The organism is Mesorhizobium sp. B2-4-18 (genome assembly GCF_006441385.1).
Taxonomy (GTDB): Bacteria; Pseudomonadota; Alphaproteobacteria; order Rhizobiales; family Rhizobiaceae; genus Mesorhizobium; species Mesorhizobium australicum.
In genome coordinates this window covers 171,264-282,165 of the sequence record NZ_VFUW01000002.1, presented here as the reverse complement: position 1 = coordinate 282,165, position 110,902 = coordinate 171,264, and the positions used below count along the sequence as shown (strand labels likewise).

Below are 110,902 nucleotides of genomic sequence, written 5' to 3'. Positions count from 1 at the left end.
ATCAGGCAATCCGCACTCTGGTGGCTCGTTCGTTTCACCATGGCTTTCGTTGGTCCAGATTGTTCATTTTGGTTGCAAGATAAAACTGTTTTGTTTATCCCGCAAGTGGTTTCAAATTGAAACCTTTTGTGGAGAGCCTCATGAATATACAGGTGGTGAACGGCGCGGCAGCGAAGGCGGCGCAGCCCGAAGAGCCGAGGCAAGTCACACCGGGATTGTCCGCAATGACCGCGCTGGTCTTCGCCATCGCCTGTGGCCTGAGCGTCGCCAATGTCTATTTCGCCCATCCGCTGCTCGACGCCATGGCGCATGATTTTGCCATTGCGCCGGCCTCGATCGGCATCGTGGTGACAATCACGCAGGTCGGCTATGCGCTTGGCCTGTTCTTCATCGTGCCGCTGGGCGACCTGTTCGATCGCCGCAAGCTGATTGCCGGCCAGGCGATCCTTTCGGCCGTGGCGCTGATAGCCGTTGGACTTGCACCGAACGCGGCGATGCTGCTGGCGAGCCTCGCGGCGGTCGGGCTGCTTGCCGTGATGGTGCAGGTACTGGTTGCCTACGCGGCCGACCTCGCCGCGCCGTCGCAACGGGGGCGGGCGGTCGGCACCGTCACCAGCGGCGTCATAACAGGCATCCTGCTTGCCCGCTTCGTCGCCGGCGTCGTCGCCGATCTCGCCGGCTGGCGCTGGGTCTATCTTGTCTCGGCCGGCCTTACACTTGTCATGGCGGTTGTTCTCCACACCATCCTGCCGCGCCATGAGGCAGAGCGGCCGCGCACGTCCTACATCAGGCTGTTGGGCTCGATGGTGCTGCTGTTCGTGCGGGAACCGCTGCTGCGCGTGCGCGCGGTGTTCGCCTTGCTGATCTTCGCCAGCTTCAACGTGCTGTGGGCACCGCTGGTGCTGCCGCTCAGCGCGCCGCCATTTTCACTGCCGCACACCGCGATCGGGCTGTTCGGCCTTGCCGGTGTCGCCGGCGCGCTGGGGGCGCGATGGACCGGTGGTCTGGTGGATCGCGGGCATGGTCAACTGGTCACTGGCCTCAGCCTGCTTATGATGACGACGGCCTGGCTGCCTATCGCCTTCATGGGCATGTCACTATGGTTGCTTGTCGCCGGCATCGTCATGCTGGATCTGGCAATCCAGGCCGTCCACGTCACCAATCAGAGCCTGATTTTCTCCCGTCGGCCGGATGCGCGCAGCCGGCTGGTCGGCGGCTACATGATCTTCTACTCGGTCGGCAGTGCGCTCGGCTCGATCGCCTCGACCATGGCCTATGCCGCGGCCGGCTGGAGCGGGGTCTCGTTGCTGGGGGCGAGCATCGGCTTGATGGCGCTGCTGTTCTGGGCGCTGACACTGCGCGTTGGCCGGTGAGCCTTACTCCGCGTCGATCTGGTTCTGTGGCGCGGCTTTCTGGAAGGCGGGTAGCGCCACGCAGGCGGCGTTGATGCGCGCGATTGTCGGATAGGGCGTCATGTCGACGCCGAAGCGGGCGTTGCTGGTGACTTGCGCGGCAAGGCAGATGTCGGCCAGCCCCGCCGCCTCGCCATGGCAGAATGTGCCGGTTTCGGGCGACGCGGTGAGCAATTTTTCGAGCGGTCCAAATCCTTCACTGACCCAATGCCGGAACCAGTTGGCGACATCCTGGTCGCCGGCGCCGAACAGGGTGCGCAGCGAAGCCAGCACGCGCAGATTGTTCACCGGGTGGATGTCGCAGGCGATCATCTGCGCCAGCATTCTCACTCGTGCCCGGCTCGGCGGATCCTTCGGCAATAGCGGGGGTTCAGGTATGGTCTCGTCGAGAAACTCGATGATCGCCAGCGATTGCGTCAGGAGCATCCCGTCGCTCCAGATCAGTGCCGGCACCAGCCCTTGCGGATTGACCGCGAGATAGGCCGCCTCCAGATGCTCGCCATGGCGCAGGTGATGCGGGATGTAGTCATAGCCCACCCCTTTCATCTCCAGGGCAATCCGCACCCGGTGCGAGGTGGAGGAGCGGAAGTAGTTGTGCAGGACAATGTCGCTCATGCGTCACTTCCGCTGGCCGATGGTCAGTTCGATCGTGCCGATGCCGTCGACACCGCCTGATATCGTTTCACCCGGCTTGATCGCGCCGACACCGGCGGGCGTGCCGGTGAAGATCAGGTCGCCAGCCTGCAATTCCACGCCTTCGCTGCAGATCGAGACGATGTCCGATACCGGCCAGATCAGTTCGGCGAGGTCGGCATCCTGTTTCACCGCGCCGTCGACGGCGAGCCAGATGCGTCCCTTGGCCGGGTGCCCGGATTTCCGTGCGGCAACCAGCGGGCCGCAGGGCGCGGAACGGTCGAAGGCCTTCGACCAGTCCCAGGGCCGCGCCGCCTTCTTGGCGGCATCCTGGAGATCGCGGCGGGTGAGATCGATGCCGACGCCATAGCCCCAGACATGGTCCAGCGCTTTGTCGCGGGAAATGCGAAAGCCTGAGGTGCCGATCGCCACCACCAGTTCGATCTCGAAGTGGAGGTTTTCCGTCAGCGGCGGGTAGGGGATATCAGTGCCGGAATCGACCACCGCGTCGGCCGGCTTGGTGAAGAAGAAGGGCGGATCGCGATCGTCATTGCCGAACTCGCGCGCATGTGCCGCATAGTTGCGGCCGACGCAGAAAATGCGCCGCACGGCAAAGCGTTCGCCGGAACCCGCAATGGCGACGGAAGGCGTTGGCGGGGCGGGAAGGACAAAGGCGGTCATGGCGGTCTCTGCGTTTGGCGGGGAGTCGGCGGCACATTCGGCCGATTTCCAGGGGCGGGCAAGGCGTCGCTTTTGATAAAGCATGGGCTTCGCCTAGGCTGTATAAGGAATTCAGGCTTCCGATCATTTTTTGCAGCGATGAATCCTGTTCGACGGCGATAGACTATTTGCCAATAATCCGGCCATGGTCAGGAGACTATGGTGTGCCCGGTAAACCGGAACGAGCCCTATGACAGCCCCTACCGATCGCGTCCGGTTCCTTATCATCGACGATCATCCGCTGTTTCGCGAGGCGCTGCACAGCGCAGTTCAAATGGCTTATCCCGAGGTCGACACAGTCGAAGCGCGCTCGATCGCCGAGGCGCTGGACTTGCTGGCCGACGCAAAGCCTTTCGACCTTGCGCTTCTGGACCTCAGCATGCCCGACGTGCACGGCTTCGAGGGGTTGTTGCAGCTCAGGACCCGCTATCCGCGCCTGCCAGTGGTGATCGTGTCGGGTTATGAGGAGCCTCGCATCATTTCCGAGGCCTTGTCCTACGGCGCTGCCGGCTTCATTCCGAAATCGGCGCGCAAGAGCGATCTCGCCGCCGCCATTCGCTCGGTGATGGACGGCGCGATCTATGTGCCTGAAACCTATGAGGGCCTGCCGCCGGGCGCGGACAGCACCGATCGCGCCGATATGGTGCAGCGGCTTTCCAAGCTGACGCCGCAGCAATTGCGCGTGCTGCAGATGCTGCGCCAGGGCCTGCTCAACAAGCAGATCGCCTACGAGCTGCAGGTCGGCGAGACCACGGTGAAGGCGCATGTGTCGGAGATCCTGCGCAAGCTCAATGTGTATAGCCGCACGCAAGCGGTGATCGAGGTGTCGAAGCTGGACAGCGCCGAGCTGTTCCGGGATCAGGTAGGGTTTTGAACCAACCCTCCCGCTATGCCAGCAGATGCGCCAGCAGTGCCCTTAGCTGCGCCGGCTTCACCGGCTTGCGCATCAGTTCGATGCCGCCGGCCCGTGCTGCCTTGGCCACGGCTTCGGAGCTGTCGGCGGTGACGATCAGCGCCGGCACGGCGCGGCCGAGATAGTCGCGGACCTCCGATATGGTGGCGGTGCCGAGATCGCCGCCGTCGAGATGCTGGTCGGCAATGACGATGTCGGGCAGCCAGTCGGTGTCGCCAAGCATGTCCAGCGCATCGGCGGTGGAGGTCGCCGCGCGTACCAGGCACTGCCAGCGTTCGAGCAGGAAGGTCATGGCTTCCAGCACTTCGGCGTCGTTTTCGACCAGCAGCACCTTGGTGCCGAACAGGCCGTAGCCGCGCGGCCGCTCCATGCTGGCGGCGCTGGCGATGGCGTCGGCCGGCGCGCCGAGGCCGACGGGGACATCGATGTGGAAGATGGTACCGCGGCCGACCCTGGATGAAAACGTGACGGGATGGCCGAGCGCGCCGGCCATGCGGCGCACGATGGCGAGCCCCAGCCCAAGACCGCCGCCGTCGAGTTCGGCGGTAGCCGGCAAGGTGCCGCGATGGAACTCCTCGAACACCGCTTCGCGCTGATCCTCGGGGATGCCGCAGCCCGTGTCGGCGACATCGATGCGGATGGTGTCGCCGCGATGGCGTGTGCCGACAAGGACGCCGCCCGAGCGCGTATAGCCCAGCGCGTTGGAAAGGATGTTCTGCAGGATGCGGCGCAGCAGCGTCCTGTCCGAGCGGACCACGGCATTGACCGGCCGGAATTTCAGCGACAGCGCCTTCAATTCCGCCACAGGCTGGAAATCCGAGCGCAGCGACGAGAACAGCGCCTCCAGGCTGACGTCGCCAATGTCGGGCTGAACCACGCCGGCGTCGAGCTTGGAGATGTCGAGCAAGGTGCGCAGCAGGTCTTCCATTGTTTCCAGCGAGCGCTCGACCTGCCGCACGAGCTTCTTTCCCTCTTCGCTGGTCTGCACCTCGGCAAGGGCTGAGACGGAGAGATGGGCGGCGTTCAGCGGCTGCAGCACGTCGTGGCTGGCCGCAGCCAGAAACCGTGTCTTGGACAGGTTCGCCTGTTCGGCGTTTTCCTTGGCGGCGCTGAGATCGATGTTCGACTGCTCCAGCCGCCGCAACGTCGAATGCAGTTCCTCGGTGCGCGTACGCACCCGGCTTTCCAACGAGATCGCCGTCTGGAACAGCGAAAAGGCATTGCCTTGCTGGTCCATCGAGCGCTCGACGCGGCTGACCAGGGCGGCGTTGATCTTCTTCAGCCTGTCGAGATCGTTTATGTTCCTGAGCGGCATGCTGTTGCGCCGCCCTATTCAGCCGCCTGGCGGTCGCCGAAAGCGATGCCGGTGAAAGTCTGGTTGAGGTGCATCGACCGGTATTGTTCGCCATAGGTGCCGAAGCCGATGACATTGTTGACCCGGTAGAGTTCCGAAATGTCACGAAAGACCTGGCGGTTGCGCGCATCCAGCCGGCGCAGCACGCAGTCGAAGCCAAGGATCATATCGATGCCGCCCAGCCTTTCCTCGACCTCGCGCAATGCCGCTCGTGTCGCGTCCACCATGTCCTTGGGCTGGGCGATCGACAGCACGACACCGTCATCGATGGCGCAGAAGAACGACAGCGAGCCATCCGCGTACATCTTCTGGATCGAGCGGCAGTAATATTCTCCGCCCACCTTCACCACCACTGGATGCGAGGCGAAGCTCAACGGTGTCAAGGTCTGTGGGAGGATCCCGACCGAAGCGGCATATTCCTCCGCCGCATTGGTGGCGTTGAATTCCCGCACGACGCGGTGATCCGGGTCGGACGCGGTCACCACCAGCTTTTCGTCGGTGGGAACGAAATTGTCGGTCTTGAAGACGTGGAACGGAATTTCCGTGGCGACCAGCACGATGATGGCGCTGTCGGAGGTGACCCTGCCGTTCGAGATCAGACGCGTCGTCTCGAATTTCAAATCGTCGCCAGCCGAGCCGCCGAGGAGCGGTATGTCGTCGAGACCCCAGTGGATGGCCGAACTCACCGCTTCCTCGGCATAGGACAGCCCGTCGATGAAGCAGAGCGCGAAGGTGTTGCTGGTCTGCTCGCCGCCGAGCCGGGCGCGCAGCGTGCGCCGCAGGGCCTCGACCTCTTCGGTGATCCTGTCCATGCCCGATGTCGACAGATTGTCGATCATCGTGCTGACCGCCGTGAAGGACGCCGAGGGCAGCAGCATCGCCAGCATATGGCCTTCCTCGAGCCCCTGCGGCGTGATCTCGCCGGCGGTGGAACAGCCAGCATGGTGGAGACACGGCGCGTGGGCCGAGAGTGCCCGTGACAGGGCGCCGGCCTCGATCAGGCTCTGGGAAAAGAACACGAGGGCAAAGCCGGCATTGATGGCGGCGGCCTCGGCGGCTACCGCTCGTGCGAAGACATCCGGGTCGGGCTGGTCCGTGGTCAGCGCCGACAAGCCGCATGCGTAGCGCGTCCGTGAACTTGTCAGCGGCGGTCCTCCCGCATTTCCTCCGACGCCTTCTTGTGCGCGGCTTTTCAAGTGCTCCTGGCGCGCGGGCGACGAGGGCATTGTTGCCGCCAGAAGGCGTTTTGGCAATGGGGCCGGAGGAATGCACTTTGGTGCCCTGGCCATGACCGAAAGTACAATGATCCGCCTTTTCCGTCGTGCTGTTTTTTGTGCGTTGTGCGGTGTACGACTAGCACGTGGCCGAAGTGCCAGCGGCGCGTCGGCAGCGTGATGACCAAGGTTGACACCCAGGGAGGGGCTATGTCGGACGTTTCGTTGATGGTGAACGGGAAGCGGGTCGGCGGTGCCGTCGAGGATCGAACGCTGCTCGTCCATTTCCTGCGGGAGAACCTCGGCCTGACCGGCACTCATGTCGGTTGCGACACCTCGCAATGCGGCGCCTGCGTCGTGCATGTCGATGGCAAGGCGGTGAAGTCCTGCACCATGCTCGCGGTCCAGGCCTCGGGGTCGAGCGTGATTACCATCGAAGGCCTGGCCAGTGGCGCCGACTTGCATCCCGTCCAGGTAGCCTTCAAGGAACATCATGGTCTGCAATGCGGCTTTTGCACGCCGGGCATGATCATGGCCGCGACCGACATGATCAACCGCCACCCCGAAGGCCTCGACGAGGCCACGGTGCGGGCAGAACTCGAAGGCAATATCTGCCGCTGCACAGGTTACCACAACATCGTGAAAGCCATCCTCGCCGCATCGACGACGATGTCGAAGGGGGCCAAGGGCAAGGCGAAGCAAGCGGCATGAGGGAAAGAGGAGTGGAGTAGTCGGTAGTCAGTAACCGGTCTGAACCGGCGGCTGTCCTCACTACTACTTCCTATTCACACTTCCTATTCACTTTTCGGGAGGAATCTCTGCATGGGTATCGAAGGTGTCGGCGCTCGGGTCGCGCGCAAGGAAGACAAAAGGTTCATCACCGGCGCCGGCCGCTATGTCGACGACATGGTGGTGCCCGGCATGAAGCATGCGGCCTTCGTGCGCAGCCCGCACGCCCATGCGCAGATCAAGAAGATCGACGTGAAAGCGGCTCAAGGCATGCCGGGCGTCATCGGCGTCTTGACTGGCAAGGAACTCAAGGCCGACGGCATCGGAAACCTCATCTGCGGCTGGATGATCCATTCCAAGGACGGCACGCCCATGAAGATGGGCGCATGGTCGCCGCTGGCAGTCGACAAGGTCCGTTATGTCGGCGATGCGGTCGTGGTGGTGGTGGCGGAAACCAAGGGCCAGGCACGCGATGCGGCCGAGGCGGTCGAGATCACCTACAAGGAATTGAAGGCGGTCGTCGATGCGACAAAGGCACTCGAAAAGGGCGCCCCGCAGGTCCATGCCGAAGCCGAGAACAACCTGATCTTCGACTGGGAGATCGGCGATGCCAAAGCCACGGACGCCGCGATCAAGGCGGCAGCGCATGTCACGCGCATGAAGATCGTCAACAACCGGCTGGTGCCGAACGCCATGGAGCCGCGCGCCGCACTTGGCCATTACGACAAGGCCGAGGATCATTATACCTGCTGGACGACATCGCAAAACCCGCATGTCGCGCGGCTGGTGATGAGCGCCTTCTACAATGTCGCGCCCGAAAACAAGCTGCGCGTGATCGCGCCGGATGTCGGCGGCGGCTTTGGTTCCAAGATCTATATCTACCCGGAAGAGATCGTCTGCCTGTGGGCCTCCAAGAAGACCGGCGTGCCGGTGAAATGGGTCGCCGATCGCACCGAGAGCTTCCTCACCGACGCGCATGGCCGCGACCACGTCTCGACGGTGGAAATGGCATTCGACAAGAACAACAGGATTACCGGCTTCAAGGTCGATACGATCGCCAATCTCGGCGCCTACATGTCGCTGTTCTCTTCCTGCGTGCCAACCTATCTCTATGCAACGCTGCTGTCGGGCCAATATGACATCCCGGCCATCCACGCCAATGTGCGCACTGTCTATACCAACACGGCACCCGTCGATGCCTATCGCGGGGCAGGGCGGCCGGAAGCCACCTATCTTCTGGAACGCACCATGGAAGCGGCGGCACGCGAGCTCGGCGTCTCTCCGGCAGACCTTAGGCGCAAGAATTTCATCACCACGTTTCCGCACCAGACACCGGTGATCATGAACTATGACGCCGGGGACTATGGCGCTTCGCTCGATGCGGCGATGAAGACCGCCGACTATACCGGCTTTGCCAGGCGCAAGGCGGATTCGGTCAGGAATGGCAAGCTGCGCGGCATCGGCATGAGCTGCTACATCGAGGCCTGCGGCATCGCGCCGTCGGCGGCTGTCGGCTCGCTCGGCGCCGGCGTCGGCCTGTGGGAATCCGCTGAGGTAAGGGTCAACGCCGTCGGCACGATCGAGGTGCTGACCGGCTCGCACAGCCATGGGCAGGGGCACGAGACGACCTTCGCGCAACTGGTCAACCAGCGTTTCGGGGTGCCAATCGATTCGGTGTCGATCGTCCACGGTGACACCGACAAGGTGCAGATGGGCATGGGCACCTACGGCTCGCGCTCGGGCGCGGTCGGAATGTCGGCGATTGCCAAGGCGCTCGACAAGGTCGAGGCCAAGGCCAAGAAGATCGCCGCCCACCTGCTCGAAGCCGACGAGGGCGACATCGTCATCGAGAACGGCGAGGTCAAGGTCGCCGGCACCGACAAGAGCCTGCCGTGGTTCCAGGTGGCTTTGGCCGCCTATACCGCGCACAATTTGCCGGCCGGCATGGAGCCGGGCCTGAAGGAAACGGCGTTCTACGATCCCGCGAACTTCACCTTCCCGGCCGGCTGCTATATCTGCGAGGTCGAGATCGATCCGGAAACCGGAACGACCGAGATCGTCCAGTTCGTGGCTGCGGACGATTTCGGCAACATCATCAATCCGATGATCGTCGAAGGCCAGGTGCATGGCGGCATCGCCCAGGGCATCGGGCAGGCGCTGCTGGAAGGCGCTCACTACGACGCCAGCGGGCAACTGCTGACGGCAAGCTACATGGACTACACCATGCCACGTGCCGGCGACCTGCCGTCGTTCAAGGTCTCGACGTCGAACACGCCATGTCCGAGCAACCCGCTCGGGATCAAGGGCTGCGGCGAGGCCGGTGCCATCGGCTCACCGCCAGCAGTGATCAATGCCATCACCGACGCCATCGGCATCGTCGATATAGCCATGCCGGCCACACCGTCCACCGTGTGGGCCGCGATCCGCGCCGCGAAATGAGTGAGTAGGGAAGTAGTGAGTTGCGGATAGGGCAGCGTGCCATCTCCGGCGGCGGCCATTCCCTGCTCCCTACTGACTACTCACGGCTGACTAACCACTTAGGGGGAGGATCCCATGTACGCAGTCAACTATCACCGTGCCGCCTCGGTCACTGAAGCCGCCAAGCTCGTGAAGAGCGGCGACGCCAAGCTGCTTTCTGGCGGCATGACCTTGATCCCCGCCATGAAGACGCGGCTGGCGGCGCCGTCCGATCTGGTCGACCTGTCCCGCATCAAGGAACTGCAGGGGGTCAAGGTGTCGGGCAAGACGGTCACGATCGGCGCTGCCACCACGCATTTCGACGTTGCCAATGACGAGAAGCTGCGCAAGGCCTGCCCGGCACTTGCCCATCTGGCGTCGCTGATCGGCGATCCGGCGGTACGCCACAAGGGCACGATCGGCGGTTCGATCGCCAATAACGATCCGGCGGCGGACTATCCGGCCGCACTTCTGGCGCTCGGCGCCACCATCATCACCAACAAGCGCGAGATGTCAGCCGACAAGTTCTTCAAGGGGCTGTTCGAAACCTCCTTGAAGGACGGCGAGATCGTCACGGCGGTCTTCTTTACGGCACCGGCGAAGGCTGCGTACGAAAAATTCCGCAATCCGGCCTCGCGCTACGCGATCGTCGGCGTGTTCGTGGCCAAGGGCAAGGACGGCGTCAGTGTTGCCGTCACCGGCGCCGGCGACGACGGCGTCTTCCGCTCGAAGGAGATCGAGGCAGCACTTGCCAAGAGCTTCGATGCCGCTTCGCTCAATGGTGTGAAAGTTCCGGCGAAGAACCTGATGAGCGACATTCACGCTTCATCAGACTACCGTGCCAATCTGATCACAGTCATGGCCAAGCGCGCGGTGGCGGCAGCCAACGCCTGACGCAAGATCGATTAGGCCAAGGGAACGGGCTGTCACGGCCCCGTTTTTCACTCCCGGCGACTGTCGTTGCCCAGTTCCCGGCGGCCACGTCTCCACTCTTGCTTGAAGCAATTCCGGCCCATGCTGCGGGGGAGACGCATCAGCGACAATCTCGCACTTGCACAAACTTATATTGCACTGCAGTATAGATCAGGGCGGGAATGCGAGCCGGGTTCGGGAATTAGCCGTGCCTTTCGCATTACAATGCGAAGGGATCGGCATGTCCGAAATTTCCGCGACCCATTTGGTTCCGCCCCGAGCGATCGTCGAGCGACCGGCCAGGACAAGACTGGCCTATCTCGATGGCTGGCGCGGTCTGTCGATCGCTCTCGTGCTGATCGGGCATTTTTTTCCCGTTCCCGGGATCAATCTGGGCGTGCTGGGCGTCGAATTCTTCTTCGTGCTCAGCGGCCGGCTGATGGCCGAAATCCTGTTCATCGAACGCTATCCGCTGAAGAAATTTTTCAAACGCCGGTTCTCGCGCATCTATCCGGCGCTTCTGGTCTTTGTCGTCGTCGCCATGGTCGCGCTCTCAGGCACGTTCATCGCCTTCAAATGGAAGGCGGCCCTGACGGCACTCACCTTCACCTACAACTATGCCGGAATTCTCCTGAATCGGGCTGGCGCGCTCGACCACATCTGGTCGCTCTGCATCGAAGAGCATGCCTATATCATCCTGGCGGCGATCAGCGCGGTCGTTGCCAGCCGCAGCCGTGTCATCCCGCTGCTGCTGGTCCTGGCTCTGCTGGCCATGGTCAATGGCGCGGTTTCCTACTGGTTCCTGCACATGGATTATGAGACCACGTACTGGCGCACCGACGTGCACATCGCCTCGATCCTGCTGTCGGCCGCGATCTGCCTGCTCAAAGCGGACGGCAAGCTGCCGACCTTGCTGAAGGGGCCTTATGTCGCCGTTGCGGCGGCCGTCGGCGCGGTTTGCCTGTTCATGGACTCGGTACCGACACCGATCCACTACCTGGCCGCGGTGCCATTGCTGGCGATTGCCGTCAACGCGCTGGATTTCAGCACGCGGTTCTTGTCCGGATGGCTGTCGTCCCTGCCGATGACGACGCTGGGTCTATGGTCATATTCGCTCTATCTGTGGCAGCAGCCCTTCTACAAATTCGTCTACGAGCAGGGCAGCAATCCATGGCCGATGCTGGCCGGGGTTTTTGCCTGCGCGCTCTGCAGCTACTACCTGATCGAGCGCCCAGCACGCGAATGGCTCAACCGCAATTGGTGAGCCGCCCGATTGTTTTGATGGTGGCCAGACGATAGCCGTACGACCGCGAGGTGTCCCTTTTCGTCAGATAGCGCTTAGCTGTTTTTGGGGGTGGCGCAACGTCCAGGTGAGTCGGCGGGTGCCGCCGATCAGGTGGCGATCTGCCTGACGTAATAGCGCACCGCTTTCTTGCCGCCGTGGATCACCGCGTCGCCGACTTCGGCGAAGCCGAGTGCGGCGTGGAAGGCATCCGAGGCGGGGTTGGGCGGGTCGGTGTTGACCTCGCAGGTGACCAGCGCGTGACCGGCGCTCCGCGCATGGTCGAACAGGTCCCGATAGAGCCGGCGAGCATGGCCGCGGCCTCTTGCGTGCGCCGCCACGACGACGCGGTCGACATAGATGAAGCTGATGTAACGCTCGCGAAACCAGACGAAGTTCGGGCTGTCGTAGTTGGCATCCTGGTCGAAGGTCATGATGAAGGCTTCGAGATCGCCGATGCGGCGCGCGTAAAAGGCCTCGGCGAGCAGGAACGACAGCCGTTCGGCTTCAAGCCACGACAATTCGGCGGCGTGCTCGTTGTTGAGCGCCAGTATTGCCGCTTCGTCGGCCTGCGCAATGCGGTCTATGGGCGAGGTCATGCCTTGGCCGCCGCGATTGTCGCCGCCACCAGCGCTGTATCGGTCAGCGTGTTGCGATATTCGCGGTCGAGATCGGAGCCGCCCATGCCGACCTTCGGATTGCGGTAGCGCATGGCGCTCGACACGTCCTTGAGGGCGGCGAAGTGCATTTCGGCCAGGCCAGTCCTTGCGCGCACCTCGGCGATATTGCCGAGATCGAGCCCGCCGCAACCGAGGATGATGATGCGCTCGCCGGCCAGCAGGACCAGCTCTTGCAGCAATGCCAGGCCTTCGATCGCGGTGTCGCGCTGGCCGCTGGTCAGCACGCGGCCAACCCTGCAGCGGATCAGCGCTTCCAGGGCTTCGGCCGGATCGCGAGTCATATCGAAGGCGCGGTGGCAGGTGACGTTCAAGGGGCCCGCCGCCTCTGTCAATTCGCGCATGCGCTGCTCGTCGATGGCGCCGTCGGCGTTCAGGCAGCCGAACACCACGCCGGGCACGCCGAGCTCGCGAAGCGCGGCGACGTCGGCAAGCATCGAACGGTATTCGGTCTCGCTGTAGAGAAAATCCCCGCCGCGCGGCCGCACCATGACATGAAAGGGCACGGTCGCCTGGTCGAGAGCGGCGCGCACGGTGCCGAGGCTCGGCGTGGTGCCGCCTTCGACAAGGCTGGCGCAGAGTTCGACCCGGTCGGCTCCGGCGGCCTGCGCGGCGAGCAGGCCATCAATGCCTTCGACACAGATTTCTATAAGCGGCGGGCGAATTTTTGGGGTCAAGGGGCGATCCAATCCATGGTGTTGCGCAAGCCCTAGCACCCGGGCGCCTGGCGCGGAAGCGTGAACGCTACGCCGCCACTTGGACCAGACGGCAGATTCCATTCTTGACAGTCACATAACTGCAGGGTTATGGGTTATACATAGCTGATGGGTTATGATTTTGCGCGTGGCACCACGACAGCAACGAGAGGAGCAAGGCATGACGGAAACCAAATCGATCGTCGTCGAAAGGCTGATTCCATATTCGGCGGAAAAGATATGGCGAGCACTGACCGTGCCGGCACTCGTCGGCGAATGGCTCATGCAGAATGATTTCGCTGCCCAAGAGGGGCATCGCTTCACATTCCGTGCGACACCAGTTCCCGGGTGGTCCGGGGTGACGAACTGCATGGTGCTGAAAGTCGAGGCGCCGCGGCTGCTGGCTTATAGCTGGGGCGATGGGACGGAATCGGACAGCGGGTTGAAAACCGTGGTGACGTGGTTACTGACACCCGAGGGGATGGCGACCCGGGTGCGAATGGAGCAGTCGGGATTTCGGCCCGCCGACGAGCGTGGCTATATCGGCATGGGAAGCGGCTGGCCGCGCATTCTCGAACGGCTCGAACAGGTTACCTCAAAACAGACCTGACACCCGGCAGGCAGCTAACAGTTCCATCAAGTCGAAACCCTGGATGCGAGGCGTCCGGGCCGGGAAAGCACGCCCGGAGAACAGTTCAAAAGGAGAAGACACATGCAAGCGAGAATCAAGAGCCCGGTGATGCTCATCCCAGGCGCCCTGCAGGCGTTTCTGGCGCTGGACAAGTCGACCGAGGCAGCGGACCTGCCCTATGTGACACGCAAGCTCGTGCATCTGCGCGCCAGTCAGATCAACAGCTGCAGCGTCTGCGTCGACATGCACGCGCGCGAGCTCAAGAAAGCCGGCGAGAAGGAAGAGCGCATCTTTGCCCTCGCTGCCTGGAGGGAAACGCCTTATTTCACCGACGCCGAACGCGCGGCATTGGCGCTGGCAGAAGCCGGCACAAGGCTCGCCGACCGACCGGACGCGGTGCCGGACGATATCTGGGAGGAGGCGGCCCGGCATTATGACGAGAAGGCCCTTGCCGCACTGGTCATCCAGATCGCCCTGATCAACGCCTTCAATAGGCTGAACGCGACGACCCGGCAGCCGGTTGGCGCCTGGGGCTGAGCGCCGGGTTCACATGGGGGGCTGGGTCCACGAGGCGAGGGGGCGGGCGGCGCATTGCCTTCCCGCCCCGCCGGGAGCACCTATGCAACCTGGTGGCTACTGTGGCAATTCGGTATTCTTGGCGCCTTCCTCGACCTGATCGATCACCAGGAGCTTGACCGGCCCGTCGCCAATGTTGGTGGCCTGGTGCCACTGCCCGATCATTTCGATGATGAAATCGCCAGTCTTGTAGGTGTTGCTGTTGCCGGTTTCGACATTCGTGACCTTCAGCGTTCCGGCCTGGACATAGGCGTAGCGCGGGAAGGGATGGCGATGGACCGGCAAGGTCGCGCCGGGCGCGATGTCATAGGTCGAGACCAGCACCTGCACGTTCTTCCGCGGCAGCGTGATCGGCTGCCCGGATGCAGTGGTGGTACGTGATGCGAGTGGCGTCACGACGACTGGGGTTCCGCTGCTGTCCAGCGCATGAGCGCCGGTCGCGAACGATGCTGCCGTGAGCAGCAATACCGATGCCAGGATTTTCCGCATGATGTCCTCCCTTGACCGACGCATCTATCGCGCGGCGGCGGCGGCGTGCAAGCCGCTCGTGACCAGAGGCCGAACCTGGTGTGCATTTGCACGGGCGGTTGATCCACCACCCGGCTATATTCCTCACCCGCTTCCAACCGGAAGGCTGTCGCCGCAAGGCCTGATGCATGCCCGGTCAGGAATGGCCGCAGTGCCGCTTCAAAAAAATTTCGGGCGACCTCTTGAATAAAAAAATCGTGATTCCCAGATCGTTTTCCGTCGAGGCTTCGGCTCGACATCCCGCGTCGCGGCGGCGCTGCGGCGACCCGTAAACCATGTTGCTTCACGGAGGATATGGCTATGAGAAGCTTTGATTATTCGCCTCTTTACCGCACCACGGTCGGCTTCGACCGGCTCTTCGACATGCTCGAAAACAGCGTGCGCTCCGACTGGCCGCCCTACAACATCGAGAAGAATGGCGACAACGACTATCGTATCACGATGGCCGTCGCCGGCTTCGGTCTCGACGAAGTGGAACTTGTGCAGAACGGCCCTGAATTGTCCGTCATCGGACAGAGAAAGCCCGATCAGCAACATCGGGAGATCCTCCACCGGGGCCTGGCGATAGGTAACTTCAAGCAGGTGTTCAAACTTGCAGACCACGTCAAGGTCAAGGCGGCCAATATTCATAATGGCCTGCTGTCGGTGGACCTGGTCCGCGAAGTGCCCGAGGAACTCAAGCCCCGGCGCATCGAGATCGGTTCCAACGCCGCAGCGGTTCCGCTTCAGGATGGCGGCAACAAGCAGTCCATAGATGTGGATGCCGAGCCGCAACGCAAGGTGGCCTGATACAAGAAACCTCAGTCTGTGGTCCGCCTCCCGGCTCGGCCGGGAGGCACAGATCGCGGAGAACGGAGATGAGATCCCAAGCTTACAGTTTTCATGAATCCAAACCGACGGATTACGCAGCGGAATTCGCTGCGCTGCGTACGCCCGAGGACGTCCTGAACGAGAACATGACGATCGGCGAGAAGAGGGCTCTGCTCGCCTTCTGGGCCTCGGACGCCCATGCGGTTCCTGACAATCCAACCCTGCGTCAATTGGACAACGGTGCGATGGCGCAGGTCAGCGAGATTCTTCGTGCGCTCCACACCCTGGACGAGATTGCGCGCAAGCCGACGGCCAGGGCACCGTTTGATCGCAGTCCGTCCTCAGACCAGCGTCGCAACAAAACCAGGCGCAACTGGCTGCGGTACCCCTGGCGAGATGACGACGACGATGATCCGCCGCCGGTTCCGGCATATGCCGGTGTCCCACCCAGGTGTGGGGATGGCGGCATGTTCGCGGAGCCTGAGCATGCCGTCGCGTGAAAAGCTGAAGCAAACGAACACCCTCAACCGAATGGAGGACTATATGGGCGACAGGACGTTCGATCGACCGGTGTTAGTCAAGGATGGCCAGTTCATCCAAGAAATAGGAAGCCTTGAGGATGCATTCGATTTCCTGGACGAGTGGCCGCGGGAGCGTCGAGGGCCGATTTTCGAAACGGCCTTCCGGGCTTGCCAGCGTGCTTACGATGGCCAGATATCACTCTCGGTCGCGCGCGATGCCGTCGCTGGGTTCGCGAGGTCCGTCAAGATGCTGCAGGAGCCGCTTGCTCCGCTGCCCTGGATGAGCGGCACCAAATCTGGCCGCGGTGGGGTGGCCGCCTAGCTGCGACAACGGCAGCGGCACTGCCCAGAGGTGTCGCTGCCCGCAGTCCCATACGGGTTAGCAGGACGGGTCACAGCCACGGCGAACCCCACTATGTCGCGTGGTGCCGACGATGGCAGGCAGAGAGGTCTTTTGAGAAATTGGCTCCCCGGGCCAGAGCCATCAATAAAACAATGTCAATAAAAATCAATAAGTTGCCTTGATTCTGCATTGCGTTTTGTTTAGCACAATGATTAGCGAAACCATCGCTGACTCCATCAGATTTTGAATCCGGTTGCAAAAACTATGAGCCTCTTCGAACCCGCTGGCCTGCCGGAATGGAAGTGGCCACGAATGCCTGACTACAATGGTTTCACTCATGAAGAGCGAGTTCGCGGCTGGCAACTCATACACCACATCATCGACAATGGTTGGTGGGCAAAGCCCCGGCAATGCTCAATCTCGGGTTCGACCGAAATGCTCCAGATGCATTGCGAGGACTATTACTCCCCATGGTCACCCTATCCGATCTGCCGGTCACTTCACATGGCCTTGCATCGCCGGTTCCGGCACCCCGATCCCTGGAACCGGGTCGTAGAAAGGTACGCCGTAACCGGCGAGGAGTGGTTTTGCGCACTCCCTATGAAGCCGATTGACTTGGCCTTAACACTGCGCGCTCAGCACGGGGCTCATATCGTCGATATTTTCCGGAGGGTCCCTTTCCCTCCGAACAAGATTGCTACTGTTCAGCGTGGCTAGCACGGCCCGCCACAACCCTATCGCCAAGGGTGGGACCGGTTGGCAAATAGTTTGCGCCTTCTAAAAGTCACAAGGGTCGAGGATATTAGTCCGTGCACATTTCCTCGCTCGCTGGGAGCGTCAATCTGGGCTGCGTTGGAGGTCGCGCACCAGAGCAACCACGTCCAAATCGATGATCTTCGCGATTTCCAAGAGTTCAACGAGATCGACCCGGCGCTCGCCGCTTTCGATATTCGCAACGAATGGCTGATGTCTGCCGAGAATCTTTGCGACCTCCGCCTGCGACATCCCTTTTGCCCGCCGCTGACTGGCCAGCGCGGCTGCAACCATCTTGTGGCGCGTGGAGTGGACCGACTTCGGCATTGAACGGTTGACCAGTGATCAACCCGCCGGTAATCCGATATCCGGATTATCCAAAAATTAGATATTGCAGGTGGCACTACCGCTGCCGGGCAAAGCAAATTTAGGGGGAGACAATGAGCCGAGCACTCGTCAACATGCTGTCGACCATGAACGTCTTTATAGCGCTGATCATCATCGGGGCCGGCGGTCTATGGGGTAACGCTTACCTGCCCAAGGCCGGTGTCATTTTCGGTGCGATTGTAGGCTTCGCTGCCGCTTCGATCATCTGCGGAGCGCTCGCCGCTCTTTGCCTGATCGAGAGGCACTTGCGGCTACTCGCCGACGACCTGAAGAAGCGCCAGAAGGGGATTGTTCAGACTCGGACAGAGCCATCCATAAAATAGCCGAACGACCTGATCCGGTGGTCAGCAAGTCTCTCGCTTCACGGCTCGCTCTAACGCTTCCGATACTGGCTGCCGGAGGTCTATCGTATAAACAACGGCACATCCGTCGGCATTAGTTAAACGGCAGGCAACAAAATCCCGTCTGTGACCGGTGCCTGCGTGCCGTGGCGCTCTAAACTGCGGATATGCAGGACCTCAACCGCCGCCCATCCCGACGAGGCGCACTCCTTGAGCCGTTGATCGAGAGCAACCGATTTGCGGCATGATTGGCCGACTTGGCAGGAGCATTGTGGAGCGGCGTCTTTTGATAGAAAAGACTGGTGAGATAACAGGAGGACAGTCGGCATTTCGGTGATTCTTCACTGAGCCGATTTGACTTCGGAGGGGCGCTCGTTGAACGCAGTCGAGATCGAAGAAGCCATATCGGCCTTGGCCGATCAGCCGTTCGATGGCGGCGAGTTTCCGTTCGCCTTCCTGCAAGCCTTCGGCAACAAGGAAACGACGATCAAGAAGCTGCGGGCGGGTGTATCGAATAGCTCCGACCTTGGCGGTGTTCTGCAGCGGAACCACATTCACATTGCGGTATGCGCGCCGGGTCAGGTCACGAAAACCCTGGCTGCACTGAAGGCTAGCCCCGCCACGGTAAAGGCGAAAGCGCGTTTCATCCTCGCGACGGACGGGGCGGACTTCGAGGCCGAGGAATTGGACACAGGCGAGACAGTTGCCTGCGCCTACACCGATTTCCCGGATCACTTCGGATTCTTCCTCTCGCTCGCGGGCATCACCACCGTGAAGCAGGTCCGCGAAAGCTCATTCGATATCCGTGCCACGAGCCGCCTCAACCGGCTCTACGTTGAACTTCTGAAGGATAATCCCGATTGGGGGACAGCCGAGCGCCGCCCCGACATGAATCATTTCATGGCGCGGCTGATCTTCTGCTTCTTCGCCGAAGACACCGATATCTTCCACGGTGCCGGCCTATTCACCGCCACCATCGAGCAGATGAGCGCGCGGGATTCGTCCGATACCCACAAGGTGATCGGCGAATTGTTCCGCGCCATGAACACGAAGATCGAGGGCCGCGCCGCCACCAACCTGCCACGTTGGGCCAACGTCTTCCCCTATGTGAATGGCGGGCTGTTCTCCGGCAGCCTGGATGTGCCGCGTTTCAGCCGGATCGCACGCTCTTACCTTCTCCATATTGGCAACCTCGACTGGACCAAGATCAACCCGGACATCTTTGGGTCGATGATACAGGCCGTCGCCGACGACGAGGAGCGCGGCGCGCTTGGCATGCACTACACCAGCGTCCCGAACATCCTGAAAGTGCTAAATCCGCTGTTCCTCGACGATTTACGGGAGCGGCTGACGGAAGCTGGCGATAACCCCCGCATGTTGCTGAACTTGCGCAAGCGCATGAGCAAAATCCGGGTCTTCGACCCAGCGTGCGGATCGGGGAATTTTCTGGTTATAGCCTACAAGGAATGCGCGCCATCGAGGCCGAAATCAACAACCGGCGCGGCGAGCCGGATCGCGCCTCGGAAATCCCCCTCACCAATTTTCGCGGGATTGAACTCCGCGACTTCCCGGCCGAGGTGGCGCGGTTAGCGCTCATCATCGCTGAATACCAGGCGGACGTGCTCTATCGCGGGCAGAAACTTGCCTTGGCTGAGTTCCTGCCGCTCAACGCGCAGAACTGGATTACCTGCGGCAATGCCTTGCGGCTGGACTGGCTGAGCATCTGTTCGCCCACCGGCACGGGCGTGAAGCACTACGCGGAAGACCTGTTTCACACGCCGCTCGACCAGGCACAGATCGACTTTGAGAATGAGGGAGGGGAGACCTATATCTGCGGCAATCCACCTTACAGAGGTAATCAGTGGCAGACCGAGGACCAGAAGTCCGATCTAAAGGCCATATTTGACGGGCGCACGAAGAATTGGAAGCAACTGGATTACGTGGCTGGTTGGTTCATGAAGGCGGCTGACTATGGAAGCAAGACGCCTACCGTCGCTGCTTTCGTGTCAACGAACTCGATTTGCCAAGGAAGACAGGTCGACACCCTTTGGTCGCTGATTTTTTCGACCAAACATGAGATCGCTTTTGCTCATACATCTTTCGAATGGGCGAATCTGGCTAGCCACAATGCGGGCGTGACTGTTGTCATCGTCGGAATCTCCAACCATCCAGCTTCAACGCGGAGACTGTTTTCTGAGGTCGAGAAAGGAGGAGTGTCCGTCAGGTCTGTTCCCAACATAAACGGGTACTTGGTGCCGGGACCAAATGTAGAGGTGATCCCGTCGCCGAGTGCGCCGGATGAGAGGGCAGCAATGCAATTTGGCAACCACACCTATTATGGCGTTGACCTCTTGCTGACGCGCGCCGAGGCTGCGTCAATTGTCGAAAGTTGGCCAGTCTCTGCGCCACTTTTTCGAAATTTCCTTGGCGCGAGGGAAGTAACTTCTGGACTTCCTCGGAAATGTCTTTGGATGACCGACGCTGATCTACCTCTGACAACTCACGTTCCGCCGATACAGAAACGTCTACAGAGCGTCACCGATGCAAGAACAAAAATTGCGCATGACAAGTCCGCACAGGCGTTGGCGTCCAAGCCGCATATGTTTCGGGAACAATTCGAAGCTATCCACCACGCTATTGTGATGCCTGCAATAAGCTCGCAAAGTAGGCCATACCTACCTGCTGATATTATAAGTAGCGACTACATTGTCGGTCACAAGTGCTATGCGCTCTACGATGCCCCGCTTTGGAATATGGCGCTTATCGTGTCCCGCCTCCACTTAGTTTGGATAGGGACTGTTTGCGCGCGGATGCGAACCGACTTTTCCTACTCAAATACTCTCGGCTGGAATACCTTTCCGGTTCCGACGCTCACCGACAAGAACAAGGCCGATTTGACCCGCTGCTCCGAGGGCATCCTGCTAGCGCGCGAGGAGCATTTCCCGGCTACCATCGCCGACCTGTATGACCCTGAGAACATGCCCGCAGACTTGCGCGAGGCACACGAGCACAACGATGAGGTGCTGGAGCGCATCTATATCGGCCGTCGGTTCCGCAACGACACCGAGCGGCTGGAGAAGCTGTTTGAACTTTATACAAAAATGGCCGCTTCGCCGAAGGCGGCAGCGAGGGGAAGGGCAAGGGCAAGCGCGTGATCGACGAAAAGAAAATAGTCCCGTCCGTTTCGGTCTCCTACGCTCGCAACGGTTCTTCGACCAAGGCCAACGCGCTTGGAATGCGCCCGATGCAGGAGCGCGCCTATGAAAAGCGCGGCGAACAATATCTGCTCATCAAGTCGCCGCCCGCGTCAGGTAAGAGTCGAGCGCTTATGTTCATCGCCCTCGACAAGCTGACCAATCAGGGCTTGAAGCAGGCGATTATTGTCGTGCCGGAGAAATCCATCGGGGCGAGCTTCAATGACGAGCCGCTGAGCAAGTTCGGCTTTTGGGCTGACTGGACCGTCGAGCCGAAATGGAATCTTTGCAACGCCCCCGGCTCGGACAATGGCGGCAAGGTCAATTCCCTTGGCGTCTTTCTGGAAGGCGACGACACGGTGTTGGTCTGCACCCATGCGACCTTCCGTTTCGCCGTAGAGAAGTTCGGCATCGAGAAGTTCGACGACCGGCTGATCGCTGTGGATGAATTCCACCATGTTTCCGCCGATCCGGAAAGCAGGCTCGGCCAGCATCTTGGGCAACTCATTGCCCGCGACAAGGTGCATATCGTCGCCATGACCGGTTCCTATTTCCGTGGCGACGCAGTGCCCGTTCTCGCCCCGCAGGACGAGGAGAAGTTCGATACCGTCACCTACACCTATTACGAGCAGCTAAACGGTTACGAATATCTGAAATCGCTCGACATCGGCTATTTCTTTTATTCCGGCCCCTATGCCGACGACATTCTCCGAGTCCTTGACCCCGCCGAAAAGACCATAATTCACATCCCTTCCGTCAATTCGCGCGAAAGCACGAAGGACAAGATCAGGGAGGTGGAGCATATCATTGAGGAATTGGGCGCGTGGCAAGGGACGGACCCCGCCACCGGCTTCCAGTTGGTCAAGGCGAAAGACGCCCGCGTGCTGCGCATCGCCGATCTTGTCGACGATGACCCCGCCAAGCGGGACAAGGTATCTGCCGCGCTGAAAGACCCCGGCCAGAAGAACAACCGCGACCATGTGGACATCATCATCGCCCTTGGCATGGCCAAGGAAGGCTTCGATTGGATTTGGTGCGAACATGCGCTCACCGTCGGCTATCGGTCGAGCCTGACCGAGATCGTGCAGATCATCGGCCGCGCGACCCGCGACGCGCCCGGCAAGACCCGCGCCCGTTTCACCAATCTGATCGCCGAACCGGATGCTTCCGAGGAGGCCGTTACCGAGGCAGTCAACGATACCCTTAAGGCCATCGCTGCCAGCCTGTTGATGGAACAGGTGCTTGCACCACGTTTCGAGTTCAAGCCGAAGAACCCGACGAGCGGGCCAACGCCAGGTTTCAACTACGGCGAGGGCGGTTACGACCCGAACAAGTGCAATGTCGGCTTCAATGAAAACACCGGCGAGTTTCAGATCGAGATTAAGGGCCTTGCCGAGCCGACGAGCAAAGAGGGGCAGCGTATCTGCCGAGAAGATCTGAATGAGGTCATTGCCGCCTTCGTGCAGGACAAAACCGCAATCGAGCGCGGTCTGTTCGATGAGGAGCTTGTTCCGGAGGAATTGACCCAGGTTCGCTTGGGCAAGATCATCAAGGACAAGTACCCGGGGCTCGGCGAGGAGGACCAGGAGGCCGTGCGCCAGCACGCCATCGCTGCCCTCAACCTGACGCAGCAAGCCAAGCAGATCGCACTTGGCGGCGGTGGCGACAACGAGCCGCCATCCAACACCGCTCTGATCGACGGCGTGCGCAAGTTTGCAATGGATGTGCGCGAACTCGACATAGACCTGATCGACCGTATCAATCCGTTCGGCGAGGCGTATGCCATTCTGGCCAAGACCATGAGCGAGGACAGCCTGAAACAGGTTGCGGCGGCCATCGCCGGTAAGCGCACGAGCCTGACGCCGGAGGAGGCCAAGGAACTTGCAGTGCGTGCGGTGAAGTTCAAGAAGGAACGGGGACGGCTCCCGTCCATCAGTTCGACCGACGCCTGGGAGAAGCGCATGGCGGAAGGGGCCGCCGCCTTTGTCAGATACAAGGACGAGGGCCGCTATGAGTGACCTCGACCTCGATGACCTGCGCGCCGAACTCGACGACTTCGCCGTCCCGGAGAAGAAGGGCGGCCGTTCGCCGCGCGAGGAACGCATCATCGCCGGCTTTGAGGAAATCCAGCGCTTCGCCGAACAGCACGACCGCGCGCCGCAGCATGGCGAGGACCGGGATATCTTCGAGCGGGTTTATGCTGTGCGCCTCGACCGCTTGCGCGCGCTAGAGGAGTGCCGTTCGCTTCTCGTGCCGCTCGACCGGCAGGGGCTTCTTGCCGGGGCAGAGTCCGTCGCCGCCGTGCCCGTGGAGACGATGGACGAAGACGAATTGCTGGCCGAATTGGGCGGTGCGGCCGGGTCATCTGACATCACCGAACTTCGGCACGTCCGCGCCACGGCAGAGAAGCGCGCCGCCGAGGAAATCGCCAATCGCACGCCGTGCAAGGACTTCGACAAGTTCAGGCCGCTGTTCGAGCAGGTAAAGGCCGACCTTCAATCAGGCCTGCGCGAAAGCCGCCCCTTCCAGACGATGGCCGAGATCAAGAAAGGGGAGTTCTTCATCGTCGGTGGCCAGGTCGCCTATGTCGCGGAAGTCGGCGAGGAGTTCAGGACCGAGTATGAGCGGCGCGATAGCCGCCTGCGCGTCATCTATGACAATGGCACCGAAAGTGACGTGTTGCTGCGCTCGCTTCAGCGCGCGCTTCATCGCGATGATGCGGGCCGGCGCATCACCGATCCGTCAGCAGGACCACTTTTTGGCAACGTCGCCGATGGAGACGACCTCGAAAGCGGGACGATCTATGTCCTTCGGAGCAAATCGGATCACCCAGGGATCGCGCCGCACAGGGAACTCATTCACAAGATTGGTGTCACCGGCGGAAAGGTCGAGACGCGGATTGCTCACGCCGCGCTGGACGCAACCTATCTGCTCGCGGATGTCGATGTCGTAGCCACCTACAAGCTTTTCAACATCAACCGGACTAGGCTGGAAAACCTGCTGCATCGCATATTCGCGCCAGCCCGCCTCGACCTGACAATCGAAGATCGTTTCGGCAATCCGGTGAAGCCGAGGGAATGGTATTTCGTTCCATTGTCGGCGGTGGACCAGGCAGTTGAGAAGATACGGGACGGTTCTATTACCAAGTTCCGTTACGATCCCCAGACAGCCCGCCTAGTCGAACAAGATGGAAGTAGCTAACTCACTACGAAAAGCCTACCTATGTCAGCTTCGCCGAAGCCTCGTAATAGAAGAAGACATTCTTGGTTCTAAAGGTGATAGTAGCCCCTTTAGCAAGAGAAAAGTCATCAAACTCCAGCCGTGCTGTCCGGAAGCCAACATAATTGACGCTCGTTATGAATGTATTTGCGGGCGTCAGCTCGAACGCAGTCTGACCAGGAAAGAACCAGCCGTCTTTTAATATTTCAAGCGTCGCTGAAGACGCATCAAGCGCGCAGGTGACCTGGGGCTCAGGAAGAGGCATATCCCACGTATCAATCCAGAACTCGGATGACAAAGGCCGTCCATCATTGTCTGCTTCAACGAAGGCATAATCCATACTCACAATGTTGGACGCCGACCCTCTCGTGTAGCATTCCGTTGATCGAAAGCCATAGACCCCTTGCATGTCGTAGTTTAGATGAACGGCATCTGGAAAGCTGTATCCGCCGCTTTGCGAATTCGAGACCAAAAGCCGACCCTGGTGGGCGAGGGAAGCGATAATTCCACTTCCGTCCAAATGCCCGTCGCCGAATCCGGTACGAAACGCTTGGGTTATGGCAGGCATTTTGGGGAACGCATCCACCGCGAAGTTGAACCCAGCGGGGGCCTCAATCGCTGAAACTACGAGGTCGTCATCGAGAATGACGTCCAGAAGTCGGGTAACGCTCCCATTCTTCACAGCGATAGGGACGTGAATTTGCAGCGTATAGTCTAATGTCATAGGTGCGTTGGACGGAATCTCGTTCTCAAATGAGATGCCGCTTAGATCAAAGAGGTGCGGCTGCCCAAAAGTCTTCCCCCCATCAGTCGACTCTAGGTAGGCACTTTTTAGAAGTTGGCCGTCTCGGGTTTGAGACCTGACAATCACTCGATCCTTTGCAATGACCAGATCAGCGCCTCCAACGACATCCGCTATTGGAAGCGTCGTCTCCGCTCCAGTCGCCAGAGCCATTGGGTCTAAGGGGCGGACGACGACATCTCCGCTCGCGCGTGATTTGTATGCTATGAATCCTATTGTCGGCTGAACAACTGCTGGGAAACCAATCGGCGGTTGGTCGATCGTAAGATAGGGAAAATCAACGTCGGATTGAGGGGTGTCGACTTGTTTGTCGTTAAGATACAGCGTCCCGTCGTCTCTTGCATAAAGCACCAGAGGGGTGCCATCGAATTTTCGCAGTGACAAATGGCATCTTCTGACGGACGGGCTAGGATCGATACAAGTCGTGGAATAGATTTTCCCATTCTTCAACGTGTAAAGATACAAACCATCATCCTGGATGGCCGCGACATAGGTGGTTTCGCGAACCTCATCTCTAACGGCCGCGCGCTGAACGCCTACAAATTGATTAGCGTTCTTCAAGCGGTCCGTCAGCTTCAGCGCTTGGTGAACGCTGGTCTCCAGGACCCAATTCAGCGCCCGCGTCGGACGCGAAAGTGGTTCGGTGTCAAAAATTGTGTCATCAAAAATAGTGGCAGTGGCTAAAGCAAAATGGCCGACATTAGAGTTCGGCGCCTTTTGCTGGTCGCGCGAGCGAAACTGCATAGCAAACCCTCCAACCCGTAGGGAACAGTCTTAAAAATTACAAGTCGAGTCAAGTAGGTCATTTGGCGGAATGTTGAGGCTTCCGCCCGCCATTGGTGCCTATAGTGTGAATGCTGCGATCCTGCGTGCATCGGCGTAGGGTTGGCTTGGATTGCTTGCAAGAGCAGTGCAATAGTCGCCTTCTGTGGAAACGTCGTTGCACGAAAATCGGCTGTGTTAATTAAGTATGCCTTTAGGGGACCGCTTTGTAGACCGGTTCGATAATAACGTTTGACCACTCTAATCGTACCGGTCAATGTGATACCAATCATATCGAACCGGGGTCTCATAAATGTTCGTTCGCGCCTACCTTCGAGCCTCAACCAAAGAACAGGATGCAACCCGCGCCAAGGGCGATCTCGTCGCGTTTGCTGAGGAGCGGGGTCTATCCATCGCGGCTACCTACGTGGAGAACGAAAGCGGTGCGTCGCTAGCGCGTCCTGAGTTGTTTCGGCTGCTGTCGGACTGTCAGCCGGGCGACATTCTTCTGATCGAACAAGTTGATCGCTTGAGCCGACTAGATGCGCAGGATTGGGGTCGGCTTAAGCGTGAGATTTATGATCGCGAGGTTCGCGTTGTTGCCCTAGACTTGGCCACCTCACATATGATGATGGCCAAGGATGCTGACGAATTTTCAAACAGGATGTTTTCTGCTGTGAACTCCATGCTCTTGGATATGCTGGCGGCTGTGGCCCGCAAGGACTACGAGGACCGTCGTCGTAGGCAGGCGCAGGGTATCGAAAAGGCCAAGAGCGAGGGCAAATATCGGGGTCGCCCCGAGGACGAGACACGCAACAAGGCGATCCAAAGTATGCTCACTAGCGGGCAAAGTTGGAGCACCATCATCTCGGCAACGGGATGTTCCCGGTCCACGCTGGCGAGGCTGGCAAAGCGAGTGGCGGGTGAGACTGGCGTCATGCCCCGCGCTTAATTCTGGGCCGCAATTTTTTGCAACCAGTTGCAAGATGTCTCGGCGCGAACCTCCGCCATCCAGTCCCGAGGGAGGGACCGAAAGTTGGGAGATACCCCCGGTACCGCTGGCGGTCGCATTCGGTGTCTGGTTAGATTACCGCTCAATTGATCTTTTGGGGGCAACAGCATGGAATTTGCAGAGCGTGGTGATCGATATATCCAGAGGCAGACGATCACCGATGGGGACGGTAGAACGCATGAGTTCTACGACATCGGTACGGTTATCATCATGAAGGACGGTACCAAGCGCTATAAGCCATCGGCAGAAGCGGGTTTCGATACCCGTGAGAAAGCTGTGGAATGGCTCAATGAGGAGCAACCTTGATGTGTGACTTGCATCGCGGGCGAGCGATTGGAGATCTGACTAGATGGATTTGAGTGCGATTACGAGTGTCATCGGACTTGCGACGACGGCGCTGGGTGCCACCGAAAAAGCCGCCACTACCGCAGAGGTGGTGAAGAAGTTGTTCGCGTCTGACAAGAAGCCAGAGAACAGCGAGGTCCAAGCCCTGCTTAACACGCTCGGAACGCAACTGACCGCAGCGAATATGATGAACGTCGATTTGAGCGACGCGATCAAAGCCCTTAGCCGCGAGTTGAAGAGGGAAGACGATTTCGAGAAGGAAAGGGGGCGATACGAACTCTTCGAGACGCCCGAGCACGACGTGGTGTTCAAACTGAAAGAGGATGCCGCCAACGGTCAGCCCATGCACTTCGCCTGTCCGGTTTGCATGAACCGGGACAAGCTCTTCAGCTACGTCACAGGGGATGGTGACTTTAAGCTTTGCCAGACTGATAAGGCGCACCTTTTCAGGTTCCGCAACTCGCCTATCCGTAGCCGTGTAGCCTTCGGGCGTGACCGGTCTGGCATCTGAAGGACAGAAAATCATTGCCGCGCGCCGCGAAACATCTCTCTGACTTGCGCGCCGATGCGGTCTTCCATCTGGCGAAGCGCTTCCTTGAATTGCGCCATCTCGCGGCGCTCCGCTTCCTTCTTTTTGGTTCGGCGCAGCCATGCCGGGTCCGCTCCATGAACCCTGATCGGTTCTGGGGGGGCGGCCGGAACCGGGGGGCTCTTTCTTTCTTCCGAGGAAGAGTTGGGGCGCTGGCGGTGACGCAACCGGATAGGAGGAGAGTTCTCTTTCACCGGAACCGGTCCATCGGTCCCGGCAGGGGCCGATAGCTTTTTCTCTTCTAGCTGTACTTCTTCCAGCTTTCTTCCTTGTAGCTCATTGGCGATCATGGGTGATTGGGCGAGGGCGATCATGGGTGATTGGGGGGGGCGATCACCGGTGATCGGGGGGCAACCATCGGTGATTGGGGTTGATGCAGTATTTTGCACCGGTCGCGCCCAATCCGAGACCGGTTTAACCTTCTTAGCCTCCTTCACGGCGACAGCGTTTTTGTTCCTCTGTGAGACCTTCGCGCGGGCCGTAGACCTATCTCGTAGGATCGAGAGCGGCGCATCTATCAGCGGCTCCCAGTTGAGGTTGAGCGTGATAAGCAGCTTGTCGCCCTTCCCATAATCGACACCGAGAAGGCCTAGTTCTTTGAGCCGGAGGATTGCGCGTCGTAACGTTGACGAACTACAGCCAACCCTTTGAGCCATAGGCTTGTTATAGAACTTCCAAGTCTCGTGACCGCTGCTAGTGGTCTGGTCAATTACATCGTCAACCACTGACTTCTCTACGCCGTCTAGGATGCCAAGCGGCTTCCAGCACCGTGAATTACGGCGTCGGATGTTCTCTTGATAGAGGGGATCGGTCGGCTTTTTGCGCCAAAGCTCTCGTAGCTCAGGGCTAAGCCAAAGCCGGTCCTCATCGTGGACGGCACCATAGATGGATTGCGGGCGTGAAGGGGCGTTCGAAGACATGGCTTTTGATCCTTTTGAGAGGCGGCGACACGGTGGAGGATCAAAACCACCGTGTCGCCGCCTAGAAACCTAAGCGCGCACAGCTCAATGCGCGCCTTGGTCGAGCGCCCTTTACCTAGCATGGCCCGGCCATTTTTGCCATGGTTTTACAGGTTCTCCTTCGGGAAATAGTTTGCACCCCGTTGCAAAATCCAGAATACCTGTTGACGAAGACAGTGTTGGATAACGAAAAGGCTGTTGGTCCAGATTTTTAACTGGCGTTGTATTTCGACCGAACCGTCATACACTCCGGCGTGATCAGAAACGGAAGGGGATTTTTCCGATGAATTTGATTTTACCGGTTGTGGCGCTCTGGGTCGGCGGCGGCCTGCTCTTCATCAACGGCATCGTCACCAATCGCAACGCCGGCCCGCCCGTGGCGGGAAGCTCTCATGCCGTGGTGGAAGACCTTCGCCGGGGCAGGTCGGCCGCATTGGTCGCGGCGGCGCTGTTCTTGGTGGTCTGGCCGGCTGTCTGGACTGGCGCGCATCTCGTGCGCCGCTGAGTTTGCACCCAGTTTCAAAAAACGTTGCCTAGCCATGCTGCATTCTTCGACCATAGCCGACGACAACGGGTCCATGCTGGCCCGGCTTAAAGCCGCCCACGCGTTCGTTGCGGGGCTTGTGGTCGAAGATGCGGTCTACGCGCCGATCTTCACGCGGCTAGAAGCCGAGATTGCGGCCGAAGAGGCGAGGGGCGATCCTATCGCCCGCGCCCGTGCAATCGTCGCCGCTCAAAGGGCGAAGCTTTGAAGGATGTCGCGCTTGTGCGCCAGCGTCGCGCCTTCGCCGTAGCGTTCCCTGCCCAGCGAATGACCGAACAGGTCGCGCCGGATACGGTCATCGACCTTGGCGGCAATCATCCGGTCTTCAAATGAGTGCCGGAGGCTGTAGAGCACATGTTCCGGTGTCTCTAAGAGGCCATGTTCCCGAAGGTACTTGTTCACCGTGTCGCTGATCTTGTCCTTGAAACGATAGGTCGGAAAGCCTTGCGGGCATTGCTTGAACGCTTCGAGTGACACGCCTACCAGCGGAATAAAACGTTGGCTGACCTTGTTCTTTAGCTGCCGGCCTTCCGGCTCAATCGAGATGTGCGGCACGTCCACGTCAAGTCGGATGTGGTGCGGCATGAGCCCGGCCGCTTCGCCGGGGCGATAGCCGGTATTGATCATGCCAAGCAGGATGCACCGCGCTTCGTTGTTCAAGCTATCCAGTGCGCCGGGGGCAAGCAGCTTGGTCTTGATCCAGTCAACCGAGAAAGGCGGGCGGCTCCGTTCCTTGTCGGCCTTGAAGGTTAGACCGTCCAGCGGCAGGACCAGCCCTAGCCGCTTCATCTTGACCACGGTGCGGAGGATATTGCCGATGTGCTGGAAATCCTTGTTCGCGGTGTCGGGCTGGGCATCACCGGCCGCAATCCGTTCCATCCATGTTTCGCGGAAATCGAGCATGTCGTCGCCCGTAATCTCGGAAAGCTCCTTGTCGCCGATCTCTTCAATCAAGTTGGCGATGGCCCGTTTGCGGGGGTGCTCCCATCGCCTAAGCTGATCCTCGCTCTTGCCTATCGTGTCCTGCTTGGCAAAGCCCCAATAGAGTTCCAGCGCTTTGCTGATCTTGATCCCGGGTGCGAGAGCGCCGCCCAGCACCGCGCGGGCCTCGATATTGGCAGCGTCGCCATTGAGCTTCAGGGCCGACTCGACACGTTCAAGCAGTTTTTCGCGGGGGAGTTGGGCGACACGATCAGCGGGCAGGTAGCTATAGCCACGCACGGCGGCCAATTCCTTTGCCGCTGCAAACCGTCTCTCGGCATCGTCAGTTGCACCGGCAAGGCTGGCCTCCCAACCCTCGACCATATGCGCCCATGCGGTCGGCGCTTTCTGCTCTGCGACGGTTTTCGAGTCGGTATGCAGGCTAATCCATACCTGCTTGCGGGGTTCGATTGGGGCGTAGCGCTTCGGCACGCGGCGGACGATATGGTATGTACGATGCCGTAGGGTTAGGTTCATGAGATGCCCACCAATTCCAGCTAGATACGCTCTATTCGTCAACATACCGATGCCGGCCATGATTGGCAAATTGTTTAGCGGAATGATTAGCAAATTTTGGCGTGAAAGCCGCAGCCCCGGCCCTGCTCGCCGGAATTATGCAGATATTTCAAGGTGTTGTGAGAAAGTCGAGCAAGCTAAAAGAATAGCAATTGGCTCCCCGGGCCGGATTCGAACCAGCGACCAACCGGTTAACAGCCGGTTGCTCTACCACTGAGCTACCGGGGAACGGAGGCTCTTTGAGCAAGTGGCGCAGCCTATAGCAAACCCGTTTCGGCTTTGCAAAGAAGCATTTCGCATTTTTCCGAGACTTTTTCGCTCAGGCGTTTCTCGCAATCGGCCTTGCCCACCCTCATATTAGCCGTCTTGGCGACGAGCGCGGAACCGAAAGGGCGGTCGCGGCTTTCGTAAAAGAGATTGTCGAGCCCTAACACAGGCAGTTCTTCACGATGACGGCAGCGGACGAAAACCCGATACCCGCAAGAAAGATCTCGGTGTTCGGGCGTGAATTCACCATGCCGCAGTCGCGCGGCCTCAGAATCACGATCGGCGTGCTATTGACCCTTGGCGGCATCCTCGGGTTCTTGCCGATCCTCGGCTTCTGGATGGTGCCGCTCGGATTGCTGGTGCTCTCCTACGAAATTGCCATGGTGCGCCGCCACCGGCGCCGCCTGGTCGTCTGGTGGGAGCGGCGACGCCGGCCGAATTGAGCGGCCGATACCGATGCATGTCGCATGGCGGTCGCCTTCGACGAGAATCAATCGTCGCGCTGTTTCTCCGTGTCGGTGCCGGATTCCTCCGAATCCGGTTGCTGGCCTGCTTTCAGATCTTCGCTGATCTCCTTCAGGACGGCTGAAGCCGAGGCCAGGCGCGCCCGGTCGCGGGGTGAAAGCCTGCCGGTGCCTTCTATTCTCAGGCAGTCGATGGCATAGCGCACCAATTCCTCGCATCCCAGTAGCGGCACGCTTTCGGTTTCGTGCGTTTCGTCCTTCGGTTTGGCCAGGGCCATGATGCAGTCCTCCCTGTTTCTCAACGCAAGCCGGTGCGCGGAGTTTCGCTCGATCATTTGCCATGCTTAACGGATTGCCAATGTGAGTGGGCGGCTCCGACGGCGATCTAACAGGGCGCGGAGCCGGCGCAAGGAAACCGTTTTGGAATGCGCGTGGCCGCTTGACGGCATTTTCGCCGCAACCTATTGGAACCGGGTGGAACGCCGGGAGCAATGAGGCCTCGTGGCGGAGTGGTTACGCAGAGGACTGCAAATCCTTGCACCCCGGTTCGATTCCGGGCGAGGCCTCCAATACCCGGGCTCCAGCGCGTCAGCGCCGGAGCCTGAAGTTCCGGTCGAAATGAACCGCGATTCTGGCGCGGCAAGCAGATTGGTTGGAACATGAGCGCTGATTTTTCCGAACTTCGCGTCAAGATGGTCGATGGTCAGGTTCGCACCACCGACGTGACCAGCGCGCCGCTGCTCGACGCGATGCTTTCCGTGCCGCGCGAGGTTTTCGTCGGCGATCGCCAGCGCGATCTGGCCTATATCGACGAGGACATCCGCATCGCCGACAGCGCCGATGGCCCGCGTTACCTGATGGAAGCTTCGCCACTGGCCAAGCTGATGCAACTGGCCGAGATCAACCCGACCGACTCGGCGCTCGATGTCGGTTGCGGCACCGGTTATGCCTCGGCCATCCTGTCGCGCCTGGCGAGATCCGTCGTGGCGCTCGAAAGCGATTCGGCACTGGCGCAAACCGCCGCGTCGACCCTGTCCGGGCTTGGCTGCGGCAATGTGACCGTGGTTCAGGGCGCCCTGGCGCAAGGCCATGCCGCGAAGGCGCCTTACGAGGTCATCTTCATCGGCGGCAGTGTCAGCAAAGTGCCGTCGGCGCTGCTCGACCAGCTCGCCGAAGGCGGCCGCCTGGTGGCGGTCGAGGGCCAGGGCAATTCAGGCGTGGCGCGACTTTTTGTCAAAGCCGGGGGGGTTGTAACCGGGAGAAGGGCGTTTAATGCGGCAATTAAGCCACTACCCGGGTTCGAACGTGAGCATGCTTTCGAATTCTGAATGATTTGCCTTGCAGCAAAGACCTTGTCATGGTCGCTTGCATTTGAACGATCGTTGCTGATCCCAGACTGGGGGCACTTTGGGCTGAGCGACAGGGAACATAAACACGCCACGCCGCCTGCTCTGGAAGGAGAAGCCGGCGCGGCGCGGTTCCCATGGAAAACGAATGAGGGATACACCGTGCCGTCAGTACGCAAGTCACTTTTCACCGCCGTCCTTGTTTCGGCGACCGCGCTATCCCCACTGGCTGCTTCGGCTGAAACCATCACCGGCGCGCTTTCAAAAGCCTATCAGTACAATTCCACGCTGAATGCATCGCGCGCCGGCGTGCGTGTAACCGACGAGAGTGTGGCCATCGCCAAGTCGGGCTGGCGCCCGACGGTTACAGGTTCAGCCAACATCGATTATACGAACACGCGCCGGGCAAATGGCGGCGGCAGTTCGAAGCTGACAAGCGGCAGCTACGGCATTCAGATCAATCAATCGCTGTTCGACGGGTTTCAGACGAGGAACAATGTCGCGGCCGCCGAATCCCAGGTCAAGGCGTCGGTGGAAAGCCTGCGCAATACCGAGGAAAACACGCTGTTCAACGCGGCCATGGCCTATATGGACGTGATTCGCGACCGGCAGATCGCGGTGCTGACCGAGCAGAACCTGCAGTTCCTGAGCGAGCAGGCGCGCGCCGCGCGCTCGCGCTTCGAAGTCGGCGAAGGTACGCGCACCGATGTCGCGCAGGCCGATGCCTCACGAGCGTCCGCGGTGGCATCGCTGAGCGCGGCCCGCGCACAGGCGCTGGCCAGCGCTGCGACCTATCACCAGGTCGTCGGTGACGAGCCTGGCAAGCTCAGGCCCGCTTCGCCATTGGGCCGGTTGCTGCCGTCGAGCCTCGACGCGGCGATCGCCGTCGGCTCGGCCGAACACCCGGCCATCCTTGCCACTCAGCATCTGGTCGACGCCGCAGCGTTTTCAGTCAAATCGGCTGAAGGCGCGCTGTTGCCGCAGCTGTCGGCTTCGGCCGGCGTTTCGGAAGATTACCGCAAGTCCATTCCCGACATCACCGGTTCCAACGGCAATTCGACCTCGGCCAATATCGGCGCGACGCTGACCATTCCAATCTATTCCGGCGGCCGGACGTCGGCGGTCGTGCGGCAGAACAAGGAATCGCTGGGGCAAGCACGCATCCAGGTCGACGTTACCCGCGACCAGGTGCGCCAGGCCATCGCCACGGCATGGTCGCAATACACCGCCGCGCAGCAAAGCGTATCCGCCAACAGGCAGGTTATCGACGCCGCACAATTGGCGCTGAACGGCGTCATCGAGGAACGCAATGTCGGCCAGCGCACGACGCTTGACGTGCTCAATGCGCAGGCCACCGTGATTACCGCCAAGATCAACCAGGCCAATTCCGAACACGACGTTGTCGTGGCGAGCTATGCCATCCTTCAGGCGATTGGCCGCTTGTCTGTCGACCGGCTTGCGCTGCAGGTGACGAAGTATAGGCCCGAAGAGCACTACAATGCCGTCAAGGACAAGTGGATCGGCCTGCGCACGCCGGACGGCCGCTAGGCCGTTCGCTCGATCGGCGTTTTCTGGCTAGGATTCGATCGACACCGTTGGACCATCGTTGTCCTTTGGCCGGTGGCTGACGGGACCGTCACACGGCTTTGGCGGATTTGCTCTAATCTGTTGAAATCCCACATGTCCCCAGATTGGGGATTCTCGTGCGGCGATCCGTCGGTTACGCTGTCGCCATGATTCGAATCCGGCTTTTGCCGGAGCGGAAATCTGCAACGGGTCACAAGGGCGGCGGATGTGACGATGGCAACGGCAAGCAGCGCACAGCGCGAACCTTCCATGGAAGAGATACTGGCTTCCATCAGGAGGATCATCGAAGACAGCGACAATGGCCGCAAGCAGCCCGGCGAGGCCGACGAATTGCAGCAGGACCTGGAGCCGGCAGCGAGCACTGTCGCGGCCGCCGACATCGATGCGTTCCGCGCCGAACTGCATGCCGCTCCCGAGGTCAGGAAGCCGGTCGCTGTGACCGAAACAATCCAGGCGCAGCCGGCGATTGCGCGCATGGACGCGCCGCCGCGTGCCGGTCCGGTTCCGGGCAGGACGCCGATGACACTGGCCGAGGTCAGCGCCCGGGTTGCCGCCGAGCCTGCCGACGACGCGCCAGCGGCTCCCGCGGAGGTTGCGACAAGTCAAGCCATCGTCGCCGATTGGCGGCGCGAGATCGCGGCGGTTGGCGAGCAAGCCAAGGCGATGCCGGACCGGGGCGTCCGCAGGCCAGCGGCACAGCCGGAGGTTTCGGCAAGCAAACCAGTGGCGGCGGAACCTACGATCGACCCGGCTCCTTCAATTGATGCTCCAACGGGTACGGGTGAGGCGCGCGCGGCGGCGAACGAAACGCCCGCGGTGCGTCCCGCGATTCTATCCGAACATACCGGCCGCCAGGTCGCGGCCGCCTTCGGCGAACTGTCCGACGCTTTTGCCAGCCGCAGCAAGAAGACATTCGACGAGATGGCCGAAGAAATGCTGCGTCCGATGCTGCAGGATTGGCTGGACAACAATCTGCCGACGCTGGTCGAAAGGCTGGTGCGCGAAGAGATCGAGCGCGTGGCACGCGGAGCGCAATAACGTCCAGGCTAGCATCCCGAGAAACGCCGCCGCCGAGGCGGCGTTTCTCGTTGTGGCTGGATCAGTCACTGGTTGCCGAACTGGCGAAGGCGAGCAGGTTGCCGTCGGAGTCGCTGACAATGAAGGTGCGCGAGCCCCGGGGTCTGGGTCCAGCGATCCATTGGCGTCAAGACGCCCACGGCCCGTCCGTTGAAATGAATAGGCCGACGCCTATCTGCTTGTGATGAGCCCAGCCGTCCCTCGCGGTTGACTTGGCCAAGACCTTCCGATTTACACCGAACCAGCAAAATTCCCGACAGCGCGGACCGTTTTCCCATGCTTGAAAAGACCTACGACGCAAAAACCGTCGAGCCGAAGATCGCCAAGGTGTGGGAGGAAGCCGACGCGTTTCGCGCCGGCGCTGGGGCAGAGGAGGGGGCCGAGGCCTTCACCATCGTTATTCCGCCGCCCAACGTCACCGGCTCGCTGCATATGGGCCATGCGCTCAACAACACGCTGCAGGACATTCTGGTCCGCTTCGAGCGCATGCGCGGCAAGAACGTCTTGTGGCAGCCCGGCATGGATCATGCCGGCATCGCCACGCAGATGGTGGTCGAGCGGCAATTGATGGAGAAGCAGATCCACCGCCGCGATCTCAGCCGCGAGGAATTCATCGAGAAAGTGTGGGAGTGGAAGGCCGAATCGGGCGGCGCGATCTTCAACCAGCTGAAACGTCTCGGCGCTTCCGCCGACTGGTCGCGCGAACGCTTCACCATGGATGAAGGCCTGTCCAAGGCCGTGCTCGAAGTCTTCGTCACGCTGTACAAGGAAGGGCTGATCTACAAGGACAAGCGCCTTGTGAACTGGGACCCGAAACTGTTGACCGCGATCTCCGATCTCGAGGTCGAGCAGCAGGAGGTCAACGGCAACCTCTGGCATTTCCGCTATCCGGTCGAAGGCGTGACGTTCGATCCCGAGAATCCAAAAACCTTCGTTATCGTGGCGACGACTCGTCCCGAGACAATGCTGGGCGACACGGCTGTCGCGGTGAATCCAGAGGACGACCGGTTCCGGCATCTCGTCGGCAAGAATGTCGTCCTGCCGATCGTCGGGCGCAAGATCCCTGTCGTGGCCGACGAGTATTCCGATCCGGAAAAGGGGTCCGGAGCGGTCAAGATCACGCCGGCGCATGATTTCAACGACTTCGAGGTCGGCAAGCGCCACAAGCTGGCGGCGATCAACATCCTGACCGTCGAAGCGGCCATCAAGCTCAGGGACAATGAGGACTTCCTCGCCGGCGTCGAGGTGACGCCGGAGCGCCAGGCCGTCTGGGACGAGCTCGACGGCCTCGACCGTTTCGTTGCGCGCAAGAAGATCGTCGAGCTGATGGAGGCCGGCGGCTTCCTCGACAAGGTCGAGCCGCACCGCCATGCGGTGCCGCATGGCGACCGCGGCGGCGTGCCGATCGAACCGTTCCTGACCGAGCAGTGGTACGCCAATGCGGCGGAACTCGCCAAGCCGGCGATCGCCTCGGTGCGCGAGGGGCGCACCAAAATCATCCCCAACAGCTGGGACAAGACCTACTTCCAGTGGATGGAGAATATCGAACCCTGGTGTATTTCGCGCCAGCTCTGGTGGGGTCACCAGATTCCGGCCTGGTACGGGCCAGATGGGCGTGTCTTCGTCGAGAAGACCGAGGAAGAGGCGCTGAGCGCCGCCATCGAATATTATCTGGCGCTGGAAGGGCCGTGGAAGGCCTGGGTCGAGGACAAGCTCGAGAACTTCAAGCCGGGCGAGATCCTGACCCGCGACGAGGATGTGCTCGACACCTGGTTCTCGTCGGCGCTGTGGCCTTTCTCGACGCTGGGCTGGCCGGAGCAGACGCCGGAGCTGAAGACCTATTATCAGACCGATGTGCTGGTGACCGGCTTCGATCTTATCTTCTTCTGGGTCGCCCGCATGATGATGATGGGCCTCCACTTCATGGGCGAGGAGCCGTTCCACACCGTTTATATGCATGCGCTGGTGCGCGACAAGAACGGCGCCAAGATGTCGAAGTCGAAAGGCAACGTCATCGATCCGCTCGACCTTATCGACGAATATGGCGCCGATGCGCTGCGTTTCACCCTGACGGTGATGGCGGCACAGGGGCGCGACGTGAAGCTCGATCCGGCGCGTATCGCCGGCTACCGCAATTTCGGTACCAAGCTGTGGAACGCGACGCGCTTCGCCGAGATGAATGAGGTCGCCCGCAACGACGATTTTTGGCTGAACGACGCCAAGCTGGCGGTCAACCGCTGGATCCTGACCGAACTGACACGCGCCGCGCGCGAGGTCACCGACGGCATCACCTCGTATCGCTTCAACGAGGCGGCTGGAGCCGCCTACCGCTTCGTCTGGAACCTGTTCTGCGACTGGTATCTGGAACTGTTGAAGCCGGTGTTCATGGGCTCGGACGAGGCCGCCAAGGCCGAAAGCCGCGCCTGCGTCGCCTTCGTGCTCGACGAGATCTACAAGCTCCTGCATCCGATGATGCCGTTCATGACCGAGGAGCTCTGGGCGCAGACGGCGGGCGAGGGCAGGGAGCGGGGCTCGCTGCTGTGCCATGCCGCATGGCCGTCGCCGGATTTCGAGGACCATGAAGCGGCTGGCGACATCAACTGGCTGGTCGATCTCGTCTCCGGCATCCGCTCGGTGCGCTCGGAGATGAACGTGCCGCCGGCAGCCATTGCACCACTGGTGGTCGTCGGCGCCAACGATGTGACGCGCGAGCGGCTGGTTCGCGAGGAGTCAGCGATCAAACGGCTGGCGCGTGTCGGCGACATCTCGCTCGCCGATGCGGCACCCAAGGGGTCGGCACAGATCGTGCTCAACGAGGCGACGATCTGCCTGCCGCTGGGCAGCCTGATCGACCTCGCCGCGGAGGCCGCGCGGCTGCAGAAGGAACTGGCCAAGGTCACCGAGGAAATCGCGCGCCTGCACAAGAAACTGTCGAACGAGAAGTTCGTCGCCAGCGCGCCGGCCGAGATCGTCGAAGGCGAGCGGGAAAAGCTCGTCGAATATCGCGCCGCGCAGGACAAGCTTTCGGTGGCGTTGACCAGGGTTCGTGACGCCGGCTGAAAGGCAGATTCGCGAGACTTTAGCACCCTCTAAAATGGGTAGTCTTTTGCCTCGAAAATCGGCATTCCGTTGCGTTAATGTTGACGTAAACGGAAGTTTTTGCCCCATTGTTGCCATAATGTAACAATGGGGCCGAAGACCCCTTAAATCGGCTTTTTTTGGGCCTTTCTGGCCGTTTTTTTCCTATTTTGGGAAAGGCAACCTCGCCAAAGGCCCTTTTTTGGCGCCGCGGCATCCGCTCGCATTTTGTCCAAAATACGTTGCGGGAACATGTACATGTACGCCCATCAATTCGTTGTTGCACCGTTAACCTGAATTGGTTCTAGCTTGATGCACTGGTTATTCGGGGAGGACATCCATGAACAATTTGCGTCTGAAAGCACTGCTGGGAGCAGGATGCTTTTCGCTGGCTTTGGCGGGCTCGGTTATCCATCCGGCGCATGCGGGCGGCCTGGAGCGCGGCGGCTACGACATCGACCTGTTGTTCGATCCGGCGCCGTTCGCGACTGAAGCCGAAGCGACCTATGTGATGCCGGATCGCAAGTACAAGAATGCGACGGGTCCGGGTGGCTTCAATTTTCTCGGTTCGACGGCGGATGGCGCCGAGGGCTATTGGGTACCCCGTATCGGGGCGAAGGTGCACGTCGTGCAGGGAGTCGACTGCATGGTCGACTATTCACAGCCGTGGGGTGCCCACACAGCGCCTGGTACGTCTTGGAATGGCGCGTTTTCCAACGTCGAAACGGATATCAAGAGCAATAACTACGCTGGTACCTGCTCCTACAAGTTCGATGTCGGCAAGGGCCAACTCCGTTTTATCGGCGGCGTGTTCTACCAGGATATTTCAGGCTTCAAGGAGAGCCTGGTTGGTTTCAATCCAATTGGGCCGTCACCGATTGGCCGCGTCGACCTGGAGGCCAATGGATGGGGCTGGCGAGCCGGCGTTGCATACGAAATCCCCGATATCGCTCTTCGCGCGAGCTTGGTCTACAATTCCCAGGTCAAACTTGACAACATCACCGGCACACTCACGACGCCACTTGGGTCTGAGCCGATTTATGGCTCGACGCAATACATGCCAGACTCGTTGGAGTTGAAACTTCAGTCTGGCATCGCACCCGGCTGGCTTGCCTTCGGCTCGATCAAGTGGGTCAATTGGAGTGTGCTGCAAAGCGTTCCGATCTGCCCGACTCGTTTTGTTCCATCCGCGTCTTGCTTTACCGGTTCCCCGGGTGCAGTCACCTCACTCGACCTGATGTATCGCGACGGCTGGACCGTCACCGGCGGTGTCGGTCACAAGTTTAACGATCAGTGGAGCGCTGCCGGTCAGCTTTCCTGGGATCGTGGCACCTCGCATGGTTACGGCGCGCAGACCGATACTTGGACGCTGGGCGGCGGCGTTGCTTATACGCCTCGGCCTAATATCGAAGTACGTCTGGCGGGTGCGGTTGGCGTCCTGACCAGCGGCCATTCCGGCACGTTGGCTGGAGAGAACGGCTACGTTGCTGGCGAAGACGCCAGCTACGACTTCGGCAACGATCTGGTCACGGCGCTATCGGGTGGAATCAAGATCAAGTTCTAAATCTCTGAAAACTATAATAAAAGGCCGGGCATTGCCCGGCCTTTTCGTTTGAGCCGGGTTTATCGGCGGCGCCGTCATCCAAGCTGCGTTGTATATAAGCCGCACTGTGGCCGCCTCGTGCGATTGTGATGTTTTGGCAACACTCCCTGAACAACCCCTGCGCTGGAAGTCAGGTCGAGGAAATTGCCCATTTCCCGCCATAAACCCGGCGCACCTCGATCTTGTCTCGGGACACGCGCCAAAAGGCTCGGCGATGGGACAGGCCGCACTGCCCGCGGCAAGGAAGAGAATGGACGCCAAGGTCATCTCAAAAGCTAAGCTCCCTAGCCGCCATGTGACTGTCGGTCCGGCGCGTGCGCCGCACCGGTCCTATCTCTATGCCATGGGCCTCTCGGCGGCCGAGATCGCGCAGCCGCTGGTCGGCGTCGCCTCCTGCTGGAACGAAGCGGCACCCTGCAACATTTCGCTGATGCGGCAGGCGCAGGTGGTCAAGAAGGGCGTGGCCGCCGCCAACGGCACGCCGCGCGAATTCTGCACCATCACCGTCACCGACGGCATCGCCATGGGCCACCAGGGCATGAAGTCGTCGCTGGTGTCGCGCGAGGTCATCGCCGATTCGGTCGAGCTCACCATGCGCGGCCATTGCTACGATGCGCTGGTCGGGCTCGCCGGCTGCGACAAGTCGCTGCCCGGCATGATGATGGCCATGGTGCGGCTCAACGTGCCGTCGATCTTCATTTATGGCGGTTCGATCCTGCCCGGCAGCTATCGCGGTCGTCAGATCACCGTGCAGGATGTGTTTGAAGCGGTCGGCCAGCATTCGGTCGGCACGATCGGCGATGCCGAGTTGCTTGAAATAGAACAGGTGGCCTGTCCATCGGCCGGTTCCTGCGGCGCCCAGTTCACCGCCAACACCATGGCCACGGTCGCCGAGGCGATCGGCCTCGCGCTGCCTTATTCCTGCGGCGCGCCGGCGCCTTACGAAATGCGCGACCGCTTCAATTTCGCTTCCGGCGAAAAAATCATGGAGCTGATCGCCAAAAACATCCGTCCGCGCGACATCGTCACGTTGAAGGCGCTGGAAAACGCCGCGACCGTGGTTTCGGCCACCGGTGGCTCGACCAATGCGGCACTGCACCTGCCGGCGATCGCGCATGAGGCGGGGATCAAGTTCGACCTGTTCGACGTGGCGCGCATCTTCGAGAAGACGCCTTATATCGCCGACCTCAAGCCGGGCGGCAAATATGTCGCCAAGGACATGTTCGAGGCCGGCGGCATTCCGCTGCTGATGAAGACGCTGCTCGACCATGGCTATCTGCATGGCGATTGCCTGACGGTCACTGGCCGCACTTTGGCCGAAAATATGGAGCACGTTGCCTGGAATGAACACCAGGATGTGGTCCGCCCGGCCGACAGACCAATTACCCAAACCGGTGGTGTCGTGGGCTTGAAGGGAAACTTAGCCCCCGAAGGCGCGATCGTGAAGGTCGCGGGCATGGCGGAGTTGAAGTTCTCCGGTCCGGCGCGCTGCTTCGATTCGGAAGAGGAATGTTTCGAAGCGGTGACGCATCGCAACTACCGGGAAGGCGAGGTTCTGGTCATCCGCTATGAGGGACCGCGCGGCGGCCCTGGCATGCGCGAGATGCTGTCGACGACGGCGGCACTCTACGGCCAGGGCATGGGCGGCAAGGTGGCACTGATCACCGACGGTCGCTTCTCGGGCGCGACACGCGGCTTCTGCATCGGCCATGTCGGGCCGGAAGCTGCGGTCGGTGGTCCGATCGGTCTCGTCAAGGATGGCGACGTGATCACGATCGACGCGGTGAAGGGCGCGATCGAGGTGGCGCTGTCCGATAGCGAGCTGGCAGCTCGGGCGAAGACATGGAAGGCGCGTACGACCGACTATCAGTCGGGCGCGATATGGAAATACGCACAGACGGTAGGGTCCGCCAGGGATGGCGCGGTCACCCATCCGGGCGGTGCGAAAGAAACACACTGCTATGCGGATATCTGAGTTGTTGAAGTCAACACCAGAGTTGCTGAGGTCATCTGTCCTTCCGGCACTGGTCGCGGTTGCGATCTTTGGCGCCGTGGGCCAGGCCATGGCTTTCGACGACAAGGTGTTCGACGACAAGACCGGGGTGAAGCCGCAGTCGAGTCCCTGGGCGGTGTTCCAGTTCGGCTTCTCCGCCTACAAGAACGGCCACAAGGAACAGGCGGCCGAGGCCTATAAATACGCCGCCGAAAACGGCCAGATCGGCGCCACCTGGAAACTTGCGCGCATGTATGCCGAAGGCGACGGCGTGGCCCGCGACGATTATGAGGCATTCAAGTTCTTCTCGGAGATCGTCGACCAGGACGTCGAGCCCGGCTCTCCGGAAGAAAGCTACGTCTCCGACGCGCTGGTGGCGCTGGGCGACTATCTGCGCAAGGGCATTCCCGGCAGCCCGGTCAGCGAGAACGAGGTGGCGGCGCAGGAATACTACATGCGCGCCGCCGCCAATTACCGCAATCCGAACGCCCAGTTCGAGATGGGGCAGATGTTCCTGAAGGGTGAAGGCGGCGTGAAGGCCAGCGTCAAGCAGGCCGGGCGCTGGTTCCAGCTCGCCGCCGAGAAGGGCCATGCCGGCGCGCAGGCGACGCTTGGCCACCTGTTGTTCCAGAGCGGCAAGGTCGTGCGCGGCCTGGCGATGATGACAGCGGCCCTCGAGCGTGCTTCCCCGGCCGATCAGCCCTGGATTCGCGGCATGCAGGAAGAGGCCTTCGCCGCTGCCGGCGAAGCCGACCGTCGCACCGCGATCTCACTGGCCGACGATATCCTGACCAAGGGCAGCAACGTCGATCAGTAAGGTTCTTTCGAGGAACCAGAAAATCAGTTTTCGGTTGGTTCGGTCGGCACCATGCTTGGCGCGGGTGTGGAGATCGGCGTGACGTGCAGGTGCGGCGCCATCGTGTTTGCGGGGCAGCTATCGCCGACCTTTGTCCACGATGTGTTGTTGAGCACCATGTCGCAGCGAGCCAAATGACTCTGATCGGCGACCGTCAGGCAGGCGACCTGGCCGACCGGATAGGATTTTCCATTGGCAAGACATTCCTGCGCGGCGAAGGCCGGCACGATCGCGGCCGTGGCGAGTGCCAAGCCGATCGGACAAAGAGCAAATCGAATGGTCATGGGAACCCCGGCCGCCATGATGATCTCCCATCATGCGTCGGAATGTGGCGATATGAGGGTTTCTCTGGTTATCCGGCCGGCTGCAGCGCGAGGTTGATCGCTACCGGGACGTGATCGGACGGTTTTTCCCAGGCGCGCACATGTTTTTCGATCGAAGCCGATGAGAACCGGTTTGCGGCTTCCGGCGACAACAGCAGATGGTCGATGCGGATGCCGTTGTTCTTCTGCCACGCGCCGGCCTGATAATCCCAGAATGTGTAGGTATCAGGCGCATCGGTGACCGCGCGCACCGCTTCGGTGAAGCCGAGGTTCAGCAGCCGGCGGAAAGCCTGCCGCGTCCGCGGCTGGAACAGCGCGTCGCCCAGCCAGTTCTCCGGAAACCGCGCGTCGATGGGCTCGGGGATGACATTGTAGTCGCCGGCCAGCACCAACGCCTCTTCCAGCCTCAGGCGCTCCTGCGCCCACCGCTCCAGCCGCGCCATCCACGACAGCTTGTAGGGGAACTTCTTCTCGTCATCGATCGGGTTGCCGTTGGGCAGATAGAGCGAGGCGACACGAAGTGCGCCCTTGTCGGTGGAAAAAACACCCTCGATGAAACGGGCCTGCTCGTCGATGTCGTCGCCCGGCAGGCCCCTGATGACCTCGTCGAAAGGAAGCTTCGACAGCAGGGCGACACCGTTGAAGCCCTTCTGGCCATGGGTTTCGACATTATAGCCAAGCGCCTCGATCTCGGCACGCGGGAACTGCTCGTCGACCGTCTTGATCTCCTGCAGGCAGACGATGTCGGGCGCGCTCTCGGTCAGCCAATGGGTAAGGTTGCCGATGCGGGCGCGCACGCCGTTGATGTTCCAGGTGACGATTTTCATGACGGTCTCATTGTTCCTGCGGCGGGCGGCGTTCAACGAGTCCGATCGTATTGCCTGCCGGGTCCTTTATAAAGGCCATCCATTCGCTTTCCCCCGCCGGGCCGAACCGGCCCTCGGTGTCGCGATGGACGAGCGCCGGCGGCGCGGTGAAGGGAATGCCGGCTGCCTTGGCCTCGGCATAAAAGGCTTCGAGGCCTGACATGTCGAGATAGAGGGTGCCGGCCGGGATGCCGTCGGTAAACAACAGCCTGACATCGCCGGCCATGATGAAGGCGATGCCGGGCGGATCGTAGCGGGCATGAATGCTCATGCCGAGGACGTCGCGCCAAAAGGCCAGCGTCGCGTCGAGGTCGCGACCGGCTGAGAGCGCAACCTGACGAACCGCGCCAGTTGCGGGCATCTCGGTCCTAGATGGAGAAGCTGGTGCCGCAGCCGCAGGAGGCGACCGCATTCGGGTTCCTGATCTGGAACGACTGTCCCATCAGATCGTCGACGAAATCGATCACCGAGCCACCCATATAGACCAGCGACATGTCGTCGATCAGCACCGTGGCGCCATCCTTCTCGATGGCGACGTCGTCGTCATTGCGTGTGTCGACCAGATCGAATTTGTAGGAAAAGCCGGAGCAGCCGCCACCTTCGACGGACACACGCAGCGCCGTCTTGCCGGCTTCGGCCGAAACAATCCTGGCGATCCGCTTGGCCGCGGCCTCGGTCATATCGACTTTCATGGCAGTCTTGGCATCCGCGCCCATGGGCGTCACCTTGCTTTCGGTTTCACATGATAGGTATGAAGCGCGACGGGGCAAGTCAACTGCGGCAGCATCAGCCATGACAAATGAGCTTGGCGACATCGGTTTTGGCTATCGGCCGCGCGCGGCCTACGCCACGGATCCCGCACGTTCGCGGGGCCGTCTGTTCGACGAGGTGGAAAGTCCGACCCGCACACCGTTCCAGCGTGACCGCGACCGGATCATCCATTCGACGGCGTTTCGGCGGCTCAAGCACAAGACGCAGGTCTTCATCGCGCACGAAGGCGACCACTACCGCACAAGGCTGACCCATTCGATCGAGGTGGCGCAGATCGCACGTGCCCTGGCGCGGGCGCTACGCGGCGACGAGGATCTCGCCGAAGCGGTGGCGCTGGTGCATGATTTCGGCCACACGCCTTTTGGCCACACAGGCGAGGACGCGCTGAACGAAAAGATGGCGGCGTGGGGCGGCTTCGACCACAACGCACAATCGCTGCGCATCGTGACCAGGCTGGAGGCGCGCTACGCTGAATTCGACGGGCTCAATCTGAGCTGGGAAACGCTGGAAGGCCTGGTCAAGCACAATGGTCCGCTCACCGACAGTAGCGGCCAAGGCCTGAAAGGGCCGGTACCGCAGGCGATCCGCGACTACTCGCAACTACAGGATCTCGAGCTAGACCGGTTCGCCGGCATCGAAGCGCAGTGCGCGGCGATTGCCGACGACATTGCCTACAACACGCATGATATCGATGATGGGCTGAGGTCAGGGCTGCTGACGCTTGACATGCTGAAGGCCGTTTCGCTGCCTGGAACGATCCTGAAAGCTGTGCGCGAGCGCTATCCCAGGCTTGATGACGTGCGCACCGGCCACGAATTGATGCGGCGCCAGATCACGGCCATGGTCGAGGATGTGATCAAGTCGACCACCGCCAATCTGGAGCGGATCAGGCCGCTGAGCGCTGACGCGGTCAGGGCGGCGGGCGAAACGATGGTAACATTTTCGATCGAGATGGCGGAAGCCGAGAAGGAACTGAAGGCCTTCCTCTACAAGCACCTCTACCGGCACGAGGAGGTCATGCGGGTGCGTGCGGACGCCGAGCAGATCGTCCGGGACCTGTTCGACGTCTATTTTGCCGACCCGCGCGCCATGCCGGACGGCTGGCGCGAAGGGCTGGACCGCGCCGAGGATCGCATCAAAGCGCGCAGCGTCGCCGATTTCCTGGCCGGCATGACCGACACCTATGCGCTCAAGGAACACAGGCGTTTGTTTGACCGCACCCCGGATTTGAGCTAGGGCGGGCTCGATTTGCCGGCCAAAGGGCCGGATTCGTCATAAAGCCACCGAGCATACACCATGAACATCTTCGCCGATTTCACCGCGCGAGTCACAAAGGCTGTCGAAGCGCTAGACCTGAAGGACCAGGACGGCGTTTCGCCTGATCTGTCGCGCATCGCCGTCGAGCCGCCGCGCGACGCCAGCCATGGCGATCTCGCGACCAATGCGGCGATGGTGCTGGCCAAGCCAACCGGACAGAACCCGCGCGCGCTGGCCGAGAGATTGGCGGACGCCCTGCGGGCCGACCAGGATGTCGCCGCCGCCGAGGTCGCCGGTCCCGGCTTCGTCAATCTCAGGCTCCGGGACGGTTTCTGGCAGGCGCATCTGTCGGCGCTTTTGGGCGAGGGTCCCAACTACGGCCGCTCGACGATCGGCGCCGGCCGCAAAACCAATGTCGAATATGTCTCGGCCAATCCGACCGGGCCGATGCATGTCGGCCATTGCCGGGGCGCCGTCGTCGGGGATGCGCTCGCCAACCTGATGGCGTTCGCCGGTTACGACGTGACCAAGGAATATGTCATCAACGACGCCGGGTCGCAGATCGACGTGCTCGGGCGCTCGGCGATGTTGCGCTATGGCGAGGCGCTTGGCGACGATATTGGCGAGATTCCGGCAGGACTTTATCCCGGCGACTATCTGGTCTCCGTCGGCGAGGCTCTGGTCAGGGAGTTTGGCCGTTCCTTGCTGCAGATGCCTGATGACGAGGCATTGGCCATCGTCAAGGATCGCACCATAGATGCGATGATGGTGATGATCCGCGAGGACCTTGCACTGCTCAACGTGCATCACGACGTGTTCTTCTCCGAACGCACGCTGCATGCCGACAATGCCAGGAAGATCCGCTCGGCGATCAACGACCTGACGCTGAAGGGCCATATCTACAAGGGCAAGCTGCCGCCGCCCAAGGGCGAGAAGCCGGACGACTGGGAAGACCGCGAACAGACGCTGTTCCGTTCGACCGCCGTCGGCGACGACATGGATCGGGCGCTGGTCAAGTCCGACGGCTCGTTCACCTATTTCGCGGCCGACGTGGCTTATCTCAAGGACAAGGTCGACCGCGGCTTCGTCGACCTGATCTATGTTCTCGGGGCCGACCATGGCGGCTACGTCAAGCGCCTGGAAGCCCTGGCGCGGGCCATTGCCGGCGACGACGTCAAGCTCACCGTTCTCCTGTGCAATCTCGTCAAGCTGTTTCGCGATGGCGAGCCGGTGCGGATGTCGAAGCGGTCCGGTGACTTCGTGACGCTGCGCGAGGTGGTGGAAGAAGTCGGACGCGATCCGATCCGCTTCATGATGCTTTATCGCAAGAACGATGCGCCGCTCGATTTCGACTTCGCCAAGGTGACCGAACAGTCCAAGGACAATCCGGTGTTTTACGTGCAGTACGCCTCGGCGCGCTGCCATTCGGTGTTCCGGCAGGCGAGCGAACAATTGGGCGAGGCGAATTTCGACCGCAACAGCCTGGCGGCAGCGTCAACGTCGTTGACCGACGAAGGGGAAATCGGCTTGATCAGGAAGCTTGCGGAATATCCGCGCCTGATCGAGTCCGCCGCTCTTGCGCTCGAGCCGCATCGGCTGGCATTTTATCTTTATGATCTGGCTTCCAGTTTCCATGGACACTGGAACCGGGGTACGGATAATCCGGACTTACGTTTTGTTAAGGTTAACGACCGACAATTGACGCATGCCAGACTAGGGCTGGTGCAGGCTGTTTCGGATGTTCTGACGTCCGGCCTGACGTTGATCGGGGCCGCCGCGCCCACCGAAATGCGTTAGGTTTGACTAAAAAACCTGTCACCTTTTGCCCACATTGCGCTGGTAAGGGCCAACCCTGCGCGACGTCCATGGCGTCCGAATGAGTGCGAGTTCGGGAACAATAATGGCAGACAGAACCCAGCTGAGAGTAGCCGACAACAACGACATCGCCGCCGATGATCCGTTCGCGGAACTGACCAGGATCATGGGATTCGACCCCCGCCAGCCGGTCAAGCCGCAGGCGCCGGCCGAGCCGAAAGCCATGGTCGCCGATCAGGCTGCGGGAGAGGGCGATTTCGACATCGATCTCGAGAAGGAACTGATGGGCGAATTCGACGCTGCCGACAGCGTCGTCGCTCCGCTTGTCGAGGCTCATGAGCCGGCAGTCGAGCCGGTGGCAATCGATGTGTCGGATGACGATCTCGCGCTGTCGCTTGACGACGATTTTCACCTGGACATGGCTGAGGTCGATGACCGGACGGTGGCCGCCAGCCATGCCGGCGCCGCGGAAGCTGTGCCCTCCGTCGAGCCTGCCGTCGACATCGATTTCGACAATACCCTGGCCAGCTCGGCCGTGGCCAGCTCGCTCGAAGACGTTTCGGCCCTTGACGACGATCTGCCGATGGAAGACGAGCTTGCCGCTTCCCTCGACCGGGATTTCCATATCGAGGACGACGCCGCCGAGCCCCGGTATGCCGTTGAATCGCCGGTTGCAGAAGTGGCGGCAGCGGCCGAGCCGGCTTCCGATCAAGAATTCGACGATGCCGTTGCGATCTCGCTCGAGGACGAGTTGATGCTCGACGACCATTCGGCGGATCAGCGCCAAGTGGCTGCTGCCGAATATCCAGAGCCGGCGCCGGCCGCCGCGGATGAGACCCAGTCGATCTCCGGCGAGGATTTCGTTGGTCAGTTCGACGATGCCATGGCCGATGTCGACGTGGATTTTGACGTTCAGGCCGATGAGCCAGAGGCTTTTGAGGAGCCGCGAGCGCGTGAGTTGCTTGCCGATGTCATCGGCATGAAGGACGAGGTTCCAGGCGCTGAAGCCATTTCGGATGATGCTTTCGACCTGGATTTGGACGAGGCGTTTGCCGAGCCCGCCGAAGAGCCCGTCGCCGAAATCGCAGCGGCTCCCGCGCAGCCGATGGCGCCCGCGGCAGCCATCGCGTCGCCAGTGCAGGCGCCCATCACGGACGAACGAAGCCTCGAAGACGAGTTGAACGCGCTTCTTGGCGCCATGACCGCGCGCACCCTGCCGTCGGCCAGGGAACCGGCCATGGCTCAGCTGGTCGTGCCCCAGCCGGCCGCCGCGCCTGTTCAGCCGCCACTCGTCTCGACTGCAAAGGCCGCGGAGGAACCTGTCGATCTTGTTGGTGATCTCGACTGGGATCTCGATGAAGCAGCGTCCGAGGATGTGCATCAGTCCGGTTCCGCCCATGCCGCTGACGTTGACCTCGACGACCTGCTGCTCGACGAGCTTCGGGACCATGATTTCGGCTCGGAGACCGCTGAACAGGGCGAGGTCGATTTCGACAATGACACCATCGACGCCACCCGGGCCAAGGGCGTCGACCCGCGTGACGAAACAGCTTCCCCGCAGGATCAAGCTGATTCGCTCGATTGGCTGGCGGAACGCTCCGCGCCGTCGGAGCCGGCCCGTTCGTGGAGCCGCGTGACACCGGTTCCCCAGCAGCCGGCATTTGCCGCGCAGCCTGCCGCCTCGATGGCGGCCTGGACGGCAGCACCGGAAACGGCCGCGGTGCCGTCCTACCGGCCGGCCGAGCCGGTTGCAGCCGCCGCTCCCTACGTGGCTCCATCGGCGCCGCAGGCCTCGCGTTATGAAGAGATGCCCGATGTCGAGACGGTCGATGTGCCGGAGCGCGTCGTGGCGCTGGCCGACGATCTCGACATTCCAGAGTTGCATTTCGAGGACGATGAGCCGGTAGCATCCGGTTATGACGATCTCGACGCCGAATTCGCCAGCCTTCTGACTGAAATGAATTCGGTGGAGGTCGCGCCTGCTTCTGCCACTAGCGCCGCCTATGCGGACGAATCCTACAATGCCGGGTTCAATCCGGGATACGCGGCCAATCCGGGATATGGCAACGCCAATCCGGGATATGGCAACGCCAATACGGGATATGACGCGGTCAATCCGGGATATGACGCGGTCAATCCGGGATATGAAGAATCCAGGCCGGCCTATCAGCCGGAAGCGCGGACCTATGCGGCACGGCCGGCGGAAATGCCTGCCCGCGCGGCGGCGGCCTCGACCTATGCCGATGCTGCTGAAGGCTTCGATGATCTGCCCGGCAGCCAGCCGATCTCGCAGGCGGACGATTTCACCGTCGATGAACTCGACTACGATCCCGAACTGGACGAAGCGATGTCGGTTCCGGGTCTCGGCGAGCGGGAAGCCGCCCGGTCGTCGGGCCGGCGCGGCCTCTTCATCGCGGCGATTGTCGGTGCCGTGGCGGTCGCGGGCGGCCTTGGCGCCTTTGCGCTGTCTTTCGGTGGCAAGGGCGGCAGTGAGGCTCCGGTGATCGTCAAGGCCGATAATTCACCGATCAAGATCAAGCCGGAAAATCCGGGTGGCACCGTGGTGCCGAACCAGGACAACAAGGTCTATGACGCGGTGGTCAAGGGCGCGAAGCCGGCCGAGCCGGTCCAGCAGAAGCTCGTCACCAACGCCGAGGAGCCGGTGGACGTGCAGGCGAAGGACCCGGCCCGCGCCGTCGATCTTTCTCCCGACCAGAACGCCGCCGCCGGCACGGATGGCGCAGGCGACGTCTCGACCGCTGGTGCGGCCCCCGCCAACATTGCGGCGCCCACGCCGAAGTCGGAGGATCGCATCGCGCAGGTCCTGCAGGAAGCCGACAAGGGCACCAGCAACGATGTCGTTGCCGTTGCGCCGCGCAAGGTCAGGACCATGGTGGTCAAGTCCGACGGCTCGCTGGTGGCGCGTGAGGATCCGGCACCGGCGACACCCCAGGTCGCCGCGGCGGAGCCGACCGATCCGGCACCACAGCATGTGGCGCCTGCCGCGCTGGCCAATGCCGACCAGACTGGGGCCGCCCAGACTGGCGCCGCCCAGACTGGCGCCGCCCAGACCGGTACCGCCCAGACTGGCACCGACCAGACTGGAACCGTGGCGCCCGCCGCCGCGCAGGCCGACGATGAGCCGGCTCTGAAGCCCGCGGCCAAGCCTGCCAAGGCGCAGTCGGCCAACACGCCGGCCAAGGTTGCGATCGCGCCGCAGCGTCCGTCCGACCAGCCGGTCGACGTGGTCGGCGAGGTCAAGCCAGATCAGGTCGCTTCCATCGATTCCGCCTCGACCGCGACCGGCAGCGGTTCGTGGTCGATGCAGATCGCTTCTCAGCCGACGGTAGAGAGTGCCCAGTCGACCTACCAGGACCTGCAGCGCCGCTACGGCAGCGTGCTCTCCGGCCGCACGGCCAACATCGTCAAGGCCGAGATCGCCGGCAAGGGCACGTTCTACCGCGTGCGCGTTCCGGCTCAGTCGCGCAACGATGCGATCAATTTGTGCACCAGCTACAAGACCGCGGGCGGCAACTGCTTCGTATCGCGCTAGAGCCGGATGATTTCAGGTCGAGTCGACCTGAAATCTGAATCCGTCTCTAAGTCAAAGAGATAGAGCATGATGTCGTCCGAAAACAGCTTCACACTTTTCGGCATCATGCTCTAGACGTCGATCCAATCTCTCAAAGTCGGCGCGGCCCAAGGCCGCGCCGACTTTTTCATGTGGAAGCCTGTTTTGCAGCCCGTCCTATGCGGTCAGGGATGATTCCCTTTGACCGCGCGAAGCCCTAGACTCCTGAAATGACCGAATCAAAATCCATGATCCTCGGCTGTGCCGGGAAAACGCTCACCCGCGAAGAGATCCGTTTCTATCGCAATGAGTGCCCGTGGGCCTTCATCCTGTTTGCCCGCAACATCGGCGAGGCCGAGCAGATCCGCGATCTCGTCGCCGAGATGCGCGACTGCATCGGGCGCCCGGACGCGCTGGTGTTCATCGACCAGGAAGGCGGCAGGGTGCAGCGCCTGCGACCGCCGCTGGCGCCGAACTATCCGGCCGGTGGCGCGCTGGGGGCGCTTTGGCGCGACGATCACGACGCAGGCGCGCGCGCCGCCTGGCTGATGGCGCGGCTGCATGCCTTCGACCTCCTGCGCTACGGCATATCGGCGGATTGCCTGCCGGTGCTCGACGTCCCGATCGAAGGGGCCAGCGATGTCATCGGCGCGCGCGCCTATGGCAAGGATCCGCGTCCGGTCATCGAACTCGGCCGCGCCGCGGCCGAAGGCCTGATGTCGGGCGGCGTGCTGCCCGTGATGAAGCATGTTCCGGGGCACGGCCGGGCGTTTGCCGACACGCATTTCGAGCTGCCTGTCGTCGACGCCTCGCTCAGCGATCTGCAACGGCACGACTTTGCCCCGTTCCGCGAACTCAACCATCTGCCGATGGCGATGACCGCGCATGTCGTCTACAGCGCGATCGATCCCAAGAACCCGGCGACCACCTCCGGCAAGGTCATCGACGAGATCATCCGCCGCGAGATCGGTTTCGACGGGCTCTTGATGAGCGACGACACCTCGATGAAGGCGCTTTCTGGGGATTTCCCGACAAAGGCCGCCTCGATCCTTGCGGCCGGCTGTGATCTGGTCCTTCACTGCAACGGCGTTTTCGAGGAGATGGCGGGGATCGCATTGCGCACCAAAGGGCTTGAAGGCAAGTCGCTGGAGCGCGCCAAGCGGGCAATGACCTATATAAAGAAAAGCGACACGGTAGAAGAAACCGAGATACGCGCTGAATTCGCCACCTATTTCGACGCGGTGGCATAACCAAGGGAAGTGACAGGGCAGTGGCGGAAGCATTGGAAAGCAAGGCTCCGAAGGCCGCACCGATGGACCGCCTGTGGGCCGAGAATGACGATTCACGCGTCACCGGCGATCCGTCGCTGGTCGTCGACGTGGCCGGCTTCGAGGGCCCGCTCGACCTTCTCCTGCATCTTGCCCGTACCCAGAAGGTCGATCTGGCGCGCATTTCGATCCTGGCACTGGTCGAGCAATATCTGACCTTTGTCGAGACGGCGAGGGCGCTGCGGCTCGAACTTGCCGCCGACTATCTGGTGATGGCGGCTTGGCTGGCCTTCCTCAAGTCGAAGCTGCTGATCCCCAAGCAGCCGGGCGAGGAGGGCGAGAGCGGTGAGGAACTGGCGGCGGTGCTGCAGTTCCGGCTGAAGCGGCTCGAAGCCATGCGCGACGCGTCTGCGCGTCTGGTCAACCGCAACCGGCTCGGTCGCGACGTATTCGCGCGCGGCATGCCGGAAATGGTGATCATCGAGAAGCGCAACGCCTATTCAGCGTCGCTCTACGACTTGCTGACGGCCTATGCCCAGCAGCGGCAGAAGCAGGCGATCAACAACGTGACGATCGCCAGGCGCGGTGTCTGGTCGCTCAAGGACGCGCGCGACATCCTGACCCGCCTTGTCGGGGCTGTAAGCGACTGGACGACACTGGAAAGTTTCCTGATCGTGTACATGACCAGCCCCGAGGAAAGGCGCACGGCGATCGCCAGTTCCTTCGCGGCAACATTGGAACTGGTGCGCGACGGCACGATGGACGTGCGGCAGGATCAGACATTTGCCCCGATCTATTTGCGCGGCCGCACGCAAGCAATCAAGGCAGTCGAGGTGGCATCATGAGCGAACGCGCCAACGCTTCGGTTATCCCGTTCAAGGTCGAGGACGAGCCTGGGCAGGAGTTGTTCTCCGAGGATGTGGCCGAGCAGGTGCAGAACCCGGCCGAGCGTCTGCATATGGCGGAAGCCGTGCGCATGGCGGAGGCGATCGTGTTCGCCAGCGCCGAACCCGTCAGCGAAAAGCAGCTTGCCGCACGCCTTCCCGATGGCATCAATGTCGCGCTAGCCATGAGGGAGCTGCAGCAGATCTACGCCCGGCGCGGCGTCAATCTGGTGCGGGTTGGCGATGCCTGGGCCTTCCGAACCGCTGGCGACCTGGCTTTCCTGATGAGCCGCGATACGGTGCAGCAGCGCAAGCTGTCACGGGCGGCGCTCGAGGTGCTGGCGATCATAGCCTACCACCAGCCGGTGACGCGCGCCGAGATCGAGGACATCAGAGGTGTCGAAACCTCGAAGGGCACGCTCGACACGCTGCTCGAAACGGAATGGGTGCGCATGCGCGGCCGCCGCAAAACGCCCGGCCGCCCCGTTACCTATGGCACCACCGAAACCTTCCTTGACCATTTCGCACTCGAGGAAATCCGTGATCTTCCAGGCATGGAGGAACTGAAGGGCGCCGGCCTGCTATCGGGCCGCATGCCGTCGAATTTCTCCATCCCGCAACCGCCGGCCGATCCCGACGCGCTGACCGAGGACGAGGATCCGCTGACCGACATCGACTTCGAGGAGCTCGGTCTGCTGACGCCGCGCGTCACGGAAGATTGACCACGAGCGCCTTTCAAAAGCTGCTTTGCGGCTTTACATGCGCCGTTTGGTAGCGGGCCGCATCGCCGAAAATGCGTGACATCCGTCGGCCTTTCATAAACTCTGTCGCGGTTGTGTTTGAATCCCAAAGCGAAAACGCATAGATCATCGCCAGGGAAAACATTCGAGAGAGATTTGGTTATGGGTTCATTTTCGATTTGGCACTGGATGATCGTGCTGGTGATCGTGCTGCTGGTGTTCGGCCGCGGCAAGATTCCCGAGCTGATGGGTGACATGGCCAAGGGCATCAAGAGCTTCAAGAAGGGCATGGCCGACGACGACGTTGCCGACGACAAGCGCACCGTCGAACACCGTGCCGATGAGACCGTTTCGGCCGCGAAGGAAAAGGCCAGCAAGAGCTGAGCCAAAAGTTCTAGTCGGAACAGATTGCCATGTTTGAAGTCGGCTGGACCGAAATGCTGGTGATCGCGATCGTCATGATCGTGGTCGTCGGGCCCAAGGATTTGCCCAACATGCTGCGCACATTCGGCCGCACGACGGCGAAGCTGCGCGCCATGGCCGCCGATTTCCAGAAGCAATTCAACGAGGCCTTGAAGGAAGCCGAGCTCGACGACGTCAAGAAGTCGGTCGACGAACTTCGGGGTCTCAGCCCAGTCGCCGAGATCAAGAAGCAGCTCAATCCGTTCGAGCAGGCGGCAGCCGATGTGCGCGCCGGCGTCGACGCGGCGATGAAGCCGAAGCCGGCCGCCGATCCATCGGCCCCTGCAGCGGCGACGCCCCAGGCGGCCGAGCCGTTGAAAAACGGTGCAACGACCATGCCTGGCGTCAATGGCCCGGAAGTCACGCCCCCAGCATCGATGTTCCCGGCGATGACCGATGAATCGGTGGTGGCGGCTTCCACGGAACCGAAGGCATCCAGGAAAACCGCCAAGGCGGTGCCGGCTTCAAAAGCGCCATCCATTAAGGTGGTGGCGGCAAAAGCCTCACCCGCGGGGGCGGCAAAAACCGCACCCACGCCCAAAGCGTCGACAAAGGCCACGACAGCGGCAGTTCCTGAAACCGCGGCTGTGACGAAGCCTGCCGTCGCCAAGGCGCCTGCAGCCAAGGCGCCTTCTGCCAAGGCGTCCGCGAAAACCGAACCGAAACCTGCTGGGGCCAAGAAGCCGGCAGCCAAAAAGACGGCTGGAGCCGCCAAGTGAGCGTTTCGGACAAGGAAAAGGACGAGATCGAAAAATCGTCGGCGCCTCTGATGGAGCATCTGATCGAGCTGCGCAGGCGCTTGATCTGGTCTCTCGGTGGCTTCTTCGTAGCCTTCCTGGTTTGCTTCTTCTTCGCCAAGAGGCTGTTCAACCTTCTGGTTGTCCCCTTCAAATGGGCGACGAAATGGGCAGGGCTGGACCCGCACAAGGTCGAGCTGATCTATACCGCGCCGCAGGAATTCTTCTTCACGCAGGTCAAGCTCGCCATGTTCGGCGGCATGGTCATCGCCTTTCCGCTGATCGCCACGCAGATCTACAAATTCATTGCGCCCGGGCTCTACAAGAACGAGCGCAATGCCTTCCTGCCGTTCCTGATCGCATCGCCCATCCTGTTCCTGATGGGCGCCTCGCTGGTCTATTTCTTCTTCACGCCGATGGTGATGTGGTTCTTCCTCGCCATGCAGCAGGTCGGCACCGATGACCAGGTACAGATTTCGCTGCTGCCGAAAGTGTCGGAATATCTCAGCCTGATCATGACGTTGATCTTCTCCTTCGGCCTGGTGTTCCAGCTGCCGGTGGTAACCAGCCTGATGACGCGCGTCGGCATGCTGTCGTCCAAGGCGCTGGCCGAAAAACGCAAATGGGCGATCGTCATCGCCTTCATCGTTGCCGCGGTGCTGACACCTCCGGATCCGATGAGCCAGATCGGCTTGGCCATTCCGACCATCCTTCTCTACGAGGTTTCCATCTGGGCCGCGCGGTGGATCGAGCGCGACCAGGAGAAACAGCGGCTTGCGCGCGAGAAGCAGGAAGCCGGCGAGACCGTGGCCGACAAGGCGCCGGACGAGCCGCCAGCGCCGGCGGCCTCGTAGGGCATCGGCGGCGGCGGAAAACGACAACCGCCGCCCGGCCCATCTTGCATCGATCAAGGATGCGGTTTACGCCCCTCAAACCCAGCTTGAGGACGGACACCATGCTTGACATCAAATGGATTCGCGACAACCCGAAGGCCCTTGTCGAGGCGCTCATCAAGCGCTCGTGGTCGGCGGATGAGGCGCAGTCCACGGTTGACGGGCTGATCGCCAAGGATGAGGCGCGGCGCGAACATGTCACCGAGCTGCAGACCAGGCAGGAGCGCCGCAACGCCGCCTCGAAGGAGATCGGCAACGCCATGCGTTCGGGCGATGCCCCGCTTGCCGAGAAACTCAAGGCCGAGGTCGGCGAGATCAAGACTTTCATCCAGAACGGCGAGGCGCGCGAGCGCGAGCTCGACAAGGCGCTGAGCGATGCGCTGGCGGTGCTGCCGAATGTGCCGTTCGACGACGTGCCGGTCGGCAAGGACGAGCACGACAATGTCGTCAAGCATGTCGTCGGCAAGGTGCCGACACGGCCGAACTGGGTGAAGGAGCATTTCGAGATCGGCGAAGCGCTCGGCATGATGGATTTCGAGCGCGCGGCGAAACTGTCGGGATCGCGCTTCACCGTGCTCAGGAGTGGCCTGGCGCGGATGGAACGCGCCATCGGCCAGTTCATGCTCGACCTGCACACGACGGAGCACGGCTATGAGGAAGTGATCCCGCCGCTGATGGTGAAGGACGACGTTCTGTTCGGCACCAACCAGTTGCCGAAGTTCGAGGAGGATCTGTTCTTCACGCCACATGGGGAGGGCAGGCTTGGCCTGATCCCGACCGCCGAGGTGCCGCTCACCAACCTCGTGCGCGAAGAAATCACGGCGCATGAAAAGCTGCCGCTGCGCTTCACGGCGCTGACGCCCTGCTTTCGTTCGGAGGCAGGCTCGGCGGGACGCGATACGCGCGGCATGCTGCGCCAGCATCAATTCTACAAGGTCGAGCTGGTCTCGATCACCGACCAGGAATCCTCACTCGCCGAGCATGAGCGGATGACACAATGCGCCGAGGAAGTCTTGAAGCGGCTTGAGCTGCCGTTCCGGACCATGGTGCTCTGCACCGGCGACATGGGTTTTGGCGCGCGCAAGACCTATGACATCGAGGTCTGGTTGCCCGGCCAGAACGCCTATCGCGAAATCTCGTCCTGCTCTGTCTGCGGCGATTTCCAGGCGCGCCGCATGGATGCCCGTTACAAGGACAAGGATGGCAAGGGCAACCACTTCGTCCATACGCTGAACGGTTCGGGCACCGCTGTCGGCCGCGCGCTCATAGCTGTCATCGAAAACTACCAGAATGAGGATGGCAGCGTAACCATTCCTGAAGTGCTGCGGCCTTACATGGGCGGGCTGGAAAAGATCGAATCGAAATAATGCGCATTCTTCTGACCAATGACGACGGCATTCATGCCGAGGGCCTGGCCTCGCTCGAGCGCGTCGCCCGCACCCTGTCCGACGATGTCTGGGTGGTAGCGCCGGAACAGGACCAGTCGGGCTATGCGCATTCGCTGTCGATTTCGGAGCCGCTGCGGTTGCGGAAAATCGGCGAAAGGCATTTTGCCGTGCGCGGCACGCCAACCGATTGCGTCATCATGGGCGTCAAGAAGATCCTGCCCGGTGCGCCCGACCTGATCCTGTCCGGTATCAATTCGGGCGCCAACATCGCCGACGACGTCACCTATTCCGGTACCGTCGCCGGCGCCATGGAAGGCGCGCTGCTCGGCATCCGGTCGATAGCGCTCAGCCAGGGCTACAGCACTGTCGGCGAGGATCGCGTCGTCCCCTATGAGACCACCGAAGCGCTGGCGCCGGCACTGCTGAAGAAGCTCGTCGCGACGCCGCTGCCGGACGGCGTCCTGCTCAACGTCAATTTTCCCAACTGCCTTCCCGAGGAAGTGGCCGGCACGGTGGTCACCACGCAGGGCAAGCTGGTGCACAGCCTGTGGGTCGACGAGCGCCGCGACGGGCGCGGCCTGCCTTATTACTGGCTGCGCTTCGGCCGCGAGCCGGTCGAGGGCAAGCAGGGCACCGATCTCTTTGCCCTGCGCAACAGGCTGGTGTCTGTGACGCCGCTGCAGCTTGACCTTACCGCGCATGAGATCCGTGACCAGCTGAGCAAGGCGCTTGCATGAATCAGGGCTTTCCAATCGATGATCGCGAAGGATTTGCCGCTTTCCTGCTGCGCCTGCGCGGCAGGGGAACGGTGCCGAAGGCGCTGATCGCGGCTTTCGAGGCGACGCCGCGACGCGGCTTCCTGGCAGCGCAATACCACCAGATCGCCTGGTCGGACCGCATGCTGCCGATCGAATGCGGCGAAGCGATCGAAGGGGCGGATCTGCAGGCGGCGGTGATCGCCGCATTGGCCATTGAAACGGGAAACCGCGTGCTCGAGATCGGCACCGGTTCCGGCTACACATCGGCTGTCATGTCGCGGCTGGCGGCGCGGATCGTGACCGTGGATCGGTACAAGACGCTGGTCGAGCAAGCCAGGCAGCGTTTCGAGGCACTCGGCATAGGCAATGCCATCGTGCGGCAGGCCGATGGTTCCAACGGATTGCCCAATGAAGGGCCGTTTGACCGCATCGTCGCCTGGGCTGCATTCGACAGTTTGCCGCGCTTCCTGCTCGACCAATTGTCGAGCGGCGGCATCGTCATCGCGCCGATCGGGCCGGAGGAGGGCGAGCAGGTGCTGGCCAAGCTCACCAAGGTCGGCAGCCGTTTCGAGCGCGAGGATATCGGCCTCGTGCGGCTGCAGCCGATCCTGCGAAGCATTGCAGCGGTTATCTAGTTTCCGGCCGGCCGCCGGATCTCTTTCGGGCTCGCCATCGTGCCGCTGATCATCCCCAAATGTTTTAAGAAAATTTTCGTCGGATTCTAATGGGTTAACCGGCCAGTAACATTAACGCGCTTTAATCCTGTCCAGTTGGTGCAGCGTTTGTGCGGGTTAGTGCGATGCAACTCAGTGTTTTGAAGACAAATAGTCGCAATCTGGCGCGGGGCTGCGCTGTTCTGATGATTGCAGGCGCGGCGGCCGGGTGCAGTTCCCAGGCTTCGCGGTTCAACAGTGTCGACGACGTCTTCACGTCCTCGACCAACAATCAACGTGCCATCATCAACAAGCAGGATGCGGTGCAGCCTTATCCGGGCGACGTCTCGGCTGCTCCGCTTGACGGCAGCCACACGCAGTCGGTGAGCCGTTCCAGCCTCGATCCGGTTTCGAGCCGGCCTTTGCCGCCGCCGGCTTCCGCGCAGGCGCAGCCGGCTCCAGCGCTCGCGCCTGCCGCCAATCCGGTGCGTGTCGCATCGGCGCCGGCCTTGGTTCGGCCCGCTCCTCATGTCGACAGGACGACGACCGGCACTGTCGCGCCGGCCGCCAAGCCTTTCAAGAATGCCCAGCCCGACGAGCCGAGGATGGCCCAGGCAGGCACGCCGCACGCGACCGAAATCACCGTCAGGGACGGCGAGACCATTTCCGGCCTGGCGGCGCATTACAAGGTGCCGGCCGATGTCATCATGAAGGTGAATGGCCTGAGCCCGACCAAGGGGCTGAAGACCGGCCAGAAGATCGTCATCCCGGCCTATGCCTATTCGAGCAAGGCCGAGCCGAAGGTCGCCGACGCAAAGCCGGCAAAGGACGGCAAGCATGACCTGCCGGCCAGCGCGCCGGACAAGGTGGCGGTGCTGCCGCAGCAGCCTAAGCTGAAGGAGGGCAAGTCCGCCGCCCAGGTCGATGCGTCGGCCACGGCGAACCAGCCCAAGGAACCCAAGCCGGCGCAGATGGCCAAGGCAACCGGCGCCGCCGGTACGTATACGGTCCAGTCGGGTGACACGATGTCCTCGATTGCCAGAAAGACCGGCGTCGGCGTGGTCGCGCTGAAGCAGGCCAACGGCATGAAGGACGGCATATTGAAAATCGGCCAGACCTTGAAGGTGCCGGGCGGCGGAACGGCGACAGTCGCCAGCGCCAAGCCGGCCAAGGTCGATCCGGTGACCACCGCGACAACGCAAGTCCCGGCAAAGGCCACGCCTTCGGAAACGCTGGCCTCCTACACGCCGCCGAAGAAGGACGCCAAGGTCATCCAGCAGGCCGAGGACGACGACGCGGTGGCACCCGATGCCACCGGCATCGGCAAGATGCGCTGGCCGGTGCGCGGCCGGGTGATCTCCGGTTTCGGATCCGGCAAGGACGGCGTCGATATCGCCGTGCCCACGGGCACGCCGGTCAAGGCGGCCGAGAACGGTGTTGTCATCTATGCCGGCGACGGCCTCAAGGAATTCGGCAACACGGTGCTGGTGCGCCACGAGAACGGCCTGGTCACCGTCTATGGCCATGCCAGCTCGATCGAGGTCCAGCGCGGCCAGAAGGTCAAGCGCGGCCAGGAAATCGCGCTCTCGGGCATGAGCGGCACGACGGATTCGCCGAAGCTGCACTTCGAAGTGCGCAAGAACTCCGCCCCGGTCGATCCGTCAGGCTATCTCGAATAGAAGAAAAAAAGCGATATGCGGGCCGCCTGACCTCCAGTCCAGCCCGCCGGCTCAGCCCGTTCCGCAAGGAGCGGGCTTTTTCAGTTCTGTCGAAGGCCGGCCCTCAAGCGCGGAGATGATCACGCAGCGTGTCGGCGATCATGACCTCAAGGCTGCTGGCCTTAATACCGAGAAGCACCTCGGCGTCGGAAGAATCCACCAGCAAGGGGTTCTCGAAAAGATAGCTCATCTCGATGAGCTCATGCATACCCAATGCTTCCATCTCGGCAATCGAATAAGAACGGATTTCTGAAACCTCCTGTCGAAGCATCGCAGCGGTTTTCTGGATGAGCTCCCGGGGTGAGGCGTATTGCGAGGGGACGTGAAACGCCCGTCCCCATTCGCCCGTGAAGCGGGAAGCCGCGACCAGCGTCCTGGCGACGTCCTTGGTGAAGGCCCAGGCATGCGTCGCATCGAGGTTTCCAATGAAAGCGGTGGGCTTCCCTTCGATGATGGAGGGCAGGGCGACCAGCGAGAAGTAGCTGATCGCGCCGTGGCCGAGATAGTCGCTGGACCGCACTTCGATTGCCGGCACGTCGGCACGGGCGGCTCGCTGCCACATGATCGTCCTGGCCGTTCCCTTCTTCGAAGTAGGATCCAGGGACAGGTCGGAACGAAGCGGGCTATCGGCATTTTCCCCATAGCCATAGAGGTTGCCCAACACGATGAGTTTCGCGCCGACCGCTTCGGCCGCGCGAACGGTGCCGTCGATGATGGGGAAAAAATCGGTTGGCCACCTGTGATAGGTGGCCATGGCGCACATGAAGATGGCATCGGCGCCTTGGCAGACACGCGCGAGTTCCGACGCATCGGTAGCATCGGCCTGCATGGGCCGCACGTTCCGCAATGCGTTCGAGCCGACGCTTCGGCTGGTGAGAACGACATCATGTCCTTCCTCGCCAAGAAGGCGAGCGGTTTCGCGACCGACCGGGCCCGCTCCGACAACAACATAGAAACTCATGGTGTAACCTCTCGTCCAAGTTTGATGGAGAGGCGTGAGTACAGGTCGACGGCATTGAAAATCGCGCGGGAATTGCCAAATCTCGGACAGGTTTTGCCATGAATCGAGAGAGAGCATGCAGTCGCAATACGCTCCGGCTCAAGCCGTGTCCGATGTAACAATGGCCTCCCGGCATATCGAAGCCGGAGTCCACCGCCTGTCCCGGGCTCCACACCATCGCATCATGGTGCATGCCAGCGCGGCGACACGCTCCTACTGCGATCAGGTTGGGCGATATTTCGTCAGGCGCGCCGGGGATATCGACCTGGTGCCAGCCGGCCAGGAGGGCGGCTTCGAGGCCGAAACCCCGTTCGACACGATCGAGATTGCGTTGCAGCCAGCGCTGATGGAAAGGGTGGTGGCGGAGCTTGGCGGCAAGGGGCAAGCATTGCGGCTCGACACGCGCCACCTGCTTCGCGACCAGCGCATCGCACATCTCGCCTGGGCGCTCGAGAGCGAACTGAATGCAGATTCGCCAAGCGGCCCTTTGTTTGCCGACAGCATTGGCGCCGCACTGGCGGTGAGGCTGCTCGGCCTTGGTGAACCTGATATCGGTCGAACGAACCGTTTGTCGGATACCCAGCTCAAACGCGTGCTGGAGCACATCGAGGCGTCTCTTCACGAGCCGCTTTCGATTCATCGACTAAGCCGCGTTGCCGGCGCGAGCAGCTCGCATTTGCGGACATGGTTCAAAGTGGCGACGGGCGTCACCTTGCACCGCTATGTGTTACGGCGTCGCGTTGAACGCGCACGCGTTCTGCTGCAGCGAGGCGACCTCAGCACAAGCGAAGTAGCTGAAATGACGGGCTTCGCGCACCAGTCACACCTGGCGCATTGGATGCGCCGCGAGATCGGTCAAACGCCGCGCGATTTGCGACGGACGCAGCCGCCCAAATGACCTGGTCGGTCGATCGGGTTGGCGGCGCGATCCATCGCCTCAATCCTTCAATGGCTTGCCGAGCCTGCCGGCCAGATCCTGGGTGAATTGCCAGGCGACGCGGCCTGAGCGGCTGCCGCGTGTGGTGGCCCATTCCAGCGCTTCGGCGCGCAACTGCTCGGGGTCGATGTCGAGGCCATGATGGCTGGCATAGCCGTTGACCATGTCGAGATATTCGTCCTGCGAGCATTTATGGAAGCCGAGCCACAGCCCGAAACGGTCGGATAGCGAGACCTTTTCCTCGACCGCTTCCGATGGGTTGATGGCGGTCGAGCGCTCATTGTCGATCATGTCGCGCGGCAACAGGTGGCGGCGGTTCGAGGTCGCGTAGAAGATGACGTTGGCCGGACGGCCCTCGACGCCGCCTTCGAGTGCTGCCTTCAGCGACTTGTAGGACGTATCGTCATGGTCAAAGGACAGATCGTCGCAAAACAGGATGACGCGGAAGGGGGCCGCCTTCAGCAGGCCCATCAGCTTCGGCAGCGTGTCGATGTCCTCGCGGTGGATTTCTATCAGCTTGAGCGGCAGGCCGTGCTTCGCCTTGGCATTGATCTGCGCGTGTACGGCTTTGACCAGCGACGATTTGCCCATGCCGCGGGCACCCCACAACAGGACGTTGTTGGCGGCGAAACCGGCGGCGAAGCGCTCAGTGTTGTCGACGAGGATGTCGCGGACGCGGTCGACACCGCGGATCAGGCCGATATCGACGCGGTTGACCTTGCGCACCGGCTCCAGATATCCGGGATCGGCCTGCCAGACGAAGCAGTCGGCCACGTTGAGGTCGGTTTCAGGCGCCGGCGGCGGCGCGAGGCGGCTGACCGCCTCGATCAGGCGGTCAAGTTTCTGGTTCAGGGCGTCGATGCTGGTATCGGTCATGTCGGGTCTTTTTTGCTTCGGTTTTTGCGGTGGCAGGTAGGTCCGGTTCGATTCCGGCGGTTTCGAAACCGGTTGCAACCATTTGTTCGAGCGTGATCTTTTCCGAAAACCGGCTCGCGGTTTTCGCGATCCTGCTCTAACACGGCTAAACAGGCCGGAAAAGCAGCCGATTTGCCCGGCCGCGCAGTTGCATTGACAACTTTACCGACTATATTCCGGCCAAATTTCTAGGGGCCGCCAAATCCTGCTTGATCGTTTGGTGGCTGTTTTTCAAAATTCAGGAGTACCTCGATGTTCGTGACACCGGCATACGCCCAAGGCATCGGCGGCGCCTCTCCCGATATGTTCATCAGCATTTTGCCGTTTGTCCTGATTTTCGTGATCATGTATTTTCTGATCATCCGCCCGCAGCGCACGCAGCTGAAGAAGCGCGGCGAGATGCTGGCGGCGGTTCGTCGCGGCGACACTGTCGTCACCGGCGGCGGCTTTGTCGGCAAGGTGACGAAGGTGATCGACGACAACGAGCTGGAGATCGATCTTGGCGGCGGCACCAAGGTGACGGCGCTGCGCTCGACGATCGCCGATGTGCGAGTCAAGGGCGAACCGGTCGCCAACCAGAACGCCAAGAAATAACCAGATTCAAGGCGGAGCGATCCGCGGACACGCTCTGACGGACGACGCCCTATGCTTTATTTCTCGCGCTTCAAGATGATCCTGATCTGGCTGGCCGTGGCCGCCACAGTGATCCTCGCCGCGCCCAACCTGTTCCCCGCCAGCACGCTGGCTCAGCTGCCCAGTTGGGTGCCGAAGCGGCAGATGACGCTCGGCCTCGATCTGCAGGGCGGTTCGCACATCCTGCTGGAGATGAACCAGAATGATCTGATCAAGGATCGGTTGGAGACGACGCGCGACGAAATCCGCACACTGCTGCGCGATGCCAAGATCGGCTATACCGGTCTTGCCGGCACCGGCAAGACCCTGCAGGTCCGCATCACCGATCCCGCCCAGCTCGATGCCGCCAAGAAGGCATTGAAGACTTTGACCGATCCTGTCGCCGCCGGCTTGTTCACCGGCGGTTCCATCCAGGAAATGGCGCTGGATGATTCCGAGCCGGGCCTGCTTAAGTTCACCGTCACCGACGCCGGCATCAAATACCGCACGTCGACCGCGTTGGCGCAGTCGATCGAGGTGGTCGAGCGCCGCGTCAACGAACTCGGCACGACCGAGCCTATCGTGCAGCGGCAAGGCGAGGACCGCATCCTCGTCCAGGTGCCTGGCCTGCAGGATCCGCAGCGGCTGAAAGAGATTCTCGGCCAGACCGCGAAGCTGACCTTCCAGATGGTCGACCAGTCGATGCCGGTGCAGGACGCGCTCAAGGGGCGCCCGCCAGCCGGTTCGTCGGTGCTCTATTCCCAGGACGATCCGCCGGTTCCATACCTGATCGAGAACCGCGTTATCGTGTCGGGTGAAAACCTCGTCGACGCACAGGCGACGTACAATTCGCAGAACAACGAGCCGGTGGTTTCGTTCCGCTTCGATTCCAAGGGTGCCGCCCGCTTCGGCCAGGCCACCGCGCAGAACGTCGGCAAGCTGTTCGCCATCATCCTCGACAACCAGGTGATTTCGGCGCCGCAGATCCGTGAACCGATCCTTGGCGGCACCGGCCAGATCTCCGGCAATTTCACAGCGCAAAGCGCCAACGACCTCGCCGTGCTGCTGCGCGCCGGCGCGCTGCCCGCGACATTGACGGTCATCGAGGAGCGTACCGTGGGTCCGGGCCTGGGCCAGGATTCGATCCATGCGGGCAAGGTCGCGGGCATCATCGGTTCGATCCTCGTCGTGGCATTCATGTTCGTCGCCTACGGTTTCCTCGGCTTCCTCGCCAATATCGCGCTGGCGGTGCACGTGGCGATGATCGTCGGGCTGCTGTCGCTGCTCGGCGCGACGCTGACCTTGCCCGGTATTGCCGGTATCGTGCTGACCATCGGCATGGCGGTCGATTCCAACGTGCTGATCTACGAGCGTATCCGCGAGGAGCGACGCGCCGGTCGCTCGGTGATCCAGGCGATCGACACCGGCTTCTCGAAGGCGCTGGCGACCATCGTCGATTCCAACGTCACCTCGCTGATTGCGACAGTGGTGCTGTTCTATCTCGGTACCGGACCCGTGAAGGGCTTTGCCATCACCTATGCCATCGGCATCCTGACCACGGTCTTCACCGCTTTCACCTTCACCCGCCTGCTGGTGTCGATCTGGCTGCGCCGCGCACGTCCGAAGGAACTGCCGCGCGCACCGGTGACTTTCGTTCCGCCCGGCACGAAAATTCCGTTCATGGGTATCCGCCGGTGGACGTTCGCGCTGTCCAGCACATTGTCGATATTGTCCGTCGTGTTGTTCATGAGCGTCGGCATCAATTACGGCATCGACTTCAAGGGCGGTTCCCTGATCGAGGTGCAGTCGAAGAGCGGCGATGCCAATATTGGTGACATCCGCAGCCGATTGACGGAACTGAACATCGGCGAAGTGCAGGTGCAGCAGTTCGGTGCACCCAACGACGTGTTGATCCGCGTCGGCACGCAGGATGCCGGTGAAAATGCCGAGCAGACCGTGATCGACAAGGTGCGCGGCGAGCTGCAGGATCAGTATAATTTCCGTCGCGTCGAAGTGGTGGGCCCGACGGTTTCCGGCGAACTGGCCAAGCAAGGCACGATCGCCATGATCGTCGCGCTGGCCGGCATCCTGATCTATGTCTGGTTCCGCTTCGAATGGCAGTTCGCGGTCGGCGCCATTGTCGCGACGGTGCACGATGTGGTCATGACGCTCGGTTTCTTCGTCATCACCGGGCTCGAGTTCAACCAGTCGTCACTGGCGGCGATCCTGACCATTATCGGTTATTCGCTGAACGACACGATCGTGGTCTATGACCGCGTCCGCGAGGATCTGCGAAAATACAAGCGAATGCCGTTGCCACAGCTGTTGAACAACGCCATCAACGAGACGTTGTCGAGAACGACGCTGACGTCCGTCACGACCAGCTTGGCGCTGCTGGCGCTGGTGCTGTTCGGCGGCGAAGTGATCCGCTCCTTCACGCTGGCGATGCTGTTCGGCGTCGTGTTCGGCACGTATTCGTCGATCTTCATCGCGGCGCCGTTGCTCATCCTGTTCAAGCTGCGGCCGCAGGCTTCGGCCGACGAGGAAAAGCCGGTCAGCGGCGGCAAGGCCGTCGCGACCTGACGCGCGGCCCCGAGGGGTGATAGAGTGATGGCCGGCAAAGGCATCATTATCCGCGAGGCGCATTTCCCCGGCCGTGCGCCAATCGAGGCCTATGGCAATGGCGGCTTCCGCTTTGCCGACATGTCGCATCGCGGCTCTCTCATGTGCCTGCCCACAGGCATCCATGGTTGGGAGCCGGCAAATCCCCAAGCGCTGACCGTGGCGGATTTCGACAGGCTGCTCGCCGAGGCCGACAAGGTCGAGATCCTGCTGGTTGGCATGGGTCGGGATCTCAGGCCGTTGCCGGCGGCGCTGCGGGCCGCGCTGAAGGATGCCGGCATAGCGTCCGACCCGATGTCGACTGGGGCAGCAGTGCGGACCTACAATGTCCTTCTGGCTGAAAACCGCGCCGTGGCGGCCGCGCTCATCGCCGTCGATTGATATGTCGCAGAATACTGAAATCGTCATGGATGCGGTGCGCGTCGCCGACCATGATCGGTATCTCACCGCGCTCTACGCGCCGGCCGACAAGCGCAAGGCGCTGTTTTCGCTGTACGCATTCAATGCCGAGATATCAGGCATTCGTGACCGCATCCATGAGCCTTTGCCCGGGGAGGTCCGGCTGCAATGGTGGCGCGATGTCATCGCCGCCGGCGGCGAGGCGGGCGCGGGCCATCCTGTTGCCGAAGCCTTGAACGCCACCATTGCGGCGTTCAAGCTGCCGAAACTGGCCTTTGAGAACATGCTCGAAGCACGCATCTTCGATCTCTACGACGATCCGATGCCGTCGCGCACCGATCTGGAAGGCTATTGCGGCGAGACGGCAGCCGCGCTGATCCAGCTTGCGGCAATGGTGCTCGATCCTGTCGAGGCGCCAAGGTTCGCCGAACTGGCCGGCAGGGCGGGCTGCGCGCAGGCAATGACGGGCCTTTTGCTTCTGTTGCCGCTGCACCGCGGGCGCGGGCAGTGTTTTGTCCCGGCTGACATCCTGGCGGCGGCGGGCTCGTCGCCGGAAGAGTTTATTGCCGGCAATGGCGGTCCTGGTGCCCAGCGCGCCGTGGCCGCGATGATCTCGCTGGCGCGCGAACATCTTTCCGCCTTCGAACGGGGTGCTGCCGCGCTGCCGGGGTCGTTGCGTCCGGCATTCCTGCCGCTGGCGCTGTCGCGCGCTTATCTCGACAAGATGGAAGGCTCGCGCCAGGCCCCGCTCGGGGGCGTGGCACGGCTGTCGGCGTTGCGCCGACACTGGCTGCTGCTGCGCCATGCGGGCAAGGGCTGGCCGACACATTGACGTAAACGTCAATCGTGTTAAGAAGTCCGCCTGCCGAGAACTGTCGCCTAAGACGACAGGCTGGCCCGGAGGAGATTCCCGTTCATGAGCTTGCCCGTGCTGGTCGTGATCGTCGTTCTGGGCATCGCGCTGTCGGTAGCCGCCGTGCATTTCACCGGCGGCAGCAATATGGTCACTCTGACCGGCGCGGATCAAGCCACGGGCCGTTTCGCAGAGGACTTTCCCGACGAGATTGTGACCGCGGTTCGACTAACCGCGGACAGCCGATCCGCTTTTCTCGATCTTGCCCATGGCCGCACGGGCATCGTCCACGGTATCGGCGACTGCTTTCTGACCCGCGTCGTGACGCCTCGGGACGTCGTTGTGTCCAAAACTGACGAGACGGACACGATCCAGCTGCGGCTGACGGACTTCACCTGGAAGGGCGGCCGCTTCCGCTTCGCCAATGCCGCCGACGTGCAGGCCTTGCGGAACGCTCTTGGGCCGCGAGACACGAGTTCCGGGAAGGAGGCAGCGTGATGGACAGCTACGAGTTTCCGCAGGTCACCCAACTGGCCATTCCGTTTTTTGTCGCCGCGATCCTGATCGAGCTCTGGCTGGTGCGGACCGGTCGCGCCAAGGGCTCGTTCGAGACCCGCGACACGCTGACCAGCCTGATGATGGGCACCGGCAACGTCGTCGCCGGGCTGCTGCTCGGCGTCGTGTCCTACTGGGCGCTGTTGTGGCTATGGCAGTTCCGGGTCTTCAATCTCGGCCTGTCGGTTTGGGTGTTCCTGGCGGCCTTCCTTCTCGATGATCTGCGCTACTACGTCTACCACCGCATCGCGCACCGGGTGCGCTGGGTGTGGGCGGAGCACGTCAACCACCATTCCAGCCAGCACTACAATTTGTCGACGGCGCTCAGGCAAAGCTGGACCGGCCTGTTCACCTTCATGTTCGTGCTGCAGGCGCCGCTGGTGCTGCTCGGCTTCCATCCGGCGGTGATTGCCTTCACCTTCGGTTTCAACCTGGTCTGGCAGTTCTGGATCCACACCGAGACGATCGGCAAGATGTGGAACTGGTTCGAGTTCATCTTCAACACGCCCTCGCACCACCGCGTCCACCACGCCACCAACCCGCGCTATCTCGACGCCAACTATGCGGGCACGCTGATCATATGGGACCGCATGTTCGGCACCTTCGTCGAGGAGTTGGAAGAGGACCGGCCGCGCTACGGCATCGTGAAAAATCTCGGCACTTTCAATCCGCTGAAAGTGGCGTTCCACGAATGGATCGGCATGTTCAGGGATGCCTTCGCGCCGGGGCTGACAGTGAGCGAGCGACTGAACTACCTGATCAAGCCCCCAGGCTGGAGCCATGACGGCTCACGCGAAACTTCGGAGACGCTGAAGGCTGCTTATGTCAGGCGAAATCCTGCGGAGGCGGGCAAGCCAGGCTTGCCGTTAGCGACCGCCGAGCCGGCCGAGTAGCTGTCCGGTCAAGAGGGTTTGTCGCTATCGCCTATCAGCGCTTCGTAGTCGCGGCCGCCGTAGAAGATGTTGACGATGTGAACGACATCGCTTTCGACCACGTAGGCTATAACAGCGGAGTGTTCGAAAGGAACCGTCCTCAGTCCCGGCGCGATGTCATCACGCGGGCGACCGCCACGAGGGACGTTTCCAACGCCCAGGCAGCGTTCCTTGATCCGGTCGACGAAACCGTTGGTGATGCTTTCGCTTCCGCTGCTCTCAAGCACATAGGCGGCGATAGCCTCGAGGTCGGATATAGCTCCTTCACTAAGAACGACGGCGAGACGCTGAATCATCATTGTCTCGCGCCAGTTGCGAAATGCGGTTCTTTACTCTGTCGATTGCCTCATTGAGCGGAACGGCGGGTCTCGTATCCTCGATCGACGCCTTCACACGCGCCCTGATCGAGGCCATGCGCTCGGCGTGTTCCTCTTCTTCGCGTTGGAAAGCGCGAAGAGCTGCGCGGATAACCTCGCTGGCCGAGCCGAACGAACCGTCCTCGACTCTTTCGCGGATCATGCGTGCCATCGCGGGTGTGACGGTGACGGATAGTTTCTCGGCTGCTTCCATGGAACGGCTCCGCTCGGCGTAAAGTAGGATAGTATCCTACTTTACGCCGAGCGTCCATCAGGCCGCGAGCTTATTCGGCAGCCTCAGCCGTCTGCGCCGGCACACCCAGCCATTCACGGCAGTCTTGCAGGGCACGCGAGGTGATGGCGTGGCGCTTGGCGACGGTCTTGTCCTTGCCGCGCATGCGCTTGCCCTCGCTCTTCGGCGCCTCGACCGGCGGGAACAGGCCGAAATTGACGTTCATCGGCTGGAAAGAGCGTTTGCCCGGCTCGTCGTCGGAAACGATGTGGCCACCGGTGATGTGGTTGAGCAGCGCGCCGAAGGCGGTGGTGAGCGGCGGTAGCGATGGTGCATGGCCGAGCCGCTCGGCCGCGGCGAAGCGCCCGGCGAGCAGGCCGATGGCGGCGCTCTCGACATAGCCTTCGCAGCCGGTGATCTGGCCGGCAAAGCGCAGGCCGGGTTGCGACTTCAGCTGCAGCGAGGCGTCCAGCAAGGTCGGCGAGTTGATGTAGGTGTTGCGGTGCAGGCCGCCAAGGCGGGCGAAGTCGGCGTTTTCGAGGCCCGGAATGGTGCGGAACACGCGCACCTGTTCGGCGTGCTTCAGCTTGGTCTGGAAGCCGACCATGTTGTAGAGCGTGCCCAGCGCATTGTCCTGCCGCAACTGGACGACCGCATAGGCCTTCACCGTCGGATTGTGCGCATTGGTGAGGCCCATCGGCTTCATCGGTCCGTAGCGCAGCGTCTCGACGCCGCGTTCGGCCATGATCTCGATCGGCAGGCACCCGTCGAAATAGGGCGTGCCTTCCCATTGCTTGAACTCGGTCTTCTGGCCGTCGACCAGCGCCTGCACGAAGGCGAGGTACTGATCCTTGTCCATGGGACAGTTGATATAATCCTTGCCGGTGCCGCCAGGCCCGACCTTGTCGTAGCGCGACTGGAACCAGCAGGTATCCATGTCGATCGTGTCGAAATGGATGATCGGCGCGATGGCATCGAAGAAAGCGAGCGCATCGGCGCCGGTCGCTTCGGCGATCGACTGGGCAAGCGATGGCGCGGTCAGCGGCCCGGTGGCGATGATCGCCTGGTCCCACTCCGCCGGCGGCAGGCCGGGAACTTCCTCGCGCTCGATGGTGATCAGCGGATGTGCCTCGAGCTTTTTCGTCACCGCGTCGGAAAAACCATCGCGGTCGACGGCCAGCGCGCCGCCTGCCGGCACCTGGTTGGCGTCGCCGGCGCTCATGATCAGCGAGCCGGCCAGCCGCATTTCGGCATGCAGCAGGCCGACGGCGTTGTTTTCGGCGTCGTCGGAGCGGAAGGAATTGGAACAGACGAGTTCGGCCAGGCCATCGGTCTTGTGGGCATCGGTGCCGCGAACCGGGCGCATTTCATGCAGGATGACGGGAACACCGGCCTCGGCCGCCTGCCATGCCGCCTCGGAACCGGCGAGGCCGCCGCCGATGATATGGATTGGATTTTTGCTCATGGCCGCCGGAATAATAGCTTGCCGCGGCGATTGCAATTGTCGCGTGGCGGTAACGCGAAACGCCGGGGTCGGGAACACCTGCCCCTGAATACAACAACACCCGCCGGGGGAGGAGGTCCGGCGGGTGTCGTTTTGGGGGTCGACCCTCGGGAGGAGGTGAAGGCCGACCGTATTCGTCATCGCCGGGGAGGAGGTCGGCTCAGACGAAATTCTCTTCGCATTTTTAGAGAGGGCGAAACCTCTGGGGCAAAATTCGTTTGTCCCGGGGAAACAGCGCCCGCCGCGGGAGGAGGTGCGGCGGGCGCCGTTTGGGTGGCCAACCTTCGGGAGGAGGTGAAGGTTGGGCCTATTCGTCATCGCCGGGGAGGAGGTCGGCTCAGACGAAATTCTCTTCGCATTTTTACAGAGGGCGAAACCTCTGGGGCAAAATCCTTTTGCCCCGGGGAAACAACGCCCGCCGCGGGAGGAGGTGCGGCGGGCGCCGTTTTGATGGTCAACCCTTGGGAGGAGGTAAGGGCGGACCGAATTCGCTTGGGTCGGGGAGGAGGTCGACCCCAGCGAAATTCCTTGGTTACATCGCCTGGCGGGCGATGATCTTGATTTCGTCGCGGACGATGCCGAGATCATGCAGCTGGCGGTTCGAAAGGCGACCCAGCTCGGTAACCGTCTCGCGATAAACGCGCCAGTTACGATAGTTGCGGATCAAGTTCATTGTCGTTCTCTTTTTCAAAACTGGTTCGGACCATTCGCGGCCCGAAGGATTAGACCGCCTTGCGAGCGACGTAAGGGATGTCGCTGCGGCTGATGCCGAGGTCGGTCAGTTCACGGTTGCTCAGGCGGCTCAGCTCGGAGACGGTGTCCCGGTAGCGGCGCCAGTTGCGGTAGTTGCGGATCAGGTTCATGGTAGTTCTCGTTTCGTCTTTCTTGCGGATCATTCCGTTTGTGTACGAACCATAAGTAGGGGGACCCATATCGATTTAAAAGCGCTATGGCTGCATGGCAGCAATGCAAATTGTGCAATGCAACATTAACGCGGTTTCACCGACCCGACACAAAGAAGCCAGAATCAGAAAGTGCCGTGACGTCAACGGTTTGGGCTGATCGGCTGAAAAAAGACCAACTGGGGGAGAAGGGGAATGGCGGGCTATTCATCACGACTAAGGTCCGATATCGCGCGGTGGCGGCAGGCAGGCCTGATCGACGCCGCCACAGCCGATTCCCTGGTCCGTGACGTCGACGCCAACGCCCGCCAGTCGCTCAGCTTCGGCTCGATCCTCGCGATGATGGCGGCCCTGCTCTTTGGAGCGGCCATCCTGATCTTCGTCGCCGCCAATTGGGAAGCGATCCCGCGGCTGGCGCGGGTGGCCGCGCTGTTCGCCGTTATCCTTGGCGGCTATGTCGGCGGGGCGGTGCTGAAGACGCGCGACCATGCGGCGATCGGCGAAGCCCTGTGGATCGTGGCGGCGGCCGCGTTCGGCGCTTCGATCGCGCTGATCGGGCAGATGTACCATTTGTCCGGCGACGAGGCTTCCGCCCTGGTCACCTGGGGCGCCGGCACGGCATTGGCGGCGGTTGCGCTGCGCTCCAACGCGCTGACCGTGGCAGCGGTCGGCATCGCCGACGCCTGGCTGTTCCTGAAAGGGTTCGACTATTACAGCCGTAGCGAGTTTCCACACGCCTTCGTCGCCATGGCGGTGGTGCTGTTTGCTGTTTCGTTCTGGACCCGCAGCCAGCCGGCGCGGCATCTGATCATCCTGTCGCTGCTTTTCTATCTGGTGCTCCTGGCCATGGATCACGCGACGCTGCCGGTAGCGATCCCTCTGGTCATCGTCTCTGTCGCGCTTTTTGCTGCTGCCGCCCTTGCGCCGGAACCGGTCGACAGGATCGTGCAACTCGGCGGTCGTTTGCCCCTGCACGCGCTGCTTGGCTTCCTCACCGGCCTGGCCATCATCCAGTTCGAACTGGCTGGCGAGAGCACCTACAACAGCGGTTTCGCCATCGCTTCGGTCGTCGCATTGGCGGGGATCGTCGCGGCAGTCGTGTTCGCAGGCCGTGAGAGCCGTGGCCTGCGCTGGCTGGCCTATCTCGGCTTCGCCTTCGAACTCGCCATCATTTATGTCGTGACGCTTCAGTCGATGCTCGACACCGCCGGCTTCTTCCTTGCCGCCGCGCTGCTGCTGGGCGTGCTTGCGATCGTCATCATCCGCGTGGAAAAACGCATGAAGGGTCCGGCCATTGGGGGAGCCACGGCATGATGACCGGGAAGAGGCTTGTCATCTCGGCGCTGGTGCTGGCGCTCGTCCAACTCGGTTTTCTCAGTTGGATCATCGCCAGCCGGGCGGCGATCCTGCGTAATGGCAAGGAAGTCCTGCTGAAGATCCAACCAGTCGATCCGCGCGACTTGCTGCGCGGCGACTATATCGTCCTCGGCTATGACATCTCGCGCATACCGGTGAAAATGATCGCCAACATTGCGTCCGACAAACAGTCCAGCGACGACACCTCGATCGTGGTCCGGCTGAAGAAGGGCGCCGACGGCTACTGGACGCCGACCGCCGCCTGGTTCGGCACGGCACCGACGCCGGCCGCAACGGACGAAGCCGACATTTCGGGCCATGTCGCCGCAGGTTGGGATCTTCGCGGCGAAGGCATGACGATCGCGCCGGATTACGGCATCGAGCGCTTCTATCTGCCCGAAGGCGAGGGGATGGCGATCCAGAGCGACATGCGGGTGCGCCCGTTCGGGATCAAGCTGGCGCTCGCCGCCGACGGCACGGCGCAGATCAAGGCGCTGATGGATGGCGACAAGACGCTTTTCGAGGAGCCGCTTTATTAGACCGTGGGATGCGCGATAACGACGCCGGTCCTCTTCGCCAGGTTTCGCAGGACGCTCCTTCGTCTAGCGAGCTCCGGGTGACCTGCCACCCGAAGCTCGAAGAGCGAAGGGTGGTGCGGGTAGAGGGACTCGAACCCCCACGATCTCTCGCCAGAACCTAAATCTGGTGCGTCTACCAGTTCCGCCATACCCGCGTGGCCCGGCAATCCCATGTAGCCATCATTCTGTCAATGTCGGAGACAAGATGTTGGCTCAGGGCCGGAATGTTGGTTATTCGCCTAAACGCGAAGACTGTTGAAAATTAGGCTCGCCTGTGACAAAAGGCGTGTCAAATGTGACGGAACGCGACGATCCGCTTCTACAAGATGTGATAAGAAGTAGGAAAAACAAGAACTTATTCACATTTTGGAACGCAGTTTGGGAGAGTTTGAGCCGTATTTCCGGTCAAATCGCCAGGTTCCGTACCAAAAGCCATTCCCGGCAAGAATTACCGGCAGGCTGTGAACGGCAGGGAGCCGTTTGGCAGCCTCATTGGTGAAAACAAAGGTTTTACGATGCAGGTCACCGAAACTCTCAATTCCGGTCTCAAGCGCGAGATCAAGATCACCGTGCCGGCCGGTGATATGGAAGCCAAGCTGATGGCGCGGCTGTCGGACGCCCGCAACAAGGTCCGCATCAACGGCTTCCGTCCGGGCAAGGTGCCGGTGCAGCACCTGCGCAAGGTCTATGGCAAGTCGTTCATGGCCGAAGTGGTCAACGAGATCCTCAACGACTCGACCCGCTCGATCATCACCGGGCGCGGCGAAAAGGCCGCCATGCAGCCTGAGGTCATCATGACCGAGGACGAGAAGGAAGCCGAGAAGATCCTGGCCGGAGGCGCCGACTTCGAGTTCCGCCTCAACTATGAGGTCATTCCGGCGATCGAGATCAAGGATTTCTCCGACATCAAGGTGACGCGCCAGGTGTTCGACGTTCCGGATTCGGAAATCGACGACCAGGTCAAGCGCGTCGCCGAATCGGCGCGCAGCTACGAGCCGAAGACCGGCAAGGCCGCCGAAGGCGACCGCGTCACGATCGACTATGTCGGCAAGATCGACGGCGAGGCTTTCGCTGGCGGCGCCGGCAACGACCAGCCGCTGGTGCTGGGCTCCAAGGAGTTCATTCCGGGCTTCGAGGATCAACTGATCGGCGCCAAGGCCGGTGACGAGAAGCAGATCACCGTGACCTTCCCGGAAAACTACCAGGCGGCGCATCTGGCCGGCAAGGAAGCGACCTTCGAGGTCACCGTCAAGGAAGTGTCGAAGCCCGGCGAGCTCGAAATCAACGACGAGACCGCCAAGAACCTTGGCCTGGAATCGCTCGAGCGCCTGCGTGACATCGTGCGCGGCCAGATCGAGAACCAGTTCGGTTCGATGACGCGCCAGAAGGTCAAGCGCCAGCTGCTCGATCAGCTCGATGCGGCCTATTCGTTCGAAGCGCCGTCGAAGCTCGTCGAAGCCGAGTTCAACAACATCTGGGCGCAGGTCAACCGCGACCTGGAAGCCGCCGGCCGCACCTTCGCCGACGAAGAGACGACCGAGGAAGATGCGCGCGCCGAATACATGCGCCTTGCCGAGCGCCGCGTGCGCCTTGGCCTGGTGCTGGCCGAGATCGGCGAGAAGGCCGGCGTCACGGTTTCGGACGAGGAACTGCAACGCGGCCTGTTCGAGCAGGTTCGCCGCTTCCCGGCCAACCAGCAGCAGGAAGCCTTCGAGTTCTATCGCAGCAATCCCGAGGCGCTCAACGCGCTGAGGGCACCGATGTTCGAGGAGAAGGTTGTCGACCACCTGCTCGAACAGATCTCGGTCACCGACGTCAAGGTCAGCAAGGAAGAGCTGATGGCCGACGACGAGGAAGACGAGACCAAGGCCAAGGCGAAGCCGGCCAAGAAAGCCGCGTCGAAGAAGGCCGAAGCCAAGGCAAGCGATGCCGCTGACGAGACGGAAGAGCCGAAGAAAAAGGCCGCGCCGAAAAAGAAGGCCGCCAAGGACGCCGAATAGGCCACCCATTGCAGTGAATTCCGAAAGGCCGCCTCCGGGCGGCCTTTTTCGTTGCCAAACTGCAACATCGGATTCGTTCCTGATGGGCACCGGTGGCGATACGAAGCCTTGATCATTATCTGGTTGGTTGGAAGACCAGAGGTAATTGGTGATGTCGTTGGGGGTGTTCGTGGGAATGAGGCGCGCTGCCGCCGCGGTGCTTTTCCTTGCCTTGGCCTGCGGCGCTGCCGGGGCCGGTACGGACAATTGGCGTTTTGACACGGCCAATGACGGCCTCGTCACGGCGTCGGTCTATGCCACCAACAAACTGATCACCGGAGGCGGCGCGCTGAGCTACAGCCCGGTGCTGACCATCGCTTGCCGGGCTGACGGCGAGCCGGCCTGGACCGAATGGCTGCAATTGAACGACGCGGTCTCCGCCAGCCGGAAAATCACCATGTCGGTGACCATCGACGGCGCCGGCAAATTTGACGAGAGCTGGTCCGTCGGCACGCGCGGCAGGCAGCTGATGCGCGACGGCGCCGATGGCATCAAGCGCCTCGTTCCGGCAAACCGCCTGCTGCTGTCATGGCGCTTCGGATTGCTGTCCGGGCGTGGCCAAGCCGATTTCGACCTCGCCGGCTTCGATGAGGCGGTCAGCCAGATTGCCGGCAGCTGCAAGACCGATCGGCCTTGATTTTAGAAGAGTGGCGATCTTTTGGGCTGTCGCCACTGGAAGATTGATCCGCGAAGTGCGCGTATCAGCATCGTTCTTCCCACGATTGAATGATTTCAAATTCCGGCCGGGATAATCGCCGGCGCCGTGACGTTGCCGTCTCGCGAATACGAGACTTAGATCAGCAACAGGCCCTTCATGCTGGAATAGCCCTTTCGCCCGATGATGATGTGGTCATGCACGGAAATGCCCAGCCGCTTGGCGGCTTCGATGATCTCTTTCGTCATCTCGATATCGGCACGCGACGGTGTCGGGTCGCCGGAAGGGTGATTGTGGACCAGGATGATCGCGGTGGCCGACAGTTCGAGCGCGCGCTTGACCACTTCCCTGGGATAGACGGGCGTGTGGTCGACCGTACCTGTCTGCTGCACCTCGTCTGATATCAGCGCGTTCTTCTTGTCGAGGAAAAGGATGCGGAAGTGCTCGCGCGCCTCGAACGCCATGGCCGAGCGGCAATAGTCGAGGAGCTGCTGCCATGACGAGAGGATTTCGCGGCCCTGAACCTCGCCGCGCGCCATGCGCTGGGCGGTCGCCGCGATGACCTTCAGCTCGAGCGCCACGGTCGGGCCGATGCCCGTGACCTCCTGCAACAGGCCGACGGGCGCGCCGAGCACTTCGGCCAACGTGCCGAAGCGGGCCAGCAGCGCCTTCGCGACCGGCTTGGTGTCGGCGCGCGGGATCAGGCGGAAAAGCAGGAGTTCCAGCAGTTCATAGTCGGGCAAGGCATCCGGGCCGGCCGAGGCAAAGCGCTCGCGCAGACGATCACGGTGGCCGAGATAGTGAGGCTTTTCGGCGGGAGCCTGTCTGGCCTTCGTGGCTTGCCGCACTGGCACCTCGGAGAAGAAACTCCGCTCGTCGTCATCGCCCTGTGTCGCCATGTGCCGCCCATCCAGCCCGAGCAATGATCGCTGATCCCCGCGAAACACTAGGACGGCGGGCGGGGGCGGTCGAGGTCTTTTCGGCGGCAAGGAATAAGTAAGCCACCGACCTCGACGCAATGTTGCGGCAATGGGGGCCGCGCAAGCTCATGGCATCGCCATTGATGGCCCCGCATCGGAGAAACCAAGATGCCCAGCCTCGTTCGTATCCTGCTGTCCGCCGGGCTGTTTCTGAGCTTCAGCCCTGCAATGGCTGCCCTGGTGATCGATGCCGTACCCGCCGGTAGCCGCTCTGATCAGAACCTCCCGATCCATTTCATCCAATACGATGATCCTTGCACGGACGGCCGTTACAGCGACGGCCAGCCGCATAACTGCCGGGAGCTCCTGCGCATGCTGGACAGCCGGGAGCGTTATCGGGAACGGCACGACAATTACCCGCGCGAACGCTACGATCCCTGCACCGATGGCAGGGTCAGCGATGGCCGTCCGCGCAGTTGCCGGGAAATAATGCGCTGGCTACGAGATATGGACGAGGACGAAGACTGGCGGCCGCGCAAACACTGGAAATGGGCCGCTATTCAAGACCTCGCCACGGTGTCCTAAACCGGCAGGCCGGGGCGGTCGAGCTTTTTGGGCGACAGCGTGAAAATCTCGCAGCCGGTGTCGGTCACGCCGATCGTGTGCTCATACTGCGCCGACAGCGAGCGATCGCGCGTCACCGCCGTCCAGCCGTCCGACAGGACTTTCACATGCGGCCGGCCAAGATTAATCATCGGTTCGATGGTGAAGATCATGCCGGCGCGCATTTCCACACCTTCATTGGCGCTGCCATAGTGCAGGATGTTGGGGGCATCATGGAACAGCTGGCCGACGCCGTGGCCGCAGAAATCGCGCACCACGGAGCAGCGCTCCGCTTCGGCGTAGGTCTGGATGGCGGCGCCGATGGCGCCGGTGCGCGCGCCCGGCCTGACCGCGGCGATGCCGCGCATCAGACACTCATGGGTGACCTCGAGCAGGCGTTCGGCGGCGCGCTTGATCGTGCCAACCGGATACATGCGCGAGGAATCGCCGTGCCAGCCATCGAGGATGTAGGTCACGTCGATGTTGACGATATCGCCATCCTTCAGCGGCTTGTTGTCGGGAATGCCGTGACAGACGACATGGTTGATCGAGGTGCAGGACGATTTCGTGTAACCGCGATAGTTGAGTGTGGCCGGCAGCGCGCCGTTGTCCATGCCGAACTCGAAGACGAAACGGTCGATCGTGTCCGTGGTGACGCCGGGACCGACCATTGGCACCAGCTCGTCCAGGCAGCGCGCGGTGAGGTCGCATGCCTTGCGCATGCCGGCAAAGCCTTCCTCGCCATAGAGGCGGATCTGGCCGGTGTTTCTGAGCGGTGCAGTGGCGGCGTCGAGATAGGTGACCATTTTGTCCATATAGAAGGTGGCGCGCGGCAGGAGTGAGGCGCGTAAGTGGCACCAGATTTGGCACTTGGGGGCGAAAGGTTCAAGGAAGAACTGCCTGATGCGGTCTCAGCCGCCCGGATATTCGCTTGCCGAGGCAATGCTTTCCGTTTTTCGCGGCGTTGCTTTCACTGCCGGGCCGCCTGGTGCCGGCAGGCTTTGCCTTTGCCGCTGCAGCAAAGCGGCGACTTTCCGCAGTGACGACACATTTCCGTGGCACAAAACGAACGAAGCAACTTTTGACGACGAACGGCGTTGCTTGGGCGATGCCGGTTCGGGAGATGTCGAATGGACAGATTGCAATTCGAGGTGCCGGTGCGCATCGCACCAGGCCCCGGCTTGCCCGTCGAGGAAATCTACAGCGTCGAGCAGGCGCTCGATTTTCTGCAGGATTGGCCGGCACGCCGGCAGGGGCCGGTGTATCAGAAAGCCTTCAATGCCTGTTTCGGTGCCACGGTGGATGTGATCGAGACCGAAGACGCCTGCCGGGCGTTCATGGCGTTCTGCCGTGTCACCGGACTGATGGCCGGCGACATGATGGTGCCGCGCAAGCGCGGCGGCGAGGCGAGAGCACTGCCGGCCTGAGGGCCGCCGGGTGAACCAGTTCGGGTTCGAAAGTACATGACAATTCGCGTGCGCGACGCATCGGCCGGTCACCGTTAAGCTTCCGTTTCCACCTTCGCTGTTAGCCATTGCTTGTTCGGCAATGGTTGATTCGTTGCGTCAGTTTCATGGTTCGGAAGATGTACCCAGAAAAAGTCCGTGCGTTCCCGATCGATCGTCAGCTATTCTTGGTCAGGGAAGTTGCCGCCAAGCTCGGCAATCTGCATGGCGAGACCGCCACCTCGTTCTGGAAGGCAAAAGCGACGGAGTTGCTCGATCTCGTTGTCGGGACGGGCAGGGACAGAACGGCAGCCAGCGACGAAGTGCGCAGGTTCTTCCTGGCCGTGCAAAGAGAATTGTTGGCTGAGTCGAACGGTGAGTCCGTGCCAGTTCTTTCCGCCTGAAGCGGCGGACGCCGATCAGACGATGGCATCTCCGATCAAACAATGGCACCCCTGATCGAAAATGAGCCTAAGTTTTAGCCTTTCGTTCATATATGCGTGCTTTCTAATTGACCATGGTGTTCAACTGCTTCACCCGGATACGGCTGACGGCGGCCGGCATAGGCCGCAGCAGAGCCGCGAACGTCGCCACCATCTTTGCCCTCACCCTGCCGATCGTTGTCGGTGCGGCGGGTTTTGGCGTGGAAACCTCCTATTGGTACTATAACAGCTTGAGACTGCAGGCCACGGCGGATGCCGCGGCCTATGCCGGCGCGCTGGAGCAGATCTCGGGTTCCGATACGCCGACGATCGTCGCGGCGGCGACCCAGTCGGCCGCGACGAATGGGCTTGGCGCAGGCACGATCGTCGTCAATACGCCGCCCGCGTCCGGACCGAACACGGCCAAGAAAGCGGTTGAAGTGATCGTCGGCCAAAAGCTCGATCGGATGTTCACCCTGATCTTCACTCAGACCCAGGTTCCAGAACAGGCGAGGGCCGTGGCCCTCATCACCAATGCTTCGAAGGCCTGCATACTCGCGCTCGATCCGACCGCCTCGCAGGCTGCCCTGTTTTCTGGCAACACCAGCGTGAAGTTCACCGGCTGCTCGGTGATGGCCAATTCGATCGCCTCGGATGCCATCAAGCTTCAGGGATCGGCGGGTCTCCAGGTCGATTGCCTGATAACGGCGGGCGGCGTCTCTCTCAGCAATCCCGTCACCACCGTTTGCGCGGCCCCGATCACCCAGGCGCTGCCTGCCGCGGATCCATTTGCCGGCCTTCCGGCCCCGGCGGCCTCGAACCCCTGCAAGAATATCAATGGCAACAAGACGACGCAAACGATCCAGCCGGGGACCTACTGCAGTGGACTCAGCCTCAGCGGCGATGTCACCCTTTCGCCTGGGGTCTACGTCGTCCAGGGGGGCGATTTCAAAGTGAATGCGAACGCCAACGTCTTCGGTGACGGCGTCACCATCTACCTCGCCGGCGCCTCGCGTGTGTCGATGAACGGCAACGCCACGGTCAATCTGAGCGCGCCGACGTCCGGCAGTTACTCGGGCGTGCTGATGTATGGCGACAGAACGGCCACCGGCGGACAGAGTACCTTTAACGGCACGGCAACCTCGTTGCTGACCGGCGCGCTCTACTTCCCCAGGCAGCAGGTAAACTATCTCGGGAATTTCTCCGGCAAAAGCGGGTGCACGCAGGTTGTCGCCGACATGATCCAATGGTCCGGCAACGCGACCATCAATCAGGATTGCACGAGCCTTGGAATGGGCGATATTTTCGCCGCGCAGTCCGTGATGCTGGTCGAGTAACCTTCCGTGGATCGCCGATCGTACTCAATTCTTAAAGATGAGGTAGGCGCTGCGGCCGTTGAGTTCGCGATGGTGCTGCCCTTCCTGTGCCTGGCGCTGCTCGGCATCGTCGACGGCTGGTCATACGTCACGAGCTCACTGTCGATGCGCGCCGGCGTCAAGACAGCGGCAAACCTGGTGCTGGCTGGGTCGACTGACGATGCGGCAACGCAGGCCGTTGCCCTTTCGAGCTGGGAGAAGCGGCCGGACGACGGACAGGTCACGCTGAGCCGGATCCACAAATGCGGGACGACGGTGGTCGACGCCTCGACGCTGTGCAGCGGACCGAAGTTGTCGGCGGTCTTTGTTCAGATCCAGGCATCGGCCACCTGGACCCCGCCCTTCACCTTCGGCGTCTTTTCCGCCCCCAGCACGATCGGCCACCAGGAGTTGATCCGTGTTCGGTAATGCGAGGGGCTTCAGGGCCGATCGATCGGGCGGAGCCGCGCTCGAATTCGCGCTGATCGCACCGTTCCTCATCATGCTGCTATTCGGAATCTTCGCCTTCGGCTGGTCGATGAATTCGGCCTCAAGCGTTCGGTACACGCTGGAGGCGTCCGCACGGTCCCTGCAGCTTAACAACACGCTGACTCAGGCCGACATCCAGGCGATCGCGACGCAGAAACTGCTTGCGCTGGGTCTGAAGGATGTCAACGTCACGATCGCCATCGATCCCGTGAGCGGCGGCTTTCGCATGGCGCACCTGACCGCTGCCTATGCGTTCGTCATAGACTTCCCGTACTTCAGTGCCTTTCCGATCAATTATGCGACGACCGTTACCGTGCCGCTGGTCGGCAGCTAGGCGTGGGCTGTCCCTGCCATGTCGGCGAAGGACGTTTGGAACGGTTCCATTCCGCCCAGTAACAGGCTCTTTTGCCAGGGCGGGATTGCCGAAATTTTTACCCAAGATATCAAGAATCTTTAAACTCCTGCCCTCTACGAAAGCACGTATGGCCTCGTGGCGGAGCGGCTACGCTAGAGACTGCAAATCTCGGAAGCCTCGGTTCGATTCCGAGGCGAGGCCTCCAAAATCCCGATGCGGCTGGATCGTCGGTCCGGGACGGGATTGGAGCCGTCCCTGGTCCATTACGCATTACGCCGAGCGGTTCCGCTTGGGCGCAAAAAGCTCTAACGGAACAGATATCTCGACACCTCGGGGTTGCCGCGGCGCCACATCACGTTATCGAGGAAGTAGTGGTGTACGTTGATGAAAATCAACACGATGAAGAAGAACAGCGACGATCCAAGGACCTCCCGGTCATAGGGGACAATGGCGGTCAGCGCGGTCGGAATCAGCCAGAAGCCCAGACCACCGAGGAGGAGGCCAGCACTGATGAACTCCAGGAGCCGCACTCTGTAGGCCGGACCAAGAATCGACAGGATTCTGGATTGCGGAATTTTTTCGGCATCGCGCGCATCACGCTCGACATTGCTCTGATAGCGCCAGACCACCGCCAGGTACTGCAAGGAATGGAGCGCCGGCACTACGAGCAACCAGAGCGGATTTGTCCTTACGATCAGAATCCAAAGATATAGCGACGCGCTGTAGGCGATGATGCCGTTATATGGCAAGCTGCCGCCATTCCTGGTCCAGCGATTGATCAGCATCACAACCGTGGCAGCCGTGGAAGCGGCCGCGGCCGAGAGTGCAATCGCATTGAGCCATGCAGGGGTGGCAAACGTGTAATATTCCAGCCCCAGGTATTTTCCCTGGCTGACCGCCGTGTTCGTCTGAAGCCACGCGAACAGCCAAACGGCATAGCTGTTGACCAGCAGGATTTTCTTGTCCGGATCGGTGAAGAACCGGCGCTTCAGGACGGCATCCACCATCAACATGCCGTAGCCTTGCTTGACGTAGTGCCAACCCACGAAAAAGAACATCGCGTTGGTTGCATTCCCCAAGAGCTGGGCGTTAGCCGTTATCGAGCCATAAGCGAAAAATGCGCCCATGAGCAGAGGAACGACGATGCCGGCGAAGATGTAGCGGATCTGCAGGTTCCTGTCGTATCCGTCGCCGCGCAGCTTCCGCCCAAAATTGCGGTAGAAGAGTTGGTAGGAGTGGGCGAAGTGCGGATAGTTGATCAGATAAGCCAGGAAAAGCATCGTCGCCGCAACGAGCCCTTCGTATCTCAGCGGCACGAAATACAGCACCGGCAAAATCAGGAATGCGCTGCCGCCAAGCATCAGAAAGTCCGCGAGCGGACCAAAGAGATATTTTGGAGGCGTTGCCGCAGGAGCGCGAGTATCCGCCGAAAGGTGAACTGCCATGTGAGCGCTCCCTTACGGTCCATTTAACCACCGGCCCGTTTGCTCGACAAGGTCGAGAATCCGAGCGGTCACCGCAACAGGCTTGAGCATCGGCCGCAACGGACGCCGTGATCCTCAAATTGTCGATGCGGTGCCGCCCTGCCAAATCTGCCGGGCACTCGCTGTGTAGAATCGGGAAGGAGAGACCGAGGCCTGAAAAACCTGGTACGCCCAAGGGGAATCGAACCCCTGTTACCGCCGTGAAAGGGCGGTGTCCTAACCGCTAGACGATGGGCGCGCTCAGACGAAGCGGCTTATACTGGCGTTGCGCGCAACCGGCAACCCGTTAGGTGCCGCCTTGGACAACTTTTTTCCGACCTGCCAAATCAGCGTTTTCGCGGGGGCGGAAGAGCTTGCAATTTGCGGTGACGTCAGGCGCCCCGGCATCCTCGGGTGTTCGCGACGGAGCTTCGCTCCTGCTCTGCCCGTGGATGACGAAGTCGCGGCCTTCGCCGCTGACAGGCTCCGGCCCGACAAATCGCCGCTAGCCGTCGTCACCGCCGCTGCGCCGGCGGCAGCGCCAGTTCCAGTCGCGCTCGGGGCCGACGTCGACATGAACCGATTCGGTGTGGCAGTAGGTGCCGACGCCACCGCGGCCGGGCATGGTCCTGATGTAATTCGCAAGCTCCCACTTGGAGACGCCGGGCACCTGGATGTCGGCGGCGGCGCAATACATGTGCAGCGAATTCTTGGCGCCGTTGGCGCGACGGTTGCGGGCCGGATCGCGATAGCCCGAGGTCACCATCATCTTGCGGCCGTAATGGCCTTCGATCGTCTTCAGCACGCGCACAAGGGACGGCTTCAGGCAAGCCACGTCGACGCTCTCATTCTGCTTCAAGAGACCGTTGGGCGCGAGCCGAGCCATGCCGGCGGCGGAGGCAACCTGATAGGAGCCGCCCGAGCCTTCGTCCTCGTTGAGGTCGACGTCGCTTTCATCGTCGAGGCCGGATTTGCGCTTGATCTCGAACAGGGCCGTCTGGCGCACGCCGGGCAAGGCGTCACTGCCGGTGATGTGACCGGCATCGCCGCCGAGTGAAGCCAGTTGCAGTGGCTTCTGCGTGGAATCAGCAGAGGCCAAAGTGATGATCGGTTTTGCCGCAGGCGGAGCAGGCTTGGGCTGCACGGCAGGCTGTTCGCCCGATCGGGTGTTGACCAGCGGAGCAGGCGTCGCCGAAGCCGGGGTGGCGCCGAACATCGAGGCCAGGAAGCCTTTTTTCTTCGGCGCGTCGGCTTGCGGTGCCTCGCCGGCGGTCACGTACACCGGATTGTTCATCACCGGTGCCGCGGCTGGCGTCGGCGCCGTCGCGGCGGCATCGGCGGCGGCGATCTTCTGGGCGACCGCGTCGGTCTGCCGCGCCGTCTGTACCGGCTGCTGCAAGGACTGCGGCGTCTGTCCCGCGATCGTTTCCGCGCCGGCCGGTATGGTGAGCGGGAAAGTGGCCCCAGGCTTGGCAATCGGTACGTAAGCAACCTTTTCGGGGAGTGCCGTGTCGCTTTCGCTCATCACGGTCGTCTGCTCTGTCGCCACTTGCGACGACGAATCAGCGGCGAGAGGCTTGCCTGCGGAGGCGGCGTGGAGGTCCGATGCGGAAGCATTATAGCCGGGCATTCCAACCGACATTGTCGGATCGCCAGCCGATGTGCAGGAGGCCAGAAGCATGGAGCAGAGCGCTGCCACAATGGCGCGGCGTTCTCCCTTTGCGAGGCTCCATCCTGCTGATTTCAAAGTCAAATTCCCCCTCGGTGTCCGATCGGTATATACCTGGCGCCGACTGGTATGTCCGCGTCAGGTGGACCTTTGTCTCCGATCCGGAAACGAGACCTGTGTCAAATCAGCAAGCCTGTAAGTATTTTTGCAGCGATTGCCGAATTGCGGCCGCTTGATGGTTGACGACACCATTTCGCCCGCTTTTGCGGGGGCGTCAACTCACCAGACATTACAGTCCGTTACACACGCACCTTAACATAGGTCCCGGGAGCATCGCCCAAGGTTTTCATATGCTTGCCGGGTTTGCGGGCAGGCACACGGGTGTTGTCCTTGGCCTCTATCCAGCCTTGCCAGTGCGGCCACCAGGATCCCGGATGGTCGGTGGCGGAGGCTATCCACTGGTCGAAGTCGCCCTTCGGCGGACCGCCGGTCCAGTACTGATATTTGTTGGATGCGGGCGGATTGACGACGCCAGCTATATGGCCCGATCCCGCCATCACGTACTCGACCGGGCCGCCGAAAAATTTCGAGCCAAGGAAGACGGACAGAGCCGGCGCGATGTGATCTTCCCGGGAGGCGAGATTGTAGACCGGAATGGTGACATCGCCGAGCGAGATCGTGTGGCCCGCCAGTTCCATCGTGCCGCGCGAGAGGTTGTTCTCGAGATAGCAGTTGCGCAGGTAGAAGGAGTGGTTGGCCGCCGCCATGCGGGTCGAATCGGCGTTCCAGTAGAGCAGGTCGAAGGGCAGGGGGTCCTTGCCGCGCATGTAGTTGTTGACAACATAGGGCCAGATCAGGTCACCCGAGCGCAGCATGTTGAAGGCGGTCGCCATCTTGGTGCCGTCGAGATAGCCTTTTTCGTTCATCGACTTTTCCACCGCCGCGACCTGTTCCTCGTCGACGAACACTTTCAGATCGCCGGCATGGGTGAAGTCGACCTGCGTGGTGAAGAAGGTCGCCGACTTGATGCGGTCGTCGCCTTCCCCAGCCATCAGCGCCAAGGCCGCCGCCAGCAACGTGCCACCGACGCAGTAGCCTATAGCATTGACGTCGCGCTCGCCGGTCGCCTTCTCGATCGTGTCGAGGCCGTATTGCAGGCCTTCCCTGATATAGGCTTCCCAGTTCTTGGCGCCGTGGCGTTCATCCGGATTGATCCAGGAGATGACGAAAACGGTGTGGCCTTGCTCGATCGCCCAGCGGATGAAGGATTTCTGCGGGTTGAGGTCGAGTATATAGAACTTATTGATCCAAGGCGGGCAGATCAGCAGCGGGCGCTTCAGCACCGTCTCGGTCGCCGCATCATACTGGATGATCTCGGCGACATCGCTGCGGCCGACCACCTTGCCGGGCGTGGTGGCGATGTTCCTGCCGATCTCGAAGGGTGAATAGTCAGCCTGACGCAGTTTGAGGTCGCCCTTGCCGGCGGCGATGTCCTCAGCCAGCATCTTCATGCCGCGCACCAGGTTTTCGCCGTTGGAGGCGACGGTTTCGCGAAACAGTTCGGGATTGGTCGGGATGAAATTGGACGGCGAGATGGCGTTGGATACTTGCTTGACGTAGAAGCTCGCCTTGTGGCGGGTGTGCTCGTCCAGGCCTTCGGCATGGTCGACCAGTTCGGACGCCCAGCGCGAGGTGACCAGATAGGCCTGTTTCAAGAAGTCGAAGAAGGCGTTGCGGCCCCATTCCGGGTCCTGGAACCGCTTGTCGCCGCGCTCCGGCTTGACGGCATCGTCGGCGCCCTCGGCATTCGGGCTGACGCGCTGGATGGCGTTGGCCCAAACCGTCATGTAGCCGGCGAACAGCCGCGTCTGCGCTTCGAGCGCCCGCTGCGGATCGGCGAGCCAGTATTCGCTGAGCTTGGAGAAGGTCTTGACCATGTCGACCACCGGCTCGGCGACTTGGTCGCGCACCTCACCTTTTTCGCGCGGTTCGGCCCACGCGGAAGCCGCCTTGCCAGCCTGCTCGATCATCCGCGCCATGTTCAGCGCGAAGCGTTCCGGGTCCTTCACCAGATATTGCTCGACCGTCGAAGGTCCGCCATCTTCCGCTTTGCCCGAATCGGGTGTTTTGGACATGGTTCGCGGGGTTCCTCCGGAAGCGTTTTCTTGACATATTAACATGGGACATCCGACAGGGTCCAATCTCGCTCTACCCCGGCTGCCAAGGAAACAATATGACGATTAAGTTTGGCGAGACTGTTTTTTTCGGTGCCGGCCACTTTTGCCGCATCAGCGCGGCCCTCATGCTCCTGGCCGTTGCCGGATGCTCGAGCACGAATACCAGCGGTCCGGTGCCGATGGCCACCGACGCGGGCCCGAAGGACACCGGCACCTTTCCGAACCTCAACATCCCGCCGCAGGTGGCGGCGAAACAATTCACCGAGGCCGAGAAGAAAGCCAAGCTCGCCCAGTTGAAGGCCGACGAGAACGGGCAGGGCGCCAAGGGCGGCGGCGCGGCCGTCACCAACCAGGCGGCGCTGACCGATCTCGCCAAGAAACATGGTCCGCAGACCCTGAAGCAGATCGAAGGCAAATGCGACCCCGCCCTCGACCCTACCTGCAAATGAGTATATAGCGCGCGCCCAACGCTCCCTTGCTGTCTGGAACTGCCATGGAAGAATTTCACAAGGTCCGCCGGCTTCCGCCTTACGTGTTCGAGCAGGTCAACCGGCTCAAGGCGAGCGCCCGTTCGCGGGGCGCCGACATCGTCGACCTCGGCATGGGCAACCCGGACCTGCCGACGCCCAAGGCCATCGTCGACAAATTGTGCGAGGTCGTGCGCGATCCGCGCACGCACCGCTATTCCTCGTCGCGCGGGATTCCCGGTTTGCGCCGCGCCCAGGCAAACTACTATGCCCGCCGCTTCGGCGTGAAGCTCAACCCCGACACCCAGGTGGTGGCCACGCTCGGTTCGAAGGAAGGCTTCGCCAACATGGCGCAGGCGATCACCGCGCCCGGCGACGTGATCCTGTGCCCCAACCCGACCTATCCGATCCATGCCTTCGGCTTCATCATGTCGGGCGGGGTCATCCGCTCGCTGCAAGTCGAGCCCGATGACGGCTTCATTCCGGCGCTCGAGCGCGGCGTCCGCCATTCGATCCCGAAGCCGCTGGCGCTGATCCTCAACTATCCATCGAACCCGACGGCACTGGTCGCCTCGCTCGATTTCTACAAGGACGTGGTGGCCTTCGCCAAGAAGAACGACATCATCATCCTGTCCGACCTCGCCTATTCGGAAATCTACTTCGACGGCAATCCGCCGCCTTCCGTGCTGCAGGTGCCGGGCGCCATCGACGTCTGCGTCGAGTTCACCTCGATGTCGAAGACCTTCTCCATGCCCGGCTGGCGCATGGGCTTCGCCGTCGGAAACGAACGGCTGATCTCGGCGCTGACCCGGGTCAAATCCTATCTCGACTACGGTGCCTTCACGCCGATCCAGGTGGCGGCGGCGCACGCGCTCAATGGCGACGGCGCCGATATCGCCGAGGTGCGCGACATCTATCACAAACGCCGCGACGTGATGGTCGATGCGTTCGGCCGCGCGGGATGGACCATTCCGGCCCCCGCGGCCTCGATGTTCGCCTGGGCGCCGATCCCTGAGCCGTTCCGTCATCTGGGCTCGCTCGAATTCTCCAAGCTGCTCATCGAGCACGCCGATGTGGCGGTGGCGCCCGGTGTCGGCTTCGGCGAACATGGCGACGATTTCGTGCGCGTAGCACTGGTCGAGAACGAACACCGGATTCGCCAGGCGGCACGCAACATCAAGCGCTTCCTGTCGGCCAGCGCCAAGCAGCCCAACAATGTGGTGCCGCTGTCCGCCCACCGGTAAATACAAATTCGATCTTATTTGAGGGGCGTCGCCTTCCATGGCTGAAGCACTGCGTGTTGGAATTGCTGGACTTGGCACGGTCGGTGCATCGGTGGCGCGCGTGTTGCGCGACAAGGCGGCGGAACTGACCCGCCAATGCGGGCGCGACATCATCGTGTCGGCGATTTCCGCACGCGACCGGAAACGCGAGCGTGGCATCGATCTGAGCTCCGCGAATTGGTTCGACGATCCGGTCAAGATGGCGCAGACCGCCGAGATCGACGTGTTCGTCGAGCTGATCGGCGGCGATGAGGGGTCGGCGCGCGCCTCGGTGAAGGCCGCGCTCGAAGCCGGCCGCCATGTCGTCACCGCCAACAAGGCGCTGCTTGCCAAGCATGGCGTGGCGCTTGCCGAAATCGCTGAAAAGAAGGGCGTGCTGCTCAATTACGAGGCCGCGGTGGCAGGCGGCATCCCGGTCATCAAGACGATGCGCGAGGCGATGGCCGGCAATTCCGTCACTCGTGTCTTCGGCATCCTCAACGGCACCTGCAACTATATCCTGACCCGCATGGAGGCCGAGGGCGTCTCCTTCGACGTCGTGCTGAAGGACGCGCAGCGGCTGGGTTATGCCGAAGCCGACCCGACCTTCGACATCGAGGGCCATGACACCGCGCACAAGCTGTCGATCCTGACCAGCCTTGCCTTCGGCACCAAAATCGCCGCCAACGACATCTACATGGAAGGCATTTCTAACATTACCCAGGCCGACATCCGTGCCGCCGGCGATCTCGGCTACCGGATCAAGCTGCTCGGTGTCGCCCAGCGCACCGAAAGCGGCATCGAGCAGCGTGTGCACCCAACCATGGTGGCGACCGCTTCGGTCATCGCGCAGGTGCATGGTGTCACCAACGCGGTGGCGATCGAGACCGATATCCTGGGCGAGTTGCTGCTCTCGGGCCCCGGCGCCGGCGGCAATGCCACCGCCTCGGCGGTCATCGGCGACATCGCCGACATCGCCAAGAGCCGGCCCGGCTTCCAGCATGGTCCCGTCTTCGGCCGGCCGGCGAAGGAGCTGAGACCGTATAAGAAGGCGCAGATGCGCAGCCATGCCGGCGGCTACTTCATCCGGCTGACCGTGCACGACCGCATCGGCGTGTTCGCGGCGATCGCCAAGCGCATGGCCGACAACGATATTTCGCTGGAATCGATCGTCCAGCATGCGGTCAGCGGCGAGGCGGCGGCGCAGAAGACGGTGATCCTCGTCACCCACGAGACTACCGAGGCCGCCGTGCGCAAGGCTGTCGACGGCATCACCAAGGACGGCCATCTGACCGACAAGCCACAGGTCATCCGCATCGAGCGGGCAGGGTAGCAGGCAGCCTCGTTGCCGTGGGCATAACCATCGGCGGTGTATCTCGGTTCGGTGAGGACGTCCCGCTGCCGCCGGAACGAATTGGCGTCGGTACCGTTCTCTTGGTCAGCAACCAAGGGAGCCGCTTCATGGCCGATACCAACAAATCCGACGCCCCTGACATCGGCGACATCCAGAAGACGCTGGAAAAGCAGATCGCCGACCTGCGCAAGGAGATCACCAAGATCAACAAGAGCATTTCGCAGCGCAGCGCGGAAATGCTCGATGATGCCAGTGAGCAAGCATCGGATTTCTACGATACTGCCGCTTCCCGCGCCTCGCGGACAGCGCAGCAGTTGCGCAGCCAGGCCCAGTCCGTTTCGGAAGTCGCGCGTGAAAATCCGGGCACGACCACAGCCGTGCTTGGCGTGATCGGCCTGCTCGGCTTTCTGGCCGGGATTGCCGTCGGCCAGTCGATGAACGACACGTCGCGCCGCTGGTATTGACCGCGCCGATATTGAGCCGGCAATGCCGGCTCATTTCTCCGTTTCAGCAAGTCATTTAAGGAGGGCATTATGGCTTCGTCCGTGTTAATCGGCATCCTGATTACATTTCTGGTCATCATTCTCGTTCTCTACCTGGTGCAGCGGCTGCCGCTCGACGCCAGGATGAGGCAGATCGTCCAGGTCATCGTCATCATCATCGGCATTATTTCGCTGCTCAAATACCTCGCGGTTTTCTAGGACCACGAAGACGGCAATTTCTGTTTCGTGCCGGCCCGGTTGATCCCAAACCGGGCCGGCATTGTTTTCAAAAATTCGGTTCAATCGATTGATATTGCTATCCTTTCGATAATCCATCCGGCAGGTCTTGCCGTTGTCATGGTCGTTTGACAAAACAAGCACGCCTCTTGGCGGGAGGCGGCATCAAACGAGGATTTGTCGAATGAATGTGGCCCAGAACATCGTCGCCGGCCTTGACCGGATACTCACCATGGAACTGGTGCGCGTCACCGAACGGGCCGCGGTCGCGGCCGCCAGGCTGCGCGGCCGCGGCGACGAAAAGGCTGCCGACCAGGTCGCCGTCGATGCCATGCGTGAGGAGCTCAACCGCCTCGCGATCAAGGGCACGGTGGTGATCGGCGAGGGCGAGCGGGACGAGGCGCCGATGCTCTATATCGGCGAGGAGGTCGGGACCGGCAAAGGGCCCGCGGTCGATATCGCGCTTGATCCGCTCGAAGGCACGACGATCTGCGCCAAGAACCTGCCGAACGCGCTCGCCGTGATCGCGATCGCCGAGAAGGGCAGCCTGCTGTTCGCGCCCGACGTCTACATGGACAAGATCGCGGTCGGTCCCGGTTACGCCGACGGGGTCATCGATATCGACGCCTCGCCGGCCGAAAACGTCGCCAGCCTTGCGCGAGCGAAGGGCGTTGCTGTGTCCGACATCACGGCCTGCATTCTCGACCGTCCGCGCCACGCCAAGCTGATCGATGCCGTGCGCGCCACGGGCGCCGCGATCCGGCTGATCGGCGACGGCGACGTCGCCGGCGTCATCCACACCACGGACGCGGAAGAAACCGGCATCGATATCTATCTCGGCACCGGGGGCGCGCCGGAAGGCGTGCTGGCCGCTGCGGCGTTGCGCTGCACCGGCGGCCAGATGCAAGGCAGGCTGATCCTTGATACGCCGGAAAAGGTCGCACGTGCCGCAAAGATGGGCATTTCCAATCCGAAGCGGATCTATCAAGCGGAAGACATGGCGCGCGGCGACGTGCTGTTCGCGGCCACCGGTGTCACCGATGGCAACATGCTGGCTGGCGTCAAGTTCGGCCGCACATACATCACCACCCACACGATCGTGCTGCGATCGTCATCGCGGACCGTGCGCGAGATCAAGGCCAGGCACCAGGATATGGATAAGTTCTAGACCTGCTTGCGAAGCCGGGCTGCAGTTGTTAGCCATTTGGCTGCCTCCGATGGCGGCAAGGGTTTAACGATGACACCGCCCGATCGGCATGCGGCCTCTGATGTCTCGGGCGGCCAGCGAACGGTGGGTGCACGGCTGAAAGGCGGAAAGCGTAGTTTTTCTTGAAGTCTCCCGCGGCCTTTGGCTTATCCTGCCGCCAACCATGAGTTGGCAAAGCGCATGATGGGCGAAAGGCGCCTCTTCCTCGATGTCAGGCAGTCGGCAACCGGTCTCTCCTGGGAGCACCGGCTGACCGAACGGCAGGACATGATCGCGCTCGCCATCGCGCAGGGTCATGGCGTGCCCGACATCGTCGCGCGCGTTCTTGCCGGACGCGGCGTGGCCGCCGATGAGACCGAGCGGTTTCTGGACCCGACGATCCGCGACCTGTTGCCGAACCCGGCCTCGCTGACCGATATGGACAAGGCCGCTATCCGCATCGCCGCCGCCGTCATGGCGCGGGAGAAAATTGCGATCTTCGGCGATTACGACGTCGATGGCGCGGCCTCGTCGGCCTTGCTGAAGCGGTTTCTCACGCATTTCTCGGTGCCGTCCGAAATCTATATCCCGGATCGTATTTTCGAGGGCTACGGTCCCAATCCCGATGCCATGCGCGAACTGGTATCGCGCGGCGCGACGCTGATCGTCACAGTCGATTGCGGCACCAACAGCGCCGTTTCGATCGACGCGGCCAATGCCGCCGGCGCCGATGTCGTGGTGCTCGACCACCACCAGGTCGGCGGCGTCTTGCCTGCGGCAATTGCCGTCGTAAATCCAAACCGCGACGACGACCTTTCCGGACAGGGCCATCTCTGTGCCGCCGGTGTCGTGTTCCTCGCCTTGGTACAGACCGCAAAGGTGCTGCGTGGCCTGAGCGATGTCACGCCGCCCAGCCTGCTTTCCCTGCTCGATCTCGTGGCGCTTGCCACCGTCTGCGACGTGGTGCCGCTCACGGGCGTCAATCGCGCCTTCGTCGTCAAGGGTTTGCAAGTGGCGCGACAGCAAAAGAATGAAGGAATGGCCGCGCTGGCACGAGTGTCGCGCGTTGGCGAGCCGATCAGCACCTTCCATCTCGCCTATCTGATCGGTCCGCGCATCAATGCGGGCGGGCGAATTGGCGATGCGGCACTCGGCAGTCGGCTGCTTGCAACGGACGATCCCGTCGAGGCGCAGACCATCGCCGAGACGCTAGACCGGCTGAACCAGGAGCGGCAGCTGATGGAGCAGGAGATGCTCGCCGCCGCGCGCGCCGAAGCCGATGCCGAGCTCGCGGGCGGCAGCGGGCCGGCGATCGTCGTCACCGCCAGCAACAGCTGGCACCCCGGCATCGTAGGCCTGCTTGCCTCACGACTGAAGGATCACGCACGGCGGCCGGCCTTTGCAATCGCCTTCAACGCCAACGGCACCGGCACGGGCTCGGGCCGTTCGGTGTCGGGTTTCGACCTTGGCCGGCTGGTGCGCGAAGCCGCCAATGCCGGGCTCATCGTCAAGGGCGGCGGCCATGGCATGGCTGCCGGCATCACCGTCGAGCGGGCAAGACTGGGTGAGCTCAGGGCCTTCTTCGAGGAGCGGGCAGCCGCCGACGTTTTCAGGTTGCAGGATGAGGAAAGCCTGGCGATAGACGGCGCGCTTGCCGCCGAAGGCGCGACGCTCGGCCTGCTCGATGCGTTGGAAAAGGCGGGGCCCTTCGGTGCCGGGCATGTCGCGCCTGTTTTCGTGCTGCCGCGCCATCGGCTGGCCGACATCAGGCCGGTCGGCACCAACCATATTCGCGCCGATTTACAGTCGGAGAGCGGCGGCCGCATCCAGGCGATCGCCTTTCGCGCCGTCGATACGGTGCTTGGCGAGTTCCTTTCCAAGAACCGCGGCAAGACGGTGCATGTCGCCGGCTCGCTGTCGGGCAATTACTGGAACGGCAACCGTACGGTGCAGTTTCGCATCATCGATGCCGCGCGGGCGTAGGGCGCGCCGGAAACCCGCGCAATTCAGCCGGCCGGCGCATAACGCAGCAACGTCACGCCCTGGGGGAGACTTTGCGTGCCGAGCGGGGTCAACGCCAGCGACAGGCCGGATTGAAAATATGGCTTGCCGCCACCCAGCACCACGGGATGCATATAGAGCCGGTATTCGTCGATGAGGCCGGCTCGTGCCAGAGAGGCGGCAAGGTCGGCGCCGCCAAGGATGACGAGGCCATCGGCCTGCGCCTTGAGAGATCGTACCGCATCCTCCGCATCGCCATCCATCAGCCGGGCATTGAGCCCGACTTGCCGAAGCGTGGTCGAGAAGACGATCTTCGGCGTTTCGCGCCATGCATGGGCAAAATTCCGCTCGACCTCGGTGGCGCCGGTCTCGCGTTCAGGGCTGTCCCAGAAGCGCATGGTTTCGTACATGCGCCGTCCGGCGAGCACGGCGGAAGCCTGCCTCATCATGTCGTTGAAGTGCTGGTGCAGTTCCGCTCGGGCACTGGCAAGCCGATGTCCCCGTTCGATCGGGCGATATAGCCGTCCAACGACGTCAGCATGGAATAGACAATCCTGGCCATCGGCACCTCCGCCTCAAGCGACGCAGACACCATAACCAATTGCGTTTGGCAATCAGTTTGCCCTGAGGCCAATACAACTTGAGGAAATGGTCTAGGCGAGAACCGTCTGCAGCCGCGTCAGTTCGCCGATCTGCGCCATCGTCGCCTGGTAGCCGAGCTGGATCGCCTCGTCGGCCCGGTGAAATTCGGTGAGGCCGATATGGCTGAGCTTGGGCTGCAGCGACATGTCGGGCGGATCGCCGGCAAGTCTCGCCCGCGAAATACGGTCCTGGATGATGTTGAAGGCTTCGACCATCACGCCGGTGATGCCCAAACGCGTCTGGTGCGATTGGTGTTGGGCGTCGACCTGGCCGGGCCTTGGCGCATCCTTTTCGATAACCAGCTCGCCGGCGCTGTGCTTGATCACGGCGGCGCGGCCGAACAGGTCGTAGTGGAGGTTGACCGCCACGACGAGCGGCTGCTCGTAGGCGCGGCAGACCGAAACGGGCACCGGGTTGACCAGCGCTCCGTCCACCAGCACGCGGCCGTTGCAATCGACAGGCTCGAACACGCCAGGCAGCGCGTAGGACGCGCGCATGGCGGTGATCAGCGATCCGCTCGACAGCCAGATCTCGTGGCCGGTGCGGATTTCCGACGCGACGCAGACAAATGGCTTGGGCAGATCGTCGAAGCGGATGCCGGCCACGTGCTCGCGCAGGCGCGCGTCCAGCTTCATCCCGCCGAAGAGGCCGCTGCCGCGCAGGTTGAGATCGAGCAGGCCGAAGATACGTCGTCTGGTGAGGCTGCGGGCGAACTCTTCCAGCTCATCCAGTTTGCCGGCGAGATAACAGCCACCGACCAGGGCGCCGATCGAGGTGCCGGCGATCATCGAGACTTCGATGCCGGCTTCATCGAGCGCGCGCAGCACGCCGATATGGGCCCAGCCTCTGGCGCAACCGCCGCCGAGCGCGAGCGAAATACCTGTTTTCTTGGGGGAGGTTGTTTCGGATGCGCCGCCTGCCGAGGAAAGGCCGTTGGCCTCCCTGACATCTGGTCTGTTACGCAATGACGCCCATTCGAGCATCATGATCTCCCTTGTCCCAGGCTAGTATACGGACGGGCCGTATCGAAATGATGAATCTATGTGGTCGGTGTCAGGCAGAAGGTTCAAGCTGATGGCTTCCGATACGTGTTTTCCGCATCGAACAGCGGCTTGCTGCCGTCGTCGGCAAGCGTCCCCTTGCCGTCGATCAGCCCCACCGTCCGATAAAAGCATGAACGCCGGCCGGTGTGACAGGTTGCGTCGTGGCCCAACACTTTCACGCGAAGCCACACCGCATCCTGGTCACAATCCGTGAGTATCTCGACGACATGCTGGAAATTGCCCGAGGTTTCGCCCTTCTTCCAGAGCGTGTTGCGCGAGCGCGACCAGTAATGGGCAATGCCTGTTTCCAGCGTCAGAGCCAGCGCCCGTGCATTCATATGCGCGACCATCAGCAGCATGCCGTCGGCGGCATCGGTGACGACGACGGTGACAAGACCGGCGGCATCGAAGCGCGGCGAAAACACCGCGCCTTCCTCCAAGGCTTTCTTGTCCGAGGGAGCTTCCGGAAATTCCAGTGCCGACATTGCCGGTCTATCTTCCTATTGACCGCGACGTCGGCAAAGGGCTTACGCCCTGCCGCCGCGCACCATGGTGACAAAACGAACCTGCTCTTCGGGCGTATCCTTGAAGACGCCCGTGAAGGTGGAGGTCAGCGTTGTGGAACCTTGCTTACGGATGCCGCGCATGGCCATGCACATGTGCTCGGCCTCGATCATGACGGCAACGCCGCGCGGGTTGAGCACGTCCTGGATGACGCCGGCAATCTGGGCGGTCAGGGCTTCCTGCGTCTGCAGCCGATGGGCAAAGATATCGACGACGCGCGCGATCTTGGACAGGCCGACGACCTTGCCGTCGGGCAGGTAGCCGACATGCGCCTTGCCGATGATCGGCACCATGTGATGTTCGCAATGCGAATGGAACTGGATGTCCTTGACGATGACCAGGTCGTCGTAGCCGGCGACCTCCTCGAAAGTACGGCCAAGCTCCTCGGCCGGGCACATGTCGTAGCCGCCGAACATTTCGCGATAGGCCTTGGTCACGCGCTTGGGCGTGTCGATCAAACCCTCGCGATCCGGATTGTCGCCGGTCCAGCGCAGCAAGGTGCGTACGGCGGCCTCGACTTCGGCCTCGCTCGGGCGGTCGGTGACCGGCTTTTCCATATAGGCGGACTGGGGCATTAGTTTCTTGATGACGGCATCCATAAAAGGCGTCTCCCGTAGTTCCTCTCTGAGGAGGAACGAGTTGAACGGACCACGACCTTTCGGTGTCGGAAACTCGCCCCGTTTCCAGCCCCGTAAGCGGCGTGAACTTCCCGGCAAGGACAGTGGCGTTCGCCGCCTTGTCGATACCGGACTGCCAGCATTATATATGGTCGTGCCGAGCGAATGAAAGACGCAACAACGGCAATCGCTGTTCGCTTGGCGGCGACGGATTGGAAAATAATGATCAACGACGTCTACAACGCGAAAATTCTCGGTTTTGCCGGAAATATCGCCCGCATCGGCCGGCTCGATCATCCCGACGCGACCGCGAAGGCGCATTCCAAGCTGTGCGGGTCGACCGTTACCGTCGACCTCAAGATGGAGGACGGCGTGGTCACCGACTTCGCCCACGACGTGAAGGCCTGCGCGCTCGGCCAGGCATCGTCCTCGATCATGGCGCAACATGTCGTCGGCGCCAGCGCCGAGGAATTGCGCGCGGTGCGCGAGACCATGCTGAAGATGCTGAAGGAGAACGGCGCGCCGCCGGAAGGCCGCTTCGCCGACCTCGGCTATCTGGAGCCGGTGCGCGACTACAAGGCGCGTCATGCGTCGACCATGCTGACTTTCGACGCCGTGGTCGACGCCATCGGCCAGATCGAGAAGAAGCGCGCCGACGAAGCGGCCTGAGAGTGGTCTTCGACCTTACGGTGAGCGGATCCCGCCAGAGCGGTCGTTCATGCCATGGCTTGGTGTTCGCCGGTACTCTTGCCGCTTCACTTGTGTCGGCCGGTGGCTCAAGCGGGGCGGAACCAGCAGTCCAGCGCGATATCGGCGACTATCTCATGAGGGCCGTCCAGCCCTGCTGGAACGTGCCCGCAAATGCCACAAGTACTGCACGCGTCCGGATCAGCCTGAACAAGGACGGATCGCTCGCCGGCCCGCCAAAAATCGTCGGCCCCGTGACATCGGCAAGGCATAAGGCCGAAGCCGCCATTCGCGCGATCACGCGTTGCGCGCCGTTTCCCGGGCTGGCGTCCTACGGCGCCGACTATGATTTGTGGCGCGACATCGTCGTCACATTCTACCCAGCAGTCGACCCGGCGGCGGGACATCCGTCCGTGGACATCGACGACCTCGATAAACTTCTCGGAAAATACAAGAAGGTAAAGTAGCCGGCTCCGGCCAGCGCACGGCTCAGGCCGGAGCTTTCAGCGCCCGCCTGCTTTCGATGAATTCGCTTCTTAGCCAGTCGGCGAAGGCCGCAGCCGGTTCGGAGAGACTGCGCAAACTCCTGGCCACCAGCCAATAGGCCCCGGATGCGACATCGATGTCGAACGGTTTGACCAGTGCCCCGGTCTCCAATTCTTCTCCAATCTGCAGGAGATCGCCCAGCGCCACGCCGTGGCCGAGCAGCGCGGCCTGCTTGGAGAGTGAGGCGTCCGCAAGCATCGGCCCGCGCGTGGGCATGGCGTTGGCGGGTACGCCCGCCGCCTCGAACCAGCGCGTCCAACCCTGGCGGTTTTCCTCGTGCAAAAGCGTGAAGCGAGCAAGATCGGCCGGCTTCCCGAGGGCTGGGCCCGATGAAAGCAGCGCCGGCGACAGAACCGGCGAATCGACTGTCGAGGCCAGCCGCTCGGCTTCGCTGCGGGGCCATGACGTCGCGTTCGAGCTGAAACGTAAGGCAAGTTCGGGCTGGTCGCTGCGGAACTCGATCAGCCTTGGGTCCACTTCGAGGGAGACGTCGATATCGGGCCGCAACTGGCGAAACCGGTTGAGCCGGGGTACCAGCCAGACGGATGCAATCGACGGCTCGACGCTGACACGAACCACGGCCTGCGCGGGAACCGCGACCAGTTCCGAGAGTAGTTTTTCGATGTCGTCGAAACTTCTGACCAGTTGAGCAAGCAGCCGACGGCCTGCATCCGTCAGTTCGACGCGGCGATGGTGCCGTTCGAAAAGCGGTTGGCGCAGGAAGGTTTCGAGTTCGCGGATCTGCCGGCTGATCGCCGCCTGCGAGACGAAAAGCTCCTCGGCGGCGTTGCTGAAGCTCAAATGCCGCCCAGCCGCCTCGAAGCTCCTCAACGCCGTCAGGGGCAAGCGTCCACGCTTCATTTCGCATAACCCAAGATTATCCGAAACGGAAATTATACTCGTTTGAAGGCGAAGGCCAGCGGCGGTCTAATCGTCTTCAAGGAGATGCCGCCATGATGCAGTTGCTTGAGATCCTTGGCGACGTCATACGGATCGCGACGTTCCAATGGCGCGACGAAAGACGCGCTACAAGGCATCACGAAGAACGGTCTCATCCTGGCCGCTGGGCGCCGCCAGCCGACCGACGGCCATTTCGCCGTTCCCGCCCGTGACCGCACGGCGATCGGGATTGCGTTCTCCGGTGCAAGCGCACATCTATCAGCTGGAAAACGCGGAGATCGCAGTGGGCGACCAGCACAGGCATGCGCATACAGCCGGAGCGTCGAGGCGCGGCCGCAACTGGCCCGGCCCCTGGCGCAAGACGCCGGGCCGCTTGCTCGGCACCTCGCTCGTGCGGCTTTACCAATTGACGCTGTCCGGCTTTGTCGGCAATTCCTGCCGCCATCTGCCGACCTGTTCGGAATACGCGCATGAGGCGATCGCCCGCCATGGCCTTTGGGCCGGCGGCTGGATGGGGTTGTTCCGCGTGCTGCGCTGCGGTCCGTTCGGCACGCACGGCGTCGATCTCGTGCCGCAGGCGCTGGCATCCCGCTACGTCTGGTTCATGCCATGGCGGTACTGGCGGATTGGTCGCAAGCGCGGCGAAGCGCAGAGCTAGGGTGGCTGGTCGCGCCGCGCTGTTTACGCTCCGGTAGGGTTAACGCAAGCTTGCACAACAACTGCGCATTTGAGACAAAATCGAGACAAGAGACCTCGCTAAGCCCGCTCGCGAACCCCCTTCTGGAGCGAGCAGAAAATGCGCAATGTCGATCGTCTTCCCTTTATCATGGCTGGTGTCCTGTTCCTGCTCGCCTGGCTGCTGGGATTTCCGATGCGCGCGCAGTCCGCGCCGCTCGCGGACGTGCAGTGCACGCTGATCGCCGATGCCCAGAGCGGCAAGACGCTTTACCAGGACGGTATCTGCGACCAGCGCTTCAGCCCGGCCTCCACGTTCAAGGTGCCGCTTTCGCTGATCGGCTACGACGCAGGCATCCTTGCCGATGAACATACCCCGGCATGGGACTACAAGCCTGAGTTCAACGCGGTGAAACGCGACCAGAAAACCGTCGATCCGACGATCTGGGAACGTGATTCCATCATCTGGTTCTCGCGCGAGATCACCCGCAGGCTCGGACCTCAGAAATTTGCCGGCTATGTATCGAAGTTCAACTACGGCAATGGTGACGTTTCCGGCAATCCTGGCAGGGATGACGGGCTCACCCATTCCTGGGTTAACTCCTCGCTCAAGATCACGCCAGTCGAACAGGTTGCCTTCCTGCGGCAACTGCTGGCCGGCACAATGCCGGTGTCGGCCAAGGCGCATGAAATGACACGCGCCATCATGCCGAACTTCAAGGCTGGGGACTGGGCCGTTCAGGGCAAGACCGGCACGACCGGAGTCGGCGCGGGCGGCAAGGACAAGCGCTCGCTCGGATGGTTTGTCGGCTGGGCTGGGAAAGACGGCCGCCAGATCGTGTTCGCCCGGCTCGTCGTCGATACGAAACGCACCGACTTGCCGAAGGGGTTGGCGACACGGGCCGCGTTCCTGAAGGATCTGCCACAGCTGATTAAGTGAGCCGGGCTTTACGGCGGCGGCATCTGCTCATAAAAGACTGCCGCCGCCGACACATCCGGCACCCTGGCAGGTCGCAGCCCCGAACCGCTGATGATCTGCATTTACCACCCGCGCTCGTTTGCGGGACTGGATAGGAGAACCATATGCTGAATTCCGTTTCCCTGACATTTCCCGATGGCTCCGTCCGCGACTACGACGCGGCGATGACCGGTGCGGGTCTCGCCGAATCGATCTCGAAGTCGCTGGCCAAGAAGGCCGTGGCCTATGCCATTGATGGCACGGTGCGCGACCTCAGTGATCCCCTGGGCAAATCCGGCAAGGTGGAGATCATCACCCGCGACGATCCGCGCGCGCTGGAACTCATCCGCCATGACACCGCGCACGTGCTGGCGGAAGCCGTGCAAGAGATATGGCCGGGAACGCAGGTGACCATCGGACCGGTGATCGAGAACGGATTTTATTACGACTTTGCCCGCAACGAGCCGTTCACCCCGGACGATTTCCCGGTGATCGAGAAGAAAATGCGCGAGATCATCGCGCGCAACAAGCCGTTCACCAAGGAGGTCTGGTCGCGCGACAAGGCAAAAAAGGTCTTTGCCGACAAGGGCGAGCGCTACAAGCTCGAACTGATCGATGCCATTCCCGAGGACCAGGATCTCAAGATCTATGCGCAGGGCGACTGGTTCGATCTCTGCCGCGGTCCGCACATGGCCTCGACCGGCCAGATCGGCAACGCCTTCAAGCTGATGAAGGTGGCCGGCGCCTATTGGCGCGGCGATTCCAACAATCCGATGCTGACGCGCATCTACGGCACGGCCTGGGCCGACCAGGCGCAGCTCGAAGCCTACCAAACGATGCTGGAAGAGGCCGAGAAGCGCGACCACCGCAAGCTCGGCCGCGAAATGGACCTTTTCCATTTCCAGGAAGAGGGGCCGGGCGTGGTCTTCTGGCACGCCAAGGGCTGGAAGATGTTCCAGAACCTGGTCAACTACATGCGGCGCCGGCTCGACGAGCAGGGCTACCAGGAGGTCAACGCCCCGCAGGTGCTCGACAAGAGCCTGTGGGAGACGTCAGGCCACTGGGGCTGGTACCGCGACGCCATGTTCAAGGTGACGGTCGCCGGCGATGAAACCGACGATGACCGCATCTTTGCGCTGAAGCCGATGAACTGCCCGGGCCACGTGCAGATTTTCAAACATGGGCTGAAATCCTATCGCGACCTGCCGGTGAAGCTGGCGGAGTTCGGCAATGTGCATCGCTACGAGCCGTCGGGCGCGCTGCACGGGCTGATGCGCGTGCGCGGCTTCACGCAAGACGATGCGCATATCTTCTGCACCGAGGAACAGCTGGCGGCCGAGTGCCTGCGCATCAATGACCTGATCCTGTCGACCTATGCCGATTTCGGTTTCGACGAAATCAGCGTCAAACTGTCGACGCGGCCCGAAAAGCGCGTCGGCACGGACGAGGCCTGGGATCATGCCGAGGCGATCATGGGCGGCGTGCTGGAGACGATCAGGACAAGGTCCGGCAATCGGATCAAGACCTCGATCAATCCGGGCGAGGGCGCCTTCTACGGGCCGAAGTTCGAATATGTGTTGAAGGATGCCATCGGCCGCGAATGGCAATGCGGGACGACGCAGGTCGACTTCAACCTGCCGGAGCGTTTTGGCGCCTTCTACATCGGCTCGGATTCGGAAAAGAAGCAGCCGGTCATGGTGCACCGCGCCATATGCGGTTCGATGGAGCGTTTCCTCGGCATCCTGATCGAGAACTATTCCGGCCATTTCCCGCTATGGTTCGCGCCGCTGCAGGTGGTGGTGGCGACGATCACTTCGGACGCCGACAGCTATGCGACCGAGGTCGTGGCAAAGCTGAAGGCCGCCGGGCTGTTGGCGGAAGCCGATCTGCGCAACGAGAAGATCAACTACAAGGTCCGTGAGCACAGCCTGGCCAAGGTGCCGGTCATCCTCGTCTGCGGCAAGCGCGAGGCGGAGGAGCAGACGGTCAACATCCGCCGGCTCGGCTCGCGCGATCAGGAATCGCTTGGTCTTGCCGAAGCAATCGAACGGCTGACCGAAGAAGCGATCACGCCTGATCGCCGACGCAAGCGCGCTGCTTGAATCGGAGTGTTTTTCGATCGAATGGCGGTGGAGCGATCCACCGCCATTTTCATATCCCTGTCACGGCAACGTTGTAACGAGCCCCTATGCTCAAGCTGAAATCGCGCGAACGACCGTTCCCAGAGCTTTCCTACGCCAATCCGCACCAGCCGGCGCTGGCGCGCTGGTTCATCCATTCGGTCGAAGGCCTGTCGGGCCGCGATCGCTTTGCCGCGCTTTATGATTTCTGGCGCCGCCAGGTGGTGCCGACGGGCGAGCGTGTGTTCAGCCGCATGCTGGACCTCATCGACGTGGGCGTGCGAATTCCCGACCAATGGCCGCCCGCGCAATTGCCCGACACGCCACTGGTGATCGTCGCCAACCATCCCTTCGGCATCGGCGACGGCATTGCCGTGCTATCGCTGGCAGAGCAACTCGGCCGGCCTTTCCGGGTGATGATCCACAAGGACCTGCTCAGGATCCGCGAGATGGAGCCCTATTCGCTGCCGATCGACTTTTCCGAGACCAAGGACGCGGTGAAGAACAACATGGCGGTGCGCCATGAGGCGGTCCGGCTGCTCAGGGAAGGTGTCACCATTGTGGTGTTTCCGGCCGGCGGTGTCGCCACTGCGCCCAAGGGTTTTGGCCGCGCGCGCGACCTGCCGTGGAAGATGTTTCCGGCCCGTCTCGTCCAAGAGGCCAAGGCATCGGTCATCCCCATGCATTTCTCCGGCCAGAACGGCAGGCTTTTCCATCTGGTCAGCGGGCCGATGAACATGGCCGAGCGCGACGGGCGGGTGGCCAAATTCGTCGGCAAGGCCTCGCTGACCTTGCGCACCTCGCTGCTCATTCGTGAATTCGCGCGGCTGTCCGGCAGGGCGATCGACGTGCGCGTCGGCAACGTGCTGAGCTGGAGCGAACTGGAGCCGCTGCGCGATCGCAAAACGTTGCTCGACCGTCTCTATCGCGGTGTATTCGATCTGGCGCCGAGCCTGCCGCGCCGTCGCATTCCGTTCCTCCCGGCGCGAACCAAGCTCGCCGCCTGAAGGCTAATCGGCGCCTTCCTCGGGATCCATCGCCGCTGCTTCGGTGGCGAGAACCTCGATTTCCTGGTTCTGCCCGCCAACGACCGTGAAATCCTTCTGGTAGATGCGGTCGCGGTTCTTGGCGATGATGGTGTAGTCGCCTTCGGCCAGCACCATCGAGGCGAAGGCGCCGACGGTTTCCTTGATCGGATCGCCGGATTCGTTGAGCAGCGACCACGAGGTGTCGGCAATCGCTTCGCCGCCCGTCTCGCGTACCAGCTTCATGGTGATTTCAGCGGCGTGATGCTCGACGGTGGCTTCCGTCAGCTTGCCCGCCTCGACGCGGATGTCGGATCGGATGACGGCGTTGACCGCGCCGTAAGTCGAGACGACATGATAGATGCCGGCATTGAGCCGCACGACGCTGTTGGGTTCGACATCGGGAATGATCAGCGCGCGGTCGCCATTGGCCTCGGCGGTGCCCTCATAGATCGAAAAGCGCAGTTTCTTCGGCGGTATGCGCACGCCGCCGGACAGAACCGCGTCCAGCTTCAGGCCGCCGGCATCGAGCACGAGGCTTTCTCGCTTGGCTTCCTTGCCGACGGTGATGCGCTTGGTGGCGCCGGCGCGGCCATAGGAAGCGTGGACCAGGTAACTGCCGGGCTCGAGCTGGAAGACGGCGCTGCCGCCATGGGAGGAGGCGACCATCGGCAATTTGCCGTTCACCGCTTCGGGCTTGAAGACACGCCAGACGAGTCCACGGGTGATGTCGGTGCCCTTGTCGGTCAACTGGGCCGAGAGCGTGATGGCGCCACCGCCGCCAAGCGCCAGCGGGGTCTCGCTCTTCGGCGTTGCATAGCTCGAAATTCCGGGAAGTTTCAGGTCGCCGACGCCGTCCTTTTCCTGCGCGACAGCCATGGAGACCGGCAGCAGGAACAGCGCGGCGCAGAGCCGAACCAGGAAAAGACGCAGTCGCCCCTCAAACATGCCTTGCGTTGAAGCCCATGGCGGTGGCAATTTCAAGGCTTAAGAGTCCGATCCGGGACTCTTCAGCCCGGCGTTTGCGCGCCTTTGCCCGAGCCGCCCGAATTCCCGATGGTGCGCTTCAGCTCAAAACAGAGTGTTTTAGGAGACTTGCGCCCATGGCGTCGCCGATCATCGACTTTCTATTGACCCGAAATTCAGCGCCGATACCCGACCTCAGGGAACCGGCGCCCAGCGACGCCGATATCGCCACGATGATCACCGCCGCCACACGCGTGCCCGACCATGGACGGCTCGAACCCTGGCGCTTCATCCTTTATCGCGGCGAAGCCCGCATCGAGATCGGCAAAAAACTAGCGGCCTTGGCCGAACAGCGCGAGGGGCCGTTGCCGGAAGGCCGTCGCAACCAGGAACTGGCGCGGTTCTCGCGCGCGCCGCTGGTGATCGGTGTCGTATCCATTCCGAGGGAGAACCCAAAAATCCCGCAATGGGAGATGTTCCTGTCCGGAGGCATGGCGGCGATGAACCTGATGATCGCGGCCACTGCGCTGGGCTACGGCACGAACATGATCAGCAACTGGTATTCCGACGTGCCGGAGGGCAGGGCGATTCTCGGACTGGCGCCGCAGGAGCGCGTCGTCGGTTTCGTCCATATCGGCTCCTACGCCGGTCCGGCGCCGGAGCGGCCACGGCCCGATCCGGCCAAGCTCTACACCGATTACGCCGGACCTTGGGCGGGCTGAATGTTCTACGAGCCGTCCAAGGGGCATGGCCTGCCGCACGATCCTTCGAAGGCGATCGTCGCGCCGCGCCCGATCGGCTGGATATCGACGCTGAACCAGGCCGGCGAGTTCAATCTGGCGCCATACTCCTTCTTCAACGCCTTTTCGACGCGACCTTTCATTGTCTGGTTTTCCTCGGAGGGTGAGAAGGACAGCGCCTCGTTTGCCCAGGAAACCGGCGAGTTCGTCGCCAATCTGGTCAGCCGCGATCTTGCGGACAAGATGAACTACACATCCGTCGACGCACCGCGTGGCGTCAACGAGTTCATCTATGCCGATCTCGCCATGGCGCCCTCGCGTCTCGTCAAGCCGCCGCGCGTGGCGGCTGCACCAGCGGCGCTCGAATGCCGGGTGACGGAAGTGTTTCGCCCGAAGGCGCTGGACGGATCACCGACGAGTGCCTTTGTCGTCGCCGGTGAGGTGATCGGCGTTCACATCGACGATGCTTTCCTGAAAGACGGCCTGTTCGACATCACCAAGGCCGGCAATGTCGCGCGTCTCGGTTACATGGATTACGCCAGCGTCGACGAGGTCTTTTCGATGCGGCGGCCACGCTGGGGCAAGGAGTAGCCGTCAGGCGGATATCCCGGCCGCTTTCGCGCGGGCCAGAAGGCGTTCGGCCAGCCGCAGATGCGGACGGTCGAACATCTTGCCGTCGATGCCGACGACGCCCGGATTTCCGGCCGCATCGAAGGCCGCCACGATAGCCGCCGATTGTCTCACCGCCTCGGCAGAGGGCGTGAAGGCGGTGTTGATGACGGGCACCTGATCGGGGTGGATCGCCATTTTGCCGGTGAAACCGTCACGCTCGGCGTCGGCACATTCCGCGGCGAAGGCCGCCATGTCGCGAAAGCCGGGAAATACGGTGTCGATCGCGGCGACTTCCGCGGCTCCGGCCGCGAGAATGGTCGTCAGGCGGGCGTGACGGAAGAGATCGGTGTAGCGGCCGTGCTCGTCGCGGGCAGAGCGTGCGCCGATCGCCGCCGACAGATCTTCCGCACCCCAGGTGAGACCGGCGAGCCGTGCGCTTGTCCCTGCATAGGTGGCGGCTGCGAGCACGCCCGCCGGAGTTTCGGTGATGATCGGCAGGATTTTTATCGACCCGTCGGGCAGGCCGTTTTCGGCTTCCCAAACCCTGAGCTTGGCCGCGAGCTGCTGCACATCCTGGCCGCTGTTCGATTTAGGCAGCATGATGCCGTCCGGCCTTGCCGGAACGAGCTTGGCAAGATCATCGTCCGTCATTCCGGTCGAGAGGTCGTTGACCCTGATATAAAGCGCCGAGTTGGTTTGCCCCCTGCGTTCGAGGATAAAGCGCGCCGCGATCTCGCGCGCCCGCGCCTTGTTCTGCGGCGCCACGGAGTCCTCGAGATCGACGATGACCACGTCGGCGCCGGCGCCAAATCCCTTCTCCAGCTTCCGTTCGGAATCGCCTGGAACGAACAGCAGCGAGCGCATCAGTCTGCCTTCTTCAGCATCATCGCTTGCCTGATGCATTTCGCGACCAGATCGCCATGCTGGTTGTAGGCGCGGTGCTCGAATTCGACAATGCCGCGATCGGGCTTCGACCTGGATTCGCGCACCGAGACGACAGATGTTTCGACGCGGATGGTGTCGCCGTGGAAGACCGGGTGAGGAAACACGGTTTCCTTCATGCCCAGATTGGCGACCGTCGTGCCGACCGTGATGTCGTTGACCGAAATGCCGATCATCAGGCCGAGCGTGAACAGCGAGTTGACCAGCGGCTTGCCCCATTCGCTCCTGGCGGCGAAGTCGAAGTCGATATGCAGCGGCTGCGGGTTCAGCGTCATCACCGAAAACAGCATGTTGTCGCTCTCGGTCACAGTCTTGCGCAGCGTGTGCTGGAAGACATGGCCGACGACAAACTCCTCCAGATATAGCCCAGCCATCTTCCGCCTCCTGCGCTGTCTGACGGTTGATAGGCGCTGCTTCAGGCGCTCGCAAGCCAGTTAATGAACATGGTGAACCGTTCGTAAACCATTTCTGCCTACCCTTCTCACGGGGCCGGAAACCTTCCGGCATGGGGCGTAAGCAGACGGGCATGGTAGTTGTTTCGCATTTCCTGAAATGGATCTACACGGCCAGGGTTTCGGAGCGCGCCGCCGCCGCTCATGCGCTGGCCCGAGCCTATGTCAATTGCGAATTGCCGTTCGAGGATCGCTGCGCCGCCGAGGCCGCGCTGACGCTGCTGCTCGACGACGCCTCGTCGAAAGTGCGGCTGGCGATGGCGGAAGCGTTCTCGATGAGCCATCACGCACCGTTGCAGATCATCAGTGCGCTTGCCGCCGACCAGCCGGAGGTCGCCGGGGTCGTGCTGGCGCGCTCGCCGCTGCTCACCGACGCCGACCTGATCAACCGCGTGGCGGCGAGCCAGAAGGCAACGCAGAAGCTGATCGCCGACCGGCCTTCCGTCTCGATGGCGCTTTCGGCGGCCATCGCCGAGGTCGGCGAGGCGGAGGCATGCGCCGTGCTTTTGGCCAATAGCGGCGCCGACATCGCGTCACTCAGCTTCAGGCGCATGGCGCAACGCCACGGGCATCTGCCTCTGGTGCGCGAGGCGCTGATATCGGATATCAGGCTGCCTGCCGATTGCCGGCATATGCTGCTCGTCAAGCTCGGCGAGACATTGAAGACATCGCCGCTGGTCATGGCATTGATGGGAGCCGCGCGTGCCGACCGGGTCATGCGCGATGCTTGCGTCAAGGCCTCGGTGACGCTGATCGAGGGCACGCGCCAAGAAGAGCACGCGGCGCTGATCGAGCATCTCAGGCTGCGCGGCGATCTGACCGCGAGCTTCCTGATCCGCACCATCGCGCACGGCAAGGTCGATTTCTTCGGCTCGGCGCTGGTGGCGCTCAGCCAGCAGTCCGAACCACGGGTGAGGGCGCTGCTGGCCGGCGGGCACGACGTGGCCCTGCAGGCGCTGTTCCGCAGTGCCGGCATGGCTGCCGCCACGCATGCCGTCATCCTGCGCGCCCTGAAGATCTGGCGCGAGGTCGCCAACGGCAAGCGCGTCGCCGGCGTGCAGGAAGTCAGTTGGCTGATGCTCAAGGAATTAGGCGGGCAATCCGCCGAAGGCGACCTTGCCGCATTGGTCAAATCGATCCACCTAGACGCCCTGCGTGAGAACGCACGCGGCCATGCACTGGCGATCGCCGCTGCCTAGGTTTTCTCCCTCGCGAAGAAATCCGGGAAATCTTCCATCGCCGCGGCGATGATGCGCAGGGACGCCGCGATCTGCAGCATGTCGCCGGTGGCGTTTCGCTGGGCGATGCCTGCCGCATACTGCCGGGCGACGGCAATGGTCGCTGTTTGCGGATCCCCAGGGGCTCGGAAAAGCAGCTCGCGCGCCAGTCCCCTCAGGAAGGTGGCGATTGAAAGCGTCGTTTCCGATGGGAGGGCATGGTTTTGGCTGGCCGTGCGCAGCCGCAGGATTTCCAGGCCGACCGTGACGGAAGCGACGCCGCCGCCCAGCACCGCCTCGCCCTTCCTGCCGGAATTCTGCACCAGCGGCATCAACTGATTGACCCGGTCGTAAGCGAGGCTCTCGAAGGCTGAGCGCCTCGGCACGCGCTCATGCAGGCAAAGCCGCGCCAGATCCTCCCGCATGGCCCGCACGATGCGGTCGGCCGCGAGCCATGGATCGGCCGGCAATACCACGATGAAGACGCCGATGGCCAAGAGGATGCCGACCAGGATCGATGCCGAGCCGGCGAAGAAGGGGCCGGGATCGTAGGTCATCGCCTGATGTGGGCTGAGAAAGGCCAGAAAATTGATGGCGAAAGCGGTCGCCACGCCGACATAGCGCGGATTGGCCATGGCGAGTGCCGCCGGCACCATGATGGGCACGACGAACAGCA

The 110,902-nt window shown here is 61.9% G+C and carries 111 protein-coding genes, 5 tRNA genes and 1 pseudogene (2 of these 117 only partly in view); 76 read left to right on the top strand and 41 right to left on the bottom strand.

Annotation, left to right across the window (positions count from 1 at the left end; translation table 11 throughout):
- Nucleotides 1–41, bottom strand: partial view of a helix-turn-helix domain-containing protein gene (locus FJ527_RS04905; RefSeq protein WP_015317495.1) — the start only. 421 nt of this gene lie to the left of the window's left edge; 41 of the gene's 462 nt are visible here — the first part of the coding sequence; its start codon is at nt 39–41; its stop codon lies off the left edge, out of view.
- A gap of 99 nt (nt 42–140) precedes the next feature.
- Between FJ527_RS04905 and FJ527_RS04900 the strand changes: the two genes are divergently transcribed.
- Nucleotides 141–1,373: an MFS transporter gene (locus tag FJ527_RS04900; protein ID WP_140821983.1), complete on the top strand. Its 1,233-nt coding sequence runs from the start codon at nt 141–143 to the stop codon at nt 1,371–1,373.
- A 3-nt stretch (nt 1,374–1,376) separates the two neighbouring features.
- Here FJ527_RS04900 and maiA read toward each other — a convergent pair whose 3' ends face one another.
- Together maiA and FJ527_RS04890 are read right to left on the bottom strand one after the other, a co-directional pair.
- Nucleotides 1,377–2,027, bottom strand: a complete 651-nt coding sequence (gene maiA, locus FJ527_RS04895; RefSeq protein WP_140821981.1) for a maleylacetoacetate isomerase — start codon at nt 2,025–2,027, stop codon at nt 1,377–1,379.
- A 3-nt stretch (nt 2,028–2,030) separates the two neighbouring features.
- Nucleotides 2,031–2,726: a fumarylacetoacetate hydrolase family protein gene (locus FJ527_RS04890; protein WP_140661096.1), complete on the bottom strand. Its 696-nt coding sequence runs from the start codon at nt 2,724–2,726 to the stop codon at nt 2,031–2,033.
- A 229-nt stretch (nt 2,727–2,955) separates the two neighbouring features.
- On the opposite strand from FJ527_RS04890, the gene FJ527_RS04885 reads away from it, so the two are divergent.
- Complete coding sequence (locus FJ527_RS04885) at nt 2,956–3,639, top strand: response regulator transcription factor (RefSeq protein WP_015317499.1); 684 nt, start codon at nt 2,956–2,958, stop codon at nt 3,637–3,639.
- A 13-nt stretch (nt 3,640–3,652) separates the two neighbouring features.
- On the opposite strand, the gene FJ527_RS04880 is transcribed toward FJ527_RS04885, so the two are convergent.
- Together FJ527_RS04880 and FJ527_RS04875 are read right to left on the bottom strand one after the other, a co-directional pair.
- Nucleotides 3,653–4,993: a hybrid sensor histidine kinase/response regulator gene (locus tag FJ527_RS04880; protein ID WP_140714914.1), complete on the bottom strand. Its 1,341-nt coding sequence runs from the start codon at nt 4,991–4,993 to the stop codon at nt 3,653–3,655.
- Nucleotides 4,994–5,007: 14 nt separating this feature from the next.
- Nucleotides 5,008–6,144 carry an FIST signal transduction protein gene (locus FJ527_RS04875; RefSeq protein ID WP_140821979.1) on the bottom strand — a complete coding sequence of 379 codons (1,137 nt, stop codon included), beginning with the start codon at nt 6,142–6,144 and terminating at the stop codon, nt 5,008–5,010.
- Between the two features lie 312 nt (nt 6,145–6,456).
- Here FJ527_RS04875 and FJ527_RS04870 point away from each other — a divergent pair, with 312 nt between their 5' ends.
- From FJ527_RS04870 to FJ527_RS04855, 4 genes are all read left to right on the top strand, one after another.
- A complete protein-coding gene (locus FJ527_RS04870) occupies nt 6,457–6,957 on the top strand; it encodes a (2Fe-2S)-binding protein (protein ID WP_015317502.1) in 501 nt (166 codons plus the stop codon).
- A gap of 111 nt (nt 6,958–7,068) precedes the next feature.
- On the top strand, nt 7,069–9,414 hold the full coding sequence (locus tag FJ527_RS04865; RefSeq protein WP_140821977.1) for a xanthine dehydrogenase family protein molybdopterin-binding subunit: 2,346 nt from the start codon (nt 7,069–7,071) through the stop codon (nt 9,412–9,414).
- 114 nt (nt 9,415–9,528) lie between these two features.
- Nucleotides 9,529–10,326, top strand: coding sequence for a xanthine dehydrogenase family protein subunit M (locus FJ527_RS04860; RefSeq protein ID WP_140821975.1), 798 nt, complete (start codon nt 9,529–9,531; stop codon nt 10,324–10,326).
- 259 nt (nt 10,327–10,585) lie between these two features.
- Nucleotides 10,586–11,608, top strand: coding sequence for an acyltransferase (locus FJ527_RS04855; protein WP_140821973.1), 1,023 nt, complete (start codon nt 10,586–10,588; stop codon nt 11,606–11,608).
- Nucleotides 11,609–11,736: 128 nt separating this feature from the next.
- Here FJ527_RS04855 and FJ527_RS04850 read toward each other — a convergent pair whose 3' ends face one another.
- Both FJ527_RS04850 and FJ527_RS04845 read right to left on the bottom strand, forming a co-directional pair.
- Entirely contained in the window at nt 11,737–12,225 is a 489-nt protein-coding gene (locus tag FJ527_RS04850; protein ID WP_140821971.1) for a GNAT family N-acetyltransferase, read from the bottom strand.
- The gene (locus FJ527_RS04845; RefSeq protein ID WP_181166280.1) at nt 12,222–12,980 is read right to left on the bottom strand and encodes a copper homeostasis protein CutC; all 759 of its coding nucleotides are present in this window, start codon (nt 12,978–12,980) and stop codon (nt 12,222–12,224) included. The genes FJ527_RS04850 and FJ527_RS04845 overlap by 4 nt, the downstream gene beginning before the upstream one ends.
- A gap of 199 nt (nt 12,981–13,179) precedes the next feature.
- Between FJ527_RS04845 and FJ527_RS04840 the strand changes: the two genes are divergently transcribed.
- Nucleotides 13,180–13,608 (top strand): SRPBCC domain-containing protein, encoded by a 429-nt coding sequence (locus tag FJ527_RS04840; RefSeq protein ID WP_015317508.1) that lies wholly within the window; start codon nt 13,180–13,182, stop codon nt 13,606–13,608.
- A gap of 102 nt (nt 13,609–13,710) precedes the next feature.
- Nucleotides 13,711–14,166: a carboxymuconolactone decarboxylase family protein gene (locus FJ527_RS04835; RefSeq protein WP_015317509.1), complete on the top strand. Its 456-nt coding sequence runs from the start codon at nt 13,711–13,713 to the stop codon at nt 14,164–14,166.
- A 96-nt stretch (nt 14,167–14,262) separates the two neighbouring features.
- Here FJ527_RS04835 and FJ527_RS04830 read toward each other — a convergent pair whose 3' ends face one another.
- Nucleotides 14,263–14,694: a cupin domain-containing protein gene (locus FJ527_RS04830; protein ID WP_140821967.1), complete on the bottom strand. Its 432-nt coding sequence runs from the start codon at nt 14,692–14,694 to the stop codon at nt 14,263–14,265.
- Between the two features lie 339 nt (nt 14,695–15,033).
- Between FJ527_RS04830 and FJ527_RS04825 the strand changes: the two genes are divergently transcribed.
- The 3 genes from FJ527_RS04825 (at nt 15,034) to FJ527_RS04815 (ending at nt 16,386) form a co-directional block, all read left to right on the top strand.
- The gene (locus tag FJ527_RS04825; RefSeq protein ID WP_140616045.1) at nt 15,034–15,522 is read left to right on the top strand and encodes an Hsp20 family protein; all 489 of its coding nucleotides are present in this window, start codon (nt 15,034–15,036) and stop codon (nt 15,520–15,522) included.
- A 68-nt stretch (nt 15,523–15,590) separates the two neighbouring features.
- Nucleotides 15,591–16,043 carry a hypothetical protein gene (locus FJ527_RS04820; protein WP_140616047.1) on the top strand — a complete coding sequence of 151 codons (453 nt, stop codon included), beginning with the start codon at nt 15,591–15,593 and terminating at the stop codon, nt 16,041–16,043.
- A 43-nt stretch (nt 16,044–16,086) separates the two neighbouring features.
- On the top strand, nt 16,087–16,386 hold the full coding sequence (locus FJ527_RS04815) for a DUF982 domain-containing protein (protein ID WP_140822392.1): 300 nt from the start codon (nt 16,087–16,089) through the stop codon (nt 16,384–16,386).
- Between the two features lie 858 nt (nt 16,387–17,244).
- On the opposite strand, the gene FJ527_RS04810 is transcribed toward FJ527_RS04815, so the two are convergent.
- The gene (locus tag FJ527_RS04810) at nt 17,245–17,487 is read right to left on the bottom strand and encodes a helix-turn-helix transcriptional regulator (protein WP_140821965.1); all 243 of its coding nucleotides are present in this window, start codon (nt 17,485–17,487) and stop codon (nt 17,245–17,247) included.
- A 113-nt stretch (nt 17,488–17,600) separates the two neighbouring features.
- On the opposite strand from FJ527_RS04810, the gene FJ527_RS04805 reads away from it, so the two are divergent.
- The 4 genes and pseudogenes from FJ527_RS04805 to FJ527_RS04790 all read left to right on the top strand — a co-directional run bounded on the left by FJ527_RS04805 (nt 17,601) and on the right by FJ527_RS04790 (nt 24,283).
- Complete coding sequence (locus tag FJ527_RS04805) at nt 17,601–17,870, top strand: hypothetical protein (protein ID WP_140821963.1); 270 nt, start codon at nt 17,601–17,603, stop codon at nt 17,868–17,870.
- Between the two features lie 393 nt (nt 17,871–18,263).
- Nucleotides 18,264–21,043: pseudogene (locus tag FJ527_RS04800) on the top strand (DNA methyltransferase).
- A complete protein-coding gene (locus FJ527_RS04795; RefSeq protein ID WP_140821961.1) occupies nt 21,040–23,100 on the top strand; it encodes a DEAD/DEAH box helicase in 2,061 nt (686 codons plus the stop codon). The pseudogene FJ527_RS04800 and the gene FJ527_RS04795 overlap by 4 nt, the downstream one beginning before the upstream one ends.
- Nucleotides 23,093–24,283, top strand: a complete 1,191-nt coding sequence (locus tag FJ527_RS04790; protein ID WP_140821959.1) for a GIY-YIG nuclease family protein — start codon at nt 23,093–23,095, stop codon at nt 24,281–24,283. The genes FJ527_RS04795 and FJ527_RS04790 overlap by 8 nt, the downstream gene beginning before the upstream one ends.
- Before the next feature lie 19 nt (nt 24,284–24,302).
- On the opposite strand, the gene FJ527_RS04785 is transcribed toward FJ527_RS04790, so the two are convergent.
- Entirely contained in the window at nt 24,303–25,847 is a 1,545-nt protein-coding gene (locus FJ527_RS04785; protein WP_140821956.1) for a hypothetical protein, read from the bottom strand.
- A gap of 331 nt (nt 25,848–26,178) precedes the next feature.
- On the opposite strand from FJ527_RS04785, the gene FJ527_RS04780 reads away from it, so the two are divergent.
- The 3 genes from FJ527_RS04780 to FJ527_RS04770 all read left to right on the top strand — a co-directional run bounded on the left by FJ527_RS04780 (nt 26,179) and on the right by FJ527_RS04770 (nt 27,733).
- On the top strand, nt 26,179–26,817 hold the full coding sequence (locus FJ527_RS04780; protein WP_140821954.1) for a recombinase family protein: 639 nt from the start codon (nt 26,179–26,181) through the stop codon (nt 26,815–26,817).
- Nucleotides 26,818–26,985: 168 nt separating this feature from the next.
- The gene (locus FJ527_RS04775) at nt 26,986–27,183 is read left to right on the top strand and encodes a hypothetical protein (protein ID WP_140821952.1); all 198 of its coding nucleotides are present in this window, start codon (nt 26,986–26,988) and stop codon (nt 27,181–27,183) included.
- A 43-nt stretch (nt 27,184–27,226) separates the two neighbouring features.
- Nucleotides 27,227–27,733 carry a hypothetical protein gene (locus tag FJ527_RS04770; RefSeq protein ID WP_140821950.1) on the top strand — a complete coding sequence of 169 codons (507 nt, stop codon included), beginning with the start codon at nt 27,227–27,229 and terminating at the stop codon, nt 27,731–27,733.
- 11 nt (nt 27,734–27,744) lie between these two features.
- Here FJ527_RS04770 and FJ527_RS04765 read toward each other — a convergent pair whose 3' ends face one another.
- Nucleotides 27,745–28,731, bottom strand: a complete 987-nt coding sequence (locus FJ527_RS04765; RefSeq protein ID WP_140821948.1) for a hypothetical protein — start codon at nt 28,729–28,731, stop codon at nt 27,745–27,747.
- A 322-nt stretch (nt 28,732–29,053) separates the two neighbouring features.
- Between FJ527_RS04765 and FJ527_RS04760 the strand changes: the two genes are divergently transcribed.
- Both FJ527_RS04760 and FJ527_RS04755 read left to right on the top strand, forming a co-directional pair.
- Nucleotides 29,054–29,275 carry a hypothetical protein gene (locus FJ527_RS04760; RefSeq protein WP_140821946.1) on the top strand — a complete coding sequence of 74 codons (222 nt, stop codon included), beginning with the start codon at nt 29,054–29,056 and terminating at the stop codon, nt 29,273–29,275.
- A gap of 34 nt (nt 29,276–29,309) precedes the next feature.
- Nucleotides 29,310–29,522, top strand: coding sequence for a hypothetical protein (locus FJ527_RS04755; RefSeq protein WP_140821944.1), 213 nt, complete (start codon nt 29,310–29,312; stop codon nt 29,520–29,522).
- Here the strand turns inward: FJ527_RS04755 and FJ527_RS04750 are convergent.
- Nucleotides 29,504–30,772, bottom strand: a complete 1,269-nt coding sequence (locus FJ527_RS04750; protein ID WP_140821943.1) for a tyrosine-type recombinase/integrase — start codon at nt 30,770–30,772, stop codon at nt 29,504–29,506. The genes FJ527_RS04755 and FJ527_RS04750 overlap by 19 nt on opposite strands.
- Before the next feature lie 192 nt (nt 30,773–30,964).
- Nucleotides 30,965–31,039, bottom strand: a tRNA-Asn gene (locus FJ527_RS04745).
- 221 nt (nt 31,040–31,260) lie between these two features.
- On the opposite strand from FJ527_RS04745, the gene FJ527_RS04740 reads away from it, so the two are divergent.
- Entirely contained in the window at nt 31,261–31,521 is a 261-nt protein-coding gene (locus FJ527_RS04740) for a hypothetical protein (protein ID WP_015317514.1), read from the top strand.
- A gap of 47 nt (nt 31,522–31,568) precedes the next feature.
- On the opposite strand, the gene FJ527_RS04735 is transcribed toward FJ527_RS04740, so the two are convergent.
- Entirely contained in the window at nt 31,569–31,820 is a 252-nt protein-coding gene (locus tag FJ527_RS04735) for a hypothetical protein (protein WP_140661107.1), read from the bottom strand.
- Nucleotides 31,821–32,037: 217 nt separating this feature from the next.
- Between FJ527_RS04735 and FJ527_RS04730 the strand changes: the two genes are divergently transcribed.
- The 8 genes from FJ527_RS04730 (at nt 32,038) to FJ527_RS04695 (ending at nt 43,043) form a co-directional block, all read left to right on the top strand.
- Nucleotides 32,038–32,111: transfer RNA gene (locus FJ527_RS04730), tRNA-Cys, on the top strand.
- Nucleotides 32,112–32,201: 90 nt separating this feature from the next.
- Nucleotides 32,202–32,870 carry a protein-L-isoaspartate O-methyltransferase gene (locus FJ527_RS04725; RefSeq protein ID WP_015317516.1) on the top strand — a complete coding sequence of 223 codons (669 nt, stop codon included), beginning with the start codon at nt 32,202–32,204 and terminating at the stop codon, nt 32,868–32,870.
- 180 nt (nt 32,871–33,050) lie between these two features.
- Nucleotides 33,051–34,436: a TolC family outer membrane protein gene (locus FJ527_RS04720; protein ID WP_015317517.1), complete on the top strand. Its 1,386-nt coding sequence runs from the start codon at nt 33,051–33,053 to the stop codon at nt 34,434–34,436.
- A 252-nt stretch (nt 34,437–34,688) separates the two neighbouring features.
- A complete protein-coding gene (locus FJ527_RS04715) occupies nt 34,689–35,513 on the top strand; it encodes a PopZ family protein (protein WP_140821941.1) in 825 nt (274 codons plus the stop codon).
- Nucleotides 35,514–35,828: 315 nt separating this feature from the next.
- Nucleotides 35,829–38,612, top strand: coding sequence for a valine--tRNA ligase (locus tag FJ527_RS04710; protein WP_140821939.1), 2,784 nt, complete (start codon nt 35,829–35,831; stop codon nt 38,610–38,612).
- Between the two features lie 358 nt (nt 38,613–38,970).
- A complete protein-coding gene (locus FJ527_RS04705) occupies nt 38,971–40,194 on the top strand; it encodes an OmpP1/FadL family transporter (protein ID WP_140821937.1) in 1,224 nt (407 codons plus the stop codon).
- A gap of 289 nt (nt 40,195–40,483) precedes the next feature.
- Nucleotides 40,484–42,208 (top strand): dihydroxy-acid dehydratase, encoded by a 1,725-nt coding sequence (gene ilvD / locus FJ527_RS04700; protein ID WP_140821935.1) that lies wholly within the window; start codon nt 40,484–40,486, stop codon nt 42,206–42,208.
- The gene (locus FJ527_RS04695) at nt 42,195–43,043 is read left to right on the top strand and encodes a tetratricopeptide repeat protein (RefSeq protein ID WP_140616060.1); all 849 of its coding nucleotides are present in this window, start codon (nt 42,195–42,197) and stop codon (nt 43,041–43,043) included. The genes ilvD and FJ527_RS04695 overlap by 14 nt, the downstream gene beginning before the upstream one ends.
- A gap of 23 nt (nt 43,044–43,066) precedes the next feature.
- Here FJ527_RS04695 and FJ527_RS04690 read toward each other — a convergent pair whose 3' ends face one another.
- From FJ527_RS04690 to erpA, 4 genes are read right to left on the bottom strand one after another with little or no spacing between them, the layout of a single operon-like run.
- Nucleotides 43,067–43,384, bottom strand: a complete 318-nt coding sequence (locus FJ527_RS04690) for a hypothetical protein (RefSeq protein WP_015317523.1) — start codon at nt 43,382–43,384, stop codon at nt 43,067–43,069.
- A gap of 50 nt (nt 43,385–43,434) precedes the next feature.
- A complete protein-coding gene (xth, locus tag FJ527_RS04685) occupies nt 43,435–44,232 on the bottom strand; it encodes an exodeoxyribonuclease III (RefSeq protein ID WP_015317524.1) in 798 nt (265 codons plus the stop codon).
- A 7-nt stretch (nt 44,233–44,239) separates the two neighbouring features.
- On the bottom strand, nt 44,240–44,632 hold the full coding sequence (locus FJ527_RS04680; protein ID WP_140821933.1) for a VOC family protein: 393 nt from the start codon (nt 44,630–44,632) through the stop codon (nt 44,240–44,242).
- A gap of 7 nt (nt 44,633–44,639) precedes the next feature.
- A complete protein-coding gene (erpA, locus tag FJ527_RS04675; RefSeq protein WP_140661113.1) occupies nt 44,640–44,987 on the bottom strand; it encodes an iron-sulfur cluster insertion protein ErpA in 348 nt (115 codons plus the stop codon).
- Between the two features lie 76 nt (nt 44,988–45,063).
- Between erpA and FJ527_RS04670 the strand changes: the two genes are divergently transcribed.
- From FJ527_RS04670 to FJ527_RS04610, 13 genes are all read left to right on the top strand, one after another.
- Entirely contained in the window at nt 45,064–46,278 is a 1,215-nt protein-coding gene (locus FJ527_RS04670) for a deoxyguanosinetriphosphate triphosphohydrolase (RefSeq protein ID WP_140716620.1), read from the top strand.
- A gap of 60 nt (nt 46,279–46,338) precedes the next feature.
- Complete coding sequence (gene argS / locus FJ527_RS04665) at nt 46,339–48,096, top strand: arginine--tRNA ligase (RefSeq protein ID WP_140821931.1); 1,758 nt, start codon at nt 46,339–46,341, stop codon at nt 48,094–48,096.
- A gap of 103 nt (nt 48,097–48,199) precedes the next feature.
- Nucleotides 48,200–51,667, top strand: coding sequence for an SPOR domain-containing protein (locus FJ527_RS04660; protein WP_140821929.1), 3,468 nt, complete (start codon nt 48,200–48,202; stop codon nt 51,665–51,667).
- A gap of 248 nt (nt 51,668–51,915) precedes the next feature.
- Entirely contained in the window at nt 51,916–52,935 is a 1,020-nt protein-coding gene (gene nagZ, locus FJ527_RS04655; protein ID WP_140821927.1) for a beta-N-acetylhexosaminidase, read from the top strand.
- 62 nt (nt 52,936–52,997) lie between these two features.
- The gene (locus FJ527_RS04650) at nt 52,998–53,798 is read left to right on the top strand and encodes a ScpA family protein (protein WP_015317531.1); all 801 of its coding nucleotides are present in this window, start codon (nt 52,998–53,000) and stop codon (nt 53,796–53,798) included.
- Nucleotides 53,795–54,559, top strand: coding sequence for an SMC-Scp complex subunit ScpB (gene scpB, locus FJ527_RS04645; RefSeq protein WP_140821925.1), 765 nt, complete (start codon nt 53,795–53,797; stop codon nt 54,557–54,559). Before FJ527_RS04650 ends, scpB begins: the two co-directional genes overlap by 4 nt.
- Before the next feature lie 180 nt (nt 54,560–54,739).
- Nucleotides 54,740–54,961: a twin-arginine translocase TatA/TatE family subunit gene (locus tag FJ527_RS04640; RefSeq protein WP_015317533.1), complete on the top strand. Its 222-nt coding sequence runs from the start codon at nt 54,740–54,742 to the stop codon at nt 54,959–54,961.
- A 29-nt stretch (nt 54,962–54,990) separates the two neighbouring features.
- Nucleotides 54,991–55,758 carry a Sec-independent protein translocase protein TatB gene (tatB, locus tag FJ527_RS04635; protein ID WP_140716630.1) on the top strand — a complete coding sequence of 256 codons (768 nt, stop codon included), beginning with the start codon at nt 54,991–54,993 and terminating at the stop codon, nt 55,756–55,758.
- Entirely contained in the window at nt 55,755–56,630 is an 876-nt protein-coding gene (gene tatC, locus FJ527_RS04630) for a twin-arginine translocase subunit TatC (RefSeq protein WP_023769965.1), read from the top strand. Before tatB ends, tatC begins: the two co-directional genes overlap by 4 nt.
- A gap of 101 nt (nt 56,631–56,731) precedes the next feature.
- On the top strand, nt 56,732–58,036 hold the full coding sequence (serS, locus tag FJ527_RS04625; RefSeq protein WP_140821923.1) for a serine--tRNA ligase: 1,305 nt from the start codon (nt 56,732–56,734) through the stop codon (nt 58,034–58,036).
- Nucleotides 58,036–58,794 carry a 5'/3'-nucleotidase SurE gene (gene surE, locus FJ527_RS04620; protein ID WP_015317537.1) on the top strand — a complete coding sequence of 253 codons (759 nt, stop codon included), beginning with the start codon at nt 58,036–58,038 and terminating at the stop codon, nt 58,792–58,794. The genes serS and surE overlap by 1 nt, the downstream gene beginning before the upstream one ends.
- On the top strand, nt 58,791–59,450 hold the full coding sequence (locus FJ527_RS04615) for a protein-L-isoaspartate(D-aspartate) O-methyltransferase (RefSeq protein WP_015317538.1): 660 nt from the start codon (nt 58,791–58,793) through the stop codon (nt 59,448–59,450). Before surE ends, FJ527_RS04615 begins: the two co-directional genes overlap by 4 nt.
- Nucleotides 59,451–59,614: 164 nt before the next feature.
- Nucleotides 59,615–61,147: a peptidoglycan DD-metalloendopeptidase family protein gene (locus tag FJ527_RS04610; RefSeq protein ID WP_140616085.1), complete on the top strand. Its 1,533-nt coding sequence runs from the start codon at nt 59,615–59,617 to the stop codon at nt 61,145–61,147.
- Nucleotides 61,148–61,250: 103 nt separating this feature from the next.
- Here FJ527_RS04610 and FJ527_RS04605 read toward each other — a convergent pair whose 3' ends face one another.
- A complete protein-coding gene (locus FJ527_RS04605; RefSeq protein WP_140821921.1) occupies nt 61,251–62,147 on the bottom strand; it encodes an NAD-dependent epimerase/dehydratase family protein in 897 nt (298 codons plus the stop codon).
- Nucleotides 62,148–62,262: 115 nt separating this feature from the next.
- On the opposite strand from FJ527_RS04605, the gene FJ527_RS04600 reads away from it, so the two are divergent.
- Nucleotides 62,263–63,084 carry an AraC family transcriptional regulator gene (locus FJ527_RS04600; protein WP_140791048.1) on the top strand — a complete coding sequence of 274 codons (822 nt, stop codon included), beginning with the start codon at nt 62,263–62,265 and terminating at the stop codon, nt 63,082–63,084.
- A 39-nt stretch (nt 63,085–63,123) separates the two neighbouring features.
- Here the strand turns inward: FJ527_RS04600 and FJ527_RS04595 are convergent, their stop codons facing one another.
- Nucleotides 63,124–63,999 (bottom strand): ATP-binding protein, encoded by an 876-nt coding sequence (locus FJ527_RS04595; protein WP_140821919.1) that lies wholly within the window; start codon nt 63,997–63,999, stop codon nt 63,124–63,126.
- A gap of 291 nt (nt 64,000–64,290) precedes the next feature.
- Between FJ527_RS04595 and yajC the strand changes: the two genes are divergently transcribed.
- The 6 genes from yajC to FJ527_RS04565 all read left to right on the top strand — a co-directional run bounded on the left by yajC (nt 64,291) and on the right by FJ527_RS04565 (nt 69,972).
- On the top strand, nt 64,291–64,632 hold the full coding sequence (gene yajC, locus FJ527_RS04590) for a preprotein translocase subunit YajC (protein WP_010909882.1): 342 nt from the start codon (nt 64,291–64,293) through the stop codon (nt 64,630–64,632).
- A 51-nt stretch (nt 64,633–64,683) separates the two neighbouring features.
- Nucleotides 64,684–67,233, top strand: a complete 2,550-nt coding sequence (gene secDF, locus FJ527_RS04585) for a protein translocase subunit SecDF (protein WP_015317543.1) — start codon at nt 64,684–64,686, stop codon at nt 67,231–67,233.
- 27 nt (nt 67,234–67,260) lie between these two features.
- Complete coding sequence (locus FJ527_RS04580; protein ID WP_015317544.1) at nt 67,261–67,653, top strand: Mth938-like domain-containing protein; 393 nt, start codon at nt 67,261–67,263, stop codon at nt 67,651–67,653.
- Between the two features lies 1 nt (nt 67,654).
- Nucleotides 67,655–68,503, top strand: coding sequence for a phytoene/squalene synthase family protein (locus FJ527_RS04575; protein ID WP_181166279.1), 849 nt, complete (start codon nt 67,655–67,657; stop codon nt 68,501–68,503).
- Between the two features lie 96 nt (nt 68,504–68,599).
- Nucleotides 68,600–69,022 (top strand): hypothetical protein, encoded by a 423-nt coding sequence (locus FJ527_RS04570; RefSeq protein ID WP_224528052.1) that lies wholly within the window; start codon nt 68,600–68,602, stop codon nt 69,020–69,022.
- On the top strand, nt 69,022–69,972 hold the full coding sequence (locus FJ527_RS04565; RefSeq protein ID WP_181166278.1) for a sterol desaturase family protein: 951 nt from the start codon (nt 69,022–69,024) through the stop codon (nt 69,970–69,972). Before FJ527_RS04570 ends, FJ527_RS04565 begins: the two co-directional genes overlap by 1 nt.
- Before the next feature lie 8 nt (nt 69,973–69,980).
- Here FJ527_RS04565 and FJ527_RS04560 read toward each other — a convergent pair whose 3' ends face one another.
- The 5 genes from FJ527_RS04560 to FJ527_RS04540 form a co-directional block, all read right to left on the bottom strand.
- Nucleotides 69,981–70,307 carry a type II toxin-antitoxin system RelE/ParE family toxin gene (locus tag FJ527_RS04560; RefSeq protein WP_140822388.1) on the bottom strand — a complete coding sequence of 109 codons (327 nt, stop codon included), beginning with the start codon at nt 70,305–70,307 and terminating at the stop codon, nt 69,981–69,983.
- On the bottom strand, nt 70,279–70,581 hold the full coding sequence (locus tag FJ527_RS04555) for a type II toxin-antitoxin system ParD family antitoxin (protein ID WP_015317549.1): 303 nt from the start codon (nt 70,579–70,581) through the stop codon (nt 70,279–70,281). Before FJ527_RS04555 ends, FJ527_RS04560 begins: the two co-directional genes overlap by 29 nt.
- Nucleotides 70,582–70,651: 70 nt before the next feature.
- Complete coding sequence (trmFO, locus tag FJ527_RS04550; RefSeq protein WP_140821917.1) at nt 70,652–72,064, bottom strand: methylenetetrahydrofolate--tRNA-(uracil(54)-C(5))-methyltransferase (FADH(2)-oxidizing) TrmFO; 1,413 nt, start codon at nt 72,062–72,064, stop codon at nt 70,652–70,654.
- Nucleotides 72,065–72,635: 571 nt separating this feature from the next.
- Nucleotides 72,636–72,776, bottom strand: coding sequence for a DUF1127 domain-containing protein (locus FJ527_RS04545; protein ID WP_015317551.1), 141 nt, complete (start codon nt 72,774–72,776; stop codon nt 72,636–72,638).
- Nucleotides 72,777–72,825: 49 nt separating this feature from the next.
- Nucleotides 72,826–72,966 carry a DUF1127 domain-containing protein gene (locus tag FJ527_RS04540; RefSeq protein WP_013531315.1) on the bottom strand — a complete coding sequence of 47 codons (141 nt, stop codon included), beginning with the start codon at nt 72,964–72,966 and terminating at the stop codon, nt 72,826–72,828.
- Nucleotides 72,967–73,200: 234 nt separating this feature from the next.
- Here FJ527_RS04540 and FJ527_RS04535 point away from each other — a divergent pair, with 234 nt between their 5' ends.
- Both FJ527_RS04535 and FJ527_RS04530 read left to right on the top strand, forming a co-directional pair.
- The gene (locus FJ527_RS04535) at nt 73,201–74,319 is read left to right on the top strand and encodes a DUF2157 domain-containing protein (protein WP_140821915.1); all 1,119 of its coding nucleotides are present in this window, start codon (nt 73,201–73,203) and stop codon (nt 74,317–74,319) included.
- Nucleotides 74,316–74,900 carry a GDYXXLXY domain-containing protein gene (locus FJ527_RS04530; protein WP_140821913.1) on the top strand — a complete coding sequence of 195 codons (585 nt, stop codon included), beginning with the start codon at nt 74,316–74,318 and terminating at the stop codon, nt 74,898–74,900. Before FJ527_RS04535 ends, FJ527_RS04530 begins: the two co-directional genes overlap by 4 nt.
- Before the next feature lie 111 nt (nt 74,901–75,011).
- Here FJ527_RS04530 and FJ527_RS04525 read toward each other — a convergent pair.
- Nucleotides 75,012–75,094: transfer RNA gene (locus FJ527_RS04525), tRNA-Leu, on the bottom strand.
- A 360-nt stretch (nt 75,095–75,454) separates the two neighbouring features.
- On the opposite strand from FJ527_RS04525, the gene tig reads away from it, so the two are divergent.
- Nucleotides 75,455–76,939: a trigger factor gene (gene tig / locus FJ527_RS04520; protein ID WP_140661129.1), complete on the top strand. Its 1,485-nt coding sequence runs from the start codon at nt 75,455–75,457 to the stop codon at nt 76,937–76,939.
- Between the two features lie 175 nt (nt 76,940–77,114).
- Nucleotides 77,115–77,615: a hypothetical protein gene (locus FJ527_RS04515; RefSeq protein ID WP_246677682.1), complete on the top strand. Its 501-nt coding sequence runs from the start codon at nt 77,115–77,117 to the stop codon at nt 77,613–77,615.
- Nucleotides 77,616–77,770: 155 nt separating this feature from the next.
- Here FJ527_RS04515 and radC read toward each other — a convergent pair whose 3' ends face one another.
- Nucleotides 77,771–78,532 (bottom strand): DNA repair protein RadC, encoded by a 762-nt coding sequence (gene radC, locus FJ527_RS04510; protein ID WP_140821910.1) that lies wholly within the window; start codon nt 78,530–78,532, stop codon nt 77,771–77,773.
- Nucleotides 78,533–78,721: 189 nt separating this feature from the next.
- Between radC and FJ527_RS04505 the strand changes: the two genes are divergently transcribed.
- Nucleotides 78,722–79,138 (top strand): hypothetical protein, encoded by a 417-nt coding sequence (locus tag FJ527_RS04505; RefSeq protein ID WP_140821908.1) that lies wholly within the window; start codon nt 78,722–78,724, stop codon nt 79,136–79,138.
- Here the strand turns inward: FJ527_RS04505 and map are convergent.
- Nucleotides 79,135–79,962 (bottom strand): type I methionyl aminopeptidase, encoded by an 828-nt coding sequence (gene map / locus FJ527_RS04500; RefSeq protein WP_015317558.1) that lies wholly within the window; start codon nt 79,960–79,962, stop codon nt 79,135–79,137. The genes FJ527_RS04505 and map overlap by 4 nt on opposite strands.
- A gap of 324 nt (nt 79,963–80,286) precedes the next feature.
- Here map and FJ527_RS04495 point away from each other — a divergent pair, with 324 nt between their 5' ends.
- From FJ527_RS04495 to FJ527_RS04470, 6 genes are all read left to right on the top strand, one after another.
- On the top strand, nt 80,287–80,583 hold the full coding sequence (locus tag FJ527_RS04495; RefSeq protein WP_140821906.1) for a DUF982 domain-containing protein: 297 nt from the start codon (nt 80,287–80,289) through the stop codon (nt 80,581–80,583).
- 158 nt (nt 80,584–80,741) lie between these two features.
- On the top strand, nt 80,742–81,005 hold the full coding sequence (locus FJ527_RS04490) for a DUF6074 family protein (RefSeq protein WP_023769988.1): 264 nt from the start codon (nt 80,742–80,744) through the stop codon (nt 81,003–81,005).
- 113 nt (nt 81,006–81,118) lie between these two features.
- Nucleotides 81,119–82,360 carry a pilus assembly protein TadG-related protein gene (locus FJ527_RS04485; protein ID WP_181166292.1) on the top strand — a complete coding sequence of 414 codons (1,242 nt, stop codon included), beginning with the start codon at nt 81,119–81,121 and terminating at the stop codon, nt 82,358–82,360.
- A 6-nt stretch (nt 82,361–82,366) separates the two neighbouring features.
- Entirely contained in the window at nt 82,367–82,807 is a 441-nt protein-coding gene (locus tag FJ527_RS04480) for a TadE/TadG family type IV pilus assembly protein (RefSeq protein ID WP_140716654.1), read from the top strand.
- Nucleotides 82,797–83,201: a TadE/TadG family type IV pilus assembly protein gene (locus tag FJ527_RS04475; protein WP_140661131.1), complete on the top strand. Its 405-nt coding sequence runs from the start codon at nt 82,797–82,799 to the stop codon at nt 83,199–83,201. The genes FJ527_RS04480 and FJ527_RS04475 overlap by 11 nt, the downstream gene beginning before the upstream one ends.
- Nucleotides 83,202–83,351: 150 nt before the next feature.
- Nucleotides 83,352–83,427: transfer RNA gene (locus FJ527_RS04470), tRNA-Cys, on the top strand.
- Between the two features lie 100 nt (nt 83,428–83,527).
- Here FJ527_RS04470 and FJ527_RS04465 read toward each other — a convergent pair.
- The 4 genes from FJ527_RS04465 to phaC all read right to left on the bottom strand — a co-directional run bounded on the left by FJ527_RS04465 (nt 83,528) and on the right by phaC (nt 88,489).
- Nucleotides 83,528–84,667, bottom strand: a complete 1,140-nt coding sequence (locus FJ527_RS04465; protein ID WP_140821904.1) for a hypothetical protein — start codon at nt 84,665–84,667, stop codon at nt 83,528–83,530.
- A gap of 202 nt (nt 84,668–84,869) precedes the next feature.
- A tRNA-Glu gene (locus FJ527_RS04460) sits at nt 84,870–84,944 on the bottom strand.
- A gap of 246 nt (nt 84,945–85,190) precedes the next feature.
- The gene (locus tag FJ527_RS04455; RefSeq protein WP_015317565.1) at nt 85,191–86,438 is read right to left on the bottom strand and encodes a YcbK family protein; all 1,248 of its coding nucleotides are present in this window, start codon (nt 86,436–86,438) and stop codon (nt 85,191–85,193) included.
- A gap of 215 nt (nt 86,439–86,653) precedes the next feature.
- A complete protein-coding gene (gene phaC, locus FJ527_RS04450) occupies nt 86,654–88,489 on the bottom strand; it encodes a class I poly(R)-hydroxyalkanoic acid synthase (protein ID WP_140821901.1) in 1,836 nt (611 codons plus the stop codon).
- A 98-nt stretch (nt 88,490–88,587) separates the two neighbouring features.
- On the opposite strand from phaC, the gene FJ527_RS04445 reads away from it, so the two are divergent.
- The 7 genes from FJ527_RS04445 (at nt 88,588) to recJ (ending at nt 95,502) form a co-directional block, all read left to right on the top strand.
- Entirely contained in the window at nt 88,588–88,980 is a 393-nt protein-coding gene (locus FJ527_RS04445) for a hypothetical protein (protein ID WP_015317567.1), read from the top strand.
- 44 nt (nt 88,981–89,024) lie between these two features.
- On the top strand, nt 89,025–90,242 hold the full coding sequence (locus tag FJ527_RS04440) for an LL-diaminopimelate aminotransferase (RefSeq protein ID WP_015317568.1): 1,218 nt from the start codon (nt 89,025–89,027) through the stop codon (nt 90,240–90,242).
- Between the two features lie 37 nt (nt 90,243–90,279).
- Nucleotides 90,280–91,593 (top strand): homoserine dehydrogenase, encoded by a 1,314-nt coding sequence (locus tag FJ527_RS04435; protein WP_140821899.1) that lies wholly within the window; start codon nt 90,280–90,282, stop codon nt 91,591–91,593.
- 128 nt (nt 91,594–91,721) lie between these two features.
- Entirely contained in the window at nt 91,722–92,078 is a 357-nt protein-coding gene (locus FJ527_RS04430) for a hypothetical protein (protein ID WP_140723655.1), read from the top strand.
- A 69-nt stretch (nt 92,079–92,147) separates the two neighbouring features.
- Nucleotides 92,148–92,315: a Thivi_2564 family membrane protein gene (locus FJ527_RS04425; RefSeq protein WP_015317571.1), complete on the top strand. Its 168-nt coding sequence runs from the start codon at nt 92,148–92,150 to the stop codon at nt 92,313–92,315.
- A 202-nt stretch (nt 92,316–92,517) separates the two neighbouring features.
- Nucleotides 92,518–93,501, top strand: a complete 984-nt coding sequence (gene glpX, locus FJ527_RS04420) for a class II fructose-bisphosphatase (RefSeq protein WP_015317572.1) — start codon at nt 92,518–92,520, stop codon at nt 93,499–93,501.
- 219 nt (nt 93,502–93,720) lie between these two features.
- Complete coding sequence (recJ, locus tag FJ527_RS04415; protein WP_140821897.1) at nt 93,721–95,502, top strand: single-stranded-DNA-specific exonuclease RecJ; 1,782 nt, start codon at nt 93,721–93,723, stop codon at nt 95,500–95,502.
- A 23-nt stretch (nt 95,503–95,525) separates the two neighbouring features.
- On the opposite strand, the gene FJ527_RS04410 is transcribed toward recJ, so the two are convergent.
- The 4 genes from FJ527_RS04410 to folE all read right to left on the bottom strand — a co-directional run bounded on the left by FJ527_RS04410 (nt 95,526) and on the right by folE (nt 98,368).
- Nucleotides 95,526–95,966, bottom strand: a complete 441-nt coding sequence (locus FJ527_RS04410; RefSeq protein WP_246677681.1) for a dihydrofolate reductase family protein — start codon at nt 95,964–95,966, stop codon at nt 95,526–95,528.
- Nucleotides 95,967–96,173: 207 nt separating this feature from the next.
- A complete protein-coding gene (locus FJ527_RS04405; protein WP_015317575.1) occupies nt 96,174–97,145 on the bottom strand; it encodes a patatin family protein in 972 nt (323 codons plus the stop codon).
- Between the two features lie 83 nt (nt 97,146–97,228).
- A complete protein-coding gene (gene hisI / locus FJ527_RS04400; RefSeq protein ID WP_140821894.1) occupies nt 97,229–97,690 on the bottom strand; it encodes a phosphoribosyl-AMP cyclohydrolase in 462 nt (153 codons plus the stop codon).
- Nucleotides 97,691–97,732: 42 nt separating this feature from the next.
- A complete protein-coding gene (folE, locus tag FJ527_RS04395) occupies nt 97,733–98,368 on the bottom strand; it encodes a GTP cyclohydrolase I FolE (protein ID WP_015317577.1) in 636 nt (211 codons plus the stop codon).
- Between the two features lie 240 nt (nt 98,369–98,608).
- On the opposite strand from folE, the gene FJ527_RS04390 reads away from it, so the two are divergent.
- Entirely contained in the window at nt 98,609–99,055 is a 447-nt protein-coding gene (locus FJ527_RS04390; RefSeq protein WP_015317578.1) for an iron-sulfur cluster assembly scaffold protein, read from the top strand.
- Nucleotides 99,056–99,057: 2 nt separating this feature from the next.
- On the top strand, nt 99,058–99,540 hold the full coding sequence (locus FJ527_RS04385; RefSeq protein ID WP_140821892.1) for a cell envelope integrity protein TolA: 483 nt from the start codon (nt 99,058–99,060) through the stop codon (nt 99,538–99,540).
- Between the two features lie 22 nt (nt 99,541–99,562).
- Here FJ527_RS04385 and FJ527_RS04380 read toward each other — a convergent pair whose 3' ends face one another.
- Entirely contained in the window at nt 99,563–100,480 is a 918-nt protein-coding gene (locus FJ527_RS04380) for a LysR substrate-binding domain-containing protein (protein WP_140821890.1), read from the bottom strand.
- Nucleotides 100,481–100,802: 322 nt separating this feature from the next.
- Between FJ527_RS04380 and yidD the strand changes: the two genes are divergently transcribed.
- The 4 genes from yidD (at nt 100,803) to FJ527_RS04360 (ending at nt 105,279) form a co-directional block, all read left to right on the top strand.
- Entirely contained in the window at nt 100,803–101,177 is a 375-nt protein-coding gene (gene yidD / locus FJ527_RS04375; protein ID WP_140822384.1) for a membrane protein insertion efficiency factor YidD, read from the top strand.
- A 138-nt stretch (nt 101,178–101,315) separates the two neighbouring features.
- Complete coding sequence (gene blaOXA, locus FJ527_RS04370; protein WP_140821887.1) at nt 101,316–102,134, top strand: class D beta-lactamase; 819 nt, start codon at nt 101,316–101,318, stop codon at nt 102,132–102,134.
- A gap of 143 nt (nt 102,135–102,277) precedes the next feature.
- Nucleotides 102,278–104,254, top strand: a complete 1,977-nt coding sequence (gene thrS / locus FJ527_RS04365; protein WP_140723641.1) for a threonine--tRNA ligase — start codon at nt 102,278–102,280, stop codon at nt 104,252–104,254.
- A gap of 86 nt (nt 104,255–104,340) precedes the next feature.
- Complete coding sequence (locus tag FJ527_RS04360) at nt 104,341–105,279, top strand: GNAT family N-acetyltransferase (RefSeq protein WP_015317583.1); 939 nt, start codon at nt 104,341–104,343, stop codon at nt 105,277–105,279.
- A gap of 3 nt (nt 105,280–105,282) precedes the next feature.
- On the opposite strand, the gene FJ527_RS04355 is transcribed toward FJ527_RS04360, so the two are convergent.
- Nucleotides 105,283–106,245, bottom strand: coding sequence for a hypothetical protein (locus tag FJ527_RS04355; RefSeq protein ID WP_140616135.1), 963 nt, complete (start codon nt 106,243–106,245; stop codon nt 105,283–105,285).
- Nucleotides 106,246–106,400: 155 nt separating this feature from the next.
- Here FJ527_RS04355 and FJ527_RS04350 point away from each other — a divergent pair, with 155 nt between their 5' ends.
- Nucleotides 106,401–106,985, top strand: coding sequence for a nitroreductase (locus tag FJ527_RS04350; RefSeq protein WP_140821885.1), 585 nt, complete (start codon nt 106,401–106,403; stop codon nt 106,983–106,985).
- Entirely contained in the window at nt 106,986–107,594 is a 609-nt protein-coding gene (locus FJ527_RS04345; protein ID WP_140821883.1) for a flavin reductase family protein, read from the top strand.
- 3 nt (nt 107,595–107,597) lie between these two features.
- On the opposite strand, the gene FJ527_RS04340 is transcribed toward FJ527_RS04345, so the two are convergent.
- Together FJ527_RS04340 and FJ527_RS04335 are read right to left on the bottom strand one after the other, a co-directional pair.
- A complete protein-coding gene (locus FJ527_RS04340; RefSeq protein ID WP_140821881.1) occupies nt 107,598–108,479 on the bottom strand; it encodes a CoA ester lyase in 882 nt (293 codons plus the stop codon).
- Nucleotides 108,479–108,931 carry a MaoC family dehydratase gene (locus tag FJ527_RS04335; RefSeq protein ID WP_140791008.1) on the bottom strand — a complete coding sequence of 151 codons (453 nt, stop codon included), beginning with the start codon at nt 108,929–108,931 and terminating at the stop codon, nt 108,479–108,481. Before FJ527_RS04335 ends, FJ527_RS04340 begins: the two co-directional genes overlap by 1 nt.
- Nucleotides 108,932–109,083: 152 nt before the next feature.
- On the opposite strand from FJ527_RS04335, the gene FJ527_RS04330 reads away from it, so the two are divergent.
- A complete protein-coding gene (locus FJ527_RS04330) occupies nt 109,084–110,208 on the top strand; it encodes a DUF2336 domain-containing protein (protein ID WP_140821879.1) in 1,125 nt (374 codons plus the stop codon).
- On the opposite strand, the gene FJ527_RS04325 is transcribed toward FJ527_RS04330, so the two are convergent.
- Nucleotides 110,205–110,902 carry the 3' end of an FUSC family protein gene (locus FJ527_RS04325; RefSeq protein WP_140821877.1) on the bottom strand. It continues 1,372 nt past the right edge of the window, so 698 of the gene's 2,070 nt are visible here — the last part of the coding sequence; the start codon falls outside the window, past its right edge — the gene reads right to left on this strand; it ends in the stop codon at nt 110,205–110,207. The two genes, FJ527_RS04330 and FJ527_RS04325, sit on opposite strands and share 4 nt — an antisense overlap.

What these genes read in the sequence shown, in the direction of transcription:
- FJ527_RS04680 (WP_140821933.1), bottom strand. Translation starts at nt 44,632, where the DNA reads ATGCCCGCAACTGGCGCGGTTCGTCAGGTTGCGCTCTCAGCCGGTCGC.
- FJ527_RS04340 (WP_140821881.1), bottom strand. Translation starts at nt 108,479, where the DNA reads ATGCGCTCGCTGCTGTTCGTTCCAGGCGATTCCGAACGGAAGCTGGAG.
- FJ527_RS04735 (WP_140661107.1), bottom strand. Translation starts at nt 31,820, where the DNA reads ATGGCCCTGGCCAAACCGAAGGACGAAACGCACGAAACCGAAAGCGTG.
- FJ527_RS04610 (WP_140616085.1), top strand. Translation starts at nt 59,615, where the DNA reads ATGCAACTCAGTGTTTTGAAGACAAATAGTCGCAATCTGGCGCGGGGC.
- FJ527_RS04805 (WP_140821963.1), top strand. Translation starts at nt 17,601, where the DNA reads ATGAGCCGAGCACTCGTCAACATGCTGTCGACCATGAACGTCTTTATA.
- FJ527_RS04330 (WP_140821879.1), top strand. Translation starts at nt 109,084, where the DNA reads ATGGTAGTTGTTTCGCATTTCCTGAAATGGATCTACACGGCCAGGGTT.
- FJ527_RS04815 (WP_140822392.1), top strand. Translation starts at nt 16,087, where the DNA reads ATGGGCGACAGGACGTTCGATCGACCGGTGTTAGTCAAGGATGGCCAG.
- surE (WP_015317537.1), top strand. Translation starts at nt 58,036, where the DNA reads ATGCGCATTCTTCTGACCAATGACGACGGCATTCATGCCGAGGGCCTG.
- xth (WP_015317524.1), bottom strand. Translation starts at nt 44,232, where the DNA reads ATGAAAATCGTCACCTGGAACATCAACGGCGTGCGCGCCCGCATCGGC.
- FJ527_RS04710 (WP_140821939.1), top strand. Translation starts at nt 35,829, where the DNA reads ATGCTTGAAAAGACCTACGACGCAAAAACCGTCGAGCCGAAGATCGCC.
- FJ527_RS04695 (WP_140616060.1), top strand. Translation starts at nt 42,195, where the DNA reads ATGCGGATATCTGAGTTGTTGAAGTCAACACCAGAGTTGCTGAGGTCA.
- FJ527_RS04565 (WP_181166278.1), top strand. Translation starts at nt 69,022, where the DNA reads ATGGACAGCTACGAGTTTCCGCAGGTCACCCAACTGGCCATTCCGTTT.
- FJ527_RS04555 (WP_015317549.1), bottom strand. Translation starts at nt 70,581, where the DNA reads ATGGAAGCAGCCGAGAAACTATCCGTCACCGTCACACCCGCGATGGCA.
- trmFO (WP_140821917.1), bottom strand. Translation starts at nt 72,064, where the DNA reads ATGAGCAAAAATCCAATCCATATCATCGGCGGCGGCCTCGCCGGTTCC.
- FJ527_RS04865 (WP_140821977.1), top strand. Translation starts at nt 7,069, where the DNA reads ATGGGTATCGAAGGTGTCGGCGCTCGGGTCGCGCGCAAGGAAGACAAA.
- FJ527_RS04850 (WP_140821971.1), bottom strand. Translation starts at nt 12,225, where the DNA reads ATGACCTCGCCCATAGACCGCATTGCGCAGGCCGACGAAGCGGCAATA.
- phaC (WP_140821901.1), bottom strand. Translation starts at nt 88,489, where the DNA reads ATGTCCAAAACACCCGATTCGGGCAAAGCGGAAGATGGCGGACCTTCG.
- FJ527_RS04820 (WP_140616047.1), top strand. Translation starts at nt 15,591, where the DNA reads ATGAGATCCCAAGCTTACAGTTTTCATGAATCCAAACCGACGGATTAC.
- radC (WP_140821910.1), bottom strand. Translation starts at nt 78,532, where the DNA reads ATGGCGACACAGGGCGATGACGACGAGCGGAGTTTCTTCTCCGAGGTG.
- FJ527_RS04615 (WP_015317538.1), top strand. Translation starts at nt 58,791, where the DNA reads ATGAATCAGGGCTTTCCAATCGATGATCGCGAAGGATTTGCCGCTTTC.
- FJ527_RS04595 (WP_140821919.1), bottom strand. Translation starts at nt 63,999, where the DNA reads ATGACCGATACCAGCATCGACGCCCTGAACCAGAAACTTGACCGCCTG.
- FJ527_RS04355 (WP_140616135.1), bottom strand. Translation starts at nt 106,245, where the DNA reads ATGTTTGAGGGGCGACTGCGTCTTTTCCTGGTTCGGCTCTGCGCCGCG.
- FJ527_RS04495 (WP_140821906.1), top strand. Translation starts at nt 80,287, where the DNA reads ATGGACAGATTGCAATTCGAGGTGCCGGTGCGCATCGCACCAGGCCCC.
- scpB (WP_140821925.1), top strand. Translation starts at nt 53,795, where the DNA reads ATGAGCGAACGCGCCAACGCTTCGGTTATCCCGTTCAAGGTCGAGGAC.
- FJ527_RS04575 (WP_181166279.1), top strand. Translation starts at nt 67,655, where the DNA reads ATGTCGCAGAATACTGAAATCGTCATGGATGCGGTGCGCGTCGCCGAC.
- glpX (WP_015317572.1), top strand. Translation starts at nt 92,518, where the DNA reads ATGAATGTGGCCCAGAACATCGTCGCCGGCCTTGACCGGATACTCACC.
- FJ527_RS04715 (WP_140821941.1), top strand. Translation starts at nt 34,689, where the DNA reads ATGGCAACGGCAAGCAGCGCACAGCGCGAACCTTCCATGGAAGAGATA.
- FJ527_RS04810 (WP_140821965.1), bottom strand. Translation starts at nt 17,487, where the DNA reads ATGCCGAAGTCGGTCCACTCCACGCGCCACAAGATGGTTGCAGCCGCG.
- FJ527_RS04650 (WP_015317531.1), top strand. Translation starts at nt 52,998, where the DNA reads ATGGACCGCCTGTGGGCCGAGAATGACGATTCACGCGTCACCGGCGAT.
- FJ527_RS04640 (WP_015317533.1), top strand. Translation starts at nt 54,740, where the DNA reads ATGGGTTCATTTTCGATTTGGCACTGGATGATCGTGCTGGTGATCGTG.
- FJ527_RS04530 (WP_140821913.1), top strand. Translation starts at nt 74,316, where the DNA reads ATGATGACCGGGAAGAGGCTTGTCATCTCGGCGCTGGTGCTGGCGCTC.
- blaOXA (WP_140821887.1), top strand. Translation starts at nt 101,316, where the DNA reads ATGCGCAATGTCGATCGTCTTCCCTTTATCATGGCTGGTGTCCTGTTC.
- FJ527_RS04670 (WP_140716620.1), top strand. Translation starts at nt 45,064, where the DNA reads ATGACAAATGAGCTTGGCGACATCGGTTTTGGCTATCGGCCGCGCGCG.
- FJ527_RS04750 (WP_140821943.1), bottom strand. Translation starts at nt 30,772, where the DNA reads ATGAACCTAACCCTACGGCATCGTACATACCATATCGTCCGCCGCGTG.
- FJ527_RS04490 (WP_023769988.1), top strand. Translation starts at nt 80,742, where the DNA reads ATGTACCCAGAAAAAGTCCGTGCGTTCCCGATCGATCGTCAGCTATTC.
- FJ527_RS04870 (WP_015317502.1), top strand. Translation starts at nt 6,457, where the DNA reads ATGTCGGACGTTTCGTTGATGGTGAACGGGAAGCGGGTCGGCGGTGCC.
- FJ527_RS04840 (WP_015317508.1), top strand. Translation starts at nt 13,180, where the DNA reads ATGACGGAAACCAAATCGATCGTCGTCGAAAGGCTGATTCCATATTCG.
- FJ527_RS04855 (WP_140821973.1), top strand. Translation starts at nt 10,586, where the DNA reads ATGTCCGAAATTTCCGCGACCCATTTGGTTCCGCCCCGAGCGATCGTC.
- argS (WP_140821931.1), top strand. Translation starts at nt 46,339, where the DNA reads ATGAACATCTTCGCCGATTTCACCGCGCGAGTCACAAAGGCTGTCGAA.
- FJ527_RS04725 (WP_015317516.1), top strand. Translation starts at nt 32,202, where the DNA reads ATGAGCGCTGATTTTTCCGAACTTCGCGTCAAGATGGTCGATGGTCAG.
- FJ527_RS04705 (WP_140821937.1), top strand. Translation starts at nt 38,971, where the DNA reads ATGAACAATTTGCGTCTGAAAGCACTGCTGGGAGCAGGATGCTTTTCG.
- FJ527_RS04390 (WP_015317578.1), top strand. Translation starts at nt 98,609, where the DNA reads ATGATCAACGACGTCTACAACGCGAAAATTCTCGGTTTTGCCGGAAAT.
- FJ527_RS04605 (WP_140821921.1), bottom strand. Translation starts at nt 62,147, where the DNA reads ATGAGTTTCTATGTTGTTGTCGGAGCGGGCCCGGTCGGTCGCGAAACC.
- FJ527_RS04890 (WP_140661096.1), bottom strand. Translation starts at nt 2,726, where the DNA reads ATGACCGCCTTTGTCCTTCCCGCCCCGCCAACGCCTTCCGTCGCCATT.
- tig (WP_140661129.1), top strand. Translation starts at nt 75,455, where the DNA reads ATGCAGGTCACCGAAACTCTCAATTCCGGTCTCAAGCGCGAGATCAAG.
- FJ527_RS04350 (WP_140821885.1), top strand. Translation starts at nt 106,401, where the DNA reads ATGGCGTCGCCGATCATCGACTTTCTATTGACCCGAAATTCAGCGCCG.
- FJ527_RS04765 (WP_140821948.1), bottom strand. Translation starts at nt 28,731, where the DNA reads ATGTCTTCGAACGCCCCTTCACGCCCGCAATCCATCTATGGTGCCGTC.
- recJ (WP_140821897.1), top strand. Translation starts at nt 93,721, where the DNA reads ATGATGGGCGAAAGGCGCCTCTTCCTCGATGTCAGGCAGTCGGCAACC.
- FJ527_RS04425 (WP_015317571.1), top strand. Translation starts at nt 92,148, where the DNA reads ATGGCTTCGTCCGTGTTAATCGGCATCCTGATTACATTTCTGGTCATC.
- tatB (WP_140716630.1), top strand. Translation starts at nt 54,991, where the DNA reads ATGTTTGAAGTCGGCTGGACCGAAATGCTGGTGATCGCGATCGTCATG.
- FJ527_RS04660 (WP_140821929.1), top strand. Translation starts at nt 48,200, where the DNA reads ATGGCAGACAGAACCCAGCTGAGAGTAGCCGACAACAACGACATCGCC.
- folE (WP_015317577.1), bottom strand. Translation starts at nt 98,368, where the DNA reads ATGGATGCCGTCATCAAGAAACTAATGCCCCAGTCCGCCTATATGGAA.
- FJ527_RS04445 (WP_015317567.1), top strand. Translation starts at nt 88,588, where the DNA reads ATGACGATTAAGTTTGGCGAGACTGTTTTTTTCGGTGCCGGCCACTTT.
- thrS (WP_140723641.1), top strand. Translation starts at nt 102,278, where the DNA reads ATGCTGAATTCCGTTTCCCTGACATTTCCCGATGGCTCCGTCCGCGAC.
- FJ527_RS04405 (WP_015317575.1), bottom strand. Translation starts at nt 97,145, where the DNA reads ATGCTCGAATGGGCGTCATTGCGTAACAGACCAGATGTCAGGGAGGCC.
- FJ527_RS04545 (WP_015317551.1), bottom strand. Translation starts at nt 72,776, where the DNA reads ATGAACTTGATCCGCAACTATCGTAACTGGCGCGTTTATCGCGAGACG.
- FJ527_RS04780 (WP_140821954.1), top strand. Translation starts at nt 26,179, where the DNA reads ATGTTCGTTCGCGCCTACCTTCGAGCCTCAACCAAAGAACAGGATGCA.
- map (WP_015317558.1), bottom strand. Translation starts at nt 79,962, where the DNA reads ATGGTCACCTATCTCGACGCCGCCACTGCACCGCTCAGAAACACCGGC.
- FJ527_RS04785 (WP_140821956.1), bottom strand. Translation starts at nt 25,847, where the DNA reads ATGCAGTTTCGCTCGCGCGACCAGCAAAAGGCGCCGAACTCTAATGTC.
- FJ527_RS04535 (WP_140821915.1), top strand. Translation starts at nt 73,201, where the DNA reads ATGGCGGGCTATTCATCACGACTAAGGTCCGATATCGCGCGGTGGCGG.
- FJ527_RS04380 (WP_140821890.1), bottom strand. Translation starts at nt 100,480, where the DNA reads ATGAAGCGTGGACGCTTGCCCCTGACGGCGTTGAGGAGCTTCGAGGCG.
- FJ527_RS04540 (WP_013531315.1), bottom strand. Translation starts at nt 72,966, where the DNA reads ATGAACCTGATCCGCAACTACCGCAACTGGCGCCGCTACCGGGACACC.
- erpA (WP_140661113.1), bottom strand. Translation starts at nt 44,987, where the DNA reads ATGGGCGCGGATGCCAAGACTGCCATGAAAGTCGATATGACCGAGGCC.
- FJ527_RS04580 (WP_015317544.1), top strand. Translation starts at nt 67,261, where the DNA reads ATGGCCGGCAAAGGCATCATTATCCGCGAGGCGCATTTCCCCGGCCGT.
- FJ527_RS04560 (WP_140822388.1), bottom strand. Translation starts at nt 70,307, where the DNA reads ATGATTCAGCGTCTCGCCGTCGTTCTTAGTGAAGGAGCTATATCCGAC.
- hisI (WP_140821894.1), bottom strand. Translation starts at nt 97,690, where the DNA reads ATGTCGGCACTGGAATTTCCGGAAGCTCCCTCGGACAAGAAAGCCTTG.
- FJ527_RS04360 (WP_015317583.1), top strand. Translation starts at nt 104,341, where the DNA reads ATGCTCAAGCTGAAATCGCGCGAACGACCGTTCCCAGAGCTTTCCTAC.
- FJ527_RS04600 (WP_140791048.1), top strand. Translation starts at nt 62,263, where the DNA reads ATGCAGTCGCAATACGCTCCGGCTCAAGCCGTGTCCGATGTAACAATG.
- FJ527_RS04410 (WP_246677681.1), bottom strand. Translation starts at nt 95,966, where the DNA reads ATGAGGCAGGCTTCCGCCGTGCTCGCCGGACGGCGCATGTACGAAACC.
- FJ527_RS04760 (WP_140821946.1), top strand. Translation starts at nt 29,054, where the DNA reads ATGAATTTGATTTTACCGGTTGTGGCGCTCTGGGTCGGCGGCGGCCTG.
- FJ527_RS04775 (WP_140821952.1), top strand. Translation starts at nt 26,986, where the DNA reads ATGGAATTTGCAGAGCGTGGTGATCGATATATCCAGAGGCAGACGATC.
- FJ527_RS04885 (WP_015317499.1), top strand. Translation starts at nt 2,956, where the DNA reads ATGACAGCCCCTACCGATCGCGTCCGGTTCCTTATCATCGACGATCAT.
- FJ527_RS04430 (WP_140723655.1), top strand. Translation starts at nt 91,722, where the DNA reads ATGGCCGATACCAACAAATCCGACGCCCCTGACATCGGCGACATCCAG.
- FJ527_RS04835 (WP_015317509.1), top strand. Translation starts at nt 13,711, where the DNA reads ATGCAAGCGAGAATCAAGAGCCCGGTGATGCTCATCCCAGGCGCCCTG.
- FJ527_RS04485 (WP_181166292.1), top strand. Translation starts at nt 81,119, where the DNA reads ATGGTGTTCAACTGCTTCACCCGGATACGGCTGACGGCGGCCGGCATA.
- FJ527_RS04465 (WP_140821904.1), bottom strand. Translation starts at nt 84,667, where the DNA reads ATGGCAGTTCACCTTTCGGCGGATACTCGCGCTCCTGCGGCAACGCCT.
- FJ527_RS04345 (WP_140821883.1), top strand. Translation starts at nt 106,986, where the DNA reads ATGTTCTACGAGCCGTCCAAGGGGCATGGCCTGCCGCACGATCCTTCG.
- FJ527_RS04755 (WP_140821944.1), top strand. Translation starts at nt 29,310, where the DNA reads ATGCTGCATTCTTCGACCATAGCCGACGACAACGGGTCCATGCTGGCC.
- ilvD (WP_140821935.1), top strand. Translation starts at nt 40,484, where the DNA reads ATGGACGCCAAGGTCATCTCAAAAGCTAAGCTCCCTAGCCGCCATGTG.
- FJ527_RS04900 (WP_140821983.1), top strand. Translation starts at nt 141, where the DNA reads ATGAATATACAGGTGGTGAACGGCGCGGCAGCGAAGGCGGCGCAGCCC.
- FJ527_RS04515 (WP_246677682.1), top strand. Translation starts at nt 77,115, where the DNA reads ATGAGGCGCGCTGCCGCCGCGGTGCTTTTCCTTGCCTTGGCCTGCGGC.
- FJ527_RS04790 (WP_140821959.1), top strand. Translation starts at nt 23,093, where the DNA reads ATGAGTGACCTCGACCTCGATGACCTGCGCGCCGAACTCGACGACTTC.
- FJ527_RS04860 (WP_140821975.1), top strand. Translation starts at nt 9,529, where the DNA reads ATGTACGCAGTCAACTATCACCGTGCCGCCTCGGTCACTGAAGCCGCC.
- FJ527_RS04740 (WP_015317514.1), top strand. Translation starts at nt 31,261, where the DNA reads ATGACGGCAGCGGACGAAAACCCGATACCCGCAAGAAAGATCTCGGTG.
- FJ527_RS04880 (WP_140714914.1), bottom strand. Translation starts at nt 4,993, where the DNA reads ATGCCGCTCAGGAACATAAACGATCTCGACAGGCTGAAGAAGATCAAC.
- secDF (WP_015317543.1), top strand. Translation starts at nt 64,684, where the DNA reads ATGCTTTATTTCTCGCGCTTCAAGATGATCCTGATCTGGCTGGCCGTG.
- nagZ (WP_140821927.1), top strand. Translation starts at nt 51,916, where the DNA reads ATGACCGAATCAAAATCCATGATCCTCGGCTGTGCCGGGAAAACGCTC.
- FJ527_RS04335 (WP_140791008.1), bottom strand. Translation starts at nt 108,931, where the DNA reads ATGGCTGGGCTATATCTGGAGGAGTTTGTCGTCGGCCATGTCTTCCAG.
- FJ527_RS04505 (WP_140821908.1), top strand. Translation starts at nt 78,722, where the DNA reads ATGCCCAGCCTCGTTCGTATCCTGCTGTCCGCCGGGCTGTTTCTGAGC.
- FJ527_RS04830 (WP_140821967.1), bottom strand. Translation starts at nt 14,694, where the DNA reads ATGCGGAAAATCCTGGCATCGGTATTGCTGCTCACGGCAGCATCGTTC.
- FJ527_RS04435 (WP_140821899.1), top strand. Translation starts at nt 90,280, where the DNA reads ATGGCTGAAGCACTGCGTGTTGGAATTGCTGGACTTGGCACGGTCGGT.
- maiA (WP_140821981.1), bottom strand. Translation starts at nt 2,027, where the DNA reads ATGAGCGACATTGTCCTGCACAACTACTTCCGCTCCTCCACCTCGCAC.
- FJ527_RS04690 (WP_015317523.1), bottom strand. Translation starts at nt 43,384, where the DNA reads ATGGCGGCCGGGGTTCCCATGACCATTCGATTTGCTCTTTGTCCGATC.
- yajC (WP_010909882.1), top strand. Translation starts at nt 64,291, where the DNA reads ATGTTCGTGACACCGGCATACGCCCAAGGCATCGGCGGCGCCTCTCCC.
- FJ527_RS04440 (WP_015317568.1), top strand. Translation starts at nt 89,025, where the DNA reads ATGGAAGAATTTCACAAGGTCCGCCGGCTTCCGCCTTACGTGTTCGAG.
- FJ527_RS04825 (WP_140616045.1), top strand. Translation starts at nt 15,034, where the DNA reads ATGAGAAGCTTTGATTATTCGCCTCTTTACCGCACCACGGTCGGCTTC.
- FJ527_RS04770 (WP_140821950.1), top strand. Translation starts at nt 27,227, where the DNA reads ATGGATTTGAGTGCGATTACGAGTGTCATCGGACTTGCGACGACGGCG.
- serS (WP_140821923.1), top strand. Translation starts at nt 56,732, where the DNA reads ATGCTTGACATCAAATGGATTCGCGACAACCCGAAGGCCCTTGTCGAG.